Annotated in this window: 85 protein-coding genes and 1 riboswitch; of the genes, 14 read left to right on the top strand and 71 right to left on the bottom strand. The window is 30.7% G+C overall.

The window, feature by feature from the left end; translation table 11 throughout:
• The first annotated feature begins 2 nt into the window (after positions 1-2).
• On the top strand, positions 3-1,661 hold the full coding sequence (locus CLCHR_RS05555) for a methyl-accepting chemotaxis protein (RefSeq protein ID WP_242965992.1): 1,659 nt from the start codon (positions 3-5) through the stop codon (positions 1,659-1,661).
• Positions 1,662-1,751: 90 nt separating this feature from the next.
• Positions 1,752-2,927, top strand: a complete 1,176-nt coding sequence (locus CLCHR_RS05550; protein WP_079438706.1) for an ABC transporter substrate-binding protein — start codon at positions 1,752-1,754, stop codon at positions 2,925-2,927.
• Between the two features lie 229 nt (positions 2,928-3,156).
• Here CLCHR_RS05550 and CLCHR_RS05545 read toward each other — a convergent pair whose 3' ends face one another.
• The 5 genes from CLCHR_RS05545 to CLCHR_RS05525 all read right to left on the bottom strand — a co-directional run bounded on the left by CLCHR_RS05545 (position 3,157) and on the right by CLCHR_RS05525 (position 10,050).
• Positions 3,157-3,912, bottom strand: a complete 756-nt coding sequence (locus CLCHR_RS05545; protein ID WP_079438705.1) for an AIM24 family protein — start codon at positions 3,910-3,912, stop codon at positions 3,157-3,159.
• 246 nt (positions 3,913-4,158) lie between these two features.
• Positions 4,159-5,385, bottom strand: coding sequence for an aminopeptidase (locus tag CLCHR_RS05540; protein WP_079438704.1), 1,227 nt, complete (start codon positions 5,383-5,385; stop codon positions 4,159-4,161).
• A gap of 184 nt (positions 5,386-5,569) precedes the next feature.
• Complete coding sequence (locus CLCHR_RS05535; protein WP_079438710.1) at positions 5,570-6,859, bottom strand: NCS2 family permease; 1,290 nt, start codon at positions 6,857-6,859, stop codon at positions 5,570-5,572.
• Positions 6,860-7,085: 226 nt separating this feature from the next.
• Positions 7,086-7,187: riboswitch (purine riboswitch) on the bottom strand.
• Positions 7,188-7,516: 329 nt separating this feature from the next.
• A complete protein-coding gene (locus CLCHR_RS05530; protein WP_079438703.1) occupies positions 7,517-8,368 on the bottom strand; it encodes a thiamine pyrophosphate-dependent enzyme in 852 nt (283 codons plus the stop codon).
• Positions 8,368-10,050: a 2-oxoacid:acceptor oxidoreductase subunit alpha gene (locus CLCHR_RS05525; protein WP_079438702.1), complete on the bottom strand. Its 1,683-nt coding sequence runs from the start codon at positions 10,048-10,050 to the stop codon at positions 8,368-8,370. Before CLCHR_RS05525 ends, CLCHR_RS05530 begins: the two co-directional genes overlap by 1 nt.
• Before the next feature lie 347 nt (positions 10,051-10,397).
• Here CLCHR_RS05525 and CLCHR_RS05520 point away from each other — a divergent pair, with 347 nt between their 5' ends.
• Together CLCHR_RS05520 and CLCHR_RS05515 are read left to right on the top strand one after the other, a co-directional pair.
• Positions 10,398-10,940: a hypothetical protein gene (locus tag CLCHR_RS05520; RefSeq protein WP_207652303.1), complete on the top strand. Its 543-nt coding sequence runs from the start codon at positions 10,398-10,400 to the stop codon at positions 10,938-10,940.
• A 44-nt stretch (positions 10,941-10,984) separates the two neighbouring features.
• A complete protein-coding gene (locus CLCHR_RS05515) occupies positions 10,985-11,878 on the top strand; it encodes a metallophosphoesterase family protein (RefSeq protein WP_079438701.1) in 894 nt (297 codons plus the stop codon).
• 247 nt (positions 11,879-12,125) lie between these two features.
• Here the strand turns inward: CLCHR_RS05515 and CLCHR_RS05510 are convergent, their stop codons facing one another.
• From CLCHR_RS05510 to CLCHR_RS05480, 7 genes are all read right to left on the bottom strand, one after another.
• A complete protein-coding gene (locus tag CLCHR_RS05510) occupies positions 12,126-13,127 on the bottom strand; it encodes a 5-oxoprolinase subunit C family protein (RefSeq protein ID WP_079438700.1) in 1,002 nt (333 codons plus the stop codon).
• Positions 13,127-13,837: a 5-oxoprolinase subunit PxpB gene (pxpB, locus tag CLCHR_RS05505; RefSeq protein WP_079438699.1), complete on the bottom strand. Its 711-nt coding sequence runs from the start codon at positions 13,835-13,837 to the stop codon at positions 13,127-13,129. The genes CLCHR_RS05510 and pxpB overlap by 1 nt, the downstream gene beginning before the upstream one ends.
• Positions 13,838-14,075: 238 nt before the next feature.
• Positions 14,076-15,197: an alanine racemase gene (alr, locus tag CLCHR_RS05500; RefSeq protein WP_079438698.1), complete on the bottom strand. Its 1,122-nt coding sequence runs from the start codon at positions 15,195-15,197 to the stop codon at positions 14,076-14,078.
• Between the two features lie 126 nt (positions 15,198-15,323).
• Positions 15,324-16,091, bottom strand: coding sequence for a LamB/YcsF family protein (locus CLCHR_RS05495; RefSeq protein WP_079438697.1), 768 nt, complete (start codon positions 16,089-16,091; stop codon positions 15,324-15,326).
• Positions 16,092-16,104: 13 nt separating this feature from the next.
• Positions 16,105-16,890 carry a putative hydro-lyase gene (locus CLCHR_RS05490; RefSeq protein ID WP_079438696.1) on the bottom strand — a complete coding sequence of 262 codons (786 nt, stop codon included), beginning with the start codon at positions 16,888-16,890 and terminating at the stop codon, positions 16,105-16,107.
• Positions 16,891-16,917: 27 nt separating this feature from the next.
• Positions 16,918-17,991, bottom strand: a complete 1,074-nt coding sequence (locus CLCHR_RS05485; protein ID WP_079438695.1) for a DUF4392 domain-containing protein — start codon at positions 17,989-17,991, stop codon at positions 16,918-16,920.
• Between the two features lie 10 nt (positions 17,992-18,001).
• Complete coding sequence (locus tag CLCHR_RS05480) at positions 18,002-18,850, bottom strand: D-amino acid aminotransferase (protein ID WP_079438694.1); 849 nt, start codon at positions 18,848-18,850, stop codon at positions 18,002-18,004.
• 850 nt (positions 18,851-19,700) lie between these two features.
• Between CLCHR_RS05480 and CLCHR_RS05475 the strand changes: the two genes are divergently transcribed.
• The 6 genes from CLCHR_RS05475 to CLCHR_RS05450 all read left to right on the top strand — a co-directional run bounded on the left by CLCHR_RS05475 (position 19,701) and on the right by CLCHR_RS05450 (position 25,181).
• Positions 19,701-20,873 carry an ABC transporter substrate-binding protein gene (locus CLCHR_RS05475; protein WP_079438693.1) on the top strand — a complete coding sequence of 391 codons (1,173 nt, stop codon included), beginning with the start codon at positions 19,701-19,703 and terminating at the stop codon, positions 20,871-20,873.
• Between the two features lie 222 nt (positions 20,874-21,095).
• Positions 21,096-21,980 carry a branched-chain amino acid ABC transporter permease gene (locus CLCHR_RS05470; protein WP_079438692.1) on the top strand — a complete coding sequence of 295 codons (885 nt, stop codon included), beginning with the start codon at positions 21,096-21,098 and terminating at the stop codon, positions 21,978-21,980.
• A 9-nt stretch (positions 21,981-21,989) separates the two neighbouring features.
• Positions 21,990-23,036, top strand: coding sequence for a branched-chain amino acid ABC transporter permease (locus tag CLCHR_RS05465; RefSeq protein WP_079438691.1), 1,047 nt, complete (start codon positions 21,990-21,992; stop codon positions 23,034-23,036).
• A 1-nt stretch (position 23,037) separates the two neighbouring features.
• Positions 23,038-23,808 (top strand): ABC transporter ATP-binding protein, encoded by a 771-nt coding sequence (locus CLCHR_RS05460; RefSeq protein WP_079438690.1) that lies wholly within the window; start codon positions 23,038-23,040, stop codon positions 23,806-23,808.
• Between the two features lies 1 nt (position 23,809).
• The gene (locus tag CLCHR_RS05455; RefSeq protein ID WP_079438689.1) at positions 23,810-24,514 is read left to right on the top strand and encodes an ABC transporter ATP-binding protein; all 705 of its coding nucleotides are present in this window, start codon (positions 23,810-23,812) and stop codon (positions 24,512-24,514) included.
• A gap of 43 nt (positions 24,515-24,557) precedes the next feature.
• Positions 24,558-25,181 (top strand): cytidylate kinase-like family protein, encoded by a 624-nt coding sequence (locus tag CLCHR_RS05450; RefSeq protein WP_079438688.1) that lies wholly within the window; start codon positions 24,558-24,560, stop codon positions 25,179-25,181.
• Between the two features lie 197 nt (positions 25,182-25,378).
• Here the strand turns inward: CLCHR_RS05450 and CLCHR_RS05445 are convergent, their stop codons facing one another.
• The 18 genes from CLCHR_RS05445 to celB all read right to left on the bottom strand — a co-directional run bounded on the left by CLCHR_RS05445 (position 25,379) and on the right by celB (position 44,627).
• Complete coding sequence (locus CLCHR_RS05445) at positions 25,379-25,834, bottom strand: Lrp/AsnC family transcriptional regulator (RefSeq protein ID WP_079438687.1); 456 nt, start codon at positions 25,832-25,834, stop codon at positions 25,379-25,381.
• Between the two features lie 402 nt (positions 25,835-26,236).
• Positions 26,237-26,794, bottom strand: coding sequence for a class I SAM-dependent methyltransferase (locus CLCHR_RS05440; RefSeq protein ID WP_079438686.1), 558 nt, complete (start codon positions 26,792-26,794; stop codon positions 26,237-26,239).
• Between the two features lie 506 nt (positions 26,795-27,300).
• The gene (locus tag CLCHR_RS05435) at positions 27,301-28,881 is read right to left on the bottom strand and encodes a reverse transcriptase family protein (RefSeq protein WP_079438685.1); all 1,581 of its coding nucleotides are present in this window, start codon (positions 28,879-28,881) and stop codon (positions 27,301-27,303) included.
• Positions 28,878-30,698: a hypothetical protein gene (locus CLCHR_RS05430; protein WP_079438684.1), complete on the bottom strand. Its 1,821-nt coding sequence runs from the start codon at positions 30,696-30,698 to the stop codon at positions 28,878-28,880. Before CLCHR_RS05430 ends, CLCHR_RS05435 begins: the two co-directional genes overlap by 4 nt.
• Positions 30,688-33,687: a hypothetical protein gene (locus CLCHR_RS05425; RefSeq protein WP_079438682.1), complete on the bottom strand. Its 3,000-nt coding sequence runs from the start codon at positions 33,685-33,687 to the stop codon at positions 30,688-30,690. The genes CLCHR_RS05430 and CLCHR_RS05425 overlap by 11 nt, the downstream gene beginning before the upstream one ends.
• A gap of 284 nt (positions 33,688-33,971) precedes the next feature.
• The gene (locus CLCHR_RS05420; RefSeq protein ID WP_079438681.1) at positions 33,972-34,415 is read right to left on the bottom strand and encodes a GNAT family N-acetyltransferase; all 444 of its coding nucleotides are present in this window, start codon (positions 34,413-34,415) and stop codon (positions 33,972-33,974) included.
• 311 nt (positions 34,416-34,726) lie between these two features.
• Positions 34,727-34,882 carry a hypothetical protein gene (locus CLCHR_RS24705; RefSeq protein ID WP_169896763.1) on the bottom strand — a complete coding sequence of 52 codons (156 nt, stop codon included), beginning with the start codon at positions 34,880-34,882 and terminating at the stop codon, positions 34,727-34,729.
• A gap of 119 nt (positions 34,883-35,001) precedes the next feature.
• Positions 35,002-35,754 (bottom strand): GGDEF domain-containing protein, encoded by a 753-nt coding sequence (locus CLCHR_RS05415; RefSeq protein WP_079438680.1) that lies wholly within the window; start codon positions 35,752-35,754, stop codon positions 35,002-35,004.
• Positions 35,755-35,776: 22 nt separating this feature from the next.
• Complete coding sequence (locus CLCHR_RS05410) at positions 35,777-37,636, bottom strand: SpoIIE family protein phosphatase (RefSeq protein ID WP_079438679.1); 1,860 nt, start codon at positions 37,634-37,636, stop codon at positions 35,777-35,779.
• Between the two features lie 3 nt (positions 37,637-37,639).
• Positions 37,640-38,023, bottom strand: a complete 384-nt coding sequence (locus CLCHR_RS05405) for a DUF1987 domain-containing protein (RefSeq protein ID WP_079438678.1) — start codon at positions 38,021-38,023, stop codon at positions 37,640-37,642.
• Positions 38,024-38,033: 10 nt separating this feature from the next.
• Positions 38,034-38,588: a SiaB family protein kinase gene (locus tag CLCHR_RS05400; RefSeq protein WP_242965991.1), complete on the bottom strand. Its 555-nt coding sequence runs from the start codon at positions 38,586-38,588 to the stop codon at positions 38,034-38,036.
• 185 nt (positions 38,589-38,773) lie between these two features.
• Positions 38,774-39,835, bottom strand: coding sequence for an iron-containing alcohol dehydrogenase family protein (locus tag CLCHR_RS05395; RefSeq protein WP_079438676.1), 1,062 nt, complete (start codon positions 39,833-39,835; stop codon positions 38,774-38,776).
• 147 nt (positions 39,836-39,982) lie between these two features.
• The gene (locus CLCHR_RS05390) at positions 39,983-40,294 is read right to left on the bottom strand and encodes a hypothetical protein (protein WP_079438675.1); all 312 of its coding nucleotides are present in this window, start codon (positions 40,292-40,294) and stop codon (positions 39,983-39,985) included.
• A gap of 135 nt (positions 40,295-40,429) precedes the next feature.
• Positions 40,430-40,621, bottom strand: a complete 192-nt coding sequence (locus CLCHR_RS05385) for a PspC domain-containing protein (protein ID WP_079438674.1) — start codon at positions 40,619-40,621, stop codon at positions 40,430-40,432.
• A 281-nt stretch (positions 40,622-40,902) separates the two neighbouring features.
• Positions 40,903-41,214: a PTS sugar transporter subunit IIB gene (locus CLCHR_RS05380; protein WP_079438673.1), complete on the bottom strand. Its 312-nt coding sequence runs from the start codon at positions 41,212-41,214 to the stop codon at positions 40,903-40,905.
• 65 nt (positions 41,215-41,279) lie between these two features.
• Positions 41,280-42,728: a glycoside hydrolase family 1 protein gene (locus tag CLCHR_RS05375; RefSeq protein ID WP_079438672.1), complete on the bottom strand. Its 1,449-nt coding sequence runs from the start codon at positions 42,726-42,728 to the stop codon at positions 41,280-41,282.
• 190 nt (positions 42,729-42,918) lie between these two features.
• Positions 42,919-43,257: a PTS lactose/cellobiose transporter subunit IIA gene (locus tag CLCHR_RS05370; protein ID WP_079438671.1), complete on the bottom strand. Its 339-nt coding sequence runs from the start codon at positions 43,255-43,257 to the stop codon at positions 42,919-42,921.
• Between the two features lie 44 nt (positions 43,258-43,301).
• Positions 43,302-44,627: a PTS cellobiose transporter subunit IIC gene (gene celB, locus CLCHR_RS05365; RefSeq protein WP_079438670.1), complete on the bottom strand. Its 1,326-nt coding sequence runs from the start codon at positions 44,625-44,627 to the stop codon at positions 43,302-43,304.
• Between the two features lie 241 nt (positions 44,628-44,868).
• Between celB and CLCHR_RS05360 the strand changes: the two genes are divergently transcribed.
• Positions 44,869-45,723 carry a MurR/RpiR family transcriptional regulator gene (locus CLCHR_RS05360; RefSeq protein WP_079438669.1) on the top strand — a complete coding sequence of 285 codons (855 nt, stop codon included), beginning with the start codon at positions 44,869-44,871 and terminating at the stop codon, positions 45,721-45,723.
• Between the two features lie 91 nt (positions 45,724-45,814).
• On the opposite strand, the gene ilvD is transcribed toward CLCHR_RS05360, so the two are convergent.
• The 18 genes from ilvD to CLCHR_RS05270 all read right to left on the bottom strand — a co-directional run bounded on the left by ilvD (position 45,815) and on the right by CLCHR_RS05270 (position 65,400).
• Complete coding sequence (gene ilvD / locus CLCHR_RS05355) at positions 45,815-47,530, bottom strand: dihydroxy-acid dehydratase (RefSeq protein ID WP_079438668.1); 1,716 nt, start codon at positions 47,528-47,530, stop codon at positions 45,815-45,817.
• Entirely contained in the window at positions 47,527-47,712 is a 186-nt protein-coding gene (locus CLCHR_RS05350) for a hypothetical protein (RefSeq protein WP_139376212.1), read from the bottom strand. The genes ilvD and CLCHR_RS05350 overlap by 4 nt, the downstream gene beginning before the upstream one ends.
• 77 nt (positions 47,713-47,789) lie before the next feature.
• Positions 47,790-48,518 (bottom strand): FadR/GntR family transcriptional regulator, encoded by a 729-nt coding sequence (locus tag CLCHR_RS05345; RefSeq protein ID WP_079438666.1) that lies wholly within the window; start codon positions 48,516-48,518, stop codon positions 47,790-47,792.
• Positions 48,519-48,546: 28 nt separating this feature from the next.
• A complete protein-coding gene (locus CLCHR_RS05340) occupies positions 48,547-48,852 on the bottom strand; it encodes a DUF6506 family protein (protein ID WP_079438665.1) in 306 nt (101 codons plus the stop codon).
• 324 nt (positions 48,853-49,176) lie between these two features.
• A complete protein-coding gene (locus CLCHR_RS05335; RefSeq protein ID WP_079438664.1) occupies positions 49,177-50,580 on the bottom strand; it encodes an amino acid permease in 1,404 nt (467 codons plus the stop codon).
• 439 nt (positions 50,581-51,019) lie between these two features.
• Positions 51,020-51,502, bottom strand: a complete 483-nt coding sequence (locus CLCHR_RS05330) for a MarR family winged helix-turn-helix transcriptional regulator (RefSeq protein ID WP_079438663.1) — start codon at positions 51,500-51,502, stop codon at positions 51,020-51,022.
• Positions 51,468-53,060, bottom strand: coding sequence for a DHA2 family efflux MFS transporter permease subunit (locus CLCHR_RS05325; protein WP_079438662.1), 1,593 nt, complete (start codon positions 53,058-53,060; stop codon positions 51,468-51,470). The genes CLCHR_RS05330 and CLCHR_RS05325 overlap by 35 nt, the downstream gene beginning before the upstream one ends.
• A 12-nt stretch (positions 53,061-53,072) precedes the next feature.
• The gene (locus CLCHR_RS05320) at positions 53,073-53,726 is read right to left on the bottom strand and encodes an HlyD family secretion protein (protein WP_079438661.1); all 654 of its coding nucleotides are present in this window, start codon (positions 53,724-53,726) and stop codon (positions 53,073-53,075) included.
• A gap of 19 nt (positions 53,727-53,745) precedes the next feature.
• Complete coding sequence (locus CLCHR_RS05315) at positions 53,746-54,729, bottom strand: efflux RND transporter periplasmic adaptor subunit (protein ID WP_079438660.1); 984 nt, start codon at positions 54,727-54,729, stop codon at positions 53,746-53,748.
• A gap of 337 nt (positions 54,730-55,066) precedes the next feature.
• Positions 55,067-55,693, bottom strand: a complete 627-nt coding sequence (locus CLCHR_RS05310) for a class I SAM-dependent methyltransferase (RefSeq protein WP_079438659.1) — start codon at positions 55,691-55,693, stop codon at positions 55,067-55,069.
• A 243-nt stretch (positions 55,694-55,936) separates the two neighbouring features.
• A complete protein-coding gene (locus CLCHR_RS05305; RefSeq protein WP_079438658.1) occupies positions 55,937-56,593 on the bottom strand; it encodes a hypothetical protein in 657 nt (218 codons plus the stop codon).
• 130 nt (positions 56,594-56,723) lie between these two features.
• Positions 56,724-58,133, bottom strand: a complete 1,410-nt coding sequence (locus tag CLCHR_RS05300) for a HAMP domain-containing sensor histidine kinase (protein WP_079438657.1) — start codon at positions 58,131-58,133, stop codon at positions 56,724-56,726.
• Entirely contained in the window at positions 58,120-58,806 is a 687-nt protein-coding gene (locus CLCHR_RS05295; RefSeq protein ID WP_079438656.1) for a response regulator transcription factor, read from the bottom strand. The genes CLCHR_RS05300 and CLCHR_RS05295 overlap by 14 nt, the downstream gene beginning before the upstream one ends.
• A gap of 124 nt (positions 58,807-58,930) precedes the next feature.
• Entirely contained in the window at positions 58,931-60,319 is a 1,389-nt protein-coding gene (locus CLCHR_RS05290) for a L,D-transpeptidase family protein (RefSeq protein WP_079438655.1), read from the bottom strand.
• A gap of 151 nt (positions 60,320-60,470) precedes the next feature.
• Positions 60,471-62,135, bottom strand: coding sequence for a flavin monoamine oxidase family protein (locus tag CLCHR_RS05285; protein WP_079438708.1), 1,665 nt, complete (start codon positions 62,133-62,135; stop codon positions 60,471-60,473).
• A 210-nt stretch (positions 62,136-62,345) separates the two neighbouring features.
• Positions 62,346-63,731: a L,D-transpeptidase family protein gene (locus CLCHR_RS05280; protein ID WP_079438654.1), complete on the bottom strand. Its 1,386-nt coding sequence runs from the start codon at positions 63,729-63,731 to the stop codon at positions 62,346-62,348.
• A gap of 271 nt (positions 63,732-64,002) precedes the next feature.
• Entirely contained in the window at positions 64,003-64,776 is a 774-nt protein-coding gene (locus tag CLCHR_RS05275) for an SDR family NAD(P)-dependent oxidoreductase (protein WP_079438653.1), read from the bottom strand.
• A gap of 264 nt (positions 64,777-65,040) precedes the next feature.
• Positions 65,041-65,400 (bottom strand): winged helix-turn-helix transcriptional regulator, encoded by a 360-nt coding sequence (locus CLCHR_RS05270; protein ID WP_079438652.1) that lies wholly within the window; start codon positions 65,398-65,400, stop codon positions 65,041-65,043.
• A gap of 127 nt (positions 65,401-65,527) precedes the next feature.
• On the opposite strand from CLCHR_RS05270, the gene CLCHR_RS05265 reads away from it, so the two are divergent.
• Positions 65,528-65,923 (top strand): pyridoxamine 5'-phosphate oxidase family protein, encoded by a 396-nt coding sequence (locus CLCHR_RS05265; RefSeq protein ID WP_079438651.1) that lies wholly within the window; start codon positions 65,528-65,530, stop codon positions 65,921-65,923.
• A 427-nt stretch (positions 65,924-66,350) separates the two neighbouring features.
• On the opposite strand, the gene CLCHR_RS05260 is transcribed toward CLCHR_RS05265, so the two are convergent.
• The 3 genes from CLCHR_RS05260 to CLCHR_RS05250 form a co-directional block, all read right to left on the bottom strand.
• A complete protein-coding gene (locus CLCHR_RS05260) occupies positions 66,351-68,054 on the bottom strand; it encodes a [FeFe] hydrogenase, group A (protein ID WP_079438650.1) in 1,704 nt (567 codons plus the stop codon).
• Between the two features lie 71 nt (positions 68,055-68,125).
• Positions 68,126-70,006: an NADH-quinone oxidoreductase subunit NuoF gene (locus CLCHR_RS05255; RefSeq protein WP_079438649.1), complete on the bottom strand. Its 1,881-nt coding sequence runs from the start codon at positions 70,004-70,006 to the stop codon at positions 68,126-68,128.
• Positions 69,996-70,484 (bottom strand): NADH-quinone oxidoreductase subunit NuoE family protein, encoded by a 489-nt coding sequence (locus tag CLCHR_RS05250; RefSeq protein WP_079438648.1) that lies wholly within the window; start codon positions 70,482-70,484, stop codon positions 69,996-69,998. Before CLCHR_RS05250 ends, CLCHR_RS05255 begins: the two co-directional genes overlap by 11 nt.
• Positions 70,485-70,846: 362 nt before the next feature.
• Here CLCHR_RS05250 and alr (CLCHR_RS05245) point away from each other — a divergent pair, with 362 nt between their 5' ends.
• The gene (gene alr / locus CLCHR_RS05245; protein ID WP_079438647.1) at positions 70,847-72,010 is read left to right on the top strand and encodes an alanine racemase; all 1,164 of its coding nucleotides are present in this window, start codon (positions 70,847-70,849) and stop codon (positions 72,008-72,010) included.
• Positions 72,011-72,345: 335 nt separating this feature from the next.
• Here alr (CLCHR_RS05245) and CLCHR_RS05240 read toward each other — a convergent pair whose 3' ends face one another.
• Both CLCHR_RS05240 and CLCHR_RS05235 read right to left on the bottom strand, forming a co-directional pair.
• Positions 72,346-72,942, bottom strand: coding sequence for a DUF1349 domain-containing protein (locus tag CLCHR_RS05240; RefSeq protein WP_079438646.1), 597 nt, complete (start codon positions 72,940-72,942; stop codon positions 72,346-72,348).
• A 26-nt stretch (positions 72,943-72,968) separates the two neighbouring features.
• Positions 72,969-74,642, bottom strand: a complete 1,674-nt coding sequence (locus tag CLCHR_RS05235) for a glycoside hydrolase family 13 protein (protein WP_079438645.1) — start codon at positions 74,640-74,642, stop codon at positions 72,969-72,971.
• Between the two features lie 179 nt (positions 74,643-74,821).
• Here CLCHR_RS05235 and CLCHR_RS05230 point away from each other — a divergent pair, with 179 nt between their 5' ends.
• The gene (locus CLCHR_RS05230; RefSeq protein WP_079438644.1) at positions 74,822-75,718 is read left to right on the top strand and encodes an AraC family transcriptional regulator; all 897 of its coding nucleotides are present in this window, start codon (positions 74,822-74,824) and stop codon (positions 75,716-75,718) included.
• A 625-nt stretch (positions 75,719-76,343) separates the two neighbouring features.
• On the opposite strand, the gene CLCHR_RS05225 is transcribed toward CLCHR_RS05230, so the two are convergent.
• The 18 genes from CLCHR_RS05225 to CLCHR_RS05135 form a co-directional block, all read right to left on the bottom strand.
• On the bottom strand, positions 76,344-78,149 hold the full coding sequence (locus CLCHR_RS05225) for a dynamin family protein (RefSeq protein WP_079438643.1): 1,806 nt from the start codon (positions 78,147-78,149) through the stop codon (positions 76,344-76,346).
• Positions 78,150-78,152: 3 nt separating this feature from the next.
• A complete protein-coding gene (locus CLCHR_RS05220) occupies positions 78,153-79,925 on the bottom strand; it encodes a dynamin family protein (protein WP_079438642.1) in 1,773 nt (590 codons plus the stop codon).
• A gap of 6 nt (positions 79,926-79,931) precedes the next feature.
• Positions 79,932-80,621, bottom strand: a complete 690-nt coding sequence (locus tag CLCHR_RS05215; RefSeq protein WP_079438641.1) for a hypothetical protein — start codon at positions 80,619-80,621, stop codon at positions 79,932-79,934.
• A 51-nt stretch (positions 80,622-80,672) separates the two neighbouring features.
• Positions 80,673-83,171 (bottom strand): dynamin family protein, encoded by a 2,499-nt coding sequence (locus tag CLCHR_RS05210; RefSeq protein ID WP_079438639.1) that lies wholly within the window; start codon positions 83,169-83,171, stop codon positions 80,673-80,675.
• Between the two features lie 478 nt (positions 83,172-83,649).
• Positions 83,650-84,900 (bottom strand): sensor histidine kinase, encoded by a 1,251-nt coding sequence (locus CLCHR_RS05200; protein ID WP_079438636.1) that lies wholly within the window; start codon positions 84,898-84,900, stop codon positions 83,650-83,652.
• Positions 84,893-85,573, bottom strand: a complete 681-nt coding sequence (locus tag CLCHR_RS05195; RefSeq protein ID WP_079438634.1) for a response regulator transcription factor — start codon at positions 85,571-85,573, stop codon at positions 84,893-84,895. Before CLCHR_RS05195 ends, CLCHR_RS05200 begins: the two co-directional genes overlap by 8 nt.
• Positions 85,566-86,120, bottom strand: coding sequence for a UBA domain-containing protein (locus CLCHR_RS05190; protein ID WP_079438633.1), 555 nt, complete (start codon positions 86,118-86,120; stop codon positions 85,566-85,568). Before CLCHR_RS05190 ends, CLCHR_RS05195 begins: the two co-directional genes overlap by 8 nt.
• A gap of 109 nt (positions 86,121-86,229) precedes the next feature.
• A complete protein-coding gene (locus tag CLCHR_RS05185) occupies positions 86,230-86,775 on the bottom strand; it encodes a UBA domain-containing protein (RefSeq protein WP_079438631.1) in 546 nt (181 codons plus the stop codon).
• 289 nt (positions 86,776-87,064) lie between these two features.
• Positions 87,065-88,354 (bottom strand): O-acetylhomoserine aminocarboxypropyltransferase/cysteine synthase family protein, encoded by a 1,290-nt coding sequence (locus CLCHR_RS05180; RefSeq protein WP_079438629.1) that lies wholly within the window; start codon positions 88,352-88,354, stop codon positions 87,065-87,067.
• A 75-nt stretch (positions 88,355-88,429) separates the two neighbouring features.
• Positions 88,430-89,188, bottom strand: coding sequence for an ABC transporter permease (locus tag CLCHR_RS05175; RefSeq protein ID WP_242965990.1), 759 nt, complete (start codon positions 89,186-89,188; stop codon positions 88,430-88,432).
• Positions 89,189-89,236: 48 nt separating this feature from the next.
• On the bottom strand, positions 89,237-90,172 hold the full coding sequence (locus CLCHR_RS05170) for an ABC transporter permease (protein WP_079438627.1): 936 nt from the start codon (positions 90,170-90,172) through the stop codon (positions 89,237-89,239).
• Positions 90,172-91,266, bottom strand: coding sequence for an ABC transporter substrate-binding protein (locus CLCHR_RS05165; protein WP_079438625.1), 1,095 nt, complete (start codon positions 91,264-91,266; stop codon positions 90,172-90,174). Before CLCHR_RS05165 ends, CLCHR_RS05170 begins: the two co-directional genes overlap by 1 nt.
• A gap of 24 nt (positions 91,267-91,290) precedes the next feature.
• Positions 91,291-92,076, bottom strand: coding sequence for an ABC transporter permease (locus tag CLCHR_RS05160; RefSeq protein ID WP_079438618.1), 786 nt, complete (start codon positions 92,074-92,076; stop codon positions 91,291-91,293).
• Positions 92,077-92,107: 31 nt separating this feature from the next.
• A complete protein-coding gene (locus tag CLCHR_RS05155) occupies positions 92,108-92,869 on the bottom strand; it encodes an ABC transporter permease (protein WP_079438617.1) in 762 nt (253 codons plus the stop codon).
• Positions 92,870-92,929: 60 nt separating this feature from the next.
• On the bottom strand, positions 92,930-94,297 hold the full coding sequence (locus tag CLCHR_RS05150) for a nitrogenase component 1 (RefSeq protein WP_079438616.1): 1,368 nt from the start codon (positions 94,295-94,297) through the stop codon (positions 92,930-92,932).
• Positions 94,298-94,315: 18 nt separating this feature from the next.
• On the bottom strand, positions 94,316-95,875 hold the full coding sequence (locus CLCHR_RS05145; RefSeq protein ID WP_079438615.1) for a nitrogenase component 1: 1,560 nt from the start codon (positions 95,873-95,875) through the stop codon (positions 94,316-94,318).
• A gap of 335 nt (positions 95,876-96,210) precedes the next feature.
• Entirely contained in the window at positions 96,211-97,200 is a 990-nt protein-coding gene (locus CLCHR_RS05140; RefSeq protein ID WP_079438614.1) for an ABC transporter substrate-binding protein, read from the bottom strand.
• 296 nt (positions 97,201-97,496) lie between these two features.
• On the bottom strand, positions 97,497-98,369 hold the full coding sequence (locus CLCHR_RS05135) for an ABC transporter ATP-binding protein (protein WP_079438613.1): 873 nt from the start codon (positions 98,367-98,369) through the stop codon (positions 97,497-97,499).
• Positions 98,370-98,643: the final 274 nt, after the last annotated feature.

Genomic DNA, 98,643 nt, shown 5'->3' with positions numbered 1-98,643 from the left:
TTATTAATCTTATTATATTAATGGTTATTTTATCTACAATAGTGTCTTTCTCTATTGCTATTGTTGGTTATAGCAATATGAAAACGATTAACAAAAATTCCTCATTAATGTATGATGGTGCATTAACAAAAATTATGAAAACAGAGGAAATTAGACAAAAGTACTCAAATATAAGATTAAATGTTAATAGAATCTCTATTTCGGATTTTAATGCTGATGATGTTGCTTCTATAGATAACGACTATAAAGCTATGAACGACATGGTGGGCGCATATGAAAATTTATCTTTAGGTTCCATAGAAAAAAATAATTTAAATGAATTTAAAAATGATTCTAATAAGTATTATTCACAAATTAAAGATCTTGAAAAAGGTAATAAATTATATGGGATAGACTTAGAAAAATTCAACCAACTCGGAAATGAAATGCAGCTTTTCCTTGATAATTTAGTAACGTATAGTTCAAATACAGCTAATAATCTTCAAAATGATAATATCTATTTGTATACAAGAAGTACTGGCATTTTCTTTATAACCTTTATAATCGGTTTCATTTTAATGATAGCAGTTTCTTCAATTATAGTTTTAGTCATAAGAAAATCTATGCAGGAAATTATTTCTGATTTGGATACTGTTGCACAAGGTGATTTCAGTATAAAAATTAATACCACCTTTAAAAATGAGTTTGGAAGAATGAAAAAGTCAATTTACAAGACAATTTCAAACATTTCACTTATGCTTGAAGAAGTAAAAACTTCAACGAATGTTGTAAATATGCAAGCAAATAACTTATTAGTGGCTTCAGATGAAATGTCTTCATCTGCACAAGAGATAAATGCAGCCGTTCAAGAAGTAGCTACTGCTGCAAATGATCAATCTAACGATTTAATAAATGTAAAGTCCTCCTTGGATAAGTTTGCTGATTCATTAGATCAAATAACTTCATCTATTAATGATGTAAGTTCGAATATACATAACATTAATACTATGGCAGAAGATAGTAATTCCAAATTGAAGTTTTTATTTGATTCTATAAAAAATGTAAACGAATCTTTTGATACTGTAAGAAATAAAGTCGTTGATTTAGACAACCACGTAGAAGAAGTAAATAACATAACAATTATTATTAATTCCATTGCCGAGCAAACAGATTTATTAGCATTAAATGCTGCCATAGAATCCGCTCGAGCAGGAGAAGTTGGTCGTGGATTTTCTGTAGTTGCTGAAGAAATCAGAAAATTAGCAGAACAATCTAAAGTATCTGCTAGCAATATAAGTGGCTTAATTTCGAATATTAATAAAGAAGCCCAAGTAGCAGTTACTACTACTGATTTAGGTAAAGATAGTTTAATCAATCAGTCAACACTAATCGAAGATTCTATAAAATCTTTTGCTGTGATATTTAAAGCTATTAATTCTATACTACCGCGAGTAGATAGCATAAATAAATCTATTGAAGATATAAATGTTGAAAAAGATCTTATAATTTCAAGAACCTTAGATATTTCTGGAGTATCAGAAGAAAATGCAGCTTCAGCAGAAGAAATAGCAGCTTCAGTACAGCAAATAAATTCATCATTTAACGATGTGGCGAATTCAGCACAAACTTTATCAAACTTAACAAATTCTATGATGAATGAAGTAAATAAATTCAAATTATAGTTTCTTTTATACATAGTTCCTATATTATACTTAAATATTTTATTCAAAATAAATTGCAAAACATTTTATAAATAAAAATGGAGGATAATTATGAAAAAGTTGAAATCTTTAAATATCGCGCTTGTGATAGTTTTTATGACAACTATATTAACAAGTTGTGGTTTGAAAAACACTCCAAAAGTTTCACAACCTATTACATTAAACATAATAGATATTTCAGGGAGTATGCAGTTAGTTGGAGACGCTATAGATCAATTTAAGGCTGAAAATCCTGGCTTAATCGGAGATGTCGTAGTAAAAAAATCTACTGCCTTAGAAGCACCATCTTTACTAAAAGCTCAAATTTTATCTGAAAATATGCAAACCGGCTTAATTTTCACTGGAATTGATGGTCTTTCTACGTGCATAGAAAGAGATGTTATTGAAAATATTATGCCAACTTATGAAAACAACTTTCCTAATTTAGAAAGTAATTATAGCGCTGGTGCCAAAGCTACATATGATTTAGTAAAAGGTTATGGTATCACTTATGTATATTCCCCTAGCGGTCCGTTCTTTACTTATAACCCAGACGCTGTTCAAAATGTACCGAATACTCCTGAAGAACTTTTAGCTTTTGTTAAAGCTAATCCAGGTAAATTTACATATGCAAGACCAGCTAGCTCAGGACCCGGAAGAATATTTCTTCAAGGATTACCTTATATTTTAGGAGATAAAAACCCTAAAGATCCTAAAACTTGGGACAAGACTTGGGCTTTCCTTAAAGAACTAGATCAATATATAGATTATTATCCAGCAAAGACTGGTACTTCATTTACAGAATTAAAGGATGGTAAGAGATCAATTATAGCAAGTCAATTAGGATGGGATATGAATCAAAGAATTATAGGTGGTATTCCACAAAATTATCAAGGATTCTTTTTAAACAATACTACCTTGGTAGCCGATGCCCAATACATGGCTATTCCAAAAGGACTTAGCGACGAACAAAAAAATGCTATTTTAAAACTAATGGAATGGCTTATGACACCAAAAATGCAGGCAATAACATATGATAGCGGCTATTTTTATCCAGGCCCTTCAGTTAAGGATGTTACCCTTGATATGGCTCCTAAAGAAAGTCAAGATAAAGTTAAACCAGCTATAAGGCAATCTTATGAGACTTCTATACAAACGCTTCCAACTTCAACACAATTAGATACATCTACTTTTATGGAAGCTTTGAATATGTGGGATCAAACTTTTGGCACGAAAGTAAAAAGATAATCAGAATTATCATTATCTGATTATGAATAAAAGCTTCAACAACTATTAACTCTTAAATTTGCCAATAGTGTATTATGTCAATAAAAATTTATTCTCACTATGTAATATAAATATTGAGAATAATTATTAATTTTTAGACATGCATAGAACAGATAAAAATAATAAAAATAAGAATTGATATTTATTTATTATCAATTCTTATTTTTATTTTTTGTTTTATTCAGGTTCTTTACGCTATTGGAGCCATAAGTATCTTTCCGGTTCCCCTATATACATTCACAAATCCTTCACCTGAAACAGCTGATCCAATTAAACTTTTGCCTGATTTTTCAACTCTAAATTCTAAAGAATTAGACCACGCAATAGCAAAATTTCCATCAATTCTTACCTCATCATTTTCCAGCACAAATTCTATAAGCTCATCTCTTGGAACCGGACTTTCTAATACTGCTATCCCTTGACCTTTGAGGCATAAGTTAAATAATCCTTCTTTTCCAAGTACTGCTGAGGAAAGATTTGTTCTAGCTACAACTTTTTGCTGAATTCTTGAATCGCAAGCAAGAAATAATCCGTCATCTAAAACCATTCCATCCCATTCTGAAACTTCTTCAAGTAAAATATGCTTATATGTAGGCTCTAACATTAACAACCCATTCCCTTGATATTTAGGTTTTATTGCGGATTCTTTTGTTACTTTAGAAGATAGAGCTTTACCAAGTAAATCACCAAATCCTTTGACATCCGCGCCCATGCTAACTGCTCCTGCTGTCCATTGCATTGCTCCAGCACTAATAGTATACGCGTTTCCGTTTAATTCAATTAGAACTTGCCTTCTTCTAACATTCATTTCCGAAGCAAAATAGGCTGTCATTGCACTTGTAGTATTCACACTCAAATCTTTCTTATACTCAATAACCTTTACATCACCTTTAGATTCTATTACCTCAATATTTTTATTTTCAAAAAGATTTTTACACTTTACCATAACATAAATTCTCCCTTTTCTGTAATACTTGCATTTAATTACCATTATACTTTTTTACGTGCTCTTCGTCAATTAATGTTATTATAGGTTTTAATCATCGGTCTTCTCTTCGTCAGTATATCTAATTTATCTTAATAAAAAATATTACCTATTTCAAAAAAAGATATTGAATGCTAACAAATTCAGTTAGCTACTCAATATCCTTATATATTACTTCTCTTTTACATTTCAAATTTAGGTTATGGATTATATAACCCAATCACCATTTTTAAACACTTGAATTTTATCTCCGCCAATAGTTTCACCTATTATTTCAAGTTCTGCTGAACCTATCATGAAATCAACGTGAGTTAATGAATCATTCACGCCTTTTGATAAAAGTTCTTCTTCTGACATATTGTCACTATCTTTTAAGCAACTTGGATATGCTTTTCCAAAAGCAAAATGGCAAGATGCATTTTCATCAAATAATGTATTAAAAAATATTAATCCTGAATTTGATATTGGTGAATCATGACCTACTAATGCAACCTCTCCTAAGTACCTTGCACCTTCATCAGTATCTAAAAGTCCTTTTAAAATTTCTTCTCCCTTTTCAGCATTAAAATCAATTATTTTTCCATCTTTAAATGTCAGCTTAAAGTTATCTATAACATTTCCACCATAATTTAATGGCTTTTTACTTGTAACATATCCATTTACCCCATCCTTCTTTGGAAGGGTAAATACTTCTTCAGTTGGTATGTTTGCTACAAAGGTAATACCATCTTTAGTACTCTCTTCACCACTTAGCCATAGATGCCCCTCTGGCAGCTCTACAGTTAAGTCTGTCCCCTCTGATTTATAATGAAGATATTTAAAGTTTTTTTCATTCAAATAATCTTTTCTCTTCTTAAGATTTTCTAGATGTTCATTCCACTCAGAAACTGGTGACTCCTTGTCAACTCTTACTATGCTGAATATCGAATTCCAAAGTTTTTCCACTGCTTCTGCTTCTGATACATCAGGAAATACTTTTTTAGCCCATCCTTTTGTAGGTATAGAAACAACACACCACTGAACTTCATTACTCATCATAGATGAACTAACTTTTCTCATTGTCTTACTTGTGGTCTTAGCTAAAGTAGAGATTTTATTCGGATCTACACCACTTAACAGTTCTGGATCTCGAGCTGATATACTTATAAATGCAGTTTTTTCCCTTATAAGCTCCTCTCTTGATAATGCAACATAAGTTGGTTCCTTTTCAAAGCTTTCAATTGGAGCTTTATTATATTTTATTAAAGCAAGCTCTTCATCATTATACTCTACTATGACATTTATAGCACCTGCTTCATAAGCCTTTTCAGCTATTATTCTAGCAAATTCAGCACACTCAATTGGTGAATTAATGAGTAATTGTTGTTTATCTTGTAAGTTTATTCCTGTCTTAACTATAAGTTCTGCATAATTTTTTAAAATATCAATATTCATCTTAACTACTCCTATCTTTCCATATATTTCACATAATAATTATAACATTATTATACTATTATTTATTACCTAATAATTTCTTATTCAATAAAATTTAATTCCAATGTAATCAAACCAAAAAATACTTCATAGTGGTTTCATACCACTATGAAGTATAGTTAATAATTTTCAACTCTAATTTGTATTAAATCGCGAACATTATAATAAACAAAATTGAAATAACATACATCGGTGTAGGGATATCTTTTGATTTACCTGTGAATAATTTTATTAACACATATGATATGAATCCAAATGCTAAACCATCTGTAATTGAATATGTTAATAGTGTTAATATTAATGTAAGGAATACAGGTAATCCTTCAGTGAAATCTGAAAAATCTATTTTTGTTATTGGTTCCATCATTAATAATCCTAAAACAATTAGAACTGGTCCTGAAGCAAAGCCTGGTATAGCAGTTAAAATTGGTGAAAAGAATAATGATAAGAAGAACATTCCAGCGATTGTTAAACCAGCTAATCCAGTTCTTCCACCTTCTGCAATACCTGCAGCTGATTCTATAAACGCAACTGGTGTAGATGTTCCTAAACATGCACCTATTGTTGAACCAACAGCATCTGCAGTTAAAACTTTATCTGCATTTTTTACATTCCCTTGTTCATCTAAATATCCTGCTTTTGAAGCTAAACCTATTAACGTACCGATACTATCAAATATATCTATAAATAGCATAGTCATAATTGCTGGAATTATTCCTATAACCATTGCACTCTTAAAATCAAATTGCATGAATACTGGCGCAACTGATGGTGGAAGTGATACTATTCCACTTGGTAATTGTGCCACTCCAAATACTACTCCAAGTATGTAAACAGAGAACATTCCAATAATGAATGAACCTTTTATATTTTTATGATATAGTACAGCTATTAATACTACCCCAAAAAAGGCTAATATAACTGTAACACTTTTTAAACTTGCTAAACCTACTAATGTAGCTTGATTAGCAACAATTATACCTGCATCTTGTAATCCGATAAAAGCTATAAAGAAACCAATACCTATACTAATTGCATACTTTAAAGTTTGTGGAACACTATCAATAATCATTTGTCTTATTTTAAATAAATTAAGAGCTAAAAATATAAGACCTTCAATTAATGAAGCAGCTAAAGCTGTTTGCCATGAAAACTTCATTGTTAAACAAATTGTAAATGTAAAAAATGCATTTAATCCCATACCTGGTGCCATACCAAATGGATAATTAGCAACAAGGGCCATAATTATAGTTCCAATACAAGAAGCTAAAGCTGTTGCTGTAAATACTGCTTTTATGTCCATACCTGATTGACTTAAAATACTTGGATTTACCACTAAGATATACGCCATAGTTAAAAAAGTTGTTATACCTGCTAATATTTCTGTTTTTACAGTTGTTTTGTTTTTTGATAGATGAAATATTTTTTCTAACATACCATTCTCCTCCGTTGTTTTTACCGATTTTTTTGAAACATTGTCCACAATAATTCCTCCTATTTTTGAGTTAAACAAATAAATAATATTCTCTACTCTAAAATAATATCTTTGTTAGTATGTTGCACCAACAATGAAAAAATATGAAAAATAATAACAAGAATTTAAAGATACCTTTCAAAAATATAAACCCCTTTGTGTTATTACAAAGGGGTTTACAGATAATCAAGCATCTATAAACACCCATAGTCAGACAATTTACGGTAGTCCGGTAGAGACGCTTAGACCTTATTTCTAAGCATATACGGGTAAAATTTCATTTTTTATATATAACGTGTAAAAATACTACTTTCTATATTTTTCATTTTTACCGAAAATTCAGCAAAACACATATATCATGTAATATATTTTTCATGCAATATATAGAGCTTTATTTTACATACATAATCCTACAATAATTTGCGACATAAATCAATAGTATTTTAATATTTTTGTGTATTTTTTTAAGATTTCTTCTTTAATCGTTCGTGTTTTTGTTCAAAATAAACAAAAATTAATATTTTCTCACCTAGAAAACCTGCTATACATAAATTATGCATAGCAGGTTCTCCATTAAGATTAATAACTAATTTTTATTATTTTAAGCATTCTTCTATACTAAATAAAATCTTTCATAAATTCCTTAATTTTAATTGTTTTAACTTCACTCTCTACAAGCGATTTATTGTCTTTTAAGAAACTAACTTTATCATGAAAATCAGACTTTTCTTCCTTATATAAAATTCCTAAAGGAATTTTATCTCCCCACTCCATAGATTTTTCAATAGCTTTTAATTTATCACTCGGATTGTATTCCTTTCCTAGCTTATAAACTCTTTTGTTATACCATTGGAATGTATTAATTTTGTTGAATGATATACATGGCTGTAAGATATCAACAATGGCATATCCTTTGTGTTTAATAGCCTCAATCATAATTTCTTTTAAATGTTCTTTATCTCCACTAAATGCTCTTGCAACAAAACCAGCACCAAGCGTTATTGCTAAAGCCACAGGATTCATTGGAATATTATTTGATCCATTAGGTTGAACATCTGTTACATGTCCTATGTCAGTCGTAGGTGAAGCTTGCCCTTTTGTTAATCCATATATTTGGTTATCGTGAACAAATTGTGTTATATCAACGTTACGTCTAATGTTATGAATAAAGTGATTTCCACCTTCACCATAACAGTCACCTTCACCAGTATTTATTATGACAGTTAATTCTTTATTCACAATTTTTGCTGCAACTGCCGGTGGCAACGATCTCCCATGTAGACCGCAGAATCCATTAGTATTTATATACTGTGGCGTTTTCGCTGCTTGGCCTATCCCTCCGACAATAAGGACTTCGTGTGGTGCTTTTCCCAAATCTATAAGTGATTGCTTAAGAGCATCAAGAATATTATGATCTCCGCAACCCGGACACCAAGCTGTTTCTGATGTTAAGAATATCTCCTTATCCATTATTGCTCACCTCCAGTTAACTTATTATATATTTCCTGAGATGAAATAGGTCTTCCATCATATTTTAAGATGCTGCTATTACATTCAATACCAGTGCATTCCCTTATAAGACCTGCTAATTGGCCAGTAGCATTTTGTTCTATATTTATTATACTTTTTACCTTTTTAGCATACTTATTGAGCTCTTTATCTGGTAAAGGCCATATATCTCCAAATATTAATGAGCAATATTTATTTTTTCCCGAACGTTCATTTAGAAGTTTTACAGCTTCCTTGACTGGGCTATATAACGATCCCCATGCCAACAATAAAGTATCTGCATTTTCTTCTCCTATTAATTCTGGTTCTAAAAGTTCCTCTTTTAAGTATTCCATCTTCCTAAGTCTTTTATCATTCATTTCATTTCGTACTTCTGCAGATTCAGTTATATGACCGTATTCATCATGCTCATCACTGTCCACCAGTACTGTTAGACCTGGTATTTTGCCTGGAGTTATACGTGGGGAAATACCTGTCTTTGTTATTTCATAACGCTTATAATCCTTAATATTAATATATTCATCATCATGTAAACATCTCTCTACCTTAATTTTATCAAAATCGAATGGTTTTATGGTTCTTATGCTGTCTGCTAAAAATTGATCTCCAAGTATAATAACAGGTATTTGGTATTTATCTGCAATATTAAAGGCTCTTATTGTCTGATAAAATGCATCTTCAGGATCTCTTAGTGCTATTACCATTTTAGGAATTTCTCCTGGTGATGAAGAAATAACAAATCTTAAATCTGCCTGTTCTGTTCTTGTTGGCAATCCCGTGGTAGGTCCTGGTCTTTGTATTTCTGCTATTACAAGAGGCACCTCAAGCATACCAGATAAGCCTACAGCTTCAACCATCAGTGCAAATCCACCTCCTGATGATCCTGTCATAGCCCTAACCCCTGCATAAGAAGCTCCGATAGCCATATTTATTGAAGCAATTTCATCCTCAGCCTGCTCAACAACAACTTCTGCTTCATTCATTTTTGATGCTAGGTAATTCATTATACTAGTTGATGGTGTCATAGGATATGCGGAGTAAAACTTACATCCTGCGGCAAGGGCACCAAGGGCAATAGCATCATTTCCTCCAAGCAAAACACTGCTGTCTTTGCTCTTAGGCTGAATTTGATATTTAGGTGTAACGAGCTTGTATCCTTCTTCAAATGCACTAAAGTTTTTATTTGCAATCTCATCTTTAAACTTCTCTGAGAGCACTACCTTAACACCGCTTAAATCAATGTCAAATAACTTTATGCAAGCACCTAGTGCTACACTTCCGTATACTTTAGAATTTCCAATATTTTTAGATGTAGCTTTAAGAGGAAGACCAAGAAATCTTTTATCTTCAATCTTAACTTGCTCATCTGAAATGATAAAACCATTTTCTTTCAATCTACCTAAATGCAAATCTATTGTTTCTTTATCTAAAGCAATTATCCCATCAATCTCATCCCAATGAGAATTTATTTCCTCATTTCCAAAACGTATTTGGAAAAAATTATGCCCACCTCTTACTCTTGACATATAATCTTGTATAGTAAATATTTCAAAGCCTTTTCTTTTTAGAACTTTTTCTAATATGGATGAAATAGTCTCCATGCCCAGCCCTGCAGCTCCTCCAATTAGAATGTTATAAATCATAAAATTCCTCCCTTCCATAAAAATATAGTATCAAGTGACACTTGATTCAGGTATGTTTTTTTATCCATCTGAATTTTAGTTGAACTTATAACCATAAGGGTCACAATGTGCCCTCAAGGGATGCCTCATCCAAGAGTGTATATCAGTTACCGCTCCCTTTAAGAAGAGGGAGTGTTGCAGACGCTAACTATCGGATAAATTGCATGCTGATAATATTTTATTATAGTTTCTCAGTATTATGACTAGATATATACATATAATCTATAAATTCACACGACCTACAAATTTTAATATAGCAAAATCACCTTTTAGTCATATGCTAATATTGACACTAATTTATTGATAAGGTGATTATTATTAAGAAACACTCTGGTTTAGATATAGATAATCTTGAATTTCTAGGGTCAGGTACACAAGGTAAAGTATATAAAATTGATTCACAAAAGTGTATAAAGATCTTTAAAAAAGAGCAAATATGTGCAGATGAAATAGAGACTTTAGCAATGGCACAAATGGATTCACATTTTCCTAAGCTCTACACCTTTGGTGAGAACTATATAATACGTGAGTACATTAATGGAATAGAATTAGATAAATTCTTATTATCCACTCCTCTTACTGACAGCATTTCACTTGAAATTATCGAACTTTATGAAGCCATGGATTCAGTAGGATATAGACGCTTAGATGCCGCACCATTTCATATTTTTCTAACTCCTTCAAATGGAATTAAGCTCATTGATACTGCAAGAGCAATGAAAAAGAAAGTCATATATCCTTCTTTAATTATTAAAGGTTTAGCCGATTTAGGATACAAAAAAGATTTTTTAAACTTTGTTAAATGCAATAAACCTGAACTCTATAAGAAATGGTTAAATAAAAAGGGATGAATTATTATTAGATATTTTATAATATTTTTTGAGGAGCGTATACAATGAGATTTATAGTTTTTGGTGACTCTAAAGGTAAAGAAAAAAGTGGGATAAATGAAAAAGTGCTAAAAAAAATAATGAACGAAAGCTCTAAAATAGAACCATCTCCACAATTTATTGTAATGTGTGGAGATACAGTTGCAGGCAGCAACAAAGAAGAAATTCTAACCTCACAGTTAAGTAGATTCCGAAACATAGTTGAGAAATATCATCCCAACAAACTATTACTTCCAATAGTAGGCAATCATGAAGTTAATATAGAACCTATAGATGATAAATTTGAAAAAGTCCTCAGCCAAATTTATAACGACTTAACTCCCGACTCTCATCTGGAGGGTTATAATAAAACTGTTTATTATAAGGATTTCGAGGATACAAGGCTTATAATTCTTAATGCCTTCCACTTTGGTTCAACTCATAAAATTAGTGAAGATCAACTTAGTTGGTTTAAAGAAGCAGCTTCTAAATGCATAAAGAATAAACTTGTTTTTATTCATTCCCCAGCCTTTCCTACTGGCGCCCATCTTGGCCATTGTCTAGATTTATATCCAGAATATAGGGATGCTTTTTGGAGAATAGTTGATGAATGTGGTATAGATATAGTCTTCTCAGGCCACGAGCATAACTACTCAAGAAGAATAGTTGATAATTCCTTTGGTAATGTAGATAACTGCTATAAAAGAAAAGTTACTCAAGTAATTACTGGTGGTGGTGGCGAAAAGCTTAGAGATAAATATAAAAGTAAACGCGGAATTGTAGTTGCTCCAATTGCAGTATACCATTTTTTAGTTGTAGATATAGAAGTTGATTATATTAAGGTGTGTGCTATTAGTTTAAACGGTAAGAAATTGGATGAGTTTGTTTTAGATAAAACAAGCGGGTGTGGAATAACTTAAAATATCATAAAAATGTATACATTCGTGTAGAGGACAGTCTTTTTTTACTTTATGTTCAAACTTATTCTAATCGCTCAAGTTGCATAAGAATTCTCAAATAAAAAGCACTTTCTTGAATGAAGAAAGTGCTTTTTATCAATACTTTTCACTGACCACTATTTTGTGGTCAGTAAAATCTATATTCTAGAATAAATCTTTATGTTCTTTCAGTTACCTATATTATAAATCTAAATTATATGTGATTTAACTAAATAGTTATCAATTTTATAGATTCTTTTATATCACTTATATATTTTTCTCTTTGAAAATATAGTTTCTCCGCATCTTTTAGAGTAATTTTTTTAAACGTTACTTTCTCATTAGGCTTAAGCTGAACTATTTTTTGAACATCAACAGATGCTACATGCGCTATTTTTGGATATCCTCCTGCTGTTTGCTTATCAGCTAAAAGAATAATTGGATTTCCATCAGGGGGAATTTGAATAGTTCCAACAGAAACTTCCTCAGATATCATTTCCAACTTTTCTTTAAATTCAATTTTAGGGCCATATAAACGATATCCCATTCTATCAGATTTTGTATCTATATTAAACTCTGAGCAAAAAAATTTATTTATACTTTCATAGGAAATATACTTAAACTGTCTATCTTCAAACACTCTAATAACTGTATTTTCACACTTCTTCTTAGCATAGCCTTTTACATGCCAACTTGCTGCTATAAAATCTCCATCACATTTAATTTCCATTAATTTGCTTGCTATTCTTGATGAAATTGTACTTTTTATACCGACATTGATTACATCATTTTTTGTCAAGGCTCTTCCTTCAAGTCCACCTAATTGTGCTCTTAAATATGTACTTTTACTATCCATGACAATTGGAATATCAAAACCACCAGCTACTGCCAAATAAGAACGACATCCACTTTTGCAAGCACCAAATTTAAGTATGCAATCTTCCTTTATATAAATAGGTCTATTCATAGGAACTGCTTTACCTTCAATGGTAGGCGAAATATCTGCCCCCGCTATAGAAAACAATATTCCTTTTTGTAGCTGCAAGACTGGTCCAACCATAGTAATTTCGAGAACGCCCTCATTTTCTTTGTTTCCAATAACAATATTGGAAAGTCTCATTGCATATGTGTCCATAGCGCCACTAACAATAACACCATATTTTTGATATCCACTTCTCCCTAAATCTTGAATAGTAGTAAGAAGCCCTGGATTTAAAACAGTAATACTCACTATTTTTCCTCCTTTAACCTTAAGTATTCATCATAAGAAATAGGATAAAATTTAGCTATATCTCCTGATTTTAAAAGACTTTTGGGCTCTTCATTTAAATCAAATAGTTTTATAGGAGTCCTTCCTATAAGTTGCCACCCACCTGGAGTTTCTATTGGGTAAACACCTGTCTGCATTCCGGCAATACCAACTGATCCAGCTGGTATTGCCGTTCTTGGCGATTCACGTCTTGGTGTGACTATTTTTTTAGACATCCCTCCTAAGTATGGAAAGCCTGGAGCAAAACCAATCATGTAAACCAAATACTTTCCTTCTGAGTGAATTTTTATAACTTCATCTACATTAAGATTATTTATTTTGGCAACATGTTCAATATCTGGTCCAAACTCACCACCATAACAAACTGGAATTTCAACAATATTTTCTTCCTCAATACTTGCGATGTTAATATTAGATACCATATCTTCTAGAATAGTCTTTACTTTTTCAAAAGGAAAATTATTGTCTATTTTTAAAGGTTCATAAATTATAGAAACACTTGTGAAATAAGGAACATATTCTATTAGACCCTCAAAAGGATGTTCATCTATATATGAACAAAAAGCCCTAATTTTCTTATTTATCTCTTCACCAATTTCATTACCAAATCCAACTAAAGCTGAAAATTCATTTATTTGTGAAATTTCAGTTTTAAATCCACCCTTTTCCATATCTATGTTTACCCCCCAAAAGTTTTCTACTATTATATTCATATTTCAAAAATTTATCTAGATGTGAATCGAGTTTCCAAGTAGGCTGTTCCACTTTAGCTTGTCAAACTAAAAGTTGGAACATGCTAAAGTGGATACACCCTGCTGCTTAGAGCCTTCAACGATATTTTTATAGTTTTGGGAGCAAAAATATTTATAATTTCGGTAAGTAACTACATAAGTCTGAGCTATACATGATTTATCTATACATTCTCGGAACTCTTTTTCCTATACCACAGACAAATTCATAATTAAAGCTCCCAGCCATACCAGCTAATTCTTCAACTGAAATAATATTATCGCCATCTTTTCCTACTAACGTTACTTCATCTTCAATCTCCACATCATTTATATGTGTAACATCAATCATCATTTGATCCATGCAAATTCTTCCTATAATCGGAGCATACTCACCATGAATTAATACTCTTCCCTTTGATGATAGAGCTCTTGGATATCCATCAGCATATCCCACCGAAAGAGTAGCTATCTTGGTTTTACTTCTAGTAATAAAAGTTTTTCCATAACTTACTCCATGCCCTTCATCTACAGATTTCACATTTATTACATGAGTTCTCCAAGCTAATGCCGGCTTAATTTTAACAGCATTTTTATCAACCTCTTCAGATGGATAAAGCCCATAAATAATTATTCCTGCTCGTACCATATCAAATCGGTGATGATCAAACTCAATAATTCCGGCGCTATTACACATATGCTTAATGGGAATATGTATTTCTCTTCTTTCTAGCAACTTTACAAAATTATCATACCTATCCATTTGTAATTTACTATAACTTTTCTCCTTCTCATCTGCAGTCGCAAAATGAGTAAATAAACCTTCAATCAACAAATTAGGTAAAGTCGAAATTTTCTCAACCACTGAAATACCTATTTCATCTACATCAAGACCAATTCTAGTCATTCCTGTATCTAGCGCAATATGAATTTTAGCTTGCTTTCCGCATGCTTCCCCCACTTTTGATATTTCCTTAGCCATTTCCAAAGTATATATCGTTTGAGTAATATCATTTTTTACTAAGTCTGTATACTGACTTGGTGATGTATACCCCAAAATTAATATGGGCAATTCTATCCCTTCATAACGCAGCTCTAATGCTTCTTCTATTGTAGCAACTCCATAATAATCCACCTCAGTTTTTAAAAAATTTCCTAAGGCGGCAGCACCATGTCCATATCCATCTGCTTTGATTACTGCCATTACTTTGGTGTTTTTTTCTACTCGTTTTTTAATTTCATTTATATTGTCTAAAACAGCACCCAAATCTATTTCAGCATAAGTTCTAAGATATCTTTCCATAACCACAAGCCTTCTTTATATAAAACGTATTTTTCAATTGTCATAATGCACTTTTTTATAGGTTAATACTCTTCAGAATATATATTCTAATATTCTTTAGAATATATATAGTAAGCCATATGAAACTTAAATCACTTCATTTAATGGAAGAATTTTTATACCTTCCGATTCTAATCTTGCCTTAATTTTTTTTACAAACTCTAAAGCCTTCTCTCCATCTCCATGAACACATATTGAATCTACTTTAATAGGTATATCTTTTCCTGTAATTGCCTCTACCTTATTTTCTTTTACCATTTTGATAACTCTATTAATAGCAACATCTTCATCTGTAATCATCGCTCCCTCTTTGGTTCTTGCAACTAAAGAACCATCTTCCTCATAAGCACGATCGGCAAAAGCCTCTCGTGCTACCTTTAATCCTATACTTTGTGCGGCACTTACCATTTCACTTCCTGATAAGGCGAGTAAAATTAATTCAGGATTAATTTCAAATATTCCTTCACAAATAGCCTCGGCAAGTTTCAAATCTTTTCCTGCCATATTATATAAAGCACCATGTGGCTTTACATGACACATTTTAATTCCTGCAGCTGTGCAAAAAGCATCTAACGCACCAATTTGATATTGCACCATGGCCTTAGCTTCCTTTGGCGAGACATTTATGTTTCTCCTTCCAAACCCCACTAAGTCAGGAAATCCTGGATGTGCTCCAATACATACTCCAGATTCTTTGGCTAATTTAACTGTATGAGCCATTACTAATGGATCTGACGCATGAAATCCACATGCTACATTAGCTGAAGATATATACGAAATCACTTCTTCATCTAAACCAAGTTTATAATTTCCGAAGCTTTCTCCTAAATCACAATTTAAATCTACCTTATACATAAGTGTCCTCCTCTCAAAATTTCAAGTCTATATTTTTAGTATCTGTTATGAGCATATGCCCTGGAGAATGTGTAATTACGATTTTAGGTTTAACATTCATAACTACTGATTGTGGCGTAACTCCACAAGCCCAAAACACTGGCACTTCTCCTTCCTTTATTTTAACACAGTCACCAAAATCAGGCTTATTGATATTTGATATACCAATAACAGAAGGATCACCTATATGAATTGGAGCCCCATGAACCCTTGGCATAGAACCTGTTACCATTACTGACTTTACGACTTGATTATTAGGAATAGGTCTCATACTCACAACCATTTTTCCATTAAATATTCCTGCTGGCTCGCATTCTATATTAGTTACAAACATAGGAACGTTACAGCTCTCCTCTATATGCCTAACGGGTACACCAGCCTCTAAAAGTTCTGATTCAAAAGAAAAGCTGCAGCCTATAAAAAAACTTACAAAATCATCTCTCCATAGATGCTCTATACTGGTATATTCACCAGTTAATATACCATCTTCATATACCCTATATTTAGGAATATCCCTAGCAATATCAGCATCCTCTGCAATATACTTTAGATTTCTGCTTCCTACATCACTAACTTCTAATATAGGGCAAGATTTTGGATTCCTTTGAGTAAATAAAAGAAATTCATAAGCCAAATCCTTTGGTAAAATAACTAAATTAGCTTGAGCATATCCTGCGCACATTCCTGAAGTTGGACCTGTAATCTTACCTTCACGTATTAATTTACGAACCTCACTAGGTTTCATTTCTGAATAATTCATGCTTTCTTCCTCCATCCTTTAGATTCTTTACATAACATTTTCATAGAAACCTAATTCAATGACCTTTTCAAACCATGTGGCACATGTCTTTTCTAATTTGATAGCATACGATACACATTCTCTCATTAAATTAACCATTGAAAGATTTAGAGATAAACCAAAACCATCTATAGCAGGTACTAGCCATCCATACATATCTATCATTCCACTTCTTGATGCAACCACCATTGCTTCTTCTTGTAATTCTTTTGTATGTAGTATATCTAAATCTTTCCTAAGATAAGCAATTGCTGCAATTAATCCATAGCATCCCCAGTCTGAGACAGTAGCAGTTATAATATTATCTGCTTTTGTGTCCACTGCAATTCCTCCATTACATCCGCAATTACATTTTCCTTCAGCTGCATATGGAATATATTCTTCCAAATGCTCTTTAATAGTCCCCATACCTATTTCATTTCCAAGATCTCCTATTGCTATATTAAGAACGCCTTTATCCTGTAATTTAGTAAATAGAATATCTTGCTTTGCTTCTAATTCAGTAACATCTAAGCCTACAGCATTATGATAGGTACCAACAGAATTAGCCCCAGGACATTCAATACTGATAACTGCACCTGGTAATCCCTTAGATATAATTTCATCAGCCTGTTTTTCAGCCTCATTCACATCTTTTGTAAATGCTACAGCTGATATGGATATGGGATATTCATTTAATTCTTCTATACTATCATAGAAATGCAATCCCATTACCTGGGCTAGATTTTTAACAGCCTCCATATTGTCTTCAGGACATATAATAACTGGTTTTACATTAAAAGCCTTAATTAAAGATCTTGCTAAAAGAATAGAGCTCACAATGCCATCCATTTCAGCCTTCTTAAACGGAAGCAGTACAAATCCAGTCATTATATAAACCAAATCTCCTTCTTTTAATGTATTCACTAACTTTTTTGCAGCATTCGTAGTTAGAGGTTCCTTTGTATATTCCCTCGAAGCAGAATATAAAATTCGGCATACCCCATATCCTCTTGGATCTAAATTCATTAAATTATCTAGATTTTCTCCCAAATTAAATATTGTTAATTCTTCTTGATTCATATGATGCCTCCTACTCTGCCTTTGTTTCTTCTAAAAATTCTACTAATAGCGCATCCTGTAATTTCTTTACAATCTCTGGAGCCTTTCCTCCTACGGGCTTTCCATCTATTTCACAAGCAGTTATACAAAATTGACCAGAACTAGTAACTATAACTTCATCTGCTTCCATCAATTCTTTTAATGTGAATGCTGTTTCGTCAACGGGAATACTAAATAGCTTACACATTTTGATGAGATGAGCCCTTGCAATCCCAGGTAATATCAAATTATCTGCTGGTGCAGTTTTTAAAATACCATCTTTTAGAATCGATACATTACTATGAGCGCACTCTGTCACTCTTGTGCCTCTATGAAATACGGCTTCCTGGCATCCTGCTTCCTCGGTTTTTTGAGCCGCCATTACACTTGGTAATAGATTTAATGTTTTAATATTACAGTGTAAGAATCTCGTATCTTCTAAGGTGATTAGTTTTATTTTTTGTGACATATCCTTGATTTTTAAAGGCTTTAACATAATCCACAAGTTTGCTGGAACTTCATCTCCTGGAAAGGCATGATTACGCATTGCAGTTCCTCTTGTTACCTGCCAATAAACAAACTGTTCTCCTGAATCTACTTTCTTCACCATATCTTTTATAATTTCTTTTACTTGTTCCTTTGTATAAGGAATTTTTATCTTTAATAGACCAGCGCTATTAAAAAAACGTTCAATGTGCTCGTCCAATGCAAAAATCACATAATTTCTACTATAGGTAGCATCATAAACTCCATCGCCAAAATAACATACACGATCATTCATAGGTATTGTCATTTCTTCTAATAAACCGTACTTCCCATTATAATATCCCAAATTCTCCATATATATCTGCCTCCTAAATTTTATTCGATAGCTAGCATCTGTAACACTCCCACTTATTTAAGCAGGAGATAACGGCTGCACCCTCCTGGACATTGTATTCCCTAAGGGTATTGGTTCAACTAGGATTCAACTGGGGATAAATCCCCACCTGAACCAACTTTCACTTTATATAAAATAAAAAAACCAGATACATCTTAGACGGTGAAATTTGACTTCTTTGTCTAAAATATATCTGGTTTGTAAAAGTAAACCATTGTCTTAAGTCCATCATATATTTCAGAAAAAATTTTTTCAATATTTTTTATAAATACAGTTTATTTTATTGTTTTTATATCTTTTTCAAAAAATTTTATCGTTTTTTAATATTTTTAACTTTCCCAAAGAAATTTTTTACGTTTTGAGTGGTTTCTTTTCATTTTAATTTAGCTTTTTATCGCCTTTTTTTCCTCCAAATTATAATACCTACAAACCCAGTAAATTACTGCTTTTATCCTATCTTTCAAATTCATATTTGATTTTATTTTTTTCATAATTAAATAATTTAAGAATAATTTTTTTCATAAAATAACAATTATTATCTATATTGACAAATAAGTTATTTATAGTATTATATAGCATATAACCAAGGGCTGGTGTAAAAAACACTAGTCCTATTTTTTTTATAATAAGTTTTCAGAATTATCAATTTATCTAATGTCTAGCCACTGTAATACTCTTATTTCTCAAGCAGGAAATAACAGTGTCATGACCCTAGATAAGTTCATATAAGATTCAAACGGGATTAAACCTTATCTGAATCAACTTTCACTTATTATGAAATATTAAAAAATTTAAATATGGAGGGGTTATCATGATAAGAAAAACATTATTGAAAAAAACATTAGGGGCTATGACAGCAATAATGCTGTCAACTACACTGATTGTCGGTTGTAGTGAAACTGCAAAAGTAAGTTCATCTAATAGTGGTGGTGACACGATTAAGCTCGGAGGAGTTTTCCCATTAACTGGCGATGTTCCTGCATTAGGTGCAGCTATGGACAATGGAGCAAAACTTGCAATTAAAGAAATAAATGCAGCCGGAGGAGTTAATGGTAAAAAATTAGAATTTGTTGTTGAAGACGATCAAAATCAAGCATCAACGGCTCCAAATGCAATTACAAAATTAATTACTCAAGATAAGGTCGCAGCAATAATTGGAACATATGCAAGTAAATGTTCAATTCCAATGGCGGCAGTAGCGAAAGACTCAAAGGTAGTTATGATTACACCAGGGTCAACAAACGAAAAAGTAACTACTGAGGGTGGAGATTATGTATTCAGGGCATGTTTTATAGATCCATTACAAGGTAAAGTTGGTGCACAATTTGCTGCTCAAAACTTAAAAGCTAAAAAAGTAGCCATGCTTTATGATGTTGGTAACGACTATTGTGTAGGTATTTCAAAAGAATTCAAGAAAAACTTTGAATCTCTTGGCGGTACTGTAGCTTATGAAAAAACTTACAATGCTGGGGAAAGTGACTTTAAAGCATTCCTAACAGAAATTAAAGATTTAAATGTTGATGTTCTTTATCTTCCAGATAACTATTCAACTATAGGATTAATAGCAAAACAAGCAAGAGAAATTGGTATAAAAGCAGCTTTACTTGGTAGTGATTCATGGAGTGATCCAGGTCTAGTTCAGGTTGGTGGAGATGCAGTTGAAGGGGCATATTTCACAGATCACGTATCATTAAAATCAGATAATGCTGCAATCAAAAAGTTCGTTGATAATTACAAAAAAGAATATAACAGCGATCCAAGTGCCTTCTCAGTACTTAGCTACGATTCAGTATATATTGTAGCAGAATCAATAAAGAAAGCTGGAAGCACAGATGAAGCTGCACTTAAAGATGCAATGGCAAAATTAGATGTTGATGCCGGAACTACTCATTATAAATTTGATGATAAACACAATCCAATAAAGAGTGTTGTTATTAATAAAGTTGTAAAAGGACAATTTGAGTTCGAAACTGAAATCAAATAAAAAATAATTAACGTGAGTTTTCACTTCATGTTAATTAAGGCACATGAAAAAATAGAGAGTATCTTTGATTTATTATTTCCTTTCATGTGCCTAAATTTAGCTTATTAGGGAATCAAAGAAAAATAAAGTCTTATATATTTAATATCAAATGACTGTATAAATAGTCTAAGCACCGATATGTGTAAGCTTTTAATACAGCAATTTTAAAGGAGAGAGATTGACATGAGTACTTTGTTACAACAAATTGTAAATGGCATATGCCTTGGTAGCGTATATGCCTTAATAGCTATCGGTTATACGATGGTGTACGGCATTATTAAGTTAATTAATTTTGCCCATTGTGATATTTATATGGTTGGTGCTTTTACAGGATACTTTGCAGCAACAGTATTAGGCTTTGGATTTCTTCCATGTTTGCTTTTTTCTATGATTTCGTGTGCTGTTATAGGTATGTTAATTGAAAGAATTGCCTATAAACCACTTAGAAACTCACCTAAGGTTACACTATTAATTACTACCATGGGTATGGAACTTTTATTGCAGAATTTTGTAAAAACTGATTTTATTGCAGGACCAAATACAAGAAACTTTCCACAAGTAATTCCTTTGGTTTCTTATAAGTTAGGTCCAATAACTATTAGTAATCTTCAAATAATCGCACTTGCAGTCACAATATTACTATGTATTATATTACAATTTATAGTAAACAAAACTAGAACAGGCAGAGCAATGAGAGCAACCTCTTATGATAGAGATGCTGCAGCCCTAATGGGAATAAATATAAATAGAGTTATTTCTTTAACTTTTGCTTTAGGTTCAGCACTAGCTGCAACTGCTGGTGTACTTGTTGGTATGCTTTATCCTAGACTTGAGCCTGCTATGGGCGTTATGCCAGGACTGAAATCCTTTGTAGCAGCGGTTCTAGGAGGAATTGGGGTTATACCAGGAGCAATGTTTGGAGGAATTGCAATGGGACTTATTGAGACCTTATCAAAGGTATATATTAACTCAGGTTTATCAGATGCAATTGCTTTTTCAATTTTAATTATAATTCTTATTGTAAAACCAACTGGCTTATTTGGTAAGAAAGACAATGTGAAGGTGTAGGTGATAAGGATGGATAATAATATAACCAAAAACGAAAAAAATCTAAGCTCAAACTTAGTTAAAGCTATATATACAAGATACGTAATTACATTCGTAGTACTTTTAATAATCTATGCTATATTAATGTTCTTTGTTAATCAGGGAATAATTAGTGACTATATTCTTAGACTTATGAAGCAAATTGGAATTTTCTTAATTGCAGCCTTAGGACTTAATCTTATATTAGGTTTTACTGGACAATTTACTATGGGACATGCTGCTTTTATGTCTATAGGAGCATACGGTTCTGCAATAATGACTAAGAATTTTAATATGCCCTTCCCTATTTCTTTACTTGTTGGAATAATACTCGCAGCAATACTCGCAGCTTTAATAGGTTATCCAATTTTAAGACTTAAGGGTGATTACTTAGCTATCTGTACTTTAGGTTTTGGAGAAATAGTTAAAGTATTAATTCAAAATATTGATTATGTTGGAGGTGCTAGAGGTATTTCAGCAATTCCGACAAAAACTTCTTTCTTGATGGTATTTTTATCAGCTGCACTTTGCTATGCAATATTAAAGAATTTGATCAACTCTTCAAAAGGCAGAGCAATTATGTCTGTCAGAGAAGATGAAATAGCTGCTGAAGCAATGGGTATTAATTCTACAAAATATAAAATGATTTCTTTCATTATAGGTAGTAGTATGGCTGGTCTTGCAGGTGGTCTTTACGCCCATTTTAATACTTTTATTGATCCTGCAAGCTTTAACTTTGCTAAATCAATAGAGTTAATTACTTATGTTGTATTAGGTGGTATGGGAAGTATATCTGGAACTGTCCTTGGAACTTCAATCCTTATTTATTTGCCTGAATCCTTGAGGGGACTTAGTGATGTAATGAAGGATTATCGTATGCTTATATATGCTCTTTTACTTGTAATAATGATGATTTTCCGTCCACAAGGTATTCTTGGAACAAGGGAAATTTCAGTAACTAATATAAGAAAATTTTTTAAGAAATTTAAAAATCCATCATTAAAAAACATAGAAGAAAATAAAAAGGTTGGTGAATAGCATGTCTTTACTTTCAGTAGAAAATTTAACAATAACGTTTGGTGGTCTAACTGCTGTTTCTGACGTAAACATCGAAATAGGCGAACATCAATTAATCGGTCTAATTGGGCCAAACGGGGCTGGTAAGACGACTCTTTTTAATATGCTTACTGGTGTTTATAAGCCAACTCAAGGAAAAATATCATTAAATGGAGAACGTATTGATGGAACTAAACCTTATAATATTACCTCAAAACGTATAGCTAGAACTTTTCAAAACATTAGACTTTTTCCTGAATTAACTGTACTTCAAAATGTTATGATTAGTTTCAACTTTCAAGCAAAATCTGGTTTGTTAGCCTCTATTCTTAATACTCCAGCTCAAATATTTGAAGAGATTAAAATGAAAAAAGATGCTATAGATATTTTAAAGATTTTCAAACTAGATGATAAGGCAGAAGAATTGGCTAAAAATCTTCCATATGGTCAACAAAGAAGATTAGAAATAGCTAGAGCTCTAGCTGCTAAACCCAAACTTTTACTTCTTGATGAGCCAGCCGCTGGTATGAATCCGCAAGAAACTGCAGAGCTTACTGAATTAATACGTTGGATAAAAGATGAATTCAAAATTTCAATTTTACTTATTGAGCATGATATGAAGCTTGTAATGAATGTATGTGAATATATCTATGTACTTTCCTTCGGCCAAATTATTGCAAAAGGACTTCCAAAAGAAATTCAAAAAAATCCTCAAGTAATTGAGGCCTACTTAGGAAAGGGGGCTGCGCAATAATATGTTAAAAGTTAAGAATATTAATGTGTTTTATGGGGCTATTCATGCAATTCATGATTTAAGTCTTGAAGTAAATGACGGAGAAATAGTGACTTTAATCGGGGCTAATGGTGCAGGAAAAACAAGCACTCTTAGAGCTATTAGTGGCTTAAACATAATAAAATCTGGTGAAATTACCTATGATAATAAAATAATTAGTAATTTAGGTGCACATAAAATAGTAGCTCAAGGAATTAGCCAAGTTCCTGAAGGAAGAAGGGTTTTTGGCGACCAGACAGTAGAAGAAAATCTTCTACTTGGTGCTTATTTAGTTAAAAATAAAGCTGAAATTAAAGAATCAATGGAAAAGGTATTTAATTGGTTTCCAAGGGTAAAAGAAAGAAGAAAGCAATTCGCTGGAACTCTATCGGGTGGTGAGCAGCAAATGCTTGCTATAGGTAGAGCACTAATGGGAAATCCAAAACTTCTACTACTTGACGAACCATCTATGGGACTTGCCCCTATTGTAGTTGAAGAAATATTTGAAATTATAAAAAATATTCGTAAAGATGGAACTACCATTCTCTTAGTAGAACAAAATGCCAATGCAGCACTTCAAATTGCAGATCGTGGATATGTTGTTGAAACAGGCAGCGTTGTATTAAATGGACCAGCAGATAAATTATTACATGATGATTCTGTTAGAAAGGCATATTTAGGAGAATAATAAAATGTGATATAATTGTTGTATAGAGAAGGAGGGGAATTACATGGATAAGTTTGTAATTGCAATAACTAGAACTTGCGGAAGCGGTGGAACAACAATAGGTAAAATGCTGGCTAACGATTTTGGGATAAATATGTATGACAGGGAATTGTTACGTCTAGCTTCAGATGACAGTGGTATAAATGAGGCCCTATTTGCTAATGCAGACGAAGGTGTAAAAAACAGCTTACTGTATAAAGTTTCAAAGAAAATATACAACGGTGAATTAATTCCACCTGAAAGTAATGATTTTACTTCAAATGATAATTTATTTAATTATCAAGCTAAGGTATTACGTGAATTGGCTGAAACAGAATCATATGTTGTAATAGGACGCTGTGCTGATTATATTTTAAAAGATAAACCAAATGTGTTTAAGATTTTTATTCATGCATCTGAAGATTATTGTATTAAACACGAAATGGATATCCTTGGCGCTTCAGAAAAAGAAGCAATTAAGGAAATTAAGAGATTAGATAAATATAGAAGTGAGTACTACTATTATCATACAGGTAAAAAGTGGGAAGATGTTAAAAATTATGATTTATCTCTTGATACAAGTAAATTAGGTTTTGAAAAATGCGTTAAATATATTAAAGAGTATATAAAATTAAGAATGGATTCATAAAAACAATATATAGATATACTAAAAAAACATGCCTGGAACTTAACTTCCAGGCATGTTTTTTATACGATTAAATGGAACATACTTTGGTTTACTAAAACTAAGAAAATACTTTTATTTAAACTTTTAAATCTCAAAATTAAATCCTTATGGCTCAATGCGAATAATATGTATAACTTTTTACTAAACAAAAATCTATATTATTCATCTATTTCGGGTATTACGCTATATACATTTTTTACGTCTTTTAAAACAAAATGCGTTTTTGTAGATGACACACCCTCTAGACTCTTTATCTCTCTATGAATCCTTTCAAGATGATCTGATGATCTACAGAATACTTTAAGAATAAAATCAAAATCTCCAGTAAGATAATAGCATGAGACAATATTAGGGTTTTTCTTAATTGAAGTAGTAAAAGTTTCATAAAACTTTGGGTGCTCTAAACTAACTTCCATTAAAGCACTCATATCATTTCCTAATTTCTTTTGATCTACTATGATAGTATAATTTTTAATTATATCATTTTTCTCCATTTTCCTTATACGTTCAAGGACCGCCGAAACTGATAAATGAATTTCCTTACTTATATCTGATGCTTTATTCCTCGCATTAGACATTAAACATTTTAATATTTTATAGTCCATTGTATCCATAAATAACCCCCAACTATTATCTTTGTCTACAAATATTATAATCTCTGAAAATGAAAAAGTCTACAATATGAAATTTATGTGTTTATCTCACTTCTACTACAAAACGTTATATTTTTCTCACCTATTATATTCTGATAAATGTCATTTCTTTCTTCATGTTCCTCCTCATAATATTTGTACATGTTAATATATATTCACAATATATGTTTCAAAACTTAAGCGAACATACAAACAACGAAATAAGATACATGTATGTGTAATCTGCATGTAAAAATAAGCTATTGAAAGTGCTTAATGGAGGTTGTCCTTTTAGTACTTTTCAGCGAAATTTTAACTAATCAGATGAAACATAAATGTATCTTATTTCGGTTAGTTACCGTCTTATTTTAAGTTAACAATAGATTAGGTATTTTGACACTTCAAAACATAAGCTGGTGGAATATTTAATATTACTCTCTCAAAGCTTATATCTTCAAAATAACTTGCTATATAACCTTTCTTAAGTAATGTATACTGAAAAGTTATAAATAATCCATCTTTCTTTAATATATTTTTAGTATTCTTTAATATTTTATTTGACATACTCTTAGGAAGGCTTGCAAATGGTAATCCCGAAACCACGTAGTCTACCTCACTAACATTATATTTTTTCAGGTGTTTATCAATATTTTCAGCGGAATCATTCACTATTAAAACATTACTGTAATCACTATACTTCTCCTCTAGCTGCTTGCAAAACTCTTCATTATATTCCACAAGAATCAATACTGTATGATTCTTTAGATTTTCAACCAGCTTCTCAGTGAATACCCCTGTTCCTGGACCGTACTCTACAATACATTTTGCATTTTCAAAGTCAATATCATCAGACATTTTTTCAGCAAGTTTTCCTGAACTAGGTGCTACAGCGCCTACTGTTCTTGGCGATTTAAAATACTCAATTAAGAATTTTAACCACATGATACTACAACCCTCTCCACTCATTTCTTAGTTTAGAATACATATTTTATTCAATCTTCGTCTCATAAATTTAATAAAATATACATTCTATAGTAAAAGAGATTACCTCCACTTAAATAGAACTGGAGATAATCCTAATATAGTTGGATAGATTTCTTGCTAACTATTCTTGTATTTGGTTGTGACACTTCAGCGTAGCACCAATACTGTCGCTTAACCGAAGGATCGGTTTTAAAAGCGCACAGTATTGGTAGCGTAGCGAATTGCGCGCAACCTGATGATGTGTGTCTAACAAATCTCCACCATGGCGCACCACCATAGTATAAAGGCCAAGAAACCTATCTCTTTGATTCAGCTTTACCTCAATCATTATAACATATTAAGGAAATTGATTCAACTTTTTACATAATATTAGTAATAATAAATTTGTACTTCTAATAATTTTAAGTTTTAATGTATTAAACTACGCGTACCTATATCTGTCTACCTTACAATTAAAAGTATTTTTAAGAATATGGAGTATAAGTTAATTCTTTTATTAAATTCGTGCCCTCCTCAATTATATTTACATATCTTTCCTCATTGACACTTTTGATCCATGAAACCATCCCACTTATTTCATTTATGGTACTCATCGGCACCTTTTCTCCACTCTTTATAAGTTTCTTAGAATTATAAATTGCTGCTCTTAGTGTTTTTATCCACTTTTTAGGCACTCCGATTTCGTGGTTATTTATAACAATCCCAGTGATACATTGACGATTGTTATTTCTTAGAAAATGTGTTTTTTTATGATTTATTTTAAACCCTTCTTCCATTACTATTTTTGATGTTAATCCTATGAAATTCCTAAGTTCTTGCTTATTTATTTCTTGTTTAAAGCTAAAACTCATATCGTCTGCATATCTTGTATAACCACAATTATTTTTTAATGCCATTCCGCTTAATCTCTTATCCAACTTGCCGCAAATAATATTTGTAATCATAGGACTTGCTGGCGATCCTTGAGGTAGAATTCTATTTGATGTTTTAACATATTTTATTTCGCCTCTCACTTCTATAGGCATTCGTTCGCAATAAGTACAAAGCATAGCAAGAAGTGATGAAACATATCCTGAATAACCAAATGATTTAAACATTCCTCTAACTCTTTCGAATGTTATAGTTCCAAAGAAATCTTCAATATCTATATTAATTAATAATGGAACTCTTTCCTGGGCAGATCTCTCAGTATCAATATTTTTACTTATTCTGCTATCCTCAATTATTACATGTTTTTCATCTATTGCATGAGCCTTCGCTCCTGAGACAACTGACCTTCCTCTTAGAAATCCATGTGCATAATGTGATACAGGAATTTTTGATAAAATTTTCTCTAGGATTTTTCGTTGAACATTTTTTAAGATAGATTTTGGAGCTGCTATATTTCGTTCTCCACCTTTTTTCTTTGGAATTGTGTATCTATGATAATGATCTAGTGTTACTACATCTCTATGAAAGGCTAAGAATCTCAGCTTTGTGTATTCAATCTCAAACAATTCAGATAGCTCTTTATCATCTTCAATAATAGGCAATCCTAGTGATAATAATCTCTCCGTATCGCTCTCCTTGTCAAAAAGTGAATTAGAATAACCTTTACCGATAAAAACAATTCTTCTTTCTTTTTCTTTCTTCCAATCTTCACTTTTTTGCTCTTTTTCAAGTGCCCTTTTTTCTTTTCTCTCCTTACGCCTAGCTATAGATTCTTCCATTATTGCTTTCGCAACATCTGATCTAATTTTTTCATAGTCCCATGTCTCATTATATCTTTTTTTAAGCTCACGAAGTTTCTGATTTATTTTATCTTTTTCATTATACAAGTCAGAAATTTGTTTTATTATTTTTTCATATTTCTTTATTAAACTTTTTCTATGTGCATATTCCTCTTGCGTCTCATTTTCTTGTCTTTCATAAGGTGTAGGTAAATTCTTTGGCCAAAATCCATATTCCTGCATCTTTAATAAGGTAAATTCTTTTTTACCCATTTGATTTACTATTTCTCTATAGTCCTGCCTTTTATTTTTAGATGTTTCTTGATTCTCCATCATAATAAACTCTCCATAATATCATTTATTTTATATTCTCTATCTTTTTCTAATTGTAATCTTGTAAATTTTGAAGATATTAAATATAGTGCCAGAATATGTGCACATGGAGCTGAAATATTTCTAGGTCCCCTATTAAACTCTCTGCATTTGCATTTCACCTTAGAAATTTGTCCATCTTCATCTATCTCTAATCGAGTTTCTGTTAAATCATGTTCTCTATTATAGTCTTCTGTTCCTCGAAATTTCCAATTCTTATATTTACTATTAGGCATTTTGAAGGAATGTTTAAATATAAACTCATTATTTTCTTTTACCCCTACTGAGAAATTATCCATTCCTTCATTCATAAACTCTTTAACTTTAAATTCTATTTCTGTGGTTTCATATAATTCTTTCGGAATAGGTTCATTGCATAATTTTCTAAACCTTACAGTATCATTTATAGCATCAAAATAACCTTCACCACGTTTTAAGAGCATGCCAACTCCAGCTTTAATTTCTGCTTTGTCTTTAGCATTTGAATCTGTCTTTAGATAATCATATATGCTTTCCATGGATAAACATCTTTTTTCTTTCAATAAATTATAAACTTTGTCATAGTTTCCATCACCAATAAATCCGCCCAGAATGTTAAGGGCCGTTCCTTTAACCCAATCATTAGATGACCATGATGAAAATCCTATAGTCATTTTCATTGTACCAAGGTCTGCTGTAATAAATTGCGGCATTCCAAAACCAAGTAACCTTACTTTGAAAGATTTAGCTAAAGGAATTATTTTTTCTATTACTAACCATCTCCTTCTTCCCCATATTTTTTCCTCTCTATATTTTTCTCCATTATATATTGCTTTTAATGTCATTTCACTGCCAAAGGGTTCAAAAATGATTTTAACTGGCTCTTGAGGCGCTAATATCCACTTCATATATCTCGGACTTTTTTGTTCTTTATGCCTTCTTAAAAGTGAACAAATATCATATATATCAGTAGGGGATAATTCTATATTCGTACCTCCTAAACTTGCAGCTGATGAAACCTGGTTAAATCCTTTTATCCAAGTTTCCGGCAAATCTATTTTCTTTTCCATATGCTCTGGAATTATCCCCGTATCTACTGTAAAACCTTCTGGATTAACTGATAATTGAACCTCATTATAGGTTCTAAACCTTTCTATTTCTTTAGCTAATTTAGATGAAAAATCTATATTAGTAGTACCCAATTCAGGCTTTTGAAGAAGTTCAAATTCCTCCATATCTATCGATAAACACCCATAGGTTGACTCATCTATTGAAAAGGCCTCAAATGAAACTTGATCTGGATGTACTGTTATTACCGGGTCTAACACAAACCAAAGATCTAAATCCCTATCTTTTATAAATTTCCAAAAATCCCTTTCAATCTTGTAGTAATCTTTCCATATATCATGATTATCAATTTCCTTTTTAAGATTATTTTTAATATCAATAAACTTGGATATCCGACTATTATTTTCATCCAATGTATTTAATAACCCACTTATATTCTTATTTAAATTTTCCCTAACTCCCGGCAAATATTGTTCATGCTTGAGAATTCTCCTCTCAATTTCATTCTCAAGCCATTCAAAGAACTCTACTCTTTCTTTTTTCTTTATACGAGCATCTGAAATAACAATTTCCCGAAGCATTAACATTGCATCTCTAAAAATTAACGGATGCTTTAACTTACCTAAGAAGGAAACTTTTTCATCTCTAGAAAGATCTGGACTAAGACCTAAAATAGTCTCTTCTCCTTTGTTTACACACATCGATGGACTTGCGTATTGATAATTAACCTTCAATTAGAACGACCCCCTTTCTAATTTGGGCAAGAGTAGTAAGAGCGCGCTCTGAATCTTTTATTATATTTGAGCCTCCAATATCAAGCAAAATATCCTCAACTTCCTCCCGTTTATCAATATATTTTAGTACAAATTTTGGAATAGCCTCATAGAGATTGTCTTTACTTCTAGAAATCTTATTAGGCAAGAATAGCAAAGTCCTAATATAATATATAAAAAGTTCCTTATCTCCATTGCCTAAATTATTTAATATCTCGTTTGTCTTGTTAGAAATATAGGCCTTAACTTCACTTGATGTGTGTTCTAACATCTGAATAATGATCTCTTTAGGAATCAACTCCTTATATATTTCATCTAGTTTTCTAATTCCAAAAGAATACACCTTATTAACAGGCGAATCTATTATCATAGCATGTAATTTTCTTCTTTTTTCTTCAGTCATGTTATCAAAAATTTCTTCTGCCTTTTTATTAAGGATAGTAATATCTGATTCAAGCATGATTAGTAAAGTTGAAAATCTTAAACTTAGTTCCTCATTACTTTCAGTAATTGCTGTAAATAATACAGTTATCATTTTCGAAGTGCCCGTTTCTAATATACCTATAAAATCCGAATCTGAAGGCAATTTCTTATTTTGTATTGTTTCAAGTATCGAAATAACTTGTCTACTCCTTTGTGAAATAGCCTTAGTCACTTGTTGTATTTTTGCTTTCTTAAGTAAAGCGTCTAATTCTTCATAGGATACTGAGAATATAACTTCTTCGACAAATTCATGAATCCAGTCAGATATTTTATTAGCATTGCATATTTCATAAATCATATTTTCTAAAAGATTTACTTTTTCACTTTCTGAAACCTCCTGTATTTTGCTAGTAGAAAATGAAAGTATATCTTTAATTTCTTTAGAAAAATTAACCCTTGTGAACTTTTCACTATTTTTTATGATAGCTTTCACAAAATTAAAGTATTCACTTGCATCTAAAAAAAGTAAGTTTTCTTTAAACACTTCAGACCATTTTTCAAAATTATTCATCCTAATTAAAACTACTAAATCACTTGCTGAAAAAGCTCCATTGGTTTTATTCATATAGTCTCTAGCCAAATCATGATTTTCCTTCTTGCAACTGTTCATTAAAGCAAACATTATCTCAAATTTAAAGATACCAACAGACTTTAATTTCTCTGAAAGTAATTGCCTAAAAATATTTGCAAGTGGTTCATAAGATCCCTCTGTTAATTTTACTAATTTTGTGTAAGGCATATTATTTACAAATTGTTTAGTATTCTTAGAATCTTTCAAAATATAATAACAAGCCTTTAAAACTGGGTCTATTTTTGCTTTGCTAGCAATATCTAATACATCTTCAAGATGATTGTCCCAAATTTTCTTCATAAATTCATATCGCCCTTGAAGCTTCATTAATTGATCATTTTCCATCCACCTGCTTCTAGCTTCCCAGTTTTCCCATCCAACAGGTGGTTTATCCTTAAATTCATAGTATAAGTAATGCTTTAAAATCTCATTAAATTGAAAGTTACCTCGAAATTTACATACATAATCATGTTTTGTATAGCTTGTTAGTAGAGATTTCATAGCTTTCATAAATCTCTCTGGATCATTTTTTACATAAGAATCAATAATTTTTTGTATATATCGTTTATAGTATTTTAACTCTTTCGTCTTATCATTACCTCTAAAATAATATGTGAGCCTTGGCGCATCTAAGTAATATGCTATTTTTCCAATAACATCTGCAAGTCCATAAGCTTCCGCTTCTTGTATTGTATTTTTTAGTTCTAAAGTATTTAATATTACGCCATCACTATAATTACTTATCTTATAACGCTGGGAGCATCTCTGCTCTATCCATTTACGCTTAGAATAATCGTATCTTCCTTGATATTCCCTTAGTAGTCCTTGATTAGCATACTTTCGATAAGTTGCCCCTTCAATTATCTTCCCCTCTAAGATATTGCTGTCCTTAATCCTAATAAGGTGCAGATCCATATATGGTAATGATTCACAAATGGATTTAGCTCGATCTTCTTTTAATTTATCATCTAAAGTTGAAATATATATTCGTGCGCATCTTTTTACACCCTTTATATAACTTTCTTCTCCCCAATGTATTTCTGATTCATAAATAATTTTTGCTTCTTCAACTAATATTGAATCCTTCCTTTTTGCAAGTTCCAAAAATAGACCACTTACGTGCTCAGTACTTCCTATTTTAATAAGATATTCGTACATTGCTTTTGATGGCTTCATATCAAGTAACTCGTTTAATCTCTTTTTTCTGGAATAAAGATTTTCATTACTTACTAGATCATAAATTAGTTGATAATATTCTAAAAAATCTTCACTTAATTCTAAAATTTCGTTAGGATGCTTTGCCAAGATAAAATCTTGAAAGTTAATGCCTTGCTCCTCAATTTTTTCTATACATTCTTTATAAGAAAATTTAAAGTAAGGTAATATAATCTGCTCTTCTGATTTTAAAATCACAAATTCTTGTACTGTATAATTTTCATCTCTTTTCCAATAAGATTTTATTCCAGTCTTATAATACATTTTGGGTAAATTATTTCCTCTTCTATTATGATATCCTCCCTCATCTATAATTTTTACAGCTTGGAAAGCAGGAAAATGTCCTTCTTTTCCTTTGAATACTGCATAACTAGTGTATTTCACATTATCTTCTAAAACTCTATTAATTGGTTCTCCATCATCCTCAGTACTCTTAAATTTATGTTCACCATAAAGAATGAGAAAGGAAGGATTATTATCGTTATCTCTACCCCATAAGACTACACTTCTTATAGGACTACAATCCTTTTTCCATATTCTTTTTTTACCCTTTGGTTTTTCAACTAAAATTATGTTTTCAGATTCCTTATCATTTACGTATATTTCTTCATTTACTTGTTCTTTAGATTGCCATAATGAGAAAATTGATTTTAAAAAACCATTTTCTTTAAACGTTGACATAATAATAAAACCACCTTAACTTTATATTTGAAGCTTTTACTAATTTGTATCAAATATTAAATAAAATTTATCTTCCTAATAACCATATAACAATTTTACATTATATGGTTATAACTTCCAATTTATTTTTTTATTTAGGATTAATTATTTCTTAAGTTGATAAGTAAAAATTGACTCAAAAAAACATATCATATAAATTTCTATAGATAAAAAAAATCATACACAAAAAGAATCTAATCTCTTCATACATGATTTTTATTGCATTAATATATATCTTGTAATTTTCAACTTACCTTAAAACACATTTCTTGTAGTATCAACCCACTTTTATCAGATAAAAAAGTATCTCCAATACTGATAAATCCAACCTTTTCATAAAAATTAACAGTCTCCAATCTAGAATTTAAATGTAAATTCATCATCATCTCATCTTTTGCTTTAATTATATGCTTTTTTAACATTTCAAAACCTATTCCTCTTTTAGTATAATCTTGAGAAACAACTACATTTGTTATTTTGCCTTCACCGTTAAAATTAGTCATTCTTGAATATCCAACAACCGTATTCTCGCATACTGCTACTAAATGAAAGCTTATATTATCTAATTCATCATAATCATACTTAGTAATTTTCCCATATGGTTTAAAAAGTACATCAAATCTCAAATTAATAACCTGCTCAAATTCTTTACCATCATACTTTATATATTTATATGTAATATTATCCATAATCTTTTCCTCTACTTTTCATTTTATAATCTCATTATACAACATATTCATCATTTTTGTATATTTATTCATAAATATTCATAATTTAATGCTGATATTATATGTTTTTACTTATAAGAAATATTATTCATACAATGAAATTGTATTATAAAAATTATGAACTTAAGAATATAGATATCTATTTTGATAATAAACGATATTATACCTATCTATTATAAGTATAAATGCTATTAAGTTATTATGAATAACTTAATAGCATTTATGCCGTTAACCTTATTTTTTATACAACACACGCTATATCTACTATAGTGTTATGATCGATCTTCCCATTTTCTTTTTGCTTTTAATATATTTTCTTCACTAAGTTTTGTTCCCTCTACGATTTCTCCCATTCCATAACCTTTATCTAACATTTCTTTTGCCTTTTCCATGGCTCTTTCATGCTCGCCTTTTTTTAACTTTTCCATTAGATTTCCTCCTTTAGTTATACTAAAATCTAAAGGTAGTTTTACCATCAGAAAAATATTTATTCAAAATCCTACTCAAGCTATCTTATAAAAATTATTATGAAACCATATTCTTAGCACTAGCAAAAACAACTTTTCTTATATTTTTTCTTAAATTTATACATATCAGCATCGGCCATTTGAATGATTTCATCAATACTTTTACCATCATCACATTCTACTTGGACTATTCCATAACTAAAAGAAATATCATAAGGTCTTAATTTCTTTTCATTTTCTTTAACTATATTTAATGTTATTTTTCTCATAGCTTCATCTACATCTTCTTTTTGCATATTTGGAAAAAGAATTATAAACTCATCTCCACCAACCCTGCATAAAATATCGTTATTTCTTATTACTTCTTTTACTAATTTACATGTTATTACAAGAAGTTCATCCCCTTCAGGATGTCCATAATTGTCATTTACATGTTTTAATCCATCAAGATCAATATAGCACATAGAAAAAACATCTTTATTTCTTCTTATTGATTTAATTTCTGCTTCCAATAAAGCTAGCCCCATTCCTCTATTGTAAACTCCAGTAAGTGTGTCAATTGCAGCATAATATTTCAGCTTTTCTTCTGCCCTTATTCTATCTTCAATTTCCTTTTTTAAATCACTTTGAATTCTATGAAGATATTCCTGTTGTCCATCACTAATTCTAATTATTTTCTCAACATCTCTAATTACCTTATCAAATTGTTTAACAATTACTGAGAAGTTGTTAAATACACTTTTTTCATCTCTTTTTTCATCTTCAATTAATTCTTTTGCGTCTTTGAGTAGAGCTTTCTCATTTTCAAAAAAACTTGGTTCAATTCCTGTCATATAATCACCCCAATATTTGTATCTATTTTACCTTAAATGCAAAGACAGTAATATCATCTCTTTGCTGCTCATTATTCATATATGTTTCTAGATTGGTTTCATATTCATCTTTTATAGAATCGAAATTCTCACTATCATAACCTTGTATCATTTCATATAATCGTTTTTTTCCAAAAGGATAATTTTTTTGTCCTCCATTTTGATGAATAAATCCATCAGTCGTAACTATAAATATATCCCCTTCTTTTATATCTATGATTTCATTATTTAACGTTTCCTTTAGTTCTATATAACTGTATCCTACTCCTTTACTCTGAGGCTTTACAATCTGAACTTCTTTACCACACTTAATATATAAATCCAAATTAGCTCCTAAATATATCAATTTAGATTTGTTCTTTATACAAAATATTGCGATATCTAACCCGTCATCAACGCTATTTCTATTAGAATCCTTATTCAAAGCTTGTTTTAACTGTATATGAAGTTCTCTAATAATTTTACTAGGATTATCTTTATTTATTGTTGTTACTATATTATGCAATATTGCGTTCACAGTCATTGTCATAAATGCACCTGGAACCCCATGACCTGTACAATCTCCAACTGCCAATATAATTACATCATCTATTTCCCTTAACCAAAAAAAATCTCCTCCAACTGTATCCTTGGGTCTCCAGATAGAAAAATGATCCTTAAATATTCTTTTTAATTCGTACTCTGAAGGCAATATTGCTTCTTGTAACCTTTTTGCATATTCTATACTGTCACTTATCTTTTGATTAGACTCCTGTAATTCTTGAGTTCTAATATTAACTTTCTCTTCAAGCTCCATATTAATTAAAAGAGCCTGTTTATACGGATTAGCAATTTTACGAGAAATAATATAAAATAATATCATAAAAGATAATAAAACCAGAACAACATTTACTATTGTATTGTTTCTGAGAGAATTAATTTGAGACAAATTCTCCATTCTAGGTATTTCATAAAATAAAATCCAATCACTTGAACTTAACTTGCAATACGCATAATCTACAATTTCTTTGTTACTATTTGTGTATTCTGATACCTTTACGTTTTCTTTACTATCTGAATATGTATCTTTAATTTCTGATATTACCTCTTTAGGTAGAAATTCTGAATAATTTTCCCCTATATCTTCACGTATATCAGACAATTGTATTATACCCCTGTCATCTACCATCCAGAGTTTACTATTCTTCCCCACCTTAAATTCTCTAAATTCCTTTGTTATTTCATTAAGGCTTAATCCAACTCCTGTTATTCCAACAGGATTATCTACACTGCCCACAATTGCATCCACGAAGAGAAAAAAGTCATCCATTGTTCTATTATAATCAACATTAAGAAGAATTTCTTTCTTGGATTTTAGCATTTCATAAAACCACTTATCCGCAGTATTATCTTTAGATAACACCACAAAATCCTCGTTATTCTTGTTTACATATGAATTTTCTCTAAAATAATAATGTTCTGTCTTTACACCTGCCATAAATGTATTACTGTAATCATAGGAATTAGCTATACTCTCTATTTTACTTAATACAATTTTCCCTGAATCCTTATCCTTCTCTTCATCTGCTAACCATTTTATATTTAAGGGATCTCTTGCTAAAATATAAGAAGTCTCTACCGCTCTATTGATACGACTATCTATCTTAGATGCCATTGATTTCACTATAAAAACAATATCTTGTGATTTTTCCTTATCAATTAGTGACTTTTTTGTATTTGTATATCCTAAAAGTCCTGTAATTATAACAGCAAGTGATATAATTATACTAGCTATAAGAATTATTCTAAAAATATTTTTTATATATGATTGACTATACCCCTTAAGAGTCTCTTTTTCCTTCACTTCCTATTCCTCATCACTTATTGAAATAAAATTAAAAGGAATATCTATATCCATACTAAAGTCTTGTCCCATATCATAATCAAAGCCATTATCTTCATCGTAATACCAATTTATAGTGATTTTTTTCCCACTTTGATAGTTCTCATTAAGTTTATCAAATAATATAATTAAACATTTTATGCTGCTAGTATTTATATAAGAAAGTTGAAATTCTATAATTAATTCATTAAAATCACTTAGATATTCATCTATAAATTTATAAATAGGTTCATAAAAGTTATAAGCATTTTCCGGATAAGATTCTCCCTTAAAAATCAATCTTTTTTGCTCATTAATGAACTCAACATATGGAGTACTTTTTGTATTTTGTGTAATAAAATCATTCATCTATCTAACCTCACACTGTAACAGTTAATGTGTAATAGGAGTAACTGTCATCTATCTTTTCAAATTTATACTCTATTTTTCCAGCTGCTTTTCTAGCAATTTGAATCAGTCCAAGTCCTGCTCTTCCGTTACTCATATCTATTTCTTTCCTGGAAACTTCTCTAAAGTAACTATTTAGTTCATCTTTATTCATAGATATTATTTTATCTAGCTTCTCTTTTAAATCCACAATATCCTCATTTAATATTGTATTCCCAGAATACACGCGGTAACCTGATTCTATTTTTGAAATAGCTATTATAGCTGATCCTGCAATAACCGAAAAATCCTTTGTTTCTTCTTTTGATACTTCATACTGTTTTATGTTTTGAGTCTGCTCAACAAAAGTAAAAAATGCTGTACTAATCTTACTTTTCGTTGCTTGTTGAAGCTGTAATCTTTGTTTTAATGCAACACCAAGTTCCTCTATTAATCCTTGAGAAAATGTTCCCGAAAATATGAATTCAATCTTTGATTCTTTCAACTTATTTTGAAGTACGTAAATTCCCTTTTCCAACCTATTCACTCCTCCTATATATTAATATGTATTCACATAAACTTTTACAACTAAATTACGGTTAATTATACCATTTTTATTCATATAAATACAATTATCATCATTAACTAAAATTAATACCTGATTTTATTAAATAAACAATTCGCTCGCCTGTTGTTTTCACAGTAAAAACATAATTTACTTAAGTAAATTATCTATACTAATACATAATCTAATATTTCATCTGTATCAACAATTTTCTTAGCAAGTATTCTATTTTCTTCAATGTGTATATACGTATATCTATTCGGTTTCATTGAAGAGGCAATATCTATAGCTCTCTTAAAATCATCTTTTCTCATATTTAATGTTTTAGCATAATCAAAAAATCCTGTTTCCTTTAGTACTTTTGTTATCCTTTCAAATCTATGATTTTGTACCTTAGCCATAATATAAGTTGCTATTCCTACCTGTATACCATGGAGCTGAGGCACTTCCAAAAATTTATCTAAAGCATGAGATATTAAATGTTCAGATCCCGAAGCCGGAGAACTGTTTCCTGCTATCTCCATTGATATACCATTTAATGTTAGTGAATCCACAAGTTCTTTTAAAAACAAATCATCTTTAATAGTTTTAAATTCAGTTCGTACGAAGCTATTTACTGCCTTTTTAGAAATCATAGTTGCAAAATCATCAATAATCACTTTACCATTCTCTTCTTCAAACTTCCAATCGTACAATGCCGTTATATTTGAAACTAAATCTCCAATCCCTGAATAAATAAATTTTTCTGGTGCTCCCTTAATTACATCAATATCTATAATTATTCCATAAGGTGTTTTAGCCGGAAGAGACATGCGCCTTCCGGCAACTAAAAGTGATGCGCCTGCGCTTGAAAATCCATCATTTGAAGTAGAAGTTGGAATACTGATAAACGGCAGCTTTTTTAAAAAGCTCATATACTTTACTGCATCAATGGCCTTTCCGCCTCCGATACCAATTAGAGCTTCTACCTCATTTGATATTTCAAAGGCTTTTACACTTACCTCTTCAAAATTTATATCTGAGATAGTTTCTATATTGGATACTTCAATATTAGCTTCCTTTAAAGAATTTTGAATAGACGCTCCAAACAATTCTTCTATACCTTCTCCAAAATATAATGATACATTTTGAAACATTCCCTTTTTAATCAAGTTTCCTACATTATTGATATTCCCTTTTCCTACTTCTAAGATTGATGGAATAGCAATTCTATGAATCGAAGTCTTCATGTTTTTTCACTCCTTATATATAATAAAACGGGCGCAAATTATTCTGCCCGTTTTTTTATCAAATATATTTTATGATTATTCTCTGTTTTATAACTATAATTTATGTATATCTTTTTCTAACTTTTATTAATAAGCTCACAATAAATTCTACTTTAGGTCATTAACAACTTTATTGATTTTATCGGCTTTATCCAAAGCCTCCGTCCATAATTCTTTTGATGGAATCATTTTTTCTATTGTTGTATATGTCTCTTTTATAACTGGTATATTTACAAGATTTGTACTTTGAAGAGACATTAACACGAACCAGCATACTCCTATCATCGCTACTATTTTTATTAAGTTCCCAATTGCCTTTAGTAGTATATATATGGCAACAATAGCTATCACTAATAAAACTAGTGTATTTGTTGTTATATGTAGCTGACCTTGGTTTATTAAATTATTTATTTTCTCCATGGATTCCTCCTAATTGTTTACCATAATCTATATTCAATATGTTTATTATATTATTTTTTTATTACTTAAGTTTTCTATCTGTATAACGTTGGATTAAAAATATAATTTAAGTACATTTTCGAATTTATATATTTACTACTCTACTGGTTTATTAGGCATGACTAATGCGCAAATTATATACAAAAGTATTCCAGTTCCTGCTAAAAGAACCATGGCCAAGTAACCAAGCCTAACCAGAGTTGAATCAAGTCCGAAGTATTCAGCAAATCCACCGCATACACCTGCTAACTTTTTATCTGTTGATGATAAGTAAAGCTTTTTTTCCATAACACCCTCCAAGCTATTATAAATTATCCTACAAATAGATCCTTTTCAAAATTATATCATTCCAGAATTCTATTTACTATAATTTTTATTAATCTATGTGCTCTTTCATGTATATAATTCAATTAACTTTTCTCTTTATACCTTCAACACTTCAAAATTAATCTATAAATTAGCACTTCAAGAAAAATATGAGGATCAAATAATTTTATTCACTTAAAATAAACCGTGCCAAAATTATTTGACACGGTTTATTTTAGTATCCTTAAGCTATAACTTTAGGCTTACTTATTGTCATTTATTAAATTAATTGCAAAGCTTAGAACTTTTGGTCCATTACACATACCATAATCTACAGATGGGATAGCTTCTACTGGAATACTATACTTTTCACCCTTTTTCTTCATTTCTGGAAGTTGAAAACGGATTTGTGGCCCAATTAATACTACATCTGCCTTCGCCATATTAGAATCTGCTGCATCAGTAGACACTGCCCATATAGTTGCCTCTATTCCTTGTTCCTTTGCTGCTTTCTCCATTTTTGTAACTAATAAACTTGTTGACATTCCTGCTGAACACACTAATAAAATTTTCATTAAAATCACCTCATAATAAATTTTTTTTTTACATATTTTGCTTTAAATTCTTGTGTTAAATATTTTTACTTATAAACTATTTCTGTATTTTTTGCTTCGAAACATCTATCAGTAGATAATTTTTTAAGCCAATGACCCGATTTTTTAATAGTTCTATTTCTATTATCATCTAGATTTATTTCAACTAAACCGTACCTATTTTTAAATGCATTTTGCGGCGACACATTATCAGTAAACGCCCACAACATATATCCAGTACAATTACAGCCTTCTTTAACAGCTTTTAACAACCATACTAAATGATCAGATATAAATTCTATTCTATAATCATCTTGTATTACGCCTTCTTCATTTTTATATTTTTCTTCTCCTTCTACTCCCATTCCATTTTCAGCAATGAACCATTCAATGTTTCCATATTCATTTTTGATTCTCATTGCCATATCATACATTATTTTAGGATATATCTCCCATCCTCTATGTGGATTCATCTTTTTGCCTGGCAGTTCAAACATCTCATAATAATAGGATGGATGAAATGGAGCTTCTGAATTCCAGCCACTTGTTCTAGCCTTTACTCTATGCGGAAAATATAAGTTTAACCCTAATAAATCAACTGTGTTATTCTTAATAATATCTAATTCCTCATCGCTATAATCAAATAAACAATTATGTTTCTTAAGAATTTCAAATAATTCTTGTGGAATTTCTCCTTTTACACTTGGATCAAGATATAATTTATTAAAGAAAAGGTCATACATTTCAGCAGCTTTTACATCATGAGGTGCAGAGGATCTTGCATAAGTTACTTCTGGATTTAAAATAACACCAATTTTTCCTCCAATATCTTTTCCGATATTACCTGACTTAAAAGCTTCTACTACTTTTGCTGTTGCAAGAATCTTATTATAGTTCCATTGCATCCAAGTTCTTGTATTTTGCTCAAATGGCCATCTTATAGCATCCAGATATACTCTAGTCTGAACTACTATAGGTTCATTAAAAGTAAACCAATACTTGACTTTGTTTCCAAATGCCTCAAAAGCTTTCTCAGCATATTTCACAAATAAATCTACTACATGCTTAGAACCCCATCCACCGTATTTTTCAAACAATATTGCTGGTAACTCATAATGCTCAAGACATATCATTGGCTCAACACCATTTTTAATAACTTCATCTATCATGTTGTTATAATACGCAAGGGCTTCTTCATCAACTTCGGCAGTTTCATAGTTTTTTATAAATCTAGACCAATCAATTGATGTTCTATATTTTTGTAAACCCACTTCACTCATAAGTTTTGCATCTTCTTTATATCTTCTGTAAAAATCCGTTGCTAATGTAGGTCCATAACCATTATGCCAAAGATGTGGTGTAGATTTATACCACAAATCCATATATGAATCTTGTCCATCCTTTTTATCTGTCCATCCCTCTGTCTGCCACGCAGATGATGATGCTCCAACAAAAAAGTTCTCCGGTAGTTTAAATGTGCTTTTATTTAACTCCATGTCCTACCTCCAAATATATTATAAATTTTAGTATTACTTTAATTTTGTTAATTTAATCACCATAAACTTATCCAGTAATATACTAAATATTTAATTAATTTATTTTTTATGTTATACTATAGTTTGAAAATATTTATCAATTATTTTTAATTTGATGTGTGAAATATGCCCATTTCACACATCTCATTTTTTATTGAATATTCTTGTTTTTTTCTTTATCCATATTTATTTCTCTTCGTATTTCTATAAGTTCTTCAGCTAATTGTTTTACAGTTATACCTGTCATTAAATGATCTTGAGCATGAATTAATAATAATGAAAGTATACTTGAATTACCATCAGCCTCCATTGTTAATAATTCTGTTTGAACATGATGTGCTTGTTCAAACTCTTTACTTGATAATTTTAATAACTCCTCTGCTTTTTCGAAATCCTTCTCCTTTGATGCCCTGATAGCTTCAAACGCATAACTTCTTCCATCTCCACTGTGAACTATTAAAGAAAATGCTTGTTGTTCTAAATTCTCCATTATAATAATCTCTTCCTTTCATAAACCTACATATTTATTATTAATTAGATTGCATTTGAATCTTCTTGTTCTTGCTGAACCATCTTATGATCCCAAGCCTTTAAGAATGGCCAGTAAATTAAAGCTGAAACAATTATATTTACTCCTTGAAGAATTATTGCTCTCCAATCTCCATTTGTAGCTAAAAATCCAGAGAAAAATGATGGTACGGTCCAAGGCACTGCTATTCCTGCTGGATAACTAACTAATCCTGTTGCCATCGCTATATACGTAAGTGATCCTACAGCTAAAGGTGCTAAAATAAATGGAATCATCATTATTGGGTTCATAACAATTGGAATACCAAATATTATTGGTTCAGAGATATTAAATATTGCTGGTGCAAGCGCCAATTTTCCTATCGATTTTGCTTGTTTTGATTTTGCAAGCAATATTATACATATAATTAGTCCTAAAGTTGCTCCACATCCGCCTAAACTGTTAACGAAATTATCATAAAATTGTAATGTTACTATATTAGGAGCTTGATGCCCTGCTTCTAATGCTAATCGATTTTGATCCATTGCTGGTAATAATATCGAATCCATAACTCCGAAAACTACACGAGTTCCATGTATTCCTAAAGTCCAGAAGAAACTATAAAGTGAAATGGTTGATACCATACCACCAAAAGATAATCCTACTAAAGCTAATGGTGCTCCAACAAATTTAGTTACAAATGCAAATACTGTTTGATAAGATGTACTTTCAAAGCCTAAACGTATGAAGAAGAATGAAACTAATATAATAAGCCCTGGTGTTATTGCTGTAAAAGATTTTGCAACTGCTGGCGGAACAGATTCAGGCATTTTTAATACCCAATTTTTCTTAACTACAAATATAAATATTTCTGTGGCAATTATAGCTGTAAGTATAGCAACTATTAATCCGCCTGCTGATAAATTAGCTGTTGGTAAAATTTTCCCCAAGTTTAATTTATCCCCGTTTTCTAATACTACATTAATAGTTTGCACTGGAGTTAACATTAAAAATGCTGCAAGCGAAAGCGCTCCGGCTGATAAGCCATCTACTTCCTTATCTTTCGCTAATTGATATGAAATTGAAATAACTGCAAGTACTGCAACAATATCAAAGGTTACTCTTACTGGATATAAAAGTTTAGTAGTAAATCCAGCGCCGAATATACCGTTTACAAAGTCGGCATAGCCAGTCACAGGGAAGTTTGCTAAAATCATAAATATAGATCCTATTATTATTAAAGGCATTGTTATTGCTAAACCATCACGTAAAGCTCTAATGTGTCTTTGAGCTGCAATTTTACCTGCAACAGGCATTGCTTTTTCTTCTAGGAAATTTATAAATCCATTCATAATTGTACCTCCAAAATATTATTTAAATGTTTACAATAATGACATCAAATATTTTCGGCCGCTAAATTTATTATTCATTATCTTGATTCAAATTATACTACATATGAAATAAAATTTCAATACATGAAATTTTATTTCATTTTCTTTTTTTCTAATTAGTATTTTATGCTATAATAAAATAAAGATTCTAAAATCTTTATTCTAAAACTATCTAGGAATTACTTGAAAGGTGTTGAATTACTTGAAAAATAGTTGCTTATTACAAATTAGCGATAGATATGATAGTTTCAGCTCAAAAGAACGAATTATAGCTGATTTTATATTAAAAAACCCAACAAAGGTCTTATATTATACAATTGAAGATTTTGCGACAGAGCTTAATGTATCTGATGCCACAGTATTCAGATTTGTAAAGAAGCTTGGTTATTCTGGCTATCAGTACTTTAAAGTATCATTGGCTGGTGAAGTTACAAACAATTTGAACGAAAATAAAAAAAATAGTATTGATGCTTCATCAAATGCATACAAATATATGACCGATTTATATGCGAATAATATTCAAGAAACTTCTAATAAACTAGATACATCCTTATTAGATAGAATAGCTAAAACTATGATGGGAGCCAAGAAAATAGCTTTTTTAGGTCTAGGTTCATCTGGAGAATTAGCTTTAAATTCATATAATAAATTCATAGATACCGGTTTATTTTGTATATGCAATGCAGATTATCATATGCAGTTAAAATTAACATCACAGTTAAGTTCTGATGATTTAGCACTAGTGTTTTGCAACTCTGGTATGAATAGAGATACTATTGCACTTGTAGATATATTAAAAGATCATAATGTTCCTATAATAGGTTTATCAAGTAATCCAAATTCTCCTTTTGCGAAAATGGTTAATGAATTTATATATACTTACCCTATTAATCCTAAAACGGTTATTGAAAAGCTTTCATCGTATATTTCACAAATAACTATTATAGATTATCTATATCTAAGAATACTTGCAAACGGTAAACATATCGATATAAATCTTATGAAACAAAATAAAACTATCCAGAGCAGAAAATATACTGTTGAGGAGCAAAAATAGATTTTATTTATATATTACAAATAAGGTTTCTACCTAACGATAGATAATCTATATCTTAGATTGGTAGAAACCTTACTTTATGTATATTAATTTATTTCATATATCCACCCTTCATTGGTGATACTGCATTTTCTGAAAATAGCTTTAAGATGCCCGACTCATACTTAGGCCTTCTTGGCTTCCAATTATTTTTACGTTCTTCTAGTGCTTTCTTTACTTCTTCTTCGCTACACTTCTTACCTTTTATTCCGATAATCTGTAGTACTCTTTTGGAAATATTAATTTCAATCAAATCATCTTCTTCTATTAATGCTATTGGTCCACCCACTGCAGCTTCCGGTGAAACATGTCCAATTGCCGGCCCCTTAGACGCTCCTGAAAATCTACCATCTGTTATTAGTGCTATACTTGCAGCCAACTCTTCATCAGAAGAAATCGCTTCTGTTGTATAGAACATTTCTGGCATTCCACTTCCTTTTGGACCTTCATATCTTATAATAACTGCATCTCCTGGTCTAATTATTTTCTTTAAAACCGCATTAATTGCATCCTCTTCGCTATCAAAAGGTTTTGCTTTTAATACAGCTTCATGCATTTCTTTTGGAACCGCAGAATGTTTTACAACTGCACCTTCTGGAGCAATATTTCCTTTTAATATTGAAACTGATCCATTGGTACCTATTGGATTATTAAACGGACGAATGACATCCTCTCTCTTTAATCCAACTTTTTCTAAATAACTATTACATTTTTCATAATATCCATTATTCTTTAGTTCTTCTAAATTTTCACCTAAAGTTTTACCTGTTACTGTCATTACATCTAAGTGAAGTAAATGTTTTAGTTCCTCCATTATTGCCGGTACTCCTCCAGCATAATAGAAATACTGAGCAGGCCATTTCCCAGCTGGGCGTATATCTAACAAATAATGTGCATCTTTGTGTATTCTATCAAAAGTCTCTTCATCAATATATAATCCAAATTCATGAGCTATAGCTGGTAAATGTAAAAGTGAATTAGTAGATCCTGATATAGCCGCATGAACAAGAATAGCGTTTTCAAAGGCTTTAATTGTAACAATATCCTTTGGACGAAGATTCATCTTAGCTAATTCTACAGCTTGTCTACCAGCCTTCAATGCAACATCCTCTAAATCTTCACATGTAGCGGGCATTAATGAACTTCCTGGAAGCATTAATCCAAGCGCTTCTGCCATTACCTGCATTGTAGCTGCTGTTCCCATGAATGAACAAGCCCCGCAAGACGGGCAAGCATTTTCTTTATAGTAAGTTAATTTTTCTTCAGTAATTTCTCCACGCTGACACATAGCACTATAAGCACCTATTTGCTCTAATGTTAATAAATCTGGACCTGCTTCCATTACTCCTCCAGTAACTATAATAGCTGGTATATTTAATCTTCCAATAGACATAAGATGCGAAGGCACTGCTTTATCACAACTTGAAATAAATACTCCACCATCAAACGGTGTTGCATTGGCATGAATTTCTATTAATGAAGTTAATGTATCCCTAGATGCCAAAGAATAATTTATTCCATCATGTCCTTGTGACATTCCATCGCAAATATCTGTTGCAAAATATCTTGCTCCTTTTCCTCCCGACTGAGTAATCCCTTCTACAGCTTTGTTAGCAAATTTCAAGAGATGAACACTCCCTGGATGACTGTCCCCAAATGTGCTTTCTACAATAATTTGTGGCTTTGCCAGGTCCTCGGTTGTCCATCCCATTCCCCTACGGAGTGGGTCCATTTCTGGTGCAATTTTTCTTATTTCTTGACTAATCATACTACTTCTCTCCTAGTTAATATTTGATACCGTTTAAATACATCTGATGTATTTATAATATCACAACCTATGTTTTTGTCAATATTATTTCTCAAAAACCTTTTTCTTAAAATATTTTTACATATTCTATCCATAACCCAACTTATACTCTTGATTTTTTCTTCTCTTTCTTTAAAATACATCTGATGTATAACCAATAATTCCAAAAAAATACATCCGTTCTCTAATCAGATCGGATGTATTTTCCTATATCAAATATTTAGCTAGTAATTTCTTTCCCTATAATAGTTTTAATATTTCTTCTATTATATACTAAATGTAAAAACATAGCATCACGTGCACCGTTAGCATCATGATTTTTAATTGCATTTAAAATTTCTCTATGTGTTTCCATTGTTTCAGTTCTTAACTTTTGATTAGTAATATCAATAAATATTGCAATGGATCTGTTAATAATAGGAATTAAATTTCCTACAACTAAGTTTTTACTACTTTTCGCTATAGCAGCATGAAATTCTATATCTTTCTCTAGATACGGTTGTTTTTTCAGAATGAGCTCATCTATTTCATCGCACAAGCTCGACATTTTTTCGATTTCTTCATTCGTAGCCTTTACTGCAGCTATAGATGCTATGGATGGTTCTATCATAAATCTTACTTCTAATAAATCAAGAGCCAACTTATATTTATCCTTAACAAACGTCAACCCCAACGGATCATCTGCAACTCCACCTTTTTCAGAAATAAAAGTTCCAGCGCCACGTCTTATTTCCAAAATATTTCGCGAAACTAAAGCTTTTATAGCCTCTCTAATAGTACTTCTTCCTACATCAAGTTTATCTGCAAGTTCGTACTCATTAGGTAACTTATCACCAGCTTTCCAATCATTCTCTATAATTAATTGAATTATACGTTCCGAAATCTGTTCTCCTAGCGGTTTTGCTGAGTTGTTTACGCTATTTACTTCAAAATCTTTAATATCAGACATCTTTCCTCCTATGCTCATTTATCGTAATTTATTTTCTTCCAAAAAATTTTACAAACTTATCATCCTCACTAGGAAAATGAGTTACATATCCAATCGCCATTTTTCCTTCAGTTATTTCTATAAGTTTTCTTGTTTTTTCTTCCCCAAAGGCACCACATAGTTCCAACGCCCCAAAACCTTTTTCAGAAAGTTCCTTAGCCTTTTCACAAGCTTCCTCAAAATTATTTACAGACACAATATAAGTATCTTTGGTTTCTGTTTCAAAACACACATTATGTTTATCTTTATCATATTTAGGTCCCATAAGCATAAAAGCAAACTTAGGTCTTTCCATATCTAAACCCTCCATTTATATTCTATTTATTTAATATTCTATATTAATAGTTTATTACATACAATTATTTATTTTCCACTTCGATTTAGCTCAATTACATTTCCTTCAGCATTTCGCTCACTCTCAATTACTGAATCTCTATCAGTCCCTTTACAAATATAGTTTCTCGCCTAAACCATCCTACACTATAAAAAAATCGCCCTAAGCATAAGATAAGCTTAGGGCGAACTATATTATCCAGGGTTGTAATACCTAAATTAAAGTAATTATCTACTTTAATTCGATACATCTACATAATTTTTAATTCGCAAAACGAATATATAATTACTTATTATTTCTACGAGCAAAATAAGGCATAACCAGACCTAATCCAATAAGTATAAACGGAGTTATGATGTTAAGTACAAGTTGGAAAGTATCCTTAGAATACATCCCACTAATACATGCAAAAGCCGTAAATGCAAAACACCAAATTCCAATTATCATACCCAATACTCTACTTTTTACAAATTGATACTCCGGCATGAACTTCTCTCCTGCTTTTTTCAACGCAATATAAGCAGCAAATACCCATAAATAACGTAGCGGCATACAAACAGCATTTAATTTAACTAACCATTTTACTAGCTCGTCTACATTTCCGATACCGAAAGCTGGAACAATTATCAATATAGATACAATTATTAGAATTAATTTATGACCATTTTTATATGCTCCATGATTATTTTTTACAAACATCTTTTCAGGAATAAAATTCTTATCAGCACTATCAAGTAACATACGTAAAGGTGCATCAATTGATATAATCAATACCGCAAACTGTCCAATCATATTTGTAATAGCATATATAACAACAAATAAATTACCTAAATGATAATATTCACCTAGCTTTTGGAATGCGTAATATGCTCCATTTGTCATTAAATCTTTTGGAACATTGCTCGAATCAAACATCATTCCAAGTGAAATAGTACCTAGAATCGCACATACAGCAACCATAATTGCTAATGTAATCATTCCCTTCGAGAAACCCTTTTCAGGATTTTCCATTTCATTAACATAAGGCGAAATTTTTTCACAGCCACCTACCGCAAAAACTAGGATAGATAAACTTGTAAAGAATTTAACATCAAATGTTGGCATAAAAGTTTTTAACGACCAATCAATAGAATTTAAATGAGCATCAGTAATTGCAGGAGCAGCTACCATTAAAATAATAAATAATATTGACATTACAAACATTGATGTACCTGCAAGGGTCGCTAATTTTTTTAATGGATTTAACCCTTTAGATGCAATATATAATCCTATCAAGAAAATTACTAAACATGATAATTGCAAAAACATAGGATTCATACTACTAATTCTTTTATCTTGGAAAATAGCCCAGCTTGTTGCGATAATAAATCCTGATGGCTTCTGTGAAATATAAGGCATATGTACTATCCAGTATGTCCAACCTGCATAGTATGCCATTTTAGGACCTATAGTTTCGTTAATCCATGAGCTGACTCCTCCACCAAACTCCTTAAATGCTGATCCCAATTCCCCTACCATTAACGCATATGGTACAAAATAAATTGCAAAAATTAATATCCAAGATATAATTGCCTTTAAGCCATTATACTCAGAAAATCCATTAATAACATTCCCAAATCCCCAAACTGTCGAAAATGCCATAAATGCCAAAGTGTACCAAACAATTTTTTTATTATTATTTTCTGACATAAACTTTTCTCTCTCCTATTTCTAAATTTTAATTTTTATATTAAAATAATATAATAGATACCTAATTATGTATATATTTTCGACAAAAACAGTCATAATTTAATTATATTGCTAACACAATTAAAATCTATAAAGAACTTTTTATTAATTCATAAAACTTGTTAGTTAGCTTCATATTTTACTTTAAGTATAAGCAAAAAAATCATGTGCAAAATTATTATTCCATCAAATTTAGTTCCTTGGAAATCTTATATAATTAATAAAGTTCATTTTGGTGATTTTTATTATCCAGCTCCCTATGGACTTTCTCTTATTACCATTTTTCAATACTTAATCACACTACAAAAAACCGTATTAACTTTATCAATACGGTTTTTTGTTATCTATTATATTAACTTTAAATGCTACAACTGATTTTATAAAATAACTTTTTCTTTATCTAGTTATCATCTTTTAACAATACACTTAATTGTCGCAAGCCATAAATAATTTTATCTACTTCTTCTGGGTCCATTTCCTTTATTGAATTCAGTATAAATTCATCAAAAAATCTCTTCTTTATGGCAAATATATCATTATTTTTTTTAAATTCCTCTGAAATTGATAACTTGACAATTCTTCGATTATCTTTTGGGATTTCTCTATTTACAACACCTTGCTTAGCCAAACGATCTACTATTCCCGAAACTGTACTTTTCGTCAAGCTCATATAGTCACTTAACTCATTAAGAGTAATTGACGGCACCATATATAGGTGAAATATAACCCCTAACTGCGGAGCCGTAAATCCATATTCCTTTGCTATTTTCTCATATTTACAACTAAGAGATCTTTTGATACTTTTAAATATTCCAAGTATTTCATCAGCTTGTTCTTGAACTAACTCATTATTCGGAGACAAGGACTCCTCCTGTCGGTTCATTTTTTTCACCTTCCTTATTTTCTTTCTTAGGTGTTTTTTTCACGCCCATAAATGAAGCTAGAAATATAGCTACGAATACAATAACAACAGTTACCGTAACCGCATAAGCCATTGCATCCAAATAAGCCTGACTTCCAATCATTCTTGTTATGTAAGATAATGCAGACGCTTTAGCAGCACTTTGCTGCATCCCCATGCCCATATATGCTTTTGTCAGTGTACTTATTGTATCTATTGCTGTTTTATTATATACGTTAATTTGTTCTGATAATTTGGCATAATTATAATCATTTCTTCCTTGTATAAGTGTAGACATTAGAGTAACACTAACCGAACTCGCTATCTGCCTTAAAGTATTTGAGAGAGCTGATGCCCTGCTAATTAAATGGGCAGGCACAACATTCATACCGCTAGTACTAATTGGCATCATACTTAATCCCATTCCAACAGACCTTATACAATTAATAAGTACAATATGCTCTTTGCTAGAGTTCATATTTATGGCATTTGCAAGTTCAAATGAAGATCCTGCAAGTATTAAAAGCCCTGGGATAACCAGTGCTTTTACCCCTACCTTATTCATAAGATTACCACTGATTGGCATTAAAACTCCCATTACTAATGCTCCTGGCAACATCATTAATCCAGTTTCCATCGGTGTATAGGCTCTGACATTTTGCAAAAATAAAGGTAATACATAAATCCCCCCCATCATCGCCAATGTCAAGACACTAGTTACAATCTGACTTATTGTAAAATCAAACAATTTAAATACTCTTAAATCTAAGAGAGGGCTTGGGTGCGTTAACTCATTAGCTACAAATAGCACAAGACTTAAACATCCAAGAGTCATCAATATTGGATTTTCAAGCTTGGACCAGTCAATTGATGATCCTTCCCCTAAAACATATAATACACTAACTAGACCTACTGTAGAAGATATAAATCCAATTATATCAAAAGATTTAAAAGGCTTCCTTTCAGCACCCTTTAATACAATTGTACCCAATATCACTCCAATTATACCAATTGGTACATTGATATTAAAAATAAGTCTCCAATCCATCTTTTCTATGATATATCCGCCTAAAGTTGGCCCTATTGCCGGTGCTGCCATAGATGCTATTCCCCAGAAGCCAAGAGCTAATCCTACTTTTTCTCTAGGGAATACTTGATATATTATAGACATTCCTACTGGCATTATCATTCCACCACCGATAGCTTGAATGACACGGAATATTATCATACTGGTATTACTCCAAGAAACACCACACAACATGGATCCTACTGTAAACATCGCCAAAGCAAATATATATACTCTTTTAGCACCCAAAATTTCTTGTAAATATCCTGTAAGAGGTATAATCGCACCAAGTGCTAAAGTATAAGCGGTCAATACCCACTTTATATCATCTAAAGATACTCCAAAAACAGACATCATTTTAGGAAGAGCAATATTTACTATACTACTATCGAGTATAGACATAAAAGTACCTATTACAACTACGCCTAGCGCTAACCAACTATTCATTAACGAATCTTTATTACTCTCTCCCATTACATCACCTCATTATTTAATATGAATTTTAATAATTGCATTTGTTCCTGGGAGAATCTTTTCATTAAAACTATCAAGTTCGATTTTTATAGGTATTCTTTGAACTACCTTAGTAAAAGTTCCGCTTGTTGATGATGGCAATAGTGATATAGCCGAATTAGATACTTCACCAATAGTTTTTACTTTTCCACTAAATTTCTCAGAGTCATATTGATCTATTGTAATATCAACCGGTTGTCCAACTTTAACTTTTCCAAGTTTTGTTTCTTCTATATTCGCAGAAATATAAAGCTTACTTGGATCAACTAATGTAATTAAAGTTTGACCTGTTGATAAAAGTTCCCCAACAGTTCCCTGCTTCTTTACAACAATTCCATCAATAGGTGATCTAACTAAAGATTGCTCTACACTTGTATCTGGAAGATTATTCATTTCCTGACGAGCCAATATTTCGTTCTTTGTCACTTTGTCTCCTTCTCCAACATTAAGTTCTAATAACTTACCTGAAATTTGAGGAGTTACACTTACGAAATCAGCATTAACTTTTGCATCTTCTGTCGAAACATAATATGTATTTTCATACCAATAATAAAATGCTATACTACTTAATGCTGCCACAATTGCCACTAATATTCCAATAATTAATATTTTACGCTTTTCTTTCATATTTCAGTCACCTCTTCCCTTATTCCTTTATTCCAACTTCAGCAAACATACCAGGTTTCAATACTGAATTCGGATCTGATAATGCTACTTTAACCAAAATATTTCTACTCTGAGCATTTAATTTAGAGTTTATAACTGATATTTTTCCTTGAAACTCTGTATTATCTACTTCAGACACCTTTACAGTTACATCTTGTCCTTCTTTAAATTGACCAACAATATCTGCTGGCACATAAGCATTTACAACTAAAGCATTTGCATTTGATATTGAAAGAAGCGTCGTATTTGCTGATGCCATCTCTCCTACGTTAATACTTTTAGCATTTACTGTTCCTGAAATCGGTGCTGCTATAGTTGCATTCCCCAATGATGTTTGTGCAATCTTTAAAGCTGCTTCTGCTTGATCTACCTGTGCCCTATAAATATCTATACTTGTTTCTGTTGCACCATTTTTATGCATATTTAATACTTCTTGAGCTGTCTTTTGTTGTGCTTCTGCTGCAGTAAGCTGTTGCTGTGCTGTTTCAAGTTGCTGCTGTGTAGCGGCGTCTGAATCAAATAAAGCTTTCGTACGATCATAATTTTTTTTAGCAACTTCATAATTTCCAGTTGCACTATCTAATGATGCTTGATCTTGAGCTATTTGCTCAGGACGTGCAGTACTCATAGCATTCGTTAAATTTGCCTGAGCGGTTTTAACTGCTGCCTGCGCCTGGTCCACTTGTGCCTGCAAATCTTGTGTATCTAGTTGTATAACAGTATCCCCTGCATTCACCTTAGAACCAACATCAACTAACACCTGTGAAACTCTCCCTGCAATCTTTGAAGCTACATTTGCCTGATCATTTGCATCAATTTTTCCAGCCATTATGTACTTAACATTTGATTGTTGTTCTGTATTTTGAGTAGTTTGTGAGTTATTATCTACGCTTGTACTACTTGTAGAACTACAACCACTTAATATCATTGCCATAACTAAACAAACTAACATAGTTTTTTTCATATTACCCCTCCATCAATTAATTATTCCTACACATATTGTTCGTATGCTAACAGTATGTATTATACAACTATTTATTTTTATATTCAAGAATAATATTCAGCTTTTTAATACAAATTTAATCATTATTTTTGATAACATTTACAAATATACAATGTTTACGATATCATTATATAATGAAATTATACTTTCTAATCAAAACTCATTTTAGTAACATATTAACAAAAGAAACTTGAATTTTTCGGCATAAAATTCAAGTTTCTTTTGTTTCTTTAAACTGTTATTACTAAATTCCATGTAAGCTACCACTTTCAATAAATCTATACTATGCATTAATCCATTATTTTATTGCTGTAGCTAATAATATACCTGTTTTGGTGTATTCTCCTTTACTTGATATACCTACTGCTTCTAATTTTGTATCTTCAATTTTAATATTTTTAAATCCAGAATCACTTAACCACCTTATTATCTCTTCCTCGCTAAACCCTAACCACTCATCGTACATTTCTTCCCTAGCCCAGGTGCCATTGTGCTTATATACATCAGAAATAACTACTACCCCTCCGTTTTTTAATACTCTGTACATTTCCTTTAAGCTTTTCGCCGGATTCACTACATGGTGAAGTGCCATATTAATTGTTATTGCATCTAAAGATTCATCAAATAAAACTAACTCCTCCAATGTAGACCTAATAGGGTATACATTCTTTAGATTTCTATTAAGACTTTCTTTTTTTAATTCCTTAAGCATATTTAAAGATTGATCTACTGCAAAAACAATATTGGCATTCTTAAGAGCAAGTCCTAACGAAATAAATCCAGTCCCACAACCTAAATCTCCGACCACTTTACTATCCACATCTAATTTCTGCAATATTCTTTCCCTTACTTCATCTTTAAAATATTCACTTCGCATCTTGTTCCAACTTAAAGAAATATTATCAAAATATTCTCTTGAACTCATCGCTTTCTCCTCCCTTTTTAATTTAGGCCAAAAGTTACTTATAGTTATTCTTTTAATTTAAGAATATATTTTATTTAACTGTGATACTATAAATCCATCTTTTCATATAACTTCTATATCTTTACTTGGTTATACATATAAAATATGCTATTTCGCAATTCATGTTACCTAATTACGAATTTTAATAATAAAAAAACTATGCAAGCATCTACTTTGCATAGTTTAATTTTCCTCTATTGAACTTTATTTCAATACACTATTTGTTGTGGCTTTAGTTGATTGACGAGTTTCTTTTATTTTTTCTCTAGCTTCTTTATTAGTAAGACCTGAAATATCTATACCAAGCTTTGTTGCTTTTTCTTTAATCTTTTCAGTCACTTCTTGTTTTTTTGCATCAACAGCTGCCTTTATCTTTTCTTTCGCTTCTTCTTTTGATAACCCAGTGATATCAACACCTAATTTTGCTGCTTCTGCTTTTCTTATTTTATCTCTTGCTTCCTCACCTGTTAATCCCGTGATATCCACATTTAATTTAGCAGCTCTATCTTCGAGTTTCTCTGTTACTTCTTGTTTCTTAGCTTCAATAGCTGCTTTTATTTTTACTTTTGCATCTTTTTTAGATAACCCTGTAATGTCTACACCTAATTTTGACGCTTCTGCAGTCCTTATTTTATCTGTTGCTTGCTCATTCGTCAAACCAGTAACATCTATTTCTAGTTTTGCAGCTCTCTTAGTAAGTTTTTCAAATTTTTCTTCTTGTGTTAACTTTTTAGTTTCAGTTTGTACTGTAGTATTGGTTGTTTGAGGTTGTGAACCTACAGTATCAGCGAACGCTGGAATAATACTTGAAATTCCAATTACAGATGCGATGACAATACCTAATACTTTTTTCTTTTTCATATCCACTTTCTCCTTTTAATTAAATCATTTAACAGAAATATATTTGCAATCCAATCATATCTGGTTACAAATACATAATAAAACTCTTTTGTGAAATTTATGTGAAATAAAAAATTATATTATAAATAAATTAGTCTTTTAGTAATTCGATTGAAAAAATCACACCATCTTCAACATTTTCTACAACAGCAACGCCGCCATGAAGCTTAGCTATTAATCTAACCAATGATAGACCAATTCCATGTCCTCCATACTTTCTGGATCGTGATCTATCGACTTTATAACATACATCCCAAATCTTATCCATTGCCACCTCTGGTATGTTATCTCCCGTATTGGATACACTTATTTTTATTCTGTTTTCTTTTTCCTCCACTATCACATTAATAATTTTTTTCTCATCAACATGATCTATAGCATTAGTAATAAAGTTATTTATTGCTTTTTCAAGCATAGCACTGTCAGCATTAATTTCATAACCCTTTATACACTCAAACTTAAAATTAATATTTTTTTCATTAAATATTGGTCTAAAGCGTTCAATAATCGTAGATATAAATTCATAAATATCAAAACTTATAATATTTAATTTAATCATTCCACCTTCTATCATAGAATAATTTAAAAGTTCTTTAACCAACTTATCCATTCTATCGCATTCCTCTACTAAAATAGAACAATATTTATCCATTTTTTCTTTATCGCTGGCAACGCCATATTTAAGTCCTTCTGCATATCCTTTAATTATTCCTATTGGTGTCTTTAATTCATGAGACATATTTCTTACAAGTTCTTTCTTGCTTTCCACATCTTGCTTTAATTCACTTATACTTTTATTCAACTTATCCGAAATCTTGTTAATACTCTCTCCTAATCTACCTATCTCATCTTCTGAATTAATGTATCTAACTTTATCGAATTTAAGATTTGATATATTTTCCGCAACATTACTCATATCAATAATTGGCTTAGTTATTTTTTTTGAGAATATTAATATAAAAATAGCACCAACACAAATTACTATGCAGCCAGCAAATATGTAAAACTGATTTGCAATTTGAACACTATCATGGATACTCTTTACTGATTTAATTAAAATTAAGTATTCTTCATCGTTAACCTTTGATATATAAATTAGTTTTGTTTTTTGATTATTATCTTTTTCATCGATATAATATACATATTTCTTTGAAAGTTTTTTTTGGTTATCTAAGATAGTTTTCCTAACTTCTTTTGCCAAACGTTTTTCCTCATCAACCGATTTCGATCGAAATGAATTATATTCTACATTAAAATCATTATCCACAATTATGGTGTTTATTCCATCTATGCTCTGAATCATATCTATATATTCATAGCTATTTTCCTTGTTAGTAATATATTCATTTGCAATTTTGTCGCTTAATGATATTAATGTCCCTTTATTTTTGTAAACATAGTATGATTCTAAGAATATTGAATTTAAAAGGATTCCGCTTAAAACTAATGAAATCATAAGTACCATAAATATAAAAAACAGCTTCGTCTTAATTGTTTTCATTTTTCTTTACCTCAAACATATATCCGCATCCCCTTACTGTCTTTATAGAATTTCCCTGAGCTGAAAGTTTAGCCCTTAAAGTTTTTATATGCGTATCTATTGTTCTTATGTCTCCCTCAAAATCATATCCCCAAACCTTATCTAATATTTGCTCCCTTGTTAATACAATATCTGCATTTTTTATAAGATAAATCAGAAGATTATATTCTTTAAGATTTAACTTAATTTCTTCATCATTCACTACTACTTTGTGAGTTTTTTGAATAATTTTTATTCTACCTGCAGTTATTTCGTCCGAATAGCTTTTCTTCACCTTTTTTACAATATTATTTAAACGTGCTATAAACACCTCATAACTAAATGGTTTCCCAATATACTCATCTGCACCTTTTTCTAATCCTAGAATTTCATGTTTTTCATCCCCTAATGCTGTAAGCATTATTATTGGAATATCCGAGTATTCTCTAATTTCCTTAAGTACCTCCCACCCATCATGTACCGGCATCATTACATCCAATATTACTAAAGAAATATCATTTTTACTAAAAAACACGTCAATCGCCTCTTGCCCATCACATGCTATTATTGGAGTGTATCCCTCCTTTTTAATGATATCACACACAAGATCTCTAAATATATTATCATCTTCTGCAATAAGAATTTTAATCTCCATAATTTCACCTTCTTATATTATTAGTATAAATATTCATACTAATAACATAATAGGTATCAATATCAATTGCAACCATAAAAAAATTATCCCTATACCATAAAACAACAGTATAGGGATTAATTCTTTATTCGTAATAACCAACAATTGGTGTTCCTGCATCAATATTCTGATATATTGTCTTAGCCAATTCATAAGGTGAATTTACGCAGCCATGTGATCCATTAGTCAAATATATCTGTTTACCAAACTCATTTCTCCAACTAGCATCATGTATTCCAATATTTCCATTAAAAGGCATCCAATACTCAACCGGAGAACTATAGTCTTCACCCACCAAAGTTGCATTTCGTTCTTTATAATTTAATACATATGTACCTGCAGGAGTTAACGTGTTTGTACTCGCATTACCAGTAACTACATCTCCTTCCACCACAAGTGCTCCATTTTTATAAAACCACAAATGTTGCTTTGTCATATTAATTTCTACATATGTATCACCAATATCATTACTTCCCTTTGCAAGTGCAGTTTGGGAATATGCTGGTTCTTTTGTTATATCTTGTCCATTTTTAACAGCTTCTATAATATCCTTCACTTCTTTTGAATTATTTACAATCCATCCGTAATTACCACCACTTACTTTTATTGTTTTCTTAGTAGTTGTAACAAAATTTCGTGTATTTCCAAAGGTATTAAAAACACTAGATATTTTGTACACGTAGTTCTTTACTTTATCCTCATTAAATGTAATTTCCATATCTTTATTGACTCCAAGCCAATTATGTATTGTGGAACCATCTAAAACTTCTGTTTTATCACCAGACTTATATGTAATTTTTAATCCTGTATACTTATCTAGCGTGTTTTTCGTATCAATAACTTCTTGTGATTTCGATGTATATTTTGGATTTTCATAAATATTACTTGCACTTAAATCCAATTTTGCCTTTCCATTAAGGACTGCATCTCCCACTGCATCATGTAGCGCATTTTTATTTATTTTATTCCCTAAAACTTCATCAATAATTTCGTAACTTCCATCCTTATATTCAAAACTAGCATTCTTAGGCTCAACTGTATTACTACTAGTAATACATGCAAGATTATTTAATGTTTTATTTAATAATTCCTCATCGTATGTCACTATTTGAGATGCTTCCGACTCATCTTTCTTAAAAATTGTTGAAATCCAGTTAAAAGGATTTTGTTTATCTTTTAACTCTTTGATTTTATTACTATCATGTTTCAATCCTATATCAGCCGCCTTAATTGTTTCGGTCATGTCACCTCTTTCATCTAGCTCCAATGTATATAAATTTATTTCAGATGCTAATTTAGTCTCAGCTTCTTCAACCGTTTTTCCTGAAACATCAATTCCATTTATTATGGATCCAAAGTGAAAATGATTAGTAAAGTATAATGACAGACCTAAATAAACGGCAGTTAAAATGCTTAGAGAAACCACAACACCCGGAATAACTTTATTGCTTTTATCTTTTCTTTTTCTTCTCATGACAATTACTCCCTTCGTGTACTATTATACTCTAAAATCAGCTTTTTTTACACTTTCTTTTGAATATATCTTATATTATTTTGTCTAAATAATAAGAAAAAATAAGCTGCATCAAAATAAATATTTATCTGTATATTTTGATGCGGCCTGTTTATACACTTTTGCAAAGCCTTGCTATCTCATTTGCTGCTTTGGCTGCAGTACTAAGAGATCCTTCTATCCAACCATGTGTCAAAGAAACATGTTCCCCTGCAAAATGTACTCTATTATCATATTCTGTTTTTGCCATTGCATATGAAAAATGCTTTTGCTGCTCAGGCATAAAATAACAAAATGCTCCATAAAATCCTTTTTCTCCATTCCAATTAACAGTAATAAAGTTTTCAACTATGGAATCAAGATATCCCTTTTCAAGTCCATGAACTGCTTCAACTTGCCTTTTTATTTCCTCTACACGTTTTATATCCTCTAAATCACCAACACGTATAGCGTCTAAATTTAAATTATAGGATGACAATAAAACACCTGGTTCATTATATGAATTATCCCGCATTCCAGTAGGTACTTGCTGACTTTCTTCTTGAATATTTTCAATACTATTTCTATGACTAGGATACCATATAGTCTGAATTGGCAAATCTGTATTCGACCCTCCGCCAACAATCCTTTCATTGTCATTTCCTCTTTCCCAAAATCGTTCATTGCACATGAAAGCGGTCTTTTGAGAAGATGTATAAAATACTTCTTTTATCGCTTGCATTTTTTCAGAACTAAACATTGGATTAATATATACATTGCGAAGACTAGAGAAAGGAATTGTGCAAATAACATAGTCAAAAGATTGATTATGAGTTTCCATAGTTTTCTCGTCTTTATATTCAAGTATTACTTTATTGGGTATATCTCCTCTTAATATACTATTAACTGTCTTACCATTTGCCCATGTTATTTTGCCTAAACCATCTTCTTGAATATTAGAATACTCAATTGGGTTTTTAGACATTAAAGAGTTGTAGAAAGAAAGTGGAAAATTAACCATACCTCCAACTATTTCATATCTATACGCATAATCTACAGTATACTCTTCAATAAGATTTTCAGTGTAACTATTATAATAAAATGATCCAAGAAAAGGGGCCAAACCGGAAATCATTTCTATAGCAGCCTCACTTAATCCCATTTTTTCAAGCACTCTTCTTATTCCAAAGCTACCCAGATATTCGATTGTTAAAGAGTACTCTCTCTTTACCTGTAACAGCTCTTTTCTAGTTGCTGGTGATATTTTGTATAAATTACTTGATAATGCATCTCCAATAAGTTTTTGCCATGGTGTAACTCTCTCCTGTGGAGTCAAATCGAATTCAGGATAAATATTTTCCATTACACTTTTACCTTGAGGATCATTTCTTGCACGCTTATGCCTTACATAAAATAATGCATTCTCATTATTTTGAACAAAAGGTCTTGTCCTTAATCCAAAAGTATTAATATAATGCCAAGTCGTTTCATGTGCAACCGGTATACGCATTGCTCCAAGTTCTGCATAAAATCGTTTATCTGCATCAAAATAATGAGTATAGATTCTTCCTCCAAGTCTATTTTCCTGAGTTTCAAAAATAGTAATATCAAATCCAAGTTTTCTAAGTTCAAATGCCGAGGTTAACCCTGCAATTCCTCCACCAATTATGCCAACCCTAATTCCTTTGCAGCTTCCTGGTGATGCAATTGTTGTAATATCCTGTGGCGGACTAAGTAATTCTATTATATTATTAAAATCTTCAGCACGATTAGATTGCTCTAAAGTCATTAATAACATTTTATGTCTCTCTTCATCAGTTGGATTATCTGGCTGAATAAAATTAACTTGCCTGTAATCTCTAACCAAATAAATTCAACTCCTTAATAAGAATTGTTATATTTAAATATACTATTTACTACATGATAAAAGACCAGCAAAATGCAGGTCTTAATAAAATTTATCAAGTAATAACAGAGTCTGATTTACTTCAAATATCCTACTGAAGATTTAATAATAACAAATAACAGGGCTACCCTCATCAATATTATTAAATATTGTACTAGCTAAATTATAAGGAGCATTAACACACCCATGTGAGCCATTTGTTCTATATATATTTCCTCCAAACTCACTTCTCCAACTTGCATCATGAATTCCAATCCCTTCATTAAATGGCATCCAAAAATTCACTGGTGAACTATATCCTTGACCTTTCAAGATAGCATCTCTTTCTTTATATTTCAACTTATAAATACCTGTTGGAGTTCCACAGTTATTACTTATATTTCCTGTAACAACATTTCCTTCTGTAATTAATGTACCATTTTTATAATACCATAAATGTTGTTGTGACATATTAATTTCTACATAAGTATTACCAATATCATTTTTTCCATGAACTATGGCTGTCTGCATATACTTAGGTTCTTTTGTTACAGTTTTCCCTTCTTTTACTATAGCTATCAAATCCTTTGCTTCCTCATCTTTATTAATTATCCAGCCATAATCACCTCCACTGACCTTTACACTTGCTCCTAAGGATGTGACAAAATCTCTTGTTTTACCAACTGTATTATAAGAACTTGACAGTTTATCTAAATAACTTTTTATTTCCTTCTCATCAAATGTAATTTCATAGTCTTCATTTATCTTAAGCCATTTATTAATTGTGGATCCGTCTAAAACTTCTGTTTTATCACCAAATGTATATGTGATTTTTGATGAAGAATATTTATTAAGTAAGTCTTTTGTATCAATAACTTCCTTAGAATCTGCTGTATACTTTGGATTCTCATAGCAATTCATTGAATCCAAATCTAACACAGTTTTTCCTTTAAGTATTGCATTTACAATATTATCATACAACTTATCCTTATTAATTTTGTTTCCAGGAACCTCACTTATGATTTTATAGCCTTCACTTCCATAGTCAAAAGTAGGATTTTTAGGTTCATTTATCTTATCACTATCAAAGCATGAGAGCTTATTAATGCATTCTTTTAATAATTTATCATCATATGTAACTACATCTTCCACTTTAAATTCCTTCTCGTAAAAAATGGAAATAATCCATTTAAAAGGGTTCTGATTATTTTTTAATTCTTGAACTTTCCCATCCGAATTATATTTCAAGCCAATATCTTCCCCTTTTATCTGTTCTTTATTATCTCCTCTTTCATTCAATTCCAATGTATATTTCTCAACTTTGAGTGGCATTTGTTCATCAACTTCCTCTACTGTTTTGCCTGAAACATTAATGCAGCTAACCGTTGAACCAAAATAAAAATGGTCTACAAAGTACATTGAAACTCCCAGATACATAGCAAGTAAAGTGGAAAAAGAAGCTATAACTACTATTAGAATCTTATTGCGTTTATTTTTTTGATTTCCCATAATAACGTCTCACCCCGTTATTATTATACAAATTTATGGAAGATAAAATGTATGATTTAATTAGTTAAAATATTTTTTATAACTCTTTTATCTACAAAATAATTAGTTTTATCCAAACATCACTTGTTATTATTGTTTCAATATCACATTTTAAAAATATGAATATAAAAAAATTTATTTTTCTTTTCTGTTACCAATTTTTTAGACATTATCACAATTAATTTTCTTATATTATCATTATTTATTATCTATTATTAATTAAGGAAATTAGTCACCTCTTAGAAATACTTAACTTTTTCTGAGTCTTAAAATTAATTTTACTAACCAATCTCTTCGGTAGTCTTATCAATATCTTATTTGCTATTCCCGGCACTACTATTTTTTTATTGTTTATTAATCCTTCATATGCTGCTAGCGCTACTCTTCTCGGATTCATTGCATTTGGCATGTCTTTTTTTCCAGCATTCTTTGAGTAATTAGTTCTAGTTGCCCCCGGACAAAGTGCTGTTACCGTTATATTATACTGTCCTAATTCTATACTAAGGGCTTCCGAAAAAGATAAAACATATGCTTTAGACGCATAATAAACCGCTGTAAAAGGTCCTGGTGAGAAAGCTCCTGTGGATGCTACATTTAAAATTTTTCCTCTTTTTCTTTTTATCATTTCCCTTGAAAAAAGCTTTGTCATTTCTGTTAAAGTTATCATGTTTAGCTGCATGATTTCTAAATCCTTGCTTTCTTCGATTTCATGGAAAAAACCTACAATACCTGTTCCGGCATTATTTATGAGCATATCAACTTGCAAATTCATACTTTTTACCTTATTAAATATTCCTTTAGCAGCTCCAGATTTAGATAAATCGTATTCAATTACCTGAACATTTACTTCATAATCATTTTTAAGTACACTCGCTAATTCTTTTAATTTTTCAATACTTCTTGAAACCAATATGAGATCAAATTTGTGGAATGCAAATACTTTAGCAAGCTCTAATCCTATTCCACTTGATGCACCTGTGATCAGAACAGTCTCTTTATTTTCCATAATTAAGCCTCCTAACTATATTAAAACTTGTTACAACCGAATTTTATTAGCCTCTTTTATCATTTCATAATTGTTATTTAATTCCACAGATTTATTAATCTGATTAACATTGTAGTAATAGCTATATTATTTGTCAATTCAACACATTGCTCAATAAATATCAATATTCTCTTTTATAATATTGCTATAAATAATATGATAAATACAAAATGCTATGGCTCATGCACTAAGCCATAGCATTTTTAAATTAAAAATATTAAAATTTTATTCAGCATCATGTTGAACATCCTCACTAAGTTTTATATGCTCAATATATTTTTCGCCCCAAACAGATATACTATCCAGCACAATTTTGAATTCTTTTCCTATGTCAGTTAATGAATACTCCACTTTAGGCGGAACCTGTGGAAATACGTAACGTTTTACTAATCCATATTCTTCTAAATTCCTAAGCTGCTTTGTTAGTGTAGCTTGTTTAAGCTCTGGAATCAATTTCTGTAATTCCCCAAATCTATGAGTTTCTAAACTTAAAATATGTAAGATTATTATTGCCCATTTACCCGCTATAATTTTTTGGGCTGTTACAAATGGACACCTTCCAAATAATTCTCTTCTTTCCTCCATTTTATACTCCTTTGTATCTTTTAGATACTATGTAACAAAAATAATTCTACTTGAAAAAATTATAGTAATGCCATACTATTTATGTACGCAGAAATTATAACATATTTATAGAAAAGGAGCAATTTCAATGAATGAAGTTTTAGAATTTTTACTTAACAATCCTACTTTTTATCTTGCTACAATGGATGGAGATCAACCAAGAGTTAGACCTTTTGGTGCCGTTATGAAATATGAGGACAAATTGTATTTTACGACAAATAATACGAAGCCTGTATTTGAACAATTAACTAAAAATCCCAAAGTGGAAATCTCAACAACATCTCCTAAAGGTGAATGGATTCGATTAAATGGAAAAGCTGTAGTAGACCCGCGTAGTGAAGTTAAGGCAGCAATGTTAGAAGCAGTTCCTTCACTAAAAAGAATGTATAGCTTAGATGATAATATTTTTGAGATATTTTACCTTGCGGATGCCATTGTAACATTTAGTTCTTTTACAAGTGGTCCTAAAACAGTAAGACTATAACTTAGACTTATGTGATAACTTACCGAAATTATAAACATTTTTATTCCGAAAAACCATGAAAATATCGCTGAAGGTTCTAAGCTGTAGGTTGTATCCACTTTAGCATGCTCCAACTTTCAGTTTGACAAGCTAAAGTGGAACAACCTACAGAGGAAACTCGACTCACATTCGTTCGCTGAGTAAGCGATTCACACCAAATCAAAAGATTTGGGTTCTCTGCTTAAGAACCTTTAACAGCTCATTTTCAAATGTTTTCTTTACAAAAATGTTTATAATTTCTAGTGAAGATATCAGATAAAAGTTTTAGCAAATTTATAAATATGTTCATCTAATAAGTTAAATATTTAACTTCGAAATCTGTACAAGGAGGATATCATAGAATCCCTTTTATAAATTAAAATATGAATTTGATTCATTCTTGGATTAATTATTCTATATTTTTACTATAATGAACATGTAATAACTCTTTTGAACGATTCTTTAATAATCCATTGTATAATGATTGAATTATAGGATTTTCCTCACTTCTTTTGATTTGTGCGACTTTATCAACTTTATATAGTCCTTTTGCTCTTTCATTTCTATCTTCACTTAAGCTAAACGGCTGTCCTGCGCCAGCTACGCAACCTCCAGGGCATGCCATAACTTCTATAAAGTCAAAATGTTCTTCACCTCTTTTAATCTTATCTATCAAAATTTCAGCATTACTAAGACCGCTAACTACACCGATTCTAAGAGTTTCAGCTCCTATTGGAAGCTCACAAACTTTTATACCCTCCATTCCTCGAATGCCAACAAACTCAATTTCCTTTAAAGCTTTAGGAGTTTTATCATTGACTACTCCACGAACAACTGCTTCAGTAACTCCTCCTGTGACACCAAATATTACACCCGCACCCGAGTATAAGGAAAATGGAACATCTGAAGATTCTGCTTCTATTTTATCAAACTGAATACCAATCTCCTTAATCATTGAGCATAATTCTGTTGTTGTAATCACATAATCAATATCTTTTACTCCTTCTCTTATGAATTCATCTCTAGATGCCTCTGCCTTCTTTGCCGTACATGGCATAACTGCTACAGATACAGTTTCCTTCTCCTCTTTAACATCTTTCTCTTTAAAGTATTCCTTTATAACAGCTCCGAACATTTGCATTGGAGACTTACAACTAGATACGTATGGCATGAGCTCCGGGTGTTTGGTTTCTGCATATCTAACCCATGCTGGACAACAGGATGTAAACAAAGGAATACTTTTATCTCCTGACTCCATTTTTTCTAAAAATTCTTTTGATTCTTCTATTACTGTTAAATCAGCACTTAAAGAAGTATCATAGATTTCATCAAATCCTAGTCTCCTCATAGCAGCAACGATTTTCCCCATAACATTTTCACCTGGTTTCATCCCAAATTCCTCACCCATGGCAATTCGTACCGCTGGAGCTACTTGCGCTACAACTCTCTGTCTTGGGTTATATATTGCTTTCCAAACTTCTCTAAGATCACTTTTTATGATAATAGCACCTGTGGGACATACAGTTGCACATTGTCCACAATTTACACAATCTGTTTCTCCTAAGTTTTTTCCAAATGCCGGGCTTACTATCATCTTAGAGCCTCTAAATGCAAAATCAATTGCGCCTACATTTTGTATCTCACTACACATTCTTACACAATCACCGCACAGGATGCACTTATTCGGATCTCGTATGAGCGCATTTGATGATGTATCTAAATTCGCTACAGTTCTTGTATTCTTAAATCTAATGTTGGTTAAACCAAAGCGTAAGGCTAATTTTTGCAGTTTACATTTATTATTTTTTTCGCATACAGTACAATCCCTACAATGTGTAGATAAAAGTAATTCTAAAATCATCTTCCGATGATTATGAAGTTTTGGTGTATTTGTTTTAATTACCATTTTGTCTTTCGGTGGTGTGGAGCAAGAAGCAATAATCGCTCCTCTTTCATCTTCAACGACACACATTCTACATGCTCCATAAATTGATAAATCTGAATAATAACAAAGGGTCGGCAATTCAATCCCTGCTTTTCTTACCAAATCCAAAATATTTTTTTCTTTATCAAACTCTATCCTATCACCATCAATTATCATATATTTGGACATAATATTTTTATCATCCTTTCTATAATCTATAGATTTTAATTTGTTGTATATACAAAAACAATATTTGAATCTTAAGTTAAGTGAATTGCCTTAAAAGGACATCCTTCCATACAAGTACCACACTTAATACATTTTGATTTGTCTATTGTATAAGGTTTCTTTATTTCTCCCGAAATAGCTTGCACTGGACATACTCTGGCACATTTTGAACATCCCTTACATTTTTCCTTATCGATTTCATATAACATTAGAGCCTTACATACGCCTCCAATGCATTTCTTATCTACAACATGAGAAATATATTCTTCTCTAAAATACTTCAAAGTACTTATTACAGGAAACGCAGCACTCTTCCCAAGTCCACAAAGAGCTGTATCAGAAATTGTTTCTGATAACTCCTCCAACATTTCAATATGTTCTAATGTGCCTTTTCCTTCTACTATATCGTTTAGTAATTCCAACATTCTTTTTGTACCTTCTCTACATGGTATGCATTTACCACAGGACTCATTTTGGGTAAAATTCATAAAGAAACGTGCCATTTCTACCATACAATTTTTATCATTCATAACAACTAAACCACCACTACCAATCATTGCTCCAACCTTTTTCAAAGAATCAAAGTCCAATGTTAGATCTAGATGATTCTCATGAAGACAAAGACAACCTCCAGATGGCCCTCCAATTTGTACTGCTTTGAAATTGCCACCTTTAATTCCTCCTCCAATATCAAAGATAACTTTTCTTAAAGTCGTCCCCATTGGGATTTCTATTAAACCTGTATTATTAACATTACCTGTAAGGGCGAATGCCTTTGTACCATAATTTCTTTCAGTCCCCATGGTCTTATACCACTTTGCTCCCTTGTTTATTATCTGTGGAACGTTACAAAATGTTTCAACATTATTTAACACAGTTGGTTTTCCAAACAAACCTTGTTCTACTGTTCTTGGTGGCTTAACTCTTGGCATACCTCGATTTCCTTCAATTGATGCTGTTAAAGCACTACCTTCACCACATACAAAAGCCCCAGCCCCTTGATTTATATGTAGGTTAAAACTAAAACCAGAATTCAGTATATTTGTTCCCAAAATCCCTTTATTTACTGCTTGTTCAATGGCTCTTCGCAATCGTTTAACTGCAAGAGGATATTCTGCACGAACATAAATATAACCATTATGCGCCTTAGTAGCAATCCCAGCAATAATCATGCCTTCTATTACCCCGTGTGGATTACCTTCCATCATGCTCCTATCCATGAACGCACCCGGATCTCCTTCATCACCATTACAAACGATATATTTCTCGCTCTCTTTCTGTGCTAATACCTGGCTCCACTTTTTACCGGTTTGAAATCCACCTCCACCTCTTCCTCTAAGATATGATTCTGATATTTCATTTATAATCTCTTCTGATGTCATATCAAATAATGCTTTAGCCATAGCTTTATATCCACCTACTGCTAAGTATTCATCAATTGATTCAGCATTAATATGTCCACAATTTTCTAACGCAACACGAGTTTGCTTTTTATAGAACGGAATCTCTTCCTGCATGCTATAGTATTTATTATCTTCCTTATAGCATAGGCGTTCAATTACCTCGTCACTAATAATACTTTTATCTATAATCTCTTCACAGTCACTAGCCTTAACCTTTATATATAACCACCCTGCTGGCTCAATTCTTAATAAAGGTCCCATTTCACAAAATCCATGACATCCACTTTTCTTCACCCCTATTATGTCACCATGAGGTTCTTCTTGTAATTCCAGAGTGACATTAAGGCCTCGTTCTTGAATTATTTCATACAATCTCCTGTAGATATCCAAAGAACCTCCCGCTACGCACCCTGTTCCTGCACATACTAATATTTGTTTACATTGCTTATCTAATAATGCTTTATATTGTTCACTAACAGAAATTAATTCCTCCCTCGTTTTAATTTTCATCAGTCATCTCCTCCTTTAATTGTTTAATTAAATTACGCGCTTTCTCCGGAGTCATGGCTGGATACACTACATCATTTACTGTACAAACTGGTGCCAATCCGCATGCCCCTAGACACGATACTGTCTCTACCGTAAAACTCATATCATCTGTTGTAATTTTTACTTCTGAGAGTCCTAGCTCATTTCTAAATTCATTTAATATGGGAATTGACTTTCTTACATGGCAGGCTGTTCCGTCACATATCTTTACAACATGCTTACCTTTTGGTTCTAATGAAAAGTTTTCATAAAAGGTTGCTACACTGTATACTTTTGCTTCGCTAATCTTAAGTTTTTCTGCAATATAGCTTAACGCTTCCTCTGGAAGATACCTATATTCCTTTTGGATATCTTGCATAATAGTAATAATTGCTGTTTTGTTATAATCATTAGAAATTAAAATACCATCTAACTTTTCCATTTCTTCTTGATTTAACATTGTTTTTCACCTTCCTATATATTTCTTTTCCTATATATCAAGACTCACCTGAGTCAAGATTTCCTTTCCTATCAATTATGTTTCATTATTATGTCAGCTTGGATTGTCTAGTTACAGGTATGTTCTAAAAGATAAGCCTATTAAGAATAATATTTCGAAACCACTTCTTATATAATTTCAAACCTTAGTGGTTCTTTCTTTCTTGTCATTAATTTATTATATTGTATATATATTGCATGAAAAATTTAATATTCAAATAAATTTAATATTAAATTTTTAAATAGTAACTTTGTTACATTATGCTGATTAAGATGTATTGAAGTTAATTTTTAATTCAAATAATATTTGTGAGGAATGAATAGATGGAAAAAATACTTAGACCTGTATATGCAGAAATAGATTTAGATGCTATAGCTTATAATATGAAGAATATAAAAAACTTAGTTAAAGATAAAGAAGTAATTGCAGTCGTTAAAGCAGACTGTTATGGCCACGGTTGTTTAGATGTTGTTCCAACTTTACTTGAAAATGGTGCTTCAAGACTTGCAGTAGCCGTTTTGACAGAAGGAATCGAACTTAGAAATGATGATATCAAAGCTCCTATTATGATACTAGGATACACTCCTATTTATTTAGCTGAAGAAATAATAAAATACGACTTAGAGCAGACTGTATATGATTTAGACTATGCAAGAGAATTATCAAAAACAGCATTAAATCTTAATAAAAAAGCAAAAATTCATATTGCTTTAGATACTGGTATGGGAAGAATAGGCTTCCTTCCTACTGATAAAGCACTTAAAGAAATTTCGGAAATATGCTCATTAGAAGGACTAGAAGTTATAGGAATATTTACCCACTATTCCAGCTCTGATGAGAAAGATAAAAACTATACCTATGAACAATTCAAAAAGTTCACAGATTTTAACGAAAAACTATCTAAACTTAAGATTGAAATACCACTAAAACATACATCAAACAGTGGCGCAATAATGGATATGCCTGAAACATATTTAGATGCTGTAAGAGCAGGTATTATACTTTATGGATATTATCCATCAAATGATGTTAAAAAAGAAAACCTTTCTTTAAAACCTGCATTAACATTAAAAGCGATAATAACTCGTGTCCAAGAAATGGATAAAGACATGTATATCAGTTATGGTAGAACTTTCAAAACTGAAAGAAAGAGCCTTATTGCAACTATACCCATAGGTTATGCAGACGGTTATTCTAGATCGCTAGCAAAAAATGCTAAAGTAATTATAAATGGTAAATTTGCTCCTGTTGTCGGAAGAATCTGCATGGATCAATGCATGATTGATGTTACAGATATAGGTGGTGACATTAAAGTTGGAGATGAAGTAATACTCCTAGGTGAGCAAGGTAACCTTAAGTTTAACGCAGATGATTTTGCAGAAATTATGGGAACAATTAATTATGAAATACTTTGTATGCTTAAATACAGAATACCTAGAGTTTACATTAAAAATGGAGAAATTTTCAATGTAAGAAATTATCTTTAATAATATAGATTGTAACTAGCCGAAAGAAAGAGGACTCTATTACTCGGTTGCTGTGAGAAAGAGTCCTCTTTCTTTCTGGTATTATCATATATTCACAATTATCAATTTAACGTACCTATAAGCATTATAATAAAACTATATATCTATAGCTATATCAACTATAAGATATACTTATCCACTGAAATATATCCCAACTAGAAACACAACTTCTAGACTTAGGATTCCTCATTAAAATCCCTTTGGAACTGGAATAAAAGAATTATTTATATTCCGGTGAATTATATTAAAACTACTATTTCATAATTACCTATAAAAATTCTCGCATAATCCTCTATTTAAGCATTTTTATGTTCTTCCCATAAACATTCAGACATACTAAGTTCTGAAAATTCTGCTTTGAAGGAGGAATTTGATGGACTGCAAGCATATAGACCGAAGTTTATTTCTTTATCTCCTTCAAATAAATGAAAGATTCTCATTTGTTTAAATACTTTGCCGTCATAGGAATTTTCAATGCAAAAATCACTTTCTCTACGACTTAATCTATAGTGCATTGATTTTATATCTCCAGCTATATCTGTTGTAGCCCAATCTGAAAATCCATTATTCGTAACTACGCTTCCTAATCTTTGATACTCCTTATTTTCATATTCTATGGATGCCTTAAACCAGTTATCGCTATTCTGGTAAATTATAATGCCACATTGATCAAATTGCTTTTTGCTATCAAATTCAGTTTTAATAGTAAAAGAAAAATATTTCTCTTCAGTTTTCATTAACAAAGCTGGAGAATTATCATTTCTAAATCCGTAATAGGTTCTTTGCCAAAAATCTGTATTTGGCTCTGTAATAATTTCAATTTTATTATCTTTAATTTGATATTTTTGTGGCTCATAAATCCAGAAAGTCTTTTCAAAATCGAATTTAAACATTTTACCCTCCCATAGCACTCAATCTACTAACATAATTTATATAACCTAGCCTCATATGGTCTTAGTACAAATTTTGTCATGTCAGCATGCTCTTCAACTCTATAATTTGAAAGAATCAAGCTTTTATGTTTAAGATTTTCTTCACTATAATTATATTCCACATTTTCTTTTGATATATTAGTAATTATAATATATTTCTCATTGTCTAAACTTCTTGTATATGCATAAATTTTATCATGTTCTTCTAAAATAATATTATATTGCCCATATATTAATGTATTGTTTCCTTTCCTTATTTGAATCATCCTCTTGTAAAAATTGAGTATGGAATCCTCATCTTTAAGTTCATCTTCTACGTTAATTTCTTTATGATTTCTATTTACTTTCATCCATGGAGCTCCAGAAGTAAATCCACCATTTTCTTCGTTATTCCATTGCATAGGAGTTCTTGAGTTATCTCTTGTAGTTGCCTTTATAACTCTAAGCGACTCCTCTTCAGACATTCCACATGCCACTTTTTCCTTATAGTTGTGCAGTGTTGCAACATCATCAAAATCCTCAATGCTTTCATGATCAGCATTTGTCATACCTATTTCTTGACCTTGATAAATAAATGGAGTTCCCATTTGCATAAAATACATCAGTGCAAGAGCTTTAGCACTTTCTTTCCAATATTTTTTATCATCTCCAAGCTTAGATACACTTCTTGTCAAATCATGATTTTCCAAAAATAAAGCTATCCATCCATCCTTATAAATAGCATCTTGCCATCCAGATAGAATCCTTTTAAAATTTACCAAATTAGCTTTTTCATCATTTTCTGTTTTCCACAATTGCATATGCTCGAATTGAAATATCATTGAGAATTTACCTTTTTCATTTCCTGCCCATTCCTCTAAATCTTCTATACCGACACCACTTGCTTCTGCTATTGTAAATGTATCATACTTATCAAAGGTATTTTCTTTCAAATCTTGGAGCAATACATCTATGCCTGGCTGTTTCATATGCTTATCAAAGGACTGCACATATTTTAAGTTTTCTGGGTTAGGCATATCATCATAATCAAACTTTTTAATATGACTGATTGCATCCACACGAAAACCATCTATCCCCTTATCTAGCCACCAATTAATCATCTCATAAAGGGCATCTCTTAAATTTTCATTTTCCCAATTAAGGTCTGGCATCTTTTTACTGAATAAATGTAAATAATATTCGTCACTCTTTGAATCGTATTCCCAGGCTGATCCTCCAAATATGCTTGCCCAATTATTGGGTTCCAAGCTAAGTTCCTTGTCCGTAGCTTTTTTTCCTTTTCGCCAAATATACCAATCTCTTTTTTCACTATCTTTTGAACTTTTTGCTTCAATAAACCATGGATGTTCATCTGATGTATGATTGATTACTAGATCCATAATTAAGCGCATACCTCTTTTATGAACTTCTCTAAGTAAATTATCAAAGTCATCCATTGTACCGAATTCCTTAAGTATGTCTTTATAATCACTAATATCATATCCATTATCATCATTTGGTGATTTATATATTGGACTAATCCAAATTAAATCTATTCCTAAATCTTTTAAATAATCTAATTTTTCAATGACACCATTTATATCCCCAATACCATCTCCATTAGAATCATTAAAACTCCTCGGATAAATTTGATAAGCTATTAATTCTCTTTGCCAATTCATAAGTCCCCTCCAAAACTGCTATTACTTCTAAGTATTGTAATAACTTCTAAATATAATTAATTATTAGCACTTCTGTTTCAAAAATATTAATATAATGCTATTATAAGTTATAAATATTAGTAATACTTGCAAAATAAAGTGAAAAAACATAAAAATACTGTTCTTTTGAGGTGATAATATTGCATAGCTTAAATTTAAAAGAAAATAGAATTCATGGTAATTTTATTTTGCCTTTTTCAGTTTATCATTGCGAAATTAATGATAATGTATCGCATTCCATAGTAACTCATTGGCATGAAGAAATAGAAATAATCATAGTTGAAAAGGGAATGGCAGAATTCAGAGTAGATTTAGATTCGTATATCCTTAAAGACGGAGATATTTTAATAATAAAACCATTCTCATTACATTCAATCTATCCAGTTGACAATATGCATTGCACCTGGAATGTTATGGTGTTTAATTTAGGAATGTTAAACAGTTCTACCACAGATGGCTGCTTAATTAAATATTTTGCACCCATATCTAACAACGAACATCAATTACCCATAATAATAAACAATTTCCTAGCGGGCTATGATGAAATATTTAACTCTATAAGTGAAATTATAAATTGCTTTGACATAAAAAAGACTGCATTTGAATTAAAAATAAAATCTCTGCTATTTTATTTCTTTTCACTTCTTTATGAGAATGATTTAATTTTAAAGAAAAAAACGTCTTCTTTAACTAATGAATCTACAGAAAAAATCAAAACTACACTAAATTACATACATGAAAATTACATGCATGAACTTCCCATTTCTGAAATTGCTAATACCTGCAATTTCAGCCAATATTATTTTATGAAGTTTTTCAAAAAACATTTAGGTATCACTTGTAACGAATATGTTAATGTTTATAGATTAGCTATGGCATCAAAGCTATTAAATACAACTGATAAATCCATAACAGAAATTTCTTTTGAAACAGGCTTTAATAGTGTCTCTTATTTCAATAAGCTCTTTAAAGAAAAATTCAAGATAACACCAAAAGAATTTAGAGAAACAAATAAGGATAAATTTATAGATGTATAGGTAAACTTTGAATTATATATGTAACTCACCGAAAGAAAGGGCATTCTATTGCTCGGTTACTAGAGAAACCAGCTATGTATTTCTAACAGTAAAAGTTGTACCCATTCCTGCATGCTCCTGAGCTAAAGCTCATGACAAGCAAGAATGGAACAACTTTTACTGAAGAAATACTATAGCAGTTTTCTCAATGCAACACTGCGCAAAAGAATGCCCTTTCTTTCTGGTGTGGTATACATTTAAATGGTTTATCTATAGTATTTAATTTAAAAACTTGAAATATATATTTGAATAATTTAATAAAATTTTTGTTTTGGTTATCTATAAGTAAATTAATGCTTACACTTATTATATGAACACATTTATATCTTCACTAGATTTTAAGTGATATTTTCATCAGAAATCAGATACATTTTTGTGAAGCAGGCATTTGAAAATAAGCTGTTAAAAGTACTTAATGGTAGCTTGTTCCACATTAGCTTGTCACACTGAAAGTGGGAGCAAGCTAATGTGGGTACAATCTGCCATTTAGTACTTTCAGCGATATTTTCATAGTCCTGAGGAACAAAAATGTATCTGATTTCGGTAAGTAACCACTTAATTCTAAGTTAGATATTATTCATCTATATTATTTTTTTAAGTTTACTAGTAAACATTTATTTAGTAAGAATTCTATTTCTGACCTTAATCTAATTAGTTCTTCTGAACTTATATTTTCCAGCTCATTTTTATCATTACTTAATTCTTCGCTTAATTCATTAAATAGTGCTAATATCTCTTCCTTATTAGTTTCTTTTAATTCATCTAAATATTTTCTTGTAGAATTCTCAATATTATTTGCCCAATTATCTATAGCGGTTATAGATATCTCTTCTATTTTTTTCTGCCATGTTAATGAATCATATAAAAAGAATATTGAATCTGTAAATATGTTTAAAGATTCTGTAATCCCTTTTAAAGATGTAGCCCTTATTGTTTTTAACAAACGATTTAGATTAGCATTTATTTCTCCAAATGTTGCTCTTTCAAATGTATTTACAATTTTCTTTAAATTCTTACTTGTCCCATATTCATCATCTACTTCTCCAGAGGTTCCTTTATATGCTTTTCTAAACATTTCACCCGTAGCTCGTCCAATAACATCTCCTCTATGCTTTTCTATTATTCCTTCAATAACTTCGCTATAAGAAGGTGCGCTTTTCTTAATATCTTCTTTTATTTTAATAATCTGTGTATCGAGCATATTTTCAATTTCTCTATCCAAGCTAATAAATTCGTCTTCAATATATGAAACTAAATTCTCAGTTTCTTCATTAGTAAGCTTCGGTACATAATAATGCTGCATTAATGAAAAAGTTTCTTCTTTCATTGACCATTTACTTTCATCATATATGTATTTAAAAATCTCTTCTTTAATTCTTATATCAGACTTACTAATTAATCTTATAGACTTTAATTTTATTTTCACGAATCCATTTTCTATTGCTTCTAATATATTCTGCTTTTGCTCAAGAAAATCGTTAATTATGTTTACTCTTTCCTCTATATTTTCTTTTGTACTTTCTATTTCTGCAATTCTAGAATTAATCTTAATCTCACATTCACGCAGTAAATAATCTTGGTAGTTTTTCAACGTTTCTGAAAGTTCTTCTCTTTTACTTTCATCATTAGTCCTTTCATAAATGTAATCCCATAATGCCTCTGTTACTGGATTCTTTTCACTACTGCTTTCAACAAGAAACGCTTTAACATCCTTATGAATACATTCATTAACACTCTTTCTTATTTCAGAAATTCTCTTATTATCCTCTGTGATACCCTGTGGGCACATATTTATAGATAATACTACTTCTACATTATCGTTTATGATTTCACCGACATATTTCAAGAATTGAAAGTCATCTTCCCCAATTCCAGTCTTATATGAAACTACATATATAATAAAATCGCTTTCAGGTATAAATTCCTTTAAAACTTCCTCATGTCTTTCAATTAACGAACCATATCCCGGAGTATCAAAAATCCTTATTCCATCATATTTCGAATTTTTACAAGGTCCAATATATCTCAACCTATTCAATTTATCACTTGGTTTTAACGTAAGCGCTGCAAATTTATCACTATCTATAATCTCCATGCTAAAGTCATTGTTTATAGCTACAAGAGTTTCTTCATAATTGTTGCCAATTATAACTTCAGTGACAACTCCGGTAGTTGGTTTTACACTTTCAACCAATATCTTATTATCAAACATACTATTTATTAAGGCACTTTTCCCAGAACTTGTTTCCCCTAACATGACAATATAATGAGCGGGATTTATTATCCTGCTTTTTATTAATAAATTTTTAGCTTTAATATCATCATTTTCAATTATACTAATCACTTTATCAATTCTCTTCTGTCTCTCTACACAGCTTTTAAAAAAATCCATATATTAATTCTCCTTATATTCCTCTATTAATCCCTCTAACACTTTCAAGTCTTTTTCAAATTCTAAGGCATGATCTTCATTGTAGTTTGCTTCGTATTGCTTTTCTATACGCTCTATATCTTCCTTAAAATTCTTCTCTAAATTAACTCTTAAAGTCTTTATAGAATCATCTATTTCTTGTTGCTTAGCCATTAAATCACCAATTATTTCTTCTTTTAAATACTTTTCCAGATCTTCTATCATAGGCTCTAAATCTTTTAAAGTATAGACAGCTCTATTTTCAACTATCTTTTTACGCATATGATTTCCTATTAAAGAAAATGCTAAGCTTATTCCCATACCTACAAGAATTCCTGCTGGTCCTCCGAAAATCCCAACAGCTCCAATTGTACTTACCACACCACTTGATACTCCCAATACAGCCGGAAGAGATTTTTCAAATTTAATTGAACTCTTTTTATTGAAAAACGATATATTTTCATATCTTCCATCAAAGCCTTTTATCTTTACTTCTTCAAGTTCAATACTAATATTTTTTATAAAAGCACTTATATTTGATAAGACCTCATCCATTATATTGTTTATTGCTTTATCAGATGTTTCCTTATACACTAAACTAAGTCTGCTTCCATCAACTATACCCTTATTAATAATCCTTCTAAGTTCTAATTTTAAATTTTCAATATTTTCTCTTATTATCTTTGAAGAACTATCTATAATATTCCCCATTTCATCTTCAGCATAAGACCTACAATTTCTTATTTTTCGTTTATTTTCTGAGAGAATGTTTTTTATTTCATTTATTCTTTCTTCTTTTTCCACATCATTTTGCTTATCTTCATTTAAGGCTAAGGTTTTATAAGTCTCTATTCTATCAGTAATGCTTTCCAATGTTTCATTGATTCTTGCCTTTAAAGTCTTAGTTAATTCTTCCTTATATTCTTTTGAAATATTTCTTATTTCCTCCAAAACATTAACTATGCCAGAATTATTATAAGCTGCTTCATTTTTAGTAAATTTCCCTTTTACAGCTTCATAAACATTTACAATATTTACATTTATACTTCTTTCTTCATTATGAGCATAGCTTATACTACTTAAAACTCCTTCATTGTGCTCTCTTGCCTCATTTGCATCCTCTAAACTTTCATCATTCCATTTATTCTGAACAAAAATAGTATTGGTTAACTTAGGCCATAAAGCATTTATGAAATTTTTTTCAGTTCTTGTAATAGGAGGATTTGTCCTGATCATAAAAATTCCAGCTACTAGCTTATCTACATATTCTAAAGTAGTTTTTTGGTTTTGTGGTGTTAAGCTACCAACCCCTGGTAAATCAACAAGAACGATATTTTCTTTTAGCACCTCACTTTTATTATGAAGAACTATTCTTGATACTTTAAGATTATTTGCTTCATTATAATCATTATGTACATACTTCTCTAAATCTTTTATGTGTATATTATCTTTACTTCCATTTAAATAATACACTATAGCTTCTTCAATATTTTCTCCATATCTAACTTCAACAGGCACACAAGTTGTTTCATCAACATCAGTTGGTAATACATTATCCTCCATTAATATAGCGTTTAAAAAGCTACTTTTTCCTGCGCCTTGAATCCCCAAAACTGGAACAATTATTTCTTTTTTATTTAAGTTTTCAATAAAATGCTCAAAGTATTTCCTATAGTTTACTCCTTGATTTTCATTACTAAGGTATTTTTCCAGTAATCTATAAAATCTTTCGTCTTTGATCAAATCTATATTCGCCATTATTTTTTATCTCCTCTTCCCAAAAAGCTTAGAAAAGAATGACCTATTTCCCCATTCTACTTCTTCTTGTATAGACTCTATTTTCTCGTTAAGTTCATTCTCCAATTTATTTATTAATTCTATTATAATATCTTTATCTTTAATTTTATCATCAATATCCTTAATTTTTCCTAAAATTGAAATTTTATTATCAAATAAACTACTTTCCATTGACTGTTCTAGCAATTCCACTTTTCCTCCAATAGATTTTTCTAATAATTCTACCTTTTCTTCAACTTTTTCTACATTAATATCATCTATTTTATTTAAAATAGCGTCTTTATTATTTGCAGCATCTTTTACAACCTTTAATCCTAAAATAGCTAATCTTTCTTCTATTGATTGAAATAATACACTGTTTTGTTCCACTATATTTTTTTTAATCGCCGTTTCTATTGTACTCTCTATAGACTTTGTTATCTTCTGTATGCTAGTATTTAAATCATCAAGTTTTTCCGCAAAATCCTCTTCTGTGAATTCTTGAAAGTCTCCCTTTAAATCATTGATTTTCTTTTCAATTGGTTTTAACTTCTCTGCCACTTCTTCAGACATGCCTCGAGATGCCTTAGAAAGTAAGGCTATCATATCATCTTGTATTTCGCTCATTATATTCTTAGTTACTTCATCACTCTGAATTAAAATTGACTTAACTTCCATTATATACTCCTTCTCCATAATAATTATCCTAATTTCTCCATCTATTTTATTTTAATTAGTTTTATTCAAAAAATAACTTAAAATTTCTTCTAAAATTTCTTTTTCCTCTACACCTCTTGATAAAGGACTTTCAAACAATTTTTCTTTCACGGTCTTATAATCACTAATTAAAAAATTATCTTTTTCTTTTCCTTCTATTAAAGCCATATTATATATCGGGTTTTTAGAATTTATTAACATATAATCATTTTTTATGCCTTTAAATCTACTTTCAATACTTTTCTCTAAATCAGTGACCTCAAATAAAAGTTCATGTACATTTTTTGCATTAATAAATTCTCTGCTTGAATCTATTACCAAATTAATCATTAAATCATCATTTTCTTTAAGAAAATAGCTCAAATTTCTGCTTTCCAAAATCTGTTTCTTAGAATTTCCTATTTGAATTCCATTAAAGATAATAAAAATATTTACTGAATAATCTTTTATGTGCTTTAATTTATTGTGTAAATCCAAATTATATCTATCACACTCATAAACAATCACTATATTCCCAAACCTATATATGCCTTCTTTTCTTATTATTTCACACTCATGTTCTTTTAGATATAAGCCATAAATCCTTGAAATAAATTCTTTACATGAATCTATATCCCATGTCCAGAAAAGTTCAAGAGCCTCCTTATTTGTCTTCTCTTTACATTTATACTTCATATATTTCCCTATTAGCAAATAGTTTTCTTCTAGTATCCTATTACTTAACATATAAAGGTTATAGTGCATATTTGAAATAGGGTATGCCACTCTTTTTTCATAATTAATATTCGTAGCGGCCACTTCATTTTCTTCGATTTTTAGGTTAATAAGTTCATCCCTAATACTTATCAAACTCTTGCTAACTTCTTCTATATTATAGAGTTCTATATTTTGACTCTTCTTTTCTTCATATTCCTCATATCTCTTGTTTACTTCATCGTAAAAAACCTCAATAGATTTTCTATACTGATGCGTCCATTCTTTCAATATCTCTATATATCTGTTTTTATTTTGATTACATATACTTCTAACCATTTGTATAGTAGCATCTTTATCGACTATTTTTTCATCATATTCTACTTCTTTATATCCCCATTCTCTATCAAAGATGTTAGATAACAATCTTTTTCCCTTATTTAATACTCCTTCTTTTTTAAACAACATTGTTCTTTCTTCAAATTTATGTTTGATCTCAATATTTTTACTTTCAACGCTTGGTAGAACATAGGAAAGCCTTATATCAAGATTAAGCTTATTATATATCTTTTTCTTTTCCTTTTCGCACTTTTTAACTATATTTAATATGTCACTTTCAATATATAAATTTTTGTTATTAATTCTATCTATTATTTCTAAATAATCTTCAACAATATCCGATGATACTTCTGCAATTTTATTTATTGTTTCAAAAATTACATCTTCAATTTCATTTATCTTAACAAATATCTCTTCTTGAGAATTTTCAAAAGTATCTAAAAGATTATCAATGTCTTTACTTTGTACTTTAATTAATTCTTCTATTGTATCTAATTCATTTCCCTTTATAATTTCTCTATCAGCATTTATTACATTATTAATTTTTTCTATAAGGCTTATGGCTCTTTGCCCATCTAGTTTAGGAATAGTTCTACCAGCACAATTTTCTATTGTATTAATAAAAGCATTAAAGTTAGAATTTTTATACAACTCTTCATCTCTTGTTATTATTCCTTTTAATCCATTAAGCGCTGATATTTGTATTACCTCAAAATCCTCTCTTTGCTCAGTAACTTCTCCTAACAGTTTTTCTGCTCTCTTTTTATGTTTTCTTAGGATAGTATTTTTATCTTCTTCAACTATTCCATTTCTGCCTATTTTCTCTTCAATTGAATCAATCATATTTTGAACTAAAATTACTTGCTTTCCTTTTTCACTAACAATTTTAATTTTCTCAGCATTAGTTCCATCACTATTAGCTTTTACTGTAGTTACAAAGATGCAGATATCTATTGTTGGAAGTAATATTTCTAAAGTCAACTTCTCATGATTTTCTAAATTCCAAGCGTCTAGTCCCGGACTGTCTATTATGTGTATATTTTCTCCCAACATAAAATTAGGTGTTGTAATATCAATTTGAGTAACATTTAGTTGATTATTAGGATTTTTACTTTCATCTGCATATTTTCCTATAATATTCTCATTAAGTTCATCGTCTTTTAAAATTTGTGGCTTGTTATCCTTAAAATATATTGTAGCTTGTCTACATTCTCCTTTAGATGCAGTAATTATAATACTAGAACTTGGCCTTATAGCCATTGGTAAAATCTTTTCACCTAAAAGTGCATTTACCAAAGTAGATTTTCCACTACTTGTTATCCCCATGATAGCCACTCTAATTGCATTATTCTTATACAGGTTTTTTCTTTCCTTAAACCACTCTATATCTTTATTGTATCTCTTTTTTATATAATCATTTTTTTGTAGAATCTCTTTAATTTCATCTATTATGTCTAGTATATAATTATTCGTTCCCATAAAATTCTCCATTACAATGCTAATTTATATTTCATATTACTTATTTATTGTTATATTACCACAATTACTAACATTTATCTAAATAAAGTGATATTTTTCAGATACTTTAACCTAATATTTAAAGCCATAAAATGACTTCATATACTATTATAAATTATAAATTCAAATAAGTGAACGTTACATCAATCAAGCACGTCAAATTTACTAATTATTCGTTCACCTTCACCAAAAGGTGTTTCTTCATCACGGCCCCCATTAAATTCTATTACCAAAATTCCCACTGTATATGGAATAGTTTTTGAGATATACAACTCCCCTTCTTGATTAGACTTTCCTATAAAACTACAATATATATAGGTAGACTTTAAGAGCAAAGAAAAAAGTGCCCTTCCCGCAAAGAGTAGCACCTTTTCTTTAAATTAATGATAATAACCACTAATATTTTCATCAATAATGAATATAACTCGGTTTGATTTGTTTAGCTTCTAGGTAAAAATATTGTTATCCTAGTACCAATGCCTTTTCTACTTAATACAGAGAAATACCCTTTATGTCCATCAATAATCCATTTAGCTATGGAAAGTCCTAGCCCAGTACCACCATTCTTTCTAACTCTTGCTGTATCTGCTCTAAAGAATCGCTCAAATATATGTGGTATGTCCTTTTCATCCATTCCTATGCCATTATCCTGAATTGAAAAAAAAGGTTCCCCTTTTTCATTTATTCCTGTTTTAAACATTATAACTTCATTTTCTTCAGTATACTTAGCTGCATTTTCAATCAATATTCTAGCTGCCTGCTTAAGTAAACCAATATCGCCATGAACAATTATTTGTTCTGAACTATGGTATCTATATATATGTTTTTCATCTATCATCTTCGACTCTTCAAGGACTTCCTTCATCATATCATTTAGTAAAAACTCTTTAGAGTTAATCTGTGTTTTACCGTTAATCCCTCGAGCTAAAAATAACAGCTGTTCTACTAGATTTTTCATATTTTCAGATTCACTTTTAATGGCTTCAATAGACTCATTTAATACACTCTCATCATTTTTTCCCCAACGATCCAGCATATTAGCATAACCTTGGATTACAGAAATTGGAGTTCTAAGTTCATGGGATGCATCAGAAACAAACCTTGCTTGTTGTTTATAAGAATCTCTCATTCTTTCTAAAAGATTATTTATTGCCTCTTCTAATCCATGAAGTTCACTATCTCCAGTATAAATTTTTTCATCTGATATTACAGGACTAATTTTAGAGATTGCATCCTCAAGATTTTGAAATTTCTCCTCATCAAAAGTCATATTGCTAAGTCTGCTTGCAGTTTGAGCTATTTCATCAAGAGGTTTTAGTGTCCTTCTAATTCTCATTGTTCCAAAAATAATTTCTTTTAGTACAGATAAGACCTGTATAACAGCTATAGCTATAGACACTCTTTGAACTAAATATAAAAAACTACCTGCCTCTTTAACCATAGTTTGACCATTACCCCAAACTACTATATAAGTTGCATTTTCTATAGGTAAGAAATTTAATGCTCTTTTGGCATTTAGTACAAATTCTCCGTAAAAATTGATTTCCCCATCAACACACCAGTATAAAATAAGAAAAAATATTGTAAGTATATCAATCCAAAGAAATTTTGAAAATAATTTTCTTACAAAAATAGAATTTAATTTTATTGCAATAGATGTAACATTTTTTGATTTGTTAACTTTACTCATCTTTTATAACGTATCCTACCCCTCGTACCGTGGATATTATTTTTGTTTTAAATGCATCGTCTATTTTGGTCCTTAAAAATCTTATATAAACATCTATTACATTAGTTTCTCCAATATAATCATAGCCACATACTTTTTCCATTAGTATATCTCTAGTTAATACTATATTCTTATTTTCCAATAAAGTTTTTAATAAAGTAAATTCTCTGTTTGTTAATTCTATTTCTGTATTATCATACATTACCTTATGTCTCATCTTATCTAAAGACAATAATCCGCAGCTTATTATGTCTGTATTTTTTCTTTCAATAACAGTCATCTTTTTAAGGGCTGTTCTTATTCTTGCTAATAACTCTTCTATTGCAAAAGGCTTTGTTATATAATCATCCGCTCCTGCATCAAGTCCAGATACCTTATCCATAACGGCATCCCTTGCAGTAAGCATTATGATAGGCAAATCTGAAGTTTTCCTAATTCTACGTAATACTTCTAATCCATTTATTTGCGGAATCATTATATCAAGAAGTACTAAATCTACTTCACCCTTCTCAGCTATTTCAAGACCTAATCTTCCATTATCCGCTTTTAAGATTTCATATCCTTCATGTAACAACTCTAACTCTACAAATCTTGCAAGCTTCTCATCATCCTCAACAATTAAAATTTTAACCATTTTTGAATCCCCTTTTTAATTTACCTTTTACCTTTTTTACATTTTCTGATATTAACTTAAGTACATGATTAATCTTATCTACCTCTCTCATTTTTCCTGATAGTGAAAATTCAAAATCAAAGAAAAGTCCTACTATATATAAAGGAATAACAATACCAAAGGAGAATATTAATAAAAGTATAATCACTGTAACTGGAATCCTAAGAAATACTTTATTTTCTTTCTTTATTTCAAAGAAAATGTTATTACATATATCTATTATTTTGCATACTTTTACAAAAATCCCTTCAAAGGTATTATCCCTTTTTGCATTATTATAATTATTCTCTTGATTTTTATTATTAGTCATCATGCTTTGAATATAATTTTCTTTATATTCATTAGTATAAAATATGCTATCAGAAGGTCTTTGAACTTTACCTATTACCTCTAAATAAACAAATGCGTCTAGAATGTCCCAATTTGACTTTTCAAGTGCAGCTTTTGCTTCTTCATAACTTATATTAGCTTCATTTTTCAATTTTTCTATAAGCTTATGATCTTCCATGAATAACCCTCCATATCTATTGTCTAAATTATACCATTTAACTTGATGTTTTTATATACAAATAAGAGGCTTCGAATAACTTCAAAACCTCTAATACTCCATCTGTAAATTAATTAGCTTTATATCCTTCTTTAAAATCACTTTTTATATTGTCCGCTGATTCTGAAGCTTTATTTAAAATATCATTAACCTTATCTTTATTAATATCATTGCCTGTTATTGAGTATTTATATCCTAAAAATAAACCAACTACTAATAATATTGTAACAGGCCAAAATCCAATTATCAGTAACAGTGCAGATATGGTAAGTGAAATCCTTACTGGTTTTTTATCTTCCTTTTTCATCTCAAAATAGTTTTCATTCCCTTTGATAATTATCTTCTTCATAAATTTAAATACCCTGCCAATAATTTCTCCAATGCCTCCACATTTCTTCTTATGATTTTCTTCATTTTCTTTTTTATTTTCTTCTTCGCCTTCTACAGCCACTTCTATAATCGTATTAGCTGCATCATTTTCAACTTTTCCTTTTCTTTCTAAGTAAATTATAGAATCTAGAAGATCAAAATCACAATTTTGTAATGCTTCCTCTGCTTCTTCATAGCTTACTTTAGTCTTTTCCATTAAAACCTTAATCATTTCATCTCTTTCCATATTAATCATCCTCCATATTTTTTTATTGTCTCTTACCTTGTTTATATAATACTTCGCAAAAATTAATCTAAAATATAAGAAAGATTAAAATCAGATTAAAATCTCATAATTTTTATTAAACACCATCAATATACATCCTCTTACAAAAAAACAGCCTTAACCTATTTATATCAATAGTTAAGGCTGTTTTTGTTTTTACTTAAGTAAGTCTCGTTTTATTTATTCCTCATAAATGCTAAAATGGAAATCCAGGCAATTTATGAGGTGCTAAATATAGTATATATTAATCTTAATCTTCAAAAGCTTGAGATAAATCATAGATTATATCATCAATATGTTCTGTTCCTATTGATAATCTTATTGTATTTGGCTTAATTCCCTGATCTAATAATTCTTCCCCTCTTAATTGTGAATGTGTTGTACTTGCTGGATGTATTACAAGTGACTTAACATCAGCTACATTTGCAAGTAAAGAGAAAATTCCTAATCTATCAATAAATGCTTGTGCTTCTTCTGCTCCACCTTTAATTTCAAAAGTAAATATAGAACCTGCTCCTTTAGGGAAATATTTATTATATAAAGCATTATCAGGATTTTCTGGTAATGATGGATGATTAACCTTCTCAACTTTTGGATGATTCTTTAAGAAATGTACTACTTTTAAAGCATTTTCAACATGACGTTCAAGTCTAAGAGAAAGTGTTTCTAATCCTTGTAATAATATAAATGCATTAAATGGACTTATGCTCGCCCCAGTGTCCCTTAATAAAGTTGCACGAATTCTTGTTACATATGCCGCTGCACCAACTGCTTCTGCAAATTTAATTCCATGATAACTTGGATCAGCTTCAGTTAATTGTGGAAATTTTCCTGAACCTATCCAGTCAAATTTTCCCGAATCAACAATTACACCACCTAATGATGTACCATGTCCACCTATAAATTTAGTAGCCGAATGAACAACTATGTCTGCTCCATATTCAATTGGTCTGAAAAGGAACGGGGTTCCAAACGTATTGTCAACTATTAGCGGAATTTTATGTTTATGTGCTATCTCTGCTAATGCCTCAAAATCTAATATATTTGAGTTAGGATTTCCAAGTGATTCAATAAAAATAGCTTTTGTATTTTCTTGAATTGCATTTTCAAAATTTGATAAATCATCAGGGTCCACAAAAGTTGCTGTTACTCCATTTGTCGGGAATGTATGTGCTAATAAATTATAAGATCCACCATATATAGTTTTTTCTGCTACTATATGATCTCCTGCACGAGTTATATTTTGCAACGCATATGTTATAGCAGCTGCTCCTGATGCAACTGCGAGAGCTGCTATCCCACCTTCTAATGCTGCAACACGTTTTTCAAAAACATCTTGTGTAGAATTTGTTAAACGTCCATAAATATTACCAGCATCAGTTAGTCCGAATCTTGCTGCCGCATGCGCACTGTTCTTAAATACATATGATGTTGTCTGGTATATTGGCACTGCTCTTGAATCGGTTGTCGGATCTGGATTCTCCTGTCCTACGTGTAGTTGCAATGTTTCAAATTTTAATTTTCTTTCTTGATTACTCATGTTTTTTGCCTCCATTTGCTTTTTATTTTTTTATTTCTTATTCTGTAAACCATAGGCATCAGATAGATTCTCTCCTTATTCTTTGTCATAAAGTATATATTTCAAATGCGGATTTCTATTTTCTAAGCGCATAACCACTGAATCCATTAATAATCCTACTATGGCAATAACAATAACTATTCCTACTACCCAATCTATTCTATACATATTCTGGGATGACCTAATTAAAAATCCAAGTCCAGAACTTCCTCCCATCATTTCTGCAGCTATTAACATAAATAATGAATAATTAAGACTCAGCTTAACACCATACATAATCTGAGGTAAAGCACCCGGTAACAATATCTTTGTTATAAGATTCCATTTATTAAGTGCAAAAGATTCTCCATGCTTAATATAAGACTCATCTACATTAAGTATTCCGGTAATTGAATTAAAAAGTATCGGCCATATGCATGTCCATGTAATGACTATGATCTGTGTGACTTCTCCAACACCTAAAATAATTATAATTAAATGATAAACAATAAATGGATTTATCTGTGAACAGGCATCTAAAACAAGTTCTACTGATTCCTGGATTTGTTTAACTAAGATACTAATTGCAACGCCTAACGGTACTGCAATAATAATTGCAAGTAAAAATCCTAAGGAAGATCGATAAAAACTAAGGCCTATATGATATAAAAGTTTTTGTTTCGAAAACAATTCTGCAATTCCAGTTATGACCTTTGAAAAAGATGGAATAAGTATAGGATCTAGTATTTTAAGTCTACAAAAAGATTCCCAAATAGCTAGAAAAATTCCTATTGTAACGTAACCTTTTATATTCACACTTTTTAATTTAATATAATTCAACTCCTTTCTTTTAACATTGCTAATTTACTCTTTGAAAAATTCAATCGGATGTTCTGCTTTATAGGCAGCCCACTTTAATTGCCCTTCTCCTAGTATTAATATTCCTGCTACGATAATTGATAATATAATAAAAATAAAATTATCTATTTTTTTGTATACTTTATGTTTTTTAAAAAGCGACACTGGTTCTTCCCAAAAAAATAATCCATTTTGTATATATTTAAAAAACCTATTTATTATAACCCCTAATGTTATTATAATTACACAACTTGCATATACTTTAGGTGCATCGAAATAGTGATGTGCTCCATTATGCAATAGATATCCAAGTCCTGAATTAACTCCCATCATTTCTCCAACAATTATAATAAAGAATGTCATTTGGACACTTACTCTAATCCCAGCAAAAATACTATGTGCAGATGCCTGAACGTATACTTTGAATATTGTATCTAATAACGAAATATTCATAGATTGAACATATTTTATTAAACCTTTGTCAATCTGTTTTATTCCTTGTAGTGTTCCAAGCAATATTGGGAATACACCTACCCATATAATTGCTGCAAGCCTTATCATTTCACCTGTTCCAAATAATGCAATAAATACAGGAATCAAAGAAAATGGATTAACTTTTGCAAAAATTCTGATTAAAGGTTCAAACATTAAATAAATATCATTATATTTTGAAAGAATTGTACCAGCTGTTACTCCTATTAAAGCAGCTAATAAAAGTCCAAATGTGAATCTCCACAATGTTGACATTATATGCATATACAGATCTTCATTTCCCCATAGATAACCTATTTTCCTTATGGTTACTGTAAAGCTTGGAAATATATCACTATTAATAATTCTAGCTCTAGCTACAAATTCCCAAAGCATAATCAAAATAATCAAACCTGATATTTCTATTAATTTATCTTTAAGATTTAAAAGAACATCTGTATCTTTTTTCATTATTGTGCCTCAAATTTATGTGTTATAATATCATCTACTTTGATAGATCCTTTAGGAATTGCTCCAGTGTTTTCTAAATCTTCAATCCATGGCTTTATGGTATCTTCATTGATTTGTGTAGTTTCAGAATAATAGTGATTTCCTTTTACTTCAGTTCCTATAAATTCGCTAGTTAGTTTTGCTGTTTCCTCAACATTGGCATTTGCCCATTTTTGTGCTTTAGTCATAGCTCTAACAAATGCTGCTACTTTATCTGGATTTTTTTCTATAAAACTATCTGAAAAGTAATATAGATAAACTCCAGTTGCTTCACCAAGTCCTGCTTCTGATGAATCTGAAATTTGAGTAAGTCCTGCTTCTGTAGCTGCATCAAAAAATGGTGGATGGACTCCTATTATATCAACTTGCCCAAGTTTTAAAGCTTGAATTTTTTGAAGATCTGATTCAAATGTAATCCATTCAAATTTGCCTCTTGAAACACCTTTGGCATCTGAAATTTTGTTTGGAATAAAATCTTCACAAGTATTGTTAAACCCAGCTGATTTTATTTTTTCATTGCCTTTATAATTTGTTAAATCGCTCCAAGTTTTAACACCAGATGCTACCGCATCTTTATTTACATAGAATCTCATATGTCTTAATTTAGGATCAACATCAGGACCTGGTTCAATTATAGAACGGCCTACGGCTTTAATTTTTGACCCTCCATATACCTTAAGTGCTAATGAATTTGGATGTGTATCTGCTACATCATTATCACCAGATAAAATTGAAGGTGTTACTGCATCATTATTTAGTTCACCAGTAAATACCAATTTCAATCCTTCCTCTTTAAAAAATCCCTTTTTATCTGCTACTAAAAAAGGTGCTAATGTACAATCCTTTCTTGTTGCTGTTTTTATTGGAAATAAATCATCACTACTAGTAGAATTACTATCAGTAGTTTTTGTGCTACTATTAGCTTCCAAGGATTCAGATGGAGACGAATATTTCGTCTTACCAAATTGTGCTCCTATAATAATACCTCCTATAACCAAAACTGCTATTACTGCTTGAATAATTCTTTTTACTTTTTTATCTTTTTCTATTGCCATTATAATTTACCCTCCTTGAATATATTAAAAAGTTTTTTCTTTCCATACAAATAATTTACTCTCTACTATGTTTAATATTTTATTTATAGCTATCCCTAATGCTGCAACAAATAATGTTCCTCCATATAAGTTAGGAAGATTATATTGTGTTTTTGCAATACTTATAAACCATCCTAATCCTGCTGATGAACTCAGCATTTCTGCTGAAATAACTAATATAAAAGCTATTTGCGCACTAAATTTAATGCCAGTAATAATATCTGGTAGTGATGCTGGTAAAATTACTTTAAAAAATTCTGTTTTAGATGATGCTCCAATTGTTCTTGCTGACTTTATTAGTAGCTTATCTACACCTTCTACTCCAGCTATAGTGTGAAAAATGATTGGCCAAACTGCAACCCAAAAAATTATTATTACTTTGCTAAATTCTCCTATTCCAAAAAACAACATAAACAAAGGGAAAAGTGCAAACGGATTAAGTTTTTCGAAAAATTGTAATATTGGAATTACGTAACTTCTTAACTTCTTTGAAATAGAAGCTAAGAAAAATCCTACTAACAATCCCACTATTAATGCCACAAAAAAACCCATTATTGCTCTTTTAAATGTCAGTAATGTATGACTGAGCAGATCACCCTTAAATATATTTGTAGCTAATTGATTAAATACTTTTAATGGTTCAGGAATAATTCCAGTATCTAAAATTCCAGTTGCAGTCGCTAAATACCAAATTATAAAGAATGCTATTGTTGATAAAGTACTAAAAATCAATTTTCCTATTTTAGATATTACTTTGTTCTCTTCCTTCACGTTACTTACCTCCTTCCTTATTTAAATTAAACTATTCTTCTTTTAAATCATCTTCCCAAACAATTATTGAGCTTTTTAAATTATCAGCTAATACCGATATTAATGCTCCCACTATTGCTATGGTCAAAATTCCTACATATAATTTTGGTACATCATAATTTTTTTGAGAATTAGAAACAATCCATCCTATTCCTGCTTCAGAACCAACCATTTCGGTACCAATAAGCATAGTAAATCCCACTGTTAATGCTGTCTTTATACCTGTAAATATTCTGCTTATGCTTCCTGGAAGAATAACATTTAAAAATATTTGTATTCCATTAGCTCCCATCGACCTTGCAGCCTTAATAAAGATTGGATCAATTTGATTTATCCCTGCCATAGTGGTAAAAAGCATCGGCCATAATATAACCCAGAAAATAATGCTTACCTTACCCGCTTCTCCAATTCCAAATAAAATTATAAATAATGGAATTAAAGTAAATGGATTAATCTGAGAAAAATTTGTAAACAGAGGATTAAAGAATCTTGCCAACTTAGGAACCCATCCTCCTAAGATAAATCCAGCTGGTACTGATACAATTGTAGCTAAAATAAATCCAATTGCCATTCTCTCAATACTTATGGCAATATGTACAAATAATTCGCCACTCAATGCCATTTTAAACATTCGTAATGCTACAGTTGAAAATGCTGGTATAAATTGAGTATCTAATACTTCAGTTCTGGCTGCTAATTCCCATATTAAAAAGAAAATAGCCACAACAATAATATTTACATATCTTTGTTTCATTCTTCCTGTCCCACCTTTCTAAATAATTTAAAATTATAAGAAATATCATCATAAAAACTTTTATGATGTTATTACCTTTGTATCTGTTGCTGTGACTATTGTATAAAGTCTTTCTAGGAACGTTAATGCACCTCTATAACCCACATAACTTCGATCAATAACAATTTCATTAGATACAGGAAGAGCAATTTCCATAATATATCCTTTTAATTCTTTTGCTAAATCTCTATCCCATGATGTACCGAAGATTATTGGTGATCTGCCCTGAAAATCAGTATTTCTAATTATTTCGTCTATTGTATATCCATCTTCGGCATATTCAACTTTAGTAGATATGCCTTCTGAAATATTTTTAAATTCATCATTTATTTGTTTTCTATATTTTTCTGGTGGATTATCTGTAATAACCTGTATAGCTGGAACTAAACCTAACTGGTCTGCCAAAAATCTATTAAGTGCTAACCCATATGTTGAATCACTAATTACAGCATACAATGAAGTTACACTCCATCCATACTCTGCATAAAATTCTGAAAAAGTATCTAAATAATAATAATATCTTTTTTCTTCCTTTTTTATGAAGTTTTCAACTTTTCTCTTATTTCTACCTGAAAATTGTGCTACTTTTCTAAGAAAATCTGATGTCTCCTTTGCTCCTATTGGTACAGTAGAAATATGCAAAAATGGTTGTCCATATTTCTTTTCAAGATATTCTGCTGTTTCAATACCAACCCATGGTGAAAGTACAAGATTAAACTGCGCTTTAGGAATGTTTTTCCATTCTTCTACACCCTTACTCTCTGTTCCAAAAAAAACATTAACCTTAAAACCCGAACCTTCTAATATTCTTTTAATTTCTTCTAAATCTCCACGCCAAAACGTATTCTGATAAGGTACTTCTGACCATAAATTAATAAGTTTCTCTTCTTTTTCTCCAGTATAATCGCCTACAAATTGATCAATAATAGCTTTAGTGATTATTTCATGACCAATTAAATTATTTCCTTTAAATCCACCTGTATCTGCATGCACAATTGGAAATCCTAACTCTTGAAATTCTTTTACAACTGCGCCTATATCATCACCTACCAATTCCCCTATACATCCATTTAGAACCACATATAAGTCTGCTTTAACTATAAGTAAAGTTCCCTTAATTAATTCTCTTAGCTTTTCTTCTCCACCAAACACAACTTCTTTTTCTGTTGCATTGACGGATGGGATTACAGGCCCAGCACTGTATCCGCCACCTTGAGCGCCATTACTCATTAATACACCAGATTGTTTTGATGTACATCCTGGGCCACAATGTGTGATTGGCATCGCATGTGGAATTGCTGATACTGATGCAAGTGCTCCTATTGCACATCCGTAACGCACTTGCTCTATAGAATTTGTTCTCACTATCTCTTTGACTTTTTTACTCATCTTTCTTCTTAACTCCTTCTAAATGTCTACTGCTATTCTTGATTCAAGTAATTCATTAAACTTCTCATCTAAAAGTTTAGGATTTTTCGCTAATACATATGGATCAGATTGTTCTAACCACCAGTCTGTATACTGCATTTCAGTATGCTCTTTCAAAATATTATGGAATTTCTTTTTTGCTAAAATATCTAGTATCTTGTTTCCCAAATATATCATTCCTTGATAGCCTATTGTTAAACTTTCATCGCTTAAAGGTGCAGCAGAAATTCCCAATTTTGATGCAAGTGGTGATAATCCTCCATGTTTTATTAAAATAAAATCTGGATTAACTCTTTTTAGCAAACTATAAAATTGATACTGCTGTCTGTTGCTAACACTAAAGTTTTTAACATCTCCATAATTATCAACTAAGTGTTTTAATGAATCTGCTTCAACATTTCCACTATCATATACGGGGTCATGGTGGAATACTAATGAACCATCTACTGATATTCCTAGTTCTCTAAGTACTGTGATAAGACCATGAGAATATCCAGAACCAGTTGAAGTAAATCCTTTTACTCCTTTTAGTTTCTTCCTTAATTCCTTGATAATAGGCTCAACTCTCTTATGTTCTTTTACAATATATTTTTCAACTAACTCTTCCCTATGGGTTACTCTTCCTATTTCTCTGAGCCATGCATCAGTTCCCTTAAATCCATAAGGTTGCGGAGCCTTTATTTCTGGTACTCCAAAATGCTGTTCCAGACCAGCTGAAAGATAGGATGATAATGTATAACAGAAACTTACAGTCCCCGCTGCTTCTGACAGCCTTTCCAAATCTTCAACACTTGCCAAATCAACTACAAAATTAACTCTAAGTCCAAGCTCTTTAAACATTGGAGTATATACATCTGATCCCCAGAGAGTTATTATATTAATTAAATCCTCCTGTTTTTTAGGATGTTTGTTTACTATTTGTCTCAAGATACCATGTTGTGTTGCATCAAAACCTGTAGTCCAGTGCTTTGACTTAAAACCTTCGCAAATCAATGGTACTACTGGAATCCCAAGTTTTTTTTCATATTCAGATGCTACACTTTCAATGTCTTCTCCAATTATTCCTGTCGCACACGATGATACTATAAAAATAGTCTTTGGTTTATATCTCTTATATGCATCTTCAACTGTCTGCTTTAACTTTTTTGTTGCTCCAAAAACCATGTCCCCTTCAAGTAAATTAGTACTAATTATTTTTACATTTTCTATTGGAAGATTTCTTGTTGCAAGTCCAAAACGAAATAATCGATTATTTCCAACTTGTCCAGCTCCACATCCTATTGGGGAATGCTGTATTAACACTGCATCTCTAATCTGACCTGCCTGGCATTCTACCATTTCCTCAGAACATCCAGCTCCTTGTGCAAATGGTCCTTCTATTTCACATAATCTGCAGCCACTATTTTTCTTACCACAACCTCTACCCTTATAGTCAGATTGTTCTATAAGTTCTTCAGCGTTACCATCCCAAGCTATAATAGTTCCAAGCCTTGTTTCACGTTTTTCCACCTCAGCAACATTTAAATTTATTTCTTTCATGTTTCTTCACCTTTCTTAATTTTGTTATTATTATGTCATAATATGGATTTCATAATTTTAACCTTTTGTAACAATCCAGATTGTACAAAACAGTAATTTAATAAACGAAAGCTGGAGGATGTATATTCTATCTTTTCAATAAAATATACATCCTCCAGCTTTCTAGTCAGATATATAAGTGTGTATGCCATAATATCATTATTTATATACTCAAACATTATTCAATTCTTATTGTCACTATCCATATAAAAATACTCGGTTTTTATTTTTATATGTATATTACCTACATTATCTCTTGTCAATATATTTTTGTAATGTCTATTTTCCAATGTATATTAGTCCCAAAATGGTAGAACATCTGCAAAGATACTCTTAAGAAAATTATCTTCATTTAAATTACTACTAATAATTCCCATTGATTTTTGAATATGTATATATTCCTTTAAATTTTCTTTACCTGTTTTAACTGATGGCATCCACATAAAATACTTTATTTTAGCTTCATCGTCATCACTTACATTTTTTATATATCCTTTTTCCAAGGCATTACTTAAATATTTATCCCTATCTTCCTCAACAGTAGCGGCTCCTTCAATCCATGCTCGTAAAATACCCGCTGTCTTTTCTGGATACTTGTCAGAAATCTCACTTCTTACTCCAGCAAAATTAATATAAAAATAATTATTACCATGACTACTATGATTATTGCCTGCTGAATTTTCATTATCTATAAGTCCAGTCTTATATATAACATTAATATTATTATATTCTTTATTAATATCCCAAACCACAGCAGCATCAACCTCTCCATTTTCAATAGCTGTTGTTGGATTTTCATCCTTTAAATAAACCCATTTAATACTATCTTCTTTTATATTATTTTTACTTAAAACATTAATAGCAGCAACCATAGTTCCATCTCCTTGATTTGCAATACCTATTTTTTTATTTTCTATATCGCTAATTTTTTGAAGATGACTATCTTTTGAAGTTATAATTTCAATAGCACCGCTTGTAATACCCATACTTACTTTCATGTTAATATTAGGCTCATTCCACTTTAAAAATTTATAGTCGCATGTAAATGCATCAATATTACCATTCTTTATTTTTTGTTCAACCTCATTATCATTAATTTTTACTAACTCTACTTTTACTCCTTCTTTCTCAAAATATCCATTTTCATATGCCGCAAATAAAGGCACTTCAGTAAAATTTCCGACATACCCCACTTTTACCACATCGTCATTTTCATATGATTTTGAGCATCCTGTAAATATCAATAATACTATCACAATAATTAATATAAAAAATTTATTCTTCATGAAAATCTACCTCTTTAATTACTTTGTGAAACTAAACTTTAACTGCTTTATCATCACTCACGTCAAAAACTTCATTCGTAACTTTAGCATTATACGTATCTGTCATAAATCTTACTCCAATACCATGTATCATATGTGTCCCCTGCTTTACTCCATTAAAAACTGCTGAAAAGTTTGGTTCAATAACTATTATTTATATATTGGAATTTTTTCTTAAATCCTATTCCAATACCAGTAGATACTGTATTATGATATTTCCTATTTTAAATTCTTGTGCATATTTCTTAATAAGACCTTTATAATACCATTGCTGGGGCTACTTCTGGAGAAATAATTCGTTTATTATTAGAATACGCCTCTTTCTTCTCTACTTTATTATGAAGATATTCGTATATCTTGTTAGTTATCAAATTGTAATCATCACAAACCCTCATATCAGAATTTGTTCTTGGTCTTGGCAAATCTATATTAACTATTTCTTTGATAGTTCCAGGATTTTTAGTCATTACAACAACTCTATCTGCAAGTAAAACTGCTTCTTCAATACTATGTGTAACAAATATTATTGTTTTATTCGTTTTATCCCAGATTCTCATAAGTTCATCTTGAAGAGTTTCTCTAGTCTGAGCATCAACTGCTGCAAATGGCTCATCCATAAGCAAAACCTCCGGATCATATGCGAGGGAACGTGCAATGGCAACTCTTTGTTTCATACCTCCTGATAATTCATGAGGATACCTGTTTTCAAATCCTTTAAGTCCTATAAGCTCAATAAATTCATCACTTATTTTATTTCTTTCCTTTTTGGGAACTTTCTTTAATTCAAGACCAAACTCAACATTTTTTCTTATTGTTCTCCACGGAAATAATGCATACCCCTGCATTACGAACCCCCTATCTAACGCTGGTCCATTAACCACTTTCCCATCAATAGAAATACTGCCTGATTCTGCTTTTACTATACCTGATATTATATCAAGAAGTGTTGATTTTCCGCATCCACTCGGACCAACAATTGCAATAAATTCTCCTTTACCAATTGATAACGAAAAATCCTTTAAAGCTTGAAATTTTTCTTTTTCTGAACTTTCCTTATCTCTTACATAATATATTTGACTCAAGTTATCTAATACAATCTTTGATTCTTTGTTTTCTTCATTTACTTCCATAATACCTTGCCTCCACCATTCATTATATTTTTTTTAGAATTATTAAATTAGATAGTGTTCATACTAATCATCCTTTCTTTCTAGTTTTTTTATAGCGTTTTTAAATCTTCTATAATTACCATTCATTGAGTTTTTTTAAGTATATAAAAAAGACATATTCTTTATAGAATATGTCCTCTGGTTTTCCAGTCAGAATTATTTTTCTTTCCAACATTTTATTAACTTTATTTATATCAATACAAAACTATTCATTTTATCTTTTAGTAATCTTATC

It is taken from the genome of Clostridium chromiireducens (genome assembly GCF_002029255.1).
GTDB classification, from domain to species: domain Bacteria; phylum Bacillota; class Clostridia; order Clostridiales; family Clostridiaceae; genus Clostridium; species Clostridium chromiireducens.
The sequence above is the reverse complement of the archived record's forward strand: the minus strand, read 5'-3'. Positions and strand labels throughout refer to the sequence as shown.

Coding starts and splice junctions, on each gene's coding strand:
- CLCHR_RS05550 (WP_079438706.1), top strand. CDS start 1,752: ATGAAAAAGTTGAAATCTTTAAATATCGCGCTTGTGATAGTTTTTATG.
- CLCHR_RS05545 (WP_079438705.1), bottom strand. CDS start 3,912: ATGGTAAAGTGTAAAAATCTTTTTGAAAATAAAAATATTGAGGTAATA.
- CLCHR_RS05540 (WP_079438704.1), bottom strand. CDS start 5,385: ATGAATATTGATATTTTAAAAAATTATGCAGAACTTATAGTTAAGACA.
- CLCHR_RS05535 (WP_079438710.1), bottom strand. CDS start 6,859: ATGTTAGAAAAAATATTTCATCTATCAAAAAACAAAACAACTGTAAAA.
- CLCHR_RS05530 (WP_079438703.1), bottom strand. CDS start 8,368: ATGGATAAGGAGATATTCTTAACATCAGAAACAGCTTGGTGTCCGGGT.
- CLCHR_RS05525 (WP_079438702.1), bottom strand. CDS start 10,050: ATGATTTATAACATTCTAATTGGAGGAGCTGCAGGGCTGGGCATGGAG.
- CLCHR_RS05515 (WP_079438701.1), top strand. CDS start 10,985: ATGAGATTTATAGTTTTTGGTGACTCTAAAGGTAAAGAAAAAAGTGGG.
- pxpB (WP_079438699.1), bottom strand. CDS start 13,837: ATGGAAAAGGGTGGATTTAAAACTGAAATTTCACAAATAAATGAATTT.
- alr (WP_079438698.1), bottom strand. CDS start 15,197: ATGGAAAGATATCTTAGAACTTATGCTGAAATAGATTTGGGTGCTGTT.
- CLCHR_RS05495 (WP_079438697.1), bottom strand. CDS start 16,091: ATGTATAAGGTAGATTTAAATTGTGATTTAGGAGAAAGCTTCGGAAAT.
- CLCHR_RS05490 (WP_079438696.1), bottom strand. CDS start 16,890: ATGAATTATTCAGAAATGAAACCTAGTGAGGTTCGTAAATTAATACGT.
- CLCHR_RS05485 (WP_079438695.1), bottom strand. CDS start 17,991: ATGAATCAAGAAGAATTAACAATATTTAATTTGGGAGAAAATCTAGAT.
- CLCHR_RS05480 (WP_079438694.1), bottom strand. CDS start 18,850: ATGGAGAATTTGGGATATTATAATGGGAAGTACGGTTTATTAGAAGAA.
- CLCHR_RS05475 (WP_079438693.1), top strand. CDS start 19,701: ATGATAAGAAAAACATTATTGAAAAAAACATTAGGGGCTATGACAGCA.
- CLCHR_RS05470 (WP_079438692.1), top strand. CDS start 21,096: ATGAGTACTTTGTTACAACAAATTGTAAATGGCATATGCCTTGGTAGC.
- CLCHR_RS05465 (WP_079438691.1), top strand. CDS start 21,990: ATGGATAATAATATAACCAAAAACGAAAAAAATCTAAGCTCAAACTTA.
- CLCHR_RS05460 (WP_079438690.1), top strand. CDS start 23,038: ATGTCTTTACTTTCAGTAGAAAATTTAACAATAACGTTTGGTGGTCTA.
- CLCHR_RS05455 (WP_079438689.1), top strand. CDS start 23,810: ATGTTAAAAGTTAAGAATATTAATGTGTTTTATGGGGCTATTCATGCA.
- CLCHR_RS05450 (WP_079438688.1), top strand. CDS start 24,558: ATGGATAAGTTTGTAATTGCAATAACTAGAACTTGCGGAAGCGGTGGA.
- CLCHR_RS05445 (WP_079438687.1), bottom strand. CDS start 25,834: ATGGATACAATGGACTATAAAATATTAAAATGTTTAATGTCTAATGCG.
- CLCHR_RS05440 (WP_079438686.1), bottom strand. CDS start 26,794: ATGTGGTTAAAATTCTTAATTGAGTATTTTAAATCGCCAAGAACAGTA.
- CLCHR_RS05435 (WP_079438685.1), bottom strand. CDS start 28,881: ATGATGGAGAATCAAGAAACATCTAAAAATAAAAGGCAGGACTATAGA.
- CLCHR_RS05425 (WP_079438682.1), bottom strand. CDS start 33,687: ATGTCAACGTTTAAAGAAAATGGTTTTTTAAAATCAATTTTCTCATTA.
- CLCHR_RS05420 (WP_079438681.1), bottom strand. CDS start 34,415: ATGGATAATATTACATATAAATATATAAAGTATGATGGTAAAGAATTT.
- CLCHR_RS24705 (WP_169896763.1), bottom strand. CDS start 34,882: ATGGAAAAGTTAAAAAAAGGCGAGCATGAAAGAGCCATGGAAAAGGCA.
- CLCHR_RS05415 (WP_079438680.1), bottom strand. CDS start 35,754: ATGACAGGAATTGAACCAAGTTTTTTTGAAAATGAGAAAGCTCTACTC.
- CLCHR_RS05405 (WP_079438678.1), bottom strand. CDS start 38,023: ATGAATGATTTTATTACACAAAATACAAAAAGTACTCCATATGTTGAG.
- CLCHR_RS05395 (WP_079438676.1), bottom strand. CDS start 39,835: ATGAAGACTTCGATTCATAGAATTGCTATTCCATCAATCTTAGAAGTA.
- CLCHR_RS05390 (WP_079438675.1), bottom strand. CDS start 40,294: ATGGAGAAAATAAATAATTTAATAAACCAAGGTCAGCTACATATAACA.
- CLCHR_RS05385 (WP_079438674.1), bottom strand. CDS start 40,621: ATGGAAAAAAAGCTTTACTTATCATCAACAGATAAAAAGTTAGCAGGT.
- CLCHR_RS05380 (WP_079438673.1), bottom strand. CDS start 41,214: ATGAAAATTTTATTAGTGTGTTCAGCAGGAATGTCAACAAGTTTATTA.
- CLCHR_RS05375 (WP_079438672.1), bottom strand. CDS start 42,728: ATGGAGTTAAATAAAAGCACATTTAAACTACCGGAGAACTTTTTTGTT.
- CLCHR_RS05370 (WP_079438671.1), bottom strand. CDS start 43,257: ATGGAGAATTTAGAACAACAAGCATTTTCTTTAATAGTTCACAGTGGA.
- celB (WP_079438670.1), bottom strand. CDS start 44,627: ATGAATGGATTTATAAATTTCCTAGAAGAAAAAGCAATGCCTGTTGCA.
- ilvD (WP_079438668.1), bottom strand. CDS start 47,530: ATGATTAGTCAAGAAATAAGAAAAATTGCACCAGAAATGGACCCACTC.
- CLCHR_RS05350 (WP_139376212.1), bottom strand. CDS start 47,712: ATGTATTTTAAAGAAAGAGAAGAAAAAATCAAGAGTATAAGTTGGGTT.
- CLCHR_RS05345 (WP_079438666.1), bottom strand. CDS start 48,518: ATGTCTGATATTAAAGATTTTGAAGTAAATAGCGTAAACAACTCAGCA.
- CLCHR_RS05340 (WP_079438665.1), bottom strand. CDS start 48,852: ATGGAAAGACCTAAGTTTGCTTTTATGCTTATGGGACCTAAATATGAT.
- CLCHR_RS05335 (WP_079438664.1), bottom strand. CDS start 50,580: ATGTCAGAAAATAATAATAAAAAAATTGTTTGGTACACTTTGGCATTT.
- CLCHR_RS05330 (WP_079438663.1), bottom strand. CDS start 51,502: ATGAACCGACAGGAGGAGTCCTTGTCTCCGAATAATGAGTTAGTTCAA.
- CLCHR_RS05325 (WP_079438662.1), bottom strand. CDS start 53,060: ATGGGAGAGAGTAATAAAGATTCGTTAATGAATAGTTGGTTAGCGCTA.
- CLCHR_RS05320 (WP_079438661.1), bottom strand. CDS start 53,726: ATGAAAGAAAAGCGTAAAATATTAATTATTGGAATATTAGTGGCAATT.
- CLCHR_RS05315 (WP_079438660.1), bottom strand. CDS start 54,729: ATGAAAAAAACTATGTTAGTTTGTTTAGTTATGGCAATGATATTAAGT.
- CLCHR_RS05310 (WP_079438659.1), bottom strand. CDS start 55,693: ATGAGTTCAAGAGAATATTTTGATAATATTTCTTTAAGTTGGAACAAG.
- CLCHR_RS05305 (WP_079438658.1), bottom strand. CDS start 56,593: ATGAAAAAGAAAAAAGTATTAGGTATTGTCATCGCATCTGTAATTGGA.
- CLCHR_RS05300 (WP_079438657.1), bottom strand. CDS start 58,133: ATGAAAACAATTAAGACGAAGCTGTTTTTTATATTTATGGTACTTATG.
- CLCHR_RS05295 (WP_079438656.1), bottom strand. CDS start 58,806: ATGGAGATTAAAATTCTTATTGCAGAAGATGATAATATATTTAGAGAT.
- CLCHR_RS05290 (WP_079438655.1), bottom strand. CDS start 60,319: ATGAGAAGAAAAAGAAAAGATAAAAGCAATAAAGTTATTCCGGGTGTT.
- CLCHR_RS05285 (WP_079438708.1), bottom strand. CDS start 62,135: ATGTTATTAATGACTTTAGAGCAATCTAATCGTGCTGAAGATTTTAAT.
- CLCHR_RS05280 (WP_079438654.1), bottom strand. CDS start 63,731: ATGGGAAATCAAAAAAATAAACGCAATAAGATTCTAATAGTAGTTATA.
- CLCHR_RS05275 (WP_079438653.1), bottom strand. CDS start 64,776: ATGGAAAATAAAGAGACTGTTCTGATCACAGGTGCATCAAGTGGAATA.
- CLCHR_RS05270 (WP_079438652.1), bottom strand. CDS start 65,400: ATGGAGGAAAGAAGAGAATTATTTGGAAGGTGTCCATTTGTAACAGCC.
- CLCHR_RS05265 (WP_079438651.1), top strand. CDS start 65,528: ATGAATGAAGTTTTAGAATTTTTACTTAACAATCCTACTTTTTATCTT.
- CLCHR_RS05260 (WP_079438650.1), bottom strand. CDS start 68,054: ATGTCCAAATATATGATAATTGATGGTGATAGGATAGAGTTTGATAAA.
- CLCHR_RS05255 (WP_079438649.1), bottom strand. CDS start 70,006: ATGAAAATTAAAACGAGGGAGGAATTAATTTCTGTTAGTGAACAATAT.
- CLCHR_RS05250 (WP_079438648.1), bottom strand. CDS start 70,484: ATGTTAAATCAAGAAGAAATGGAAAAGTTAGATGGTATTTTAATTTCT.
- alr (WP_079438647.1), top strand. CDS start 70,847: ATGGAAAAAATACTTAGACCTGTATATGCAGAAATAGATTTAGATGCT.
- CLCHR_RS05240 (WP_079438646.1), bottom strand. CDS start 72,942: ATGTTTAAATTCGATTTTGAAAAGACTTTCTGGATTTATGAGCCACAA.
- CLCHR_RS05235 (WP_079438645.1), bottom strand. CDS start 74,642: ATGAATTGGCAAAGAGAATTAATAGCTTATCAAATTTATCCGAGGAGT.
- CLCHR_RS05225 (WP_079438643.1), bottom strand. CDS start 78,149: ATGGATTTTTTTAAAAGCTGTGTAGAGAGACAGAAGAGAATTGATAAA.
- CLCHR_RS05220 (WP_079438642.1), bottom strand. CDS start 79,925: ATGGCGAATATAGATTTGATCAAAGACGAAAGATTTTATAGATTACTG.
- CLCHR_RS05215 (WP_079438641.1), bottom strand. CDS start 80,621: ATGGAAGTTAAGTCAATTTTAATTCAGAGTGATGAAGTAACTAAGAAT.
- CLCHR_RS05210 (WP_079438639.1), bottom strand. CDS start 83,171: ATGGGAACGAATAATTATATACTAGACATAATAGATGAAATTAAAGAG.
- CLCHR_RS05200 (WP_079438636.1), bottom strand. CDS start 84,900: ATGAGTAAAGTTAACAAATCAAAAAATGTTACATCTATTGCAATAAAA.
- CLCHR_RS05195 (WP_079438634.1), bottom strand. CDS start 85,573: ATGGTTAAAATTTTAATTGTTGAGGATGATGAGAAGCTTGCAAGATTT.
- CLCHR_RS05190 (WP_079438633.1), bottom strand. CDS start 86,120: ATGGAAGATCATAAGCTTATAGAAAAATTGAAAAATGAAGCTAATATA.
- CLCHR_RS05185 (WP_079438631.1), bottom strand. CDS start 86,775: ATGGAAAGAGATGAAATGATTAAGGTTTTAATGGAAAAGACTAAAGTA.
- CLCHR_RS05180 (WP_079438629.1), bottom strand. CDS start 88,354: ATGAGTAATCAAGAAAGAAAATTAAAATTTGAAACATTGCAACTACAC.
- CLCHR_RS05170 (WP_079438627.1), bottom strand. CDS start 90,172: ATGAAAAAAGATACAGATGTTCTTTTAAATCTTAAAGATAAATTAATA.
- CLCHR_RS05165 (WP_079438625.1), bottom strand. CDS start 91,266: ATGGCAATAGAAAAAGATAAAAAAGTAAAAAGAATTATTCAAGCAGTA.
- CLCHR_RS05155 (WP_079438617.1), bottom strand. CDS start 92,869: ATGAAACAAAGATATGTAAATATTATTGTTGTGGCTATTTTCTTTTTA.
- CLCHR_RS05150 (WP_079438616.1), bottom strand. CDS start 94,297: ATGAGTAAAAAAGTCAAAGAGATAGTGAGAACAAATTCTATAGAGCAA.
- CLCHR_RS05145 (WP_079438615.1), bottom strand. CDS start 95,875: ATGAAAGAAATAAATTTAAATGTTGCTGAGGTGGAAAAACGTGAAACA.
- CLCHR_RS05140 (WP_079438614.1), bottom strand. CDS start 97,200: ATGAAGAATAAATTTTTTATATTAATTATTGTGATAGTATTATTGATA.
- CLCHR_RS05135 (WP_079438613.1), bottom strand. CDS start 98,369: ATGGAAGTAAATGAAGAAAACAAAGAATCAAAGATTGTATTAGATAAC.